The organism is Streptosporangium vulgare, from assembly GCF_042428775.1.
GTDB lineage: Bacteria > Actinomycetota > Actinomycetes > Streptosporangiales > Streptosporangiaceae > Streptosporangium > Streptosporangium vulgare.
Window position 1 is genome coordinate 228,317 of record NZ_JBHMBS010000009.1, and the last position, 112,594, is coordinate 340,910.

Here is a 112,594-nt window from a genome sequence, read left to right on the forward strand (position 1 = left end):
GGCCGGGGATGTCGTACAGGACGCTGACTCGTTCGGAGCTCTCGGCGCGTCGCTTGCGTGCCGTGGGCCGCTCGGTGGTCACCGCGGTCATCGGACCACCGCCAGGCGCTTGGCGAGCCAGCCGAACAGCAGCCCGGTCGGCAGGGTGAGGATCAGGAAGCCCAGCGCGAACCCGGCGAAGATCTGGATGACCGCGTCGCCGTGCGCCTCGAACAGCGTCTTCATGGTCAGGGACGCCTCACCCACCCCGATGGCCGCGGCGATCGTGGTGTTCTTGGTCAACGCGATCAGGATGCTGCCCAGCGGGGCGATCACCGCGCGGAACGCCTGGGGCAGCACGATCAGCCTCAGGTTCTGGCCGAACGTGAGCCCGATGGCGCGCGCCGCCTCCGCCTGGCCGACCGGGACCGTGTTGATCCCGGCCCGGATCGCCTCGCAGACGAACGCCGCCGTGTAGGCGGACAGGCCGATGATGGAGAGCCACAGGTAGTTCGTGGACAGGCTCTCGGAGAACGAGACGTCCAGGACGAGGCCGAGGCCCAGCCCGCAGAACACGATCACCAGGGTGAGCGGGGTGTTCCGCAGGACGTTCACGTACGTCGTGCCGATCCCGCGCAGGATCGGCAGCGGGCTCACCCGCATGCCCGCGAGGATTGTGCCGAGCACGAGCGCCACCAGCCCGCTGGCGAGGGTGAGCCGTATCGTCAACCAGAAAGCGCCCAGAATGACCGGGAATTCATCGAAGAGTGCCTGCACTCATCCCTCCAGAGGTCACAGAGCCGGGGCGTTCGCACGCCCCGGCCGAGATGTGACCGGTCAGTAGCGCTCGACGGTCGGCGGGTTGGTGAAGAACTTCCCGAACTCGCCGAAGTTGGCGTCGATGGCCTTCTTCCAGCTGCCGTCCGTGAACATCTTCTCGACGGCCGCGTTCACCTTCTCGCGGGTCTCCTTGTCGTCCAGCTTCAGGCCGATGCCGTACTTCTCCTCGGAGAAGGGCTTGCCGACGAGGCGGAACTTGCCGGGGGACTGGGTGGCGAAGCCGGCCAGGATCGTCGCGTCGGTGGAGATCGCGTCGACCTGCTTGTTCTCCAGCAGCGGCAGGCAGGCGCCGTAGCCCTGCTGCTCGGTGAGGAAGCCGCTCTTCCACTCGTCGCCGAACTTCTCGACCAGGCGCGCGGGGGAGGAGGAGCCCTGGGCGCCACAGACCTTCTTGGTCTTGAGGTCCTCGACGCTGTTGATCGTGGTGTCGTCCGCCCGGGTCAGGATGTCCTGGCCGGTGACCAGGTACGGGCCGGCGAAGGAGACCTTCTTCTTGCGGTCGTCGGTGATCGAGTAGGTCGCGATCACGGCGTTGACCTGGCCCTGCTGGATGAAGGACTCGCGGTTGGCCGAGATGGCCTCCTTGAACTCAATCTTGTCGTCGGTGTAGCCGAGCTCCTTGGCGACGTACTTGGCCACGTCGACGTCGAAACCCTTGAAGGAGCCGTCGGGCTGCTTCTGCCCGAGACCGGGCTGGTCGACCTTGATGCCCACGACGAACTTGTCGCTTCCGCCACCGGCGTCGTCGCCACACGCGGTCAGACCGGCCATCGCCGCCGCGGCCGCGATCACCACGGCTCCAATACGACGTACACGCATGCTTGCTACCTCGTCTTTCGTCAGGGACATATCAGGGATGAGCAGAGCCGTCAGTGGGTGAGGATCTTGGAGAGGAAGTCCTTGGCCCGGCTGGTCTTGGCGTTGGTGAAGAACTCCTCGGGGGTGTCCTCCTCCACGATCTGGCCCTCGGCCATGAACACCACGCGGTTCGCCGCGCGGCGGGCGAAGCCCATCTCGTGGGTGACGACCATCATCGTCATGCCCTCCTGGGCGAGGCCGATCATGACGTCGAGCACCTCCTGGACCATCTCCGGGTCGAGAGCCGAGGTCGGCTCGTCGAACAGGATCATCTTGGGGTCCATGGCCAGGGCGCGGGCGATCGCCACGCGTTGCTGCTGGCCTCCCGAGAGCTGCGCGGGATACTTCGACGCCTGGGCGCCGATGCCGACCCGCTCCAGCAACTCCATCCCCCGCCGCTCCGCGTCGCCCTTCGCGATGCCGCGGACCTTGATCGGCCCGAGGGTGACGTTCTCGAGGATCGTCTTGTGGGCGAACAGGTTGAAGGACTGGAACACCATCCCGACCTCGGACCTGAGTTTGGCCAGGGTCTTGCCCTCCACCGCGAGCGGCTGCCCGTCGAAGGTGATGGTCCCCTCGTCGATGGCCTCAAGCCGGTTGATCGTCCGGCAGAGGGTCGACTTGCCGCCGCCCGATGGGCCGATGACGACGAGGACCTCACCGCGGGAGATCGTCAGATTGATGTCCCGCAGGACGTGCAGGCTGCCGAAGTGCTTGTTGACGCCTTCAAGCACGACCAGAGGAGTCTTGTCCCCGTTCTCCGTCATGGTGGACAACGTAATTCTGTAAAGGGCACCTGGGGCTAACCCTGCGGTACCGATCAGATCACGGCCTGCTCACGCCTCGATCATCAAATCCTGCTCAGAGCCTCGGGGTCAACCCTGAACGCGAACGGTTCCGTCAGGTCCACGGTCGTGCCGGTGGCGACACGGTGGATGAGCTGGTAGCCGTCGTTCTCGTCGAGGGCGTACGTGAAGATCACCGGCAGTTCGTCGGCGCCCTGTCCGCGGAACGGCTTCATCTCGACGCGCCAGAAATGGGGTATCCCGGCCTCCGCGTACTTCACCGGTTTGACGATCCGATCCACGGCCGTGGTGGACCTTGAGACGATCTCCACGACGAGGTGGGCCCATTCCGGGTCGACGACCTGGGCGCCGTCGCGGATCGGTTTCCGTTCCACCACCATGACGTCCGGAATGACACCCGGCCGGGAGTCCAGGAGGAGTCCGGTGCCGGTGACGACCATCAACTCCTCGGGGGCGGCGTCCTCCAGGAACCGGCGGAGCCGGTCGCCGATCCACTGATGCTGGGCGGATGGGGCAGGAGACACGATGAGGCTCCCGTCGATGAGCTCGTAGCGACCGCCGTCATCGCGGGAATTGAGCTCGAACCATTCGTCGACGCTGAGCTCGCCGGGCGTCTCCCAGATGCCCGCCGCCGGGACCGCGGTGCTCTGCGGCTTCTTGCGCGGCTTCTTGATGGGCTTCTTGGCCTTCACCGGGGCCTCCGAGGTCTGCACGAGCATCGCCACCGTGGCTCACCACTCTCAGCTGATCGGTCGAGTCCTAATTCTCGCATGCGGCTTTGGAGCCCCAGCTTAACGAGATGATTGACGCTGGGTGACCAATTGATTACCCCGAGTCCGACGGGTCGAGGGCGTACCTGAAGGTTCGGCGGAGCGCCTACCCTTGTCGTTGAGATGACTGCCACCGTGGAGAGCGCCCGCACGTACGAGGTCCGTACCTATGGGTGCCAGATGAACGTGCACGACTCCGAGCGCCTGTCGGGCCTCCTGGAGGACGCCGGATACGTCCCGGCCGTCCAGGGGGAGACGGCCGACGTGGTCGTGTTCAACACCTGTGCCGTACGGGAGAACGCCGACAACAAGCTCTACGGCAACCTCGGCCACCTGCGCCCCTCGAAGGTGGGCAACCCCGGCATGCAGATCGCCGTGGGCGGCTGCCTGGCGCAGAAGGACCAGGGGGAGATCGTCCGCAGGGCGCCCTGGGTGGACGTGGTGTTCGGCACCCACAACATCGGCTCGCTGCCGGTGCTGCTGGAGCGGGCGCGCGTCCAGCGGGAGGCCCAGGTCGAGATCAAGGAATCCCTGGAGACCTTCCCGAGCACGCTGCCGACCAAGCGCGAGTCCGCCTACGCCGCCTGGGTGTCGGTCTCCGTGGGGTGCAACAACACCTGCACGTTCTGCATCGTGCCCGCCCTGCGCGGCAAGGAGAAGGACCGCCGCCCCGGCGACGTCCTCAACGAGGTTCGGACCCTGGTCGACCAGGGCGTGCTGGAGATCACCCTCCTCGGCCAGAACGTCAACACCTACGGCGTGGAGTTCGGCGACCGGCTCGCCTTCGGCAAGCTGCTGCGGGCCTGCGGCGACATCGAGGGCCTGGAGCGGGTCCGCTTCACCAGCCCGCACCCCGCGGCGTTCACCGACGACGTCATCGCGGCCATGGCCGAGACGCCCAACGTGATGCACCAGCTCCACATGCCGCTGCAGTCGGGCTCGGACCGGGTCCTCAAGGCGATGCGCCGCTCCTACCGGGCCGAGCGCTACCTGGGCATCATCGAGCGCGTCCGCGCGGCCATGCCCGACGCGGCGATCTCCACCGACATCATCGTGGGCTTCCCGGGCGAGACCGAGGAGGACTTCCAGGGCACCCTCGACGTGGTGCGCGAGTCCCGGTTCGCCAACGCCTTCACGTTCCAGTACTCCATCCGGCCCGGCACCCCCGCCGCGACCATGGACGACCAGGTTCCCAAGGAGGTCGTGCAGGAGCGCTACGAGCGGCTCGTCGCCCTGCAGACCGAGATCTCCTGGGCGGAGAACAAGAGACAGGTCGGCCGGACGCTCGACGTGCTGGTCGCCGAGGGCGAGGGCCGCAAGGACGAGGCGACCCACCGCATGTCCGGGCGGGCTCCCGACAACCGCCTGGTGCACTTCACCCCCGGTGCCGAGACCCCGCGTCCGGGTGACGTGGTGAGCGCCGAGGTCACGTACGCGGCGCCGCACCACCTGGTCGCGGACGGTCCCGCGCTGCGGCTCCGCCGCACCCGCGCGGGCGACGCCTGGGAGGCCCGTCAGGGAGCCCCGGCCGGGGCCGGCTCCGGGGTCATGCTCGGCATGCCCTCGATCGGCCGTCCCGCCCCGCTCCCCGAGACCTCGGGCTGCTCCGTCTCCTGAGGGGCGCCCCGCCGGAAGATCTCACCCGGGTCTCCTCTCCCGGTGGGGTCTTCCGGCGTCTTTTTTCGCGGGCGCTCCACCGCGTGGCGCAGGTCCATGATCGAATCGCTGGAATCCCCGATGGCGACGGCGATTCCGGCGTACCACCGTCCCTGCCAGCAGGTATGCGTATGGTGGCGCCGCAGGTTCCTTAAAAGAGGATATTTCGTGATTCATCTGTGATTGATGTGCGAGCATTTCCCTGCTGTGGCTACTGTGGTTCGGCACCCTCGGAAGCCGTGGAGGTTTCCCCCCGAGAGCCGCAGGGAGTTTTTCCTCATGCACGTCCCTCCGTCATCTCCGGGCAGTCCCGGAGAACCAGAGATCCTCGCCGGCCCCGCCGACGAGCCCAAGAAGCCTCGCAGGCGCAAGACCCAGCGGATGAGCGGCCCGGCCATAGCCGTCTCCTCCGTCCTCGCCGCCGCCATCGTGGGCGGAGGCGCCGTCTTCGCCTTCATGAACGCCGGGGGCGACGACCCCGCGGTGCCGTCGACACCGGACACCGCCCAGGAGGCGTCCCAGGAGCCCGCGCCGGACCAGAGCCCGCCGCAGGCGGGGAAGCGGAAGCCGGAGAAGGGGGCCGACACCGCCTCCGGAGCCGATGACACGCCCGCCGGAGGCGGCGGCACCGGCTCCGGCACCGGCACCGGCGGGGCGGACGAGAGCGAGCCCGGAGCCGAGTCGGCCGCCGGAAACCCGTCGAAGAGCAAACCGTCGAAGCGACCGCAGAGCGACCAGCGGCCGCAGGACTCCGGCACCGACGACCCCGCCGGATACGTCCATCCCCAGGGGCCCATCGGCGGCTACTGACCCGATCCCGGAGAGCCGCACGACAGCGGCCCACCGGGCATGATCGGCACGCGGGGCACGGTGAGAGCGTCACCGTGCCCCGCCGCGTTCCTCATCCCGTACGGCCTCTTGTCGTGAGACGGCCCGCGAGGTGGCTGGGCGGTTCCCGAAAAGGGCTCTGCCGACGACAGGGCCCTGCCGGCCAAAGAGCTCTGCAGGCAGGGCTCCGTTAGTCTGGCGAGGTGCTTGTCGCCGGGGCCGTGTGCCCGCATCCCCCGCTGCTGGTCCCCGAGCTGGCCGGGACCGCGGCCTCGGAGCTCGACGACCTCAGGACCGCCTGCGCGGCCGCGGTCGGGGCGTTGCGAGACGCCGGAGCCGACGAGATCGTGGTGGTGGGAGGCGCCGACCGGACCATGGCGTACGGCGCGGACGCCGCCGGGAGCCTCGCGCCCTGGGGCGTCGACGTCCGGAGCGGCGAGGGGGAGCCCGTCCTGCCGCTGTCCCTGACGGTCGGTCGCTGGCTTCTCGAGAGAGAGCGCCTGACCGCCTCGGGATTCCACGCGATCTCCTTCGGCGCGACGCCGGAGGAGTGCGCGGACCTGGGCGAGCGCCTGGCGGCCTCGGCCGGTCGCGTCGCGATGCTCGTCATGGCCGACGGCTCGGCCTGCCTCACCGAGAAGTCCCCCGGATACCTGGACCCGCGCGCGAAACCGTACGACAGGGCGATCGTCGAGGCGCTCGCCCGTGCCGAGGTTCCGGCGCTCGACCCCGGCGAGGCCGCCGAGCTGTGGGTCGCGGGTCGCGCGGCCCTGCAGGTGCTCGGCGGGTGCGGGAGCGCCCTGCGCGGTGAGATCCTCTACGACGACGCGCCCTACGGCGTCGGCTACTTCGCCGCCCGCTGGACGGAGTGATCCCACCGGGAGCGGATCCCGCCAGGAGTGATTCCCGCCAGGAGTGATCCCCGGCCGGGGTGGCTACGGTGGCGGGTGAGGACGGTGTCCGGGGGCCGACGACGGCGCGTTCGGCGAGTTCGCGAGGGAGGCACGAGGCCGATGGCGGGGAGCGTGGCGTTCGGGAGCGTTCCGACGCGGCTGGGGGACATGGTCGTCGCCGTGACCGAGGACGGGGTGGCGAGCGTGGGCTGGGGCGACCCGGCCCGGTTCAGGGCCCGCATGCTCGGGCGGCTGGGGCTGGAGGAGACGGACGACCCCGCCATGACGGCGGCCGTGCTCGGCGAGCTGGGCGACTACTACGCGGGCAGGCTGAAGGTCTTCGGGGTCCCGGTGGACTGGCGGCTGACCTCGCCGGTGCAGCGCAAGGTGCTCGGCACCCTCTACGAGACGGTCCCGTACGGCAAGGTGGTGACCTACGGGGAGCTGGCGGCCCGCAGCGGGACGGGTGTTCCGGCGCGGGCCATCGGATCGATCATGGGAGCCAACCCGGTCCCCGTCATCGTGCCGTGCCATCGGGTTGTCGCCGGGAACGGGCTCGGCGGGTTCAGCGGTGGCGACGGCGTGGAGTCGAAGCGCTGGCTGCTCACCCTGGAGGGCTACCTGCAGCCGATGCTCGACTGGGACTGACCGGGACCTGAACCGTGATCAGGGCCCGAACCGGGATCGGAACCCGAACCGGGATCGGGACCCGAACCGGCCCCGCCGATCGCCTACGGTCCGTAGGGCGGCGGCGTGGTGCCGGGCTGGCCGGGGCCGGACGTGCTGTCGTCCCGCCCGGGAGGCGTGGCGCGGCCGGGCGCGGGTGTCGTGCCCGGGGGCCTGGTGTCCGGCTCGTCGATCTTGTCGGCCATCTCTCTGGCCTTCTGCGCGGCGGTGTCGATGTGCCGGGCGTGCTTGCCGCCCAGCCTCTTCTTGGCGATCCGTTCCGCCTTGTCGATGCCCTGCTTGGCGAGTTCTTCGGTCTTGGCGCTGCCGCCCAGCATGTGCTTGACCTTGTCGAGGATCGACATGGTGAATCCCCCCAATTCCGATGCGAGGACGCATCGCCTCTCATCCATACCCGGGGACTTGGCAGACTTACCCCGTGCCTCAGCTACCCGTCATCGCCGTCGTCGGCCCGACCGCGGCCGGAAAGTCCGACCTGGCCGTGGATCTCGCCCTCGAACTGGGGGGCGAGGTGATCAACACCGACTCCATGCAGCTTTACCGAGGAATGGACATCGGGACGGCGAAACTCTCCGTGGCGGAGCGCCGGGGGGTGCCACACCACCTCCTGGACATCTGGGACGTGACGAAGGCCGCCAGCGTGGCCGAGTACCAGTCGCTGGCCCGGCCGATCATCGACGGCCTGCGGGCCAGGGAGATCGTGCCGATCCTGGTGGGCGGATCCGGGCTGTACGTGCGGGCCGCCCTGGACGACCTGGAGTTTCCCGGCACCGATCCCGAGGTCCGCGCCCGGCTGGAGGCCGAGCTCGACCTGAACGGCCCCGGCCCGCTGTACGAGCGGCTCCGCGAGCGCGACCCGAAGGCCGCCGAGACCATCCTCCCGGGCAACGGGCGCAGGATCGTCCGGGCCCTGGAGGTCATCGAGATCTCCGGGCGGCCGTTCTCGGCCACGATGCCGTCGTACGACGCCGTCTACGACAGCGTCCAGCTGGGGGTGGAGGTGCCCAGGGAGGTGCTGGACGCACGGGTCGAGGCCCGGGTCGAGCACATGTGGCGGGCCGGTCTGGTGGACGAGGTCAGGGAACTGGCCGCGCGTGGGCTCGCCGGAGGCCGTACGGCCAGCCGCGCCCTCGGGTACGCCCAGGTGCTGAGCTTCCTCGGCGGTGAGTGCACCGAGGAGGAGGCGAAGCAGGAGACGATACGGGCGACGCGCAGGTTCGTCCGCCGTCAGGAGTCGTGGTTCCGCCGCGATCCCCGGGTGATCTGGCTCCCCCAGCGAGAACCGGACCTCCTGGGCCGCGCGCTCGCCGCGATTCGCGGTTGACCGTCACCGGAGCGTGGGCAGGCCGGGGGCGGGGCGACGGGGACGGGGGCGTGCCTGGATAGAGTTGGTCGCATGCGATTCGCGAAGGGACACAGCACCGAGAACGACTTCGTCATCCTCCCCGACCCGGACGGTGAGCTGGAGTTGCCCGCGACGCTCGTGGCGGCGGTGTGCGACCGCCGTGCGGGGATCGGCGCGGACGGCGTGCTGCGCGTGACGCGGACGAAGCTCAGCCCGGAGGTGTCCGGCCAGGCCGGCGAGGCCGAGTGGTTCATGGACTACCGCAACGCCGACGGCGGCATCGCCGAGATGTGCGGCAACGGGGTACGGCTCTTCGCCCGATACCTGGTCGACACGGGTCTCGCCGCGCCGGGGGAGTTCGGCGTCGCGACCAGGGGAGGCGTCAAGCGGGTGCGGCTCGCGGAGACGGGTGACGTGACCGTCGACATGGGCCTGCCCCGGGTGCTGGGGGAGAGCGGCACGATCGTCGCGGGCCACGAGTACGAAGGTCTTCACGTCAACATGGGCAACCCCCATCTGGCCTGCGTCATCGGCGACCCGGTGGCCCAGCTCGACCTGAGCCACCAGCCCGCGTTCGACCCCGAGGTGTTCCCGGCCGGGGTCAACATCGAGCTGCTCAATCCGGTGGGCCCGCGCCGGGTCGTCATGCGGGTCTTCGAGCGCGGCTCGGGCGAGACCAGGTCCTGCGGCACCGGCGCGGTCGCCTCGGCCGTGGCGGCCGCGCGGCTGGCCGGTGAGACGAGCGGCACCTGGGCGGTGGAGGTGCTCGGCGGCACCCTCACCGTCACCCTCGACGAGCACACCAGCTACCTGGCGGGTCCCGCCGTCCTGGTCGCGTCCGGTGAGATCACGCTCTGAGGCGTGCGCGGGACCCGCGCCTTCTCTCCCGCCGCGCCGGCGGGATCACGCTCTGAGGCGTGCGCGGGATCTCGGTTTCTCCCCGGCCGCGTCCGGTGAGGTCACGCTCTGCCGTGCGCGCCACCCCGGGGCCTCCGTGAGGGCCCTCCGTGACCCGCGCGGCGTCGTCGCGGGCATGTCGTGTCCACCGCGTCGCGTTCACCGGGCCGTGTCCACCGGGCCGTGTCCGCGGAGGTCACGCTCCGGGGCGTACGGGTGAATCTTCCATGACCCCCGTGGTGTCGCCGGGGGGCTCGCGTACGGCGGGATCGCGCTCGTCCGCACGTGCGCGGGGCCATAGCCTGAGGCCTCGGGGTCGCACGGGATCGTCAAGCCGTTTGGGGCATGCTCGCCGACCTGGCAGACTGACGTCTCATGGACGTGGACATCTGGGCCTGGGTGGGCGACACCCAGCGGCAACTGCATGAAGCAGGTAACACCGGTCTGGCTATGGCGATCGGAGATGTGCCCGCGCAGGCGCTGGAAGGCCGATACGCGCAGCTCGACGTGCTCGCGCCCGCCATCGCGCAGCAGGCGGAGAACCTGCGGCTGCCCTGGGTGGAGTTCTACGCCCGCTACTGGCACCTGATCGGCCGCGTCGGCGACCGTGCGCAGGGGACGGTCGCGATCGCCGACGCCGAGGCACTGGTGGAGTTCACCAAGCGCGAGGACGTACGAGAGTGCCCGGCCGTGCCCGGTGCCGTCGTGGCGCTCGCCGTCGCGCAGGCGAACGCCGACGGTCCCGGTTACGCCGCCGAGCGGCTGGCCGCGCTCTCGGCGCTGGACGTCGAGCCTGACTCGCTCGCCTTCGCCGCCGTCGCCGAGCACTACGTCGCGGCGCTGGTCGACGCGGGCCGTGTCGACGAGGCCATCGCGCACGCCGAGACCGCGGTGGCGGCGCTGGGCGGCGCGGGCCGCGAGGCGAGCTGGGAGCTGGGGGCCGCCTCGGCCCGCGCGCTGCTGGCCGCCGGCCGCACCGAGGACGCGCTCACCGCGCTCGACGCCGCGACCGGTTTCAAGCCCGACGACCCGGTGGCCAAGGAGCACCGCGAGGGAGTGCTCCGCGCGCTCGTGCTCGCCACCCTCGACCGGGTGCAGGAGTCCGTCGACGCCCTGCCCGACCTCGACGTGGTGGGCGACCACCCCCGCGTCTGGGTGGAGTGGTCGCACGCCATCCGCGCACTCGCCGGAACGGCGCAGATCACCAACACCTGGCAGCTGGGCCGGGTGCTCAAGCAGTGGATCGACTACTTCGCCATGATGGGCGGCTACCGCGCCAGGGTCGAGCTCGCGCTCGTCGCCGGGCACCTGGCGGTCGCACGTCAGGGGCTCTGGCAGGCGCGCCTCCTGGCCGACCTGGCGGAGTCGGCGTCCGGCGAGCTCAGGAACCCCGGTGACGTCGCCGAGCGGATCGCCGAGCTGCGCGCCGCCGCCGACAAGGCCACCGCGCTTCCGGCCCCGGGTTCCGAGGCCGAGCTGGTCGGCGTCTTCGACGCCGCCGACGGCTTCAACGCCGACCCGGAGCGCTGGGTGGGCTGGCTGGCCCCGCTGTCCGGCCGTGACGTGGAGGCCACCCGGCGCCACACCACCACGCTGGGCTTCCTGGGTTACCCGGCCAGGGGTGCCGACATCTACTGGACCATGCTGGTCGAGTCCGGCGACATCGAGAACGCCGACCCGCAGGACGTGGCGTACCTCAGTGGCCTGCTGATCGAGGCCCGTCAGGACGAGCGCCTGGAGCAGGTGGCCGAGCGGCTGCCCGCCGCGCAGCGCCACCTCGCCCTGGGCCGCCTGTACACCGCGCGGGAGCGCTGGGAGCAGGCGGCGGCCGAGGGCGAGGCGGCGGCCACCGCGGGCGGCGGCATCGAGGCGGCCCGTCTGTGGTCGGCCGCGGTGCAGCAGCTCGGCGACAACGCCAAGGGCGCGGGCATCCTGCGCGACCTCCTCGACTCGGAAGAGATCGAGCAGCAGGACGTCTGGCGGATGGTCGTGATGGCGACGGCCGCCGAAGACTGGGAGACCGTCCGCCTGGGCGCCGCCAAGATCGGGATGCCGCTGAAGTCGAGCGAGGGGCCGATCGAGGAGGAGATGGGCCTGGTGCGCATCATCCTTCCCGCCCCCGACGGCAGCCAGCGCCAGGTCCTGAGCGTGCGCACCGGCCCCGCGACGGCGCGACTGGCCCTGCCGCAGCCTCCCGGCATGGAGTACAACGCGGGTGACCTGGTCGTCTTCGAGCCGCAGCTGCTCGAGCCGATCCCGGAGAGCCCCGAGGAGCAGGAGAACTTCGTCCCGCCCTTCGCCGCGGTCAGCATGCTCCGCCCGGGTGGTTACACCAGCTGGTTCTTCGACGGCGCCGCTCCCAGCCAGGCCGACTGGACGGAGTTCAACGACGTCATGGCCGAGCGTGGCTGGCCGATGTGGGTCTACAGCGACGACAACTACACCGTGACCCACCCGACCTCGGGTGAGCCGCTGCCCGGCGTGTTCGGCTGGATCGCGGTCCCGCCGGACGTCAGCCCGGTCGAGCTCGACGCGCTTCTGGACGACGCCACCGAGCGCTGGGTGCACCCGCTGGCCTGGCTCGACCTGGCCAAGGCCGTCGACGTCGAGGTGGAGCGGCACGAGAGGATCACCAAGGAGTACGGCCTGTAGGGGCTGGAGGACGCTCGCCACGGCCGCGCCCGGCGGCCCGTGGCGTCGTCCGGCCTTCGAAGTCCGGCCTTCGAAGGGCGTCCGGTTCTCGGAGGTCGTTCGCTCTTCGGAGGGCGTCCGGTCTCCGGGAGGAGGCCGGACCTCCCGAACCCCTCCGAGTCCGGGAAGCCGTACCGTCCGTGAACCGTCCGGACCGTCGGCCGCGCAGGACGTCGTTTCGCCCGTGAGGAGGCCCCTCACGGGCGATTTCCGTCGAGGTCACTAGAATCTCATTCGGCGCATTGGGCGGACGAGGGAGGATCCGGATGCTGGAACGATTCCGGCTGGACGGCAAGGTCGCGATCGTCACCGGCGCGTCCTCGGGACTGGGGGTCGCGTTCGCGAGGGGCCTCGCCGAGGCGGGCGCGGACATCGTGATCGGGGCACGCAGGAAGGACCGCCTGGAGGAGACCCGCGCCCTGGTCGAGGAGACCGGCAGGCGATGCGTGGCCCTCGTCACCGACGTGACCAGGCCGGAGGACTGCCAGGCACTGGCCGAGGCCGCGGTGGCCGAACTGGGCGCGGTGGACATTCTGATCAACAATGCGGGGGTGGGCTCGGCGGTCCCGGCGCTGAAGGAGACGCCCGAGCAGTTCCGGCAGGTCGTGGACATCAACCTGCACGGCACCTACTGGATGGCGCAGGCCTGCGCCAGGCTCATGAGGCCGGGCTCCTCGATCGTGAACGTCGGGAGCATCCTGGGCGAGACGACCGCCGGGCTGCCGCAGGCCGCCTACAGCGCTTCCAAGGCGGGGGTCGTCGGCCTCACGCGCGATCTCGCCCAGCAGTGGACGGGGCGGCGCGGCATCCGGGTCAACTGCGTCGAGCCGGGTTTCTTCGCCTCGGAGATGACCGACCAGTACGCCGAGGGCTATCTGGCCTGGCACCTTGAGCACCGGGTGCTGATGAAGCGCCCCGGCGATCCGGCCGAGCTCGTCGCCACCGCGATCTTCCTCGCCTCGGACGCGGCCTCGTACGTCACCGGCGCGGTGATTCCGGTCGACGGCGGGATCCTGATCACCTGACCCCGGCGGCCCGGTCGCCTGGCCGGGCGGTTGTGAAGACCTCCTCCCCGGGGCCCGGCGAGCGGCCGCGCGGGGAGGAGGGGAGAGCGCGGGAAGGGGCGACGTCAGGGAACCCAGCCGATGAGGTCGACGCTGTCGTTGGTCTCCAGCGACTCCTCCAGCGAGTGGTAGGGGGGCAGGATGCGCTCCGCGCCCGCGTGGTCGATCAGCTGGACGGAGTAGCCGGTGTTGTTGATCCACGACGAGACGTTGTTCGCGGCGGTGGAGGAGCCGCCCACGCCGCCCGGCATCGGCACGTCGTTCAGATCGGTCCAGTAGCCCGCGGGGATGCTGTACCCCGGCCCGTTGAAGCCGTAGTCGCGGTAGAGGCAGAGACTGTTGGAGATGCACTCGACGTCGGCTGCGAGCTGGACCACTCGCGAGGGCGGGGCGGGGGCCCGCCGCTCGGCCGCCGGGGCGGCGGAGGCCGCGGCGGAACCGGATCCGGAGGCGAGGAGCAGGGTGGCCAGGGCGCCGGCCAGCCCGGTCACGGTTCGTGCGAGGTGGGGACGACGCGATGAGATCCGTCTCATGCGAATCCTCTCCGTAGTGAAATGCTCACCACGTGTGAGCGCTCCTGGTCATTAGAACACCATCACTTTGCGTAGTCGATAGTCGCGTTGCGTGAATATTCGAGGGCGCGCTTTTCGGACGAGCCGTGTTCCTCGTCTCCGGACGGCGCGCCTGTGCGGGCCTTTGTGCAGGTCACGTGAGAGATGTCGTTAAGACGTGGATTGATGGGTCAGAAATTCTCGCGTTCCCCCAAAGACTGCTTGAGGCTTTTAAGATTGAGGACGGTATCTGGGGTAATTTGCCGCTTCAGAGAGTGACGCGCGTGAGAGGTGGCATGGTGCGGGCTGCGCTGGTACGAGGTGTGGTCGTCGCGACGATCGCGTTCACGGTGGCGGGCTGCGGCCCGGTGCCCGGCGGTGGCGTGGACGAAGGGACGCAGTCCTCCGGTGGAGGGCAGTCCGCGTCCGAGGCGCTCAAGGATCTGAGGAAACTCGAGGTCAAGGGGCGCGCCTCGATGACCGGGTTCGACCGCGACGAATTCGGTGCCGCGTGGTCGGACGTCGACAAGAACGGCTGTGACACCCGCAACGACATTCTCATTCGCGACCTGAAGGAAGAGGTCTTCAAGAAGGGCGAGGACGGCTGCGTCGTGCAGTCCGGAATTCTCGAGGACCCGTACAGCGGCAAGACCATCAAGTTCGAGCGCGGGACGCGGACCAGCATGGCGGTGCAGATCGACCACGTGGTCGCGCTCGCGGACGCCTGGCAGAAGGGCGCCCAGCAGTGGTCCGCCTCGAAGCGGAAGGAACTCGCCAACGACCCGCTGAACCTGCTGGCCGTGGACGGGCCGCTGAACAGCCAGAAGGGCGCCGGAGACGCGGCGACCTGGCTGCCGCCGCGCCGCGCCTACCGGTGCCCCTATGTCGAGCGTCAGATCAAGGTGAAGGTCAAGTACGACCTGTGGGTGACGTCCGGGGAGAAGGACGCCATGGAGGCCGTCCTCAAGTCCTGCTGATCAGTCGTCGTACTCGCGCTTCAGCTTGATGATCTTTCCGGTCCTCGCCGACACGTAGACGTCGTACTCCCAGGCGCCCTTGTGCAGCTCGACCTTCCAGGCTCGCTGGCCGTGCTCCCACTCGCGCTCGACCTTGCTCACGCGCGCCCCGGGAACGCGCTTCTTGGCGATCTGCACGGCCTTGCGGGAGGAGATGCCCGCCGAGGTGGTGACCGGTGCCGCGGCGGCCGTGCCGGTGGTGCCGGTCACGGTCGCACCGGTCGTGCCGGTGCCGGCCGCGGTGGCGGTGATCGCCGTACTGTCCGGTTGCGCGGCGAGGGCGATGCCGCCCCCGCCGATCAGGAGGGCGGCGGTCGCGAGGGTTCCGACGGTGATCCTGGTAATCCCGGTAATCCCGGTAATTCGTGTCATGTGCCAAGATTTGCGGAGACTTCGCTAGGGGCACGCTAAGGAATCGTTAACCAAAGGCGAGTTCGGTTCGGCGCCGGATTCCGGCGCGTTTCCGGCTGTCATTTCCGGCGGGCCGCATCAGGGACCGGTCTGTCCGGGGTCGCCTTTCCAGGGATCGGGGCCATCCCGCTCGGCCATGGACGCCCGGTGCTCGTCGGCGGCGGCCTGTCGGCGATGCGTCAGCGCCTGGAGCCGGTGGGTCTCCGGGTCCCCGCTTCCCGCCGCCGCGGCCCTGTCGTGGCTCGCGGCCGCGTTCCTGTGGGCCTGGGCCGCCGACCGGTATCCGGCCACCGCGCGCTCCCTGGCCTGATCGGCCCGCAGGCGCGCCTTTCCCAGGTGCGTGTCGGTCAGGTCCGTCCGTTCGGCGCGCGACAAGGGTGGCGCCGGGAACGCGGAGGACGCCGGCGACGCCGGGGACGCCGGGGACGCGGTGGACGAGGGCGAGGGGGACTTGGGTGATGTCGGCGCGGTCTTGCCGCGGGCGAGTTCGTGCCGTCGCTCGGCGGCCTGCCCGGCTCGCTCTCCGGCCTGGGCGATGCGCTCGCGAGTGCGCTCGCCCCACTCCCTCCGGGCCGTGTGACGCTCGTCCTGTGGTTCGTCGTGGGGGACCGGGCTGTCATGGATCTCGGGATCGTCGGCCATGTGGCCTGCCCTTCGTGGAGCCGTCGAGGCGGCTCGGCGGGGTTCCGCTCCTTCCCGGAGGCGGAAAAGTCATGACAACATGCTTTCCGCCATGGCTACAGGTAATCGCGAGGGCGTCTGATCATCCGTCCGGTGATCCGGCCGCGGTGCGAATCAGCCGGATCCGGCAGGGAAGGAGACGGTGAGCTCGCGCGCCCGATCCGCCCTCGACCGGTTGAGGTGGTCGTCGCAGGCCAGCCTCACCGCGGCCCGCATCGCGATGTGGACGTCGAGCTCGGCCTGGAGGGTGGCCATCCGGTCGTGGATCTCGGCCAGCGCCGCGCAGGTCGTCTGCGTCTGGAGGTGGAGTATCTCCAGGCGTGCGGCCGCCTCCCGCCTCAGGCGCGCGGCCCGCTCCAGCGCCGGGTGCGCCGCGCGCCCGGTGGGCGGATGTCCCGCGTCCCGCGCGGGCCGGGGCGTCGTGTTCTCGGGGAGGAGGACGGTGCGCTCCTGGGGCGTCGTGTTCTCCGGGAGGGGCGTCGTGCTCTCCGGGAGGGGGGTGGCGGGCTCCAGGGTGCCGATCTCCCGTGGGGAGGGCTTCCCCGGATCGAGGACCCTGGCGCGCCGGAGGGCGTCCTGGTGGGTGCGGCGCCCACCGCCGATGCGCCGCAGGACCGGGGCGTGCCGCCGGGGGAGCGGGGGGACCTCGGGGAGGTCGTCCATGCCGAAGGTGTCGACCAGGCCGGGGTACTCGGGCTCCTGCGCCCCCCAGAGCACGGTGAACAGCCGGACCACCGTCGGGGAGGGGACGACGAACAGCTCTCCTCCGGCCGCGCGGAGGCTCTCGTGAACCCGCTCCAGCGCCCGGGCCCCGCTGACGTCGCAGAAAAGCAGCTCACCGGCGTCCACGAGGATGTGCCGCGTGCCGCCGAGCATGAGTGACTCCAGCTCCGACTCCAGTAGCCGGTAGTTGAAGGCGTCTATCTCACCCATCACGGCCACTAGTGCCGTATCACCGTATTGGTGGACGACGTACACCGACATATCCATATTGGCCATACCCTTCAAGGGTCTTTCAAAGGCCCCGCTGACAACCCTACGGTTCCCCAGTATGAATGGGACCCAACGGGATAGAAGCTAAAAGCGGCAGGTTCCAGCGGGCGTGAACATGGGGTCGTCGCGGCTTCGGCCGGTGGCGTGGAGGCCCCGCTCGCCCTGCTCGCCCTGCTCACGCGGCTGCCCGCCGATCTCGCCGCCTCCGTCCCGGTGGTGCCGCACCTGCCTCCCCGGGCGGGGAGCTCTCTCGCGGGAATCCTCGGCCGGGCCGGGCCGCCGGAGGACGCCGGCCAGACCGGACAGGCACCGGAGACCGTGAGAATGCTACAAAGCCGCATCGACGGCACCGGTGACAGCCTTGCTCTCACGTAGCGGTCGGTGACGGGCCTAGGCTGGCATTGTGATGCCCGGCGACGAACATGAATTCGACGACCTCCTGCTCATGTTGAAGGAGACGCGCGGTTTCGACTTCACGGGTTACAAACGCACCACCCTCATGCGCCGCATCAGCAGGCGGCTGGAGGCGCTCAAGCTCCGCGACCACGGTGAATACCGGGACTACCTGGAGATGGAGCCCGAGGAGTTCAACCGGCTCTTCGACAGCCTGCTGATCAACGTCACCGCCTTCTTCCGCGATCCGGCCGCCTGGCAGACGCTCCGCGAGACCGTGATCCCCAGCCTGCTCGCGAGCAAGGGGCCCGGCAAGGTGGTCCGGATCTGGAGCACGGGCTGCGCGACGGGCGAGGAGGCCTACAGTCTCGCGATGGTGCTGGCCGAGGAGCTCGGCATGGACGAGTTCCGCGAGCGGGTGAAGATATACGCCACCGACCTCGACCAGAAGGCCCTCCAGACGGCGCGGGCGGCCGTCTACGGCGAACGGCAGCTCGCCGACGTGCCGGAGGAACTGCGCCGGACCTACTTCGAGCCGGTGGAGGCCGGTTTCGGGTTCCGGCGCGACCTGCGACGCCAGCTGATCTTCGGTCGCAACGATCTCACACGTGACGCGCCGATCTCCCGGGTCGACCTCCTGCTGGCCCGCAACACGCTGATGTACTTCAACAGCGAGACCCAGCTCAGCATCGTGCGCCGGTTCCACTTCGCGCTCTCCGACCCCGGCTACCTCTTCCTGGGCAAGGCGGAGATGCTGCTGAACCACGGCGACAGGTTCGAGCCGGTGAACCTCCGGATGAGGCTGTTCAAGAAGATCGGATCGCCGCCGCCGGGCAGCCGCGCCACCTGGTCTCCCGGCGCGGGCGTCTCGCGGGCCCGCCCGTACGTGAGGCACACGGTGCTGCAGGCGGCGGCGCTCGCCACCGGCCCGGTCGCCCAGATCGCGCTCGACCGTTCCAGGAACCTCGCCCTGGCGAACTCGCGCGCCGAGCTGCTCTTCAACCTCAACCCCCGCGACATCGGGCGGCCGTTCCAGGACCTGGAGGTCTCCTACCGGCCGGTCGAGCTCCGCTCGGTGATCGAGCAGGTGGAGCTGGACCTGCGCGTCACCGAGCTGCAGGACGTCACCTGGCACCGGCCGAACACGCCGGAGCCGAGCGTCTTCGACATCGCCGTCGTCCCGCTCCTGGAACCGGGCGGCGAGCTGGTCGGCGTCGGCGTCAACTTCCACGACGTGACGCGCTACCGCCAGCTCCACGACCGGCTGGAGCAGACGAACCGTGAGCTGGAGCACGCCTACGAGGAGTTGCAGTCGACCAACGAGGAGCTGGAGACCACCAACGAGGAGCTGCAGTCCACGAACGAGGAGCTGGAGACCACCAACGAGGAGCTCCAGTCGACCAACGAGGAGCTGGAGACGATGAACGAGGAGCTGCAGTCGACCAACGACGAGCTCCAGCAGATCAACGACACCCTCAACTCCCGCAGTGACGAGCTCAAGCGGGCCACCCTCCTCGTCTCCTCGGTGGTGCGCAGCCTCGGCGATGCCGTGGCCGTGGTCGACACCGACCTTCGGGTGCTGGTCTGGAGCCCGGGGGCCGAGGAGCTGTGGGGGCTCCGCGCCGACGAGGCGATCGGCTGCCGGCTGGCCTCCCTCGACATCGGCCTTCCCGTCGGGGAGCTCCTGGCCAGGGCGCAGCGGATGCTGGAGGCGGAGGCCGAGCCGGGAGACGGCCGCGGCGACGGCGTCACCCTGGACGGCGTGAACCGGAGGGGACGCCCCGCCCGGCTCAACGTCGAGTTCTCCCGCCTGCACGCCGACGACATGTCACCCCATGGAGTGATCATGGTGATGAACCTCCTCCGGCAGGACCAGCAGGAGCGGGACTAGCACCACCACACCGTCGCGACCCGGCAGGGAGCCGCTCAGTGGCCGGCGGCCGTGGCGCGCTCCCTGACCAGCCGCTCCTCGCCCGACAGGGTGTTGAGCGGCTTCTCCTTGATGAACAGGACCGCCACCAGCGCGAGCGCGGTGAGCGGCACGCCGATGAGGAACAGGTCGGCGGTGGCCGTCGCGTACACGTCCTGGACGACGCGGACGACGGGAGCGGGCAGTTTGGAGATGTCGGGTACGGCGTCGCTCCCGCCGCCCGAGCCGCCGGCGGCCAACGGGCCGAGCTTCTCCGTCATGAGCGTGGTGATCCGGTTGGCCAGCACCGCGCCCAGGGCGCTCACGCCGACGGCGCCGCCCATGCTGCGGAAGAAGGTCAGCACCGAGGTGGTGACCCCCAGGTCGTGGGCGGGGACGTCGTTCTGGGCGGCGAGGACCAGGTTCTGCATGAGCATGCCGACGCCGATGCCGAGCACCGCCATGTAGAGCCCGAGCAGCACCGTGCCGGTCCGGCCGTCGATGGTGCTGAGCAGGCCCATCCCGGCGAGCATGACGACACCGCCGGCCACCAGGAAGCCCTTCCAGCGACCCCACTTGGTGATGAGCTGGCCGGCCACGGTGGAGGAGATCAGCAGCCCGAACACCATCGGCAGGCTCATCAGGCCGGCGACCGTCGGCGACTTGCCGAGCGCCACCTGGAAGTACTGCGACAGGAAGACCGTGCCGCCGAACATGGCCACGCCGACCAGGACGCTCGCCACGGTGGCGAGGGCGACGGTGCGGTTCTTGAAGATGGTCAGGGGGATGATCGGCTCAGCCGCCCGCGACTCCACCCAGACGGCCAGCGCGAGGATGAGCACGCCGCCGCCCACGAGGGCGGCGGTCCACCAGGAGCCCCACTCGAACTGGTTGCCCGCCAGCGACGACCAGATCAGCAGCGTGGACACGCCCGTCGTGATCAGCAGGGCGCCCAGATAGTCGATCTTCACGTCCCTGCGCACCACCGGCAGGTCGAGCGTGCGCTGCAGCAGGACGATGGCGAGGATCGTGAACGGCACGCCGATGAGGAAGCACCAGCGCCAGCCGAGCCAGGAGGTGTCCACGAGCACGCCGCCGATGAGCGGGCCCGCCACGGTGCCGACGCCGAACACGGCGCCGAAGATGCCCGCGTAGCGGCCGAGCTCACGCGGCGGGATCATGGCCGCCATCACGATCATCGCGAGCGCGGTCATGCCGCCGGCGCCGACGCCCTGCACGACGCGGCTGACGATGAGGATCTCCACGTTCGGCGTGAGGCCCGCGATCAGCGAGCCCGCCACGAACAGCCCCAGCGAGAGCTGGATCAGCAGCTTCTTGTTGTAGAGGTCGGCCATCTTGCCCCAGAGCGGCACCGTGGCCGTCATGGCCAGCAGCTCCGAGGTGACGATCCAGGTGTAGACGGTCTGCGAGCCCTGCAGGTCGGTGATGATGCGGGGCAGGGCGTTGGCCACGACGGTCGAGGCCAGGATGGATACGAACATGCCCACCATCAGCCCCGACAGCGCCTGCAGGACCTTTCTCCTGGAGGTGGGCGCCGCGGCCACGGCCTCGGGCTGCGCGCTGGTGGATGTCATCTTTCCTCGGTTTCTCGGGCGGGGACCGGCACTCCGCGGGACTCGCGCGGACGCCGGCGGAACGGAAGGGCTCACGGGGACGATCGAAGGCCGGGGGTCACGGATCGGGCAGGCCGGCGGCGACCTGGGAGAAGGCCTCGTCGACCAGGTCGGCCAGCGCCGGGCGGCCGTCCGCTGCGCTCCAGCGCATCATCGCCGCCCGGAAGGCCGCCATGGCCACCGCGGTGGCCAGCTCGGGGTAGCCGGTCGTACCGAGTTCGACGCCGGATCTGCGCGCGACGGCGGCCGACACGGCGAGCTCGGTCTCGGTGCCGCTGGCGACCAGCCTCGGCAGGAGCGACGGGTTCTGCTCGAACACCTTCAGCCGCAACAGCCACTGCTCGCGCCGTCGCTGGACGTGCTCGGCCTCGGCCCGCGACATCAGGCGCAGCGCCTCCAGGACCGGCACCTCCGCGGGCACGGCCTCCAGTCGCTCGCGCAGCTCGGCGGCGGACGCCGGGCTCGCTCCGACGAGCGCGTCCTCCTTGGACGGGAAGTAGTTGAAGAACGTGCGTGAGGAGAGGTCCACCGCCGTGGCGATGTCCTCCACCGTGACGCCCGCCAGCCCACGCTCGGCCACCAGCGTGAGGGCGGCGTGCTCCAGTGCCGCACGGGTCTCGAGCTTCTTACGATCTCTTCGGCCGAGCTCGTACGCGCTCTCTACGCTGGTCACACTGTCAACAGTAGGGAAGAAATTTCAGATTATGCAACATTTCATCATCTGAAGTGCGACAGATCACAGCTGGGACGGGTGAGCGAGGTGGAAAGTCCGGCCGGCACCGAGCCGGGCACGTGGTCGCTCCCCGGCCCGCGCGGACCGTGACCGGCGGACCGTGACCGCGGGACCGGACGGCGGCGAACCGGGGCACCACACGGCGTCTCGGTGTCGGCGGAGGTCACCGGCCCGCGCGGGCCGGTGTCAGGACGTGACGACGGGCAGGAACAGGACCACGCTCGCCCCGCCCTCGGGGGAGGTCCGCAGCGACAGCGAGCCGCCCGCCGACTCCGCCGTACGGCGGGCGATGTCGAGGCCCAGGCCGGTCGACCCGGCACCGCTCTCGCCGCGCTGCGACGGGTCGGGCGTGGCGAAGCCGGGACCGGCGTCGGCGACGGTCAGCAGCGCGCCGCCGCCGGTCGCCTCCAGCCGTACGGAGAACGAGACCCCCTCCGGCGTGTGCGCGAACACGTTGCCGAGCAGGGCGTCCACGCAGGCGGCGAGATCGTCCGCGGCGACCCCGACCGGCAGCGGGCCGGGGGCCAGGTCGAGGGTGAAGTGCCGGGACTGGTCCTCGGCGAGCACCGACCAGAACGCGACCCGCGCCCCGGTCACCGCCGCCGCGTCGCACTCGGCCCGCTCGCGCCCCCGCCGCCTGGCCTCGGTGATCACCGAGGTGACGGCGCGCTCCAGGGCGTCCACCCTGGCTTCGATCCTGGCCGACTCCTCGGGGTCGGCCAGCGACTCGGCCTCCAGCCTCAGCCCGGTCAGCGGGGTGCGCAGCCGGTGGGACAGGTCGGCGGCGCTCTCGCGCTCCTCCGCGAGCAGGCCGGTGATGCGCTCGGCCAGGTGGTTGAGGGCGACACCGACCGCGTGCACCTCGGGAGGGCCGTCGGGCACCGTCCTGGCGGACAGGTCGCCCGCCGCGAGCCGGTGCGACACCCCCGCCAGCGCGGTGATCGGCCTGATCACCGCGCGGGCCAGCCGGTCGCCGACCAGCACGCCGAGCCCGACCAGGGCGAGGCCGAGCGCCGCCAGCCCGGCCCAGACCTGGGGAACGCCCCTGGTCAGGCGGCCGTCGTCCAGGAACACCCGGACCACCGCCGTACCCCCGGGCGCACCCTGGACCGCGACGAGGATCTCCCGCCCGCCGGGGGCGGCGGCCGTGACGCTGCGGCCCCGGGAGGCGAGCTCCACGGCGGTGGAGCGCGGGGCGGGGTCGCCGACCACCTCGCCGCCGGGGAGGAAGACCGTGACCGGGTGCTCGGCCTGCTCGGCGGTGAGCCGCAGGGTCTCGGTGTCCACCGCGCCGACCACGACCGCCACCGACTCGGCCTCGCTCTCGGCCTCGCTGACCGCCCCGCTCACCGCCACCGTGCGGACCAGCAGGGCGAGCGGGACCAGCAGCGCGATCAGCACGAGGGAGGTGGTCGCCGCGACCAGCAGGGTGAGCCAGCGCCTCATGCCGGGGCGGCCAGTCGCACGCCGACACCCCGGACGGTCTGCAGGTAGCGGGGTTCCTGGGACGTCTCGCCCAGCTTGCGGCGGAGCCAGGAGAGGTGGACGTCCACCGTCTTGTCGGCTCCGCCGTAGGGGATCTGCCAGACGTGGGTGAGCAACTCCCGCTTGGTGACCACCTCGCCGGGCCTGGCCGCCAGGTAGTGGAGCAGGTCGAACTCCCGGGGACTCAGATCCAGCGGCGTCCCGTCCAGGGTCGCCTCCCGGGTGCGCGGGTCGATCCGCAGGCCACCGACGGTGACCGCGCTGTCGGCGCGGCTCTCACCGGCCATCCGCCGGAGCACCGCCCGGATCCGCGCGTCGAGCTGGGCCGCGCTGAACGGCTTGACCACGTAGTCGTCGGCGCCCGCGTCCAGCAGCCTGACCATCTCGGCGTCGCCGTCTCGCGCGGTCGCCACGATCACCGGGATCCGGCTCACCGCGCGGAGCATCCGCAGCAGGTCCAGGCCGTCCATGTCGGGCAGACCGAGGTCGAGGACGACCAGGTCGGGGCGTTCCTCGACGGCCAGCCGCAGGCCCTCGAGAGCGGCGGGGGCGGACGACACGGCATGGCCGCGGTCGCGCAGGCCCCGGGTGAGGGAGGTGCGGATCGCGGCGTCGTCCTCGATGAGCAGCACATTCGACATTTGCCGCCACGTTAGCCCCCTCCCGTACCGCGTCAAAAGCGGGTTAGCGGCTCCTTAGCGTTGTCTTATCGCTTTCGGTGGCACAGTGAGGGCATGAGCAAGCGTCTTTCCCTGGTCGTGGCCGGGTGGCTGATCACCGGGCTCCTCGCGATCGGAGCGGGGGTGGCGGTGATCGACCGGCTCAGCGAGCCGCTGACGGACACCGGGCTGCGGCCGCTCTCGGCCGCCGAGGTCGACGAGGCGCTCGCCCTCACCTCGTCCCTGCCCAACGCCCTTCCCCCGTCCGTCCCGCCCTCGGTTCCCCCGTCCGCTCCTCCCGCCGAGGGCACCCCGGAGCCCGCCGGGCCCACCCCCGCGCCGACCGTCACCGTCACCACCACGCCCGCCGCGGAGCCCGGCAAGAGCCGGTTGATCACCACGGTGGGCGGCAAGGTCATCGCCCGGTGCGAGAACGGCCTGGTCACCCTCCGGTCGTGGAGCCCCGCCCAGGGATTCCAGGCCGACGACGTCGAGCGCGGACCCGCGCAACGGGCCCGCGTCGAGTTCGAGACCGAGGAGGACGAGGTGAAGGTCGAGGTCCACTGCGCGGCCGACGGCTCACCCGTCCACCGTGTTCAGACCTGATCCGGGCCTGATCCGGACCTGATCCGGGCCTGATCCGGACTTGATCCGGGCCTGATCGGGCGCGGCCGGGGCCGGGAGCCCGGGGGCCGCGCCCGATCCCGTACGGCATCCAAGGCATGTCCCCGCGGCCGGGCCCCGCAAGACCGGGCCCCGGCGGCGCGGCGGCCGCGGTGTGGCGCGGCGGTCAGCCGCAGCCGTCCGCCTTGTCGTTCTCCGGGTTCGCGCCGGGGGCCTCGTCGGCCACGGTGACCGAGAGCTGGGCGGTCGAGGCGACCAGACTGCCCTTGGGGGACTTGGCGGCCTTCTCGTCGACCACGATCCCGCGCTCGCCGAGCAGTTCGTACGTCTTCGCGTCGAAGATCAGATCCTGCCTGACGCCGTCGACGCCGACCCTGCCGACGCCGATCCCCACGCGTCCCGCCGCGTCCTCGGCCCGCTTGGTGACGTCGACCCCGGGGATGGTGCCCACCGCCTTGAACAGCGCCGCCCGCTGCGCCGGGGGCATGTAGGTCTCCCTGAGCATGTCGCCCGCCGCGGTGAAGGCCGCCTCGTCCCTGGAGTTGCCGCCCCGGTCGCCGGTGTAGAGGTGGGCGCGCATCCCGTCGGCGTCGGTGGGGAGCCTGCTGAGCGCCGCATGGTCGGTGCGCGCGTACTCGGGGGTCTTCCCGCAGCTCACCAGCGGGAGCGTCTCGACGCCGGTCTGCTCGTAGGCCCTCTCGGGGATCGGCCAGCCGGGGTAGGCCCTGGGCTCCAGGTACTCGATCCGCAGCGAGCCGTTCCTCGTCCCGTCGGCGGACAGCCAGATGACCCGCTTGGTCCGGTAGAGGTAGCGGGTCTCCCCTTCGGTCTCACCCGTCTCCGCGTTCGTCCCCGTGCCGCCGAAGGAGCCGTACATCGTCTCCGACTCGACCTTGACGAACTGGTCGTCGCGCGGCGCCAGGTCCGTCCTCGCGGCCGCCCGCGCCGCCTTGTCGAGCACCTCGCTCGCCGAGACGGCGGCGATCTCGGGCATCGTCACCACGACCTCCTGTACCGCTCCCCGCGAGCCGTCCCGGGCACCCGCCAGGGTGATCGCGGTCGCCCCCACCGCCACCGCGAGCGCCCCGGCCAGTGCCATCGCGTACGGCCCGCGCCACCGCGGGGTCCACCCCCGGGCCCTCGGCGCGGCCGCCGCGGCCAGCCCCCGCCGGGCCGCCTGCCTCGCCTGCTCGTCGTACGCGGGAGCCTCGGGCCGGATCGCGGCCACCAGCCGGATCTCGTCATCGTTCATCTGTGCGACTCCAGGGAGCGGCGGATCTTGGTCCGGGTACGGGAAAGGCGGGACCTGACGGTCCCGATCGGGATGCCGAGCGCCTGCGCGGCCTCCTCGTAGGACAGGTCGGCCCAGGCGACCAGCAGGAGCAGGTCCCGCTCCGCGGAGCCGAGCCCGGCCAGCGCGGCGGCGAGGGCGGGCCTGAGCCGGTCGGCGGTGACGCGCTCGGCGCTGCGGTCCTCGAACTCGGCCGCGCGCTCGGGAGCCTGCCGGGCGAGCGCCTTCAACCTGCGGGTCTCCGACCTGCGGTGACCCGAGATCAGGTTGGAGGCGATCCCGTACAGCCAGGGTCTGGCGTCGGCGCGGCCGAGGTCGTACCGGGCCCGCTTGCGGAAGGCCACAAGGAACGTCTCGGCGGTCACGTCGTCGGCCGTGGTCACGTCGTCCAGCCGCCGCGCCACGTACCGGTGGATCTCGTCGGCGTGGCGGTCGAAGAGCCCGGCGAACCTGTCGGGGGCCGTCAGGGACTCGCCGATCAGCGTCGCGTCGGTCGCGTCACCGGTGGGCGAGGGTGGCGGGAGGGCCCCGGTCCGTTGGGGGAGACCCAGTGTCACCACCCGCTTCGTCCAGTCGTTGTCACGGTGCATCCTTACCGGAGCGCGTTCGCGCTCTCACCCCCTACTCCGCCGCTCACCTGTATCGAGTTCCATGGATGGATATGTCTCCCTTGGGCGTCGAGTCGCCGGAGGCTTCACCACCCGTGATCGACCGCCACTAGGCTCCGCCTTCACGAAACGGGTGCGAAAGGGAGAGATGATGAGCGCTCAGAAGGCCGGGGGCGGCAGGCGGTTACTGCTGAAGGGGTTCCTCCTCGCGGTCGCCCTGCTGGTGGTCTCCGGGTTCGCCCTCAGCGCGTGCTCGCGGGTGAGCACCCAGCCCGACGAGGTGGTCCTGCACTACGCGGGCGGTGTCCTGGAGGCCATCAAGTTCGAGAAGTGCATCAACCCCTCCAGCGGCGCCACGCTCCTCGGCCCCGGCGACAACGGGTACTCCTACCCGTTCGGCCAGCGGACCTTCGACTTCTCCGGGGCGGACGACGCCGAGTCCAAGCCGCTGTCGGTCGTCTCGAAGGACAACGTGGAGATGACCGTGTCCGGGGTGGCGACGTTCACGCTGAACACCGACTGCAAGACGCTCCAGCAGTTCCACGAGAAGATCGGGCTGAAGTTCCGCGCCTACTACGAGGAGGGCGAGTCGTCCGACGGCTGGCGGCGGATGCTCAACATCTACATGCGGGTGCCGCTGGACCGCGCGCTGGACGCCGCCTCGCAGGAGTTCGAGTGGCGGGGGCTGTTCAACGACCCGAAGGTGAAGCAGGCGTGGGAGGCCCGGGTCGGCCAGCTCGCCAGGGAGTTCATCAAGGCGACGGCCGGGGGCGACTACTTCTGCAACCAGAACTACGGGGGCAGCGGGCAGTGCGGTGACATCTCCCTCACCATCCAGAAGCCCGAGCCACCGGAGGCCCTGGTCGCCGCGCTCGCCTCGGAGCAGGCGGCCAAGGCGGAGAACGTCGCGCAGACCCAGCGCAACGCCAAGGTCCGCACCGAGATCGAATCGATCAAGGACCTGGTCAGGGTCCTCGGCCCGCAGGGCGCCGTGCTCTGGCAGGCCATCCAGAAGGGGCAGGTCAGCGTGGTCCCGGTGCCGCAGGGCAGCAACCTCAACATCACCCCTCCGGGCCGCTGACCTCCGCGCCCGGAACCTCCGCCCGGCGGCCGTCGCGGGAGGGCGTGCCGGTTCCCGGAACCCCCGCCGGGCGGCCGCCGGGTGATCCCGCGGTCGCCTCACGCCGTGCCCGTCGGAGCGCTCGTCGAAGCGTCTGCCGGGGCGGGTGACCGGCTCACGACGTGTGGTCCGCCCTGGCGGGCATGACCGGGCCCAGCTCGGCGCCGAAGTCGTGCGCGATCCTGCGCATGCCCTCGGCGAGGTCCCGCCGGTCGAGCGCGGTGATGCGCTCGGCCGGTCCCGACACCGACAGCGCGGCGATCGTCCGCGCCCCGTCCCGTACACCCACCGCCAGGCAGTGCACGCCCAGCTCCTCCTCGCCCAGGTCCATCGCGTACCCGTGCTCTCGCACCCGCTCCAGCTCGGCGAGCATCCCGGGCAGGTCGGTGATCGTGTTGGCGGTCCTGCGCGGCATGCCGGTCCGCTCGACCAGTGAGGCCACCTCGGTGTCCGCCCGGTCGGCCATCAGGACCTTCCCCACGGCCGTGCTGTGCGGCAGCACCCGCCTGCCGACCTCGGCGAACATCCGCAGCCGCCTCGGCGAGGGCACCTGGGCGACGTAGACCACGAAGTCACCCTCCAGCACCGCCAGGTTGGCCGTCTCTCCCGACAGCTCGACCAGCCTCGTCAGGTACGGCTGCGCCCACACGCCGACCATGCGCTCGGCCACCCCGCCGAGCCGCACCAGCGCGCCGCCCAGGGCGTAGCGGCGGTCGGACTCCTGGCGTACGTAGCCCCGCGCGAGCAGCGTGCGCAGCAGCCGGTGGATCGTCCCGTACGGCAGCCCGGTCCTGGCCGCGATCTCCGAGAGCCCGGCCTCGCCGCCCTGTTCGGCGAGCGCCTCCAGCACGTCCAGCGCCCGGTCGACCGACTGCACCGCGCTCATGCGCCCCCCTCGATCCCGTACCGGCCGGGCACGTGATCCCCGCTCACGGCACCCTCGCCAGGCCGCGCAGGGAGGCGTCGAGGACCTGGGCGGTGTGCGCCACCGGGACGGGCTCGTCGCCCCGGCGGCGGATCGCCGCGGCGATCTGCATGGTGCAGCCGGGGTTGGCCGAGACCAGCAGGTCGGCGCCGGTGGCGAGCACCCGCTCCGCCTTGCGGTCGCCGAGTTCCTTCGCGGTCTCCGGCTGGAACAGGTTGTAGGTCCCCGCCGAGCCGCAGCAGATCGCCGACTCGGCGATCTCCCGCACCTCCAGGCCGGGCACGCCGTCCAGGAGCTCGCGGGGCTCCGACCGTATCCCCTGGGCGTGGGCCAGGTGGCAGGCGTCGTGGTAGGCCACGGTGAGCGGCAGCGGGTGCCGCTCGGCCGCCGGGCCGAGCGCGACGAGATACTCCGCCAGGTCGACGGTCCTGATCGCCCGCGCCCTGTCGGCCCAGTCGCCGCCCTCGCCCTCCAGGATCTCCGCGTAGTCCTTCATCGTCGACCCGCAGCCGGCGGCGTTGACCACGATCGTGTCGACGCCCGCCCGCTCGAAGGTGGCGATCGTCCGCTTCGCGAACCGCAGGGCCTGCCTCTCCTGGCCGGAGTGCAGCGACAGCGCCCCACAGCACCCCTGCGACGGCGGGATCACCACGTCGCAGCCCTCCATCGCGAGCACCCTGGCCGTGGCCTCGTTGACCTGCGGGAAGAACTCCCCCTGCACGCAGCCGGTGAGCATCCCGACCGTGGCCCTGCGCGGCCCCCGCGCCGCGACCCTGCCCGGCAGCCGCAGCCTGGCGGTGGCGGGGGGAGCGAGGTCGGCCATCGCCGCCAGGGACGGGTTGATCCGCTCCAGCCTCGGCGCGACCGCCCGGCGCAGCCCGGCGCTGAGCCGCAGCGGCAGCCGCATCGCCCGCAGCCGCCGGGGATAGGGGAACAGCTGGAAGACCAGCGCCCGCAGCGCCCTGTCGTCCGGCTCCCGCTCGTGCACCCGCTCCACCTCGGCCCGGGTCTGCTCGATCAGCCGGTCGTACCTCACCCCGGACGGGCAGGCGGTCACGCACGCCATGCACCCCAGGCACGCGTCGAAGTGCCCGGCCATCTCCGGTGTCAGCGGGGTGCCCTCGACGTGCTGTTTCATCAGGTGGATCCGGCCGCGCGGGGAGTCCATCTCCTCGCCCCACAGGACGTACGTCGGGCACGAGGGCAGGCAGAACCCGCAGTGCACGCAGTCGTTGATCAGCTCAGGGTCCACGTCAGATCCCTCCCGCGAACCGGCCGGGGGACATCCTCCGGCCGGGGTCGAACCGTTCCTTGACCCGCCGCATCAGCGGCAGTGCCCCCGAGGGGCCCCAGCGGTCGACCCCGCCGGCGAGGGCGGGGGGCGCGGTGAGCACCGTCAGCCCGCCGCCGAGCCGCCGCAGCTCGTCGCGCACGCCCGTCACGAACCCGGCGAACTCCGCCGCGCCGACGTCCTGCGGCAGCGCGACCAGCAGGACAGCGGAGGCGACCGACCCGCGCACGCGCGCGGGCAGCCCGCGGGCGGCGACCGCGCGCAGCGCCGGGTACGCGGCGGCGGGCGGGACCCGCAGCTCCAGCAGCACCTCCTCGCCGGGCGGCGCCGCCCACCAGCCGGGCGCCTCGGCGGTGATCCGCGCGCTCCCGTACTCGTCCATCGTCTTGCGTACGGCCTCGGCCCGCGCGCCGGCCGCCACTCCCTCGACGAGCGCGGACACGGTGGGCCCGCCGGTGAGGTCGGGCCAGTCCAGCTCGACGGCGCTCGGCTCGGCCTGCGAGGCCGCGAGCTCGGCGACCAGCACGGCCGGCGCGTCCGGCGCGTCCTTCGCCTCGGGGCCTGGCAGGTCCACGGTGACCCAGCGGCGGTCGGCGGGGATCGGGTGGAGGCGGAAGGTGGCCTCGGTGATGACGCCGAGCGTGCCGTACGAGCCGGTGAAGAGCTTGCCCAGGTCGTAGCCCGCGACGTTCTTGACGACGTTGCCGCCCGAGGTGGCGACCGTGCCGTCGGCGAGCACGACCGTGATGCCGATCAGCAGGTCGCGGGCGGTGCCGTAGCGGAACCTGCGGGGTCCGGCGACCGCGGTGGCGAGCGTGCCGCCGACCGTGCCGGCGCCCAGGGGGGTGTCCAGGGCGAGCTCCTGCCGCGACCGCGCGAGCGTGGCGTTGAGGACGTCGAGGGGGAGCCCCGCGCAGACCCGTGCCACGAGGTCCCCGGAGGAGTGCTCGACCCCCGAACCGTCCCCGAGGAGGAGGCAGCAGGTGTCGATCAGCAGGTCGCACCGTTCGGGGGGACTGCCCCAGTCGAGCTTGGTGCCGTCTCCCACCGGGACCACGGCCAGGTCGTGCGCGGCCGAGACGCGCATCAGCGCGGCGACCTCCCCGGTGTTCTCCGGCAGGGCCACCCAGCGCGGCGGGACCCCGCCCACCGCGTCGTCGGCGGTCGCCTCCCTGATCGTCACACCCGTCTCGCGCAGTGCCTTCAAAGGTGCCGTCAAAGCCGCCTCCAGCGGTGCTCCCATCAGAACTGCTCCGCCTGTCCCGACTCGACCAGCGGGTGCACGCCCTTGCGGACCCCGGGGACCTCGCCGCACAGCCGGGGGGTCGGGAAGATCTTGCCCGGGTTCGACAGGCCGCGAGGGTCGAAGGCGCAGCGCACCAGCTGCATGGTGTTGAGATCGTCGTCCGAGAACATTTTCGGCATATATCGGGACTTGTCCACGCCGACACCGTGCTCGCCGGTGATGGAGCCGCCGTGCTCGATGCACAGGTCGAGGATCCTCCCCGAGACGATCTCCGCCCGCTCGCCCGCGCCCGGCTCCGCGTCGTCGAACAGCACCAGCGGATGCAGGTTGCCGTCACCGGCGTGGAAGACGTTCGCCACCCTGATGCCGTACTCGCGGGAGAGGGCGTCGATGCTCGCCAGCACCCCGGGCAGCGCGGTCCGGGGGACGACGCCGTCCTGGACGATGTAGGCGGGGCTGATCCGGCCCACCGCGGCGAACGCCGACTTGCGGCCCCGCCAGATCGCGGCCCGCTCCGCCGGGTCGTCGGCGACCCGTATCTCGAACGCGCCGCTCTCCCGGCAGAGCCGCGTCACCTCGCCGAACTGGTGCGCCACCTCCTCGGCGGGACCGTCCAGCTCCACGATGAGCACCGCCCCGGCGCCCTCGGGGTAGGCGCACGCCACCGCCGCCTCGGCCGCCTCGACGGCGAGGGCGTCCATCATCTCGATCGCGGCGGGCACGATGCCGCCGCCGATGATCGCCGACACCGCCTGCCCGCCCCGCTCGATGTCCTCGAACGCCGCGAGCAGCGTCGTGACGGACTCGGGCAGCCTGCTCAGCCGTACGACGACCTTGGTCGCGATGCCGAGGGTGCCCTCCGAGCCGACGAACGCGCCCAGCAGGTCGTAGCCGGGATCGGTGTCGGAGAGCTCGACGATGTCGCCGTCGGGGGTGACGATCTCCAGGCCGACCACGTGGTTGACGGTGAAGCCGTACTTCAGGCAGTGCGCGCCGCCGGAGTTCTCCGCCACGTTGCCGCCGATCGTGCAGACCTGCTGGCTGGAGGGGTCGGGGGCGTAGTAGTAGCCCAGGTCGCGGACGGCCTCGGTGATCGCCAGGTTGGTCACCCCCGGCTCCACGGTCGCCCGCCGGTTCGGCACGTCGACGGAGAGGATCCGCCGCATCTTCGAGGTCACCACCAGCACCCCGTCGGTCCTCGGCAGGGCCCCGCCGGACAGGCCCGTCCCGGCGCCCCTGGCCACGAACGGCAGGCCGTACTCGTTGCAGACCCGCACCACGGCCGCGACCTGCTCGGCGCTCGAGGGCAGCACCACGACGCCGGGGGTGGCCCGGTGGTGGGTCAGCCCGTCGCACTCGTAGGTGCGCAGCCGTACGGGATCGGTGATGACCGACCCGGGGCCGAGGAGTTCCTCGAACCTGCGGGCCGGCTCGTCCAGAGTCTTCGTCGACATCGTTCCTCCTCCGGCGTACCCGGTGTGCCCGGCGGTCCGGCGCCGCCGGTGCCCGCCGGCCTCCATCGGCCGACCGAGGACGTCGTCTTCGTCATCCCCGTCATCCTGGTCATCGTCGTCTCGAATTCTCGCTCAGCGCGGCGGCGCCGGCGTTCCTGCCGTGCCTGGGGCCGTCGTCCACGAGACCGGCGAAGCGGGGCTCGCCGGCCGCCCGCTGCGAGGCCCGGCAGTCGGGGGAGGACGGCGTGCGGACGGGGCCCGGCGGGGAGTGGCGGATGCGCAGGTGGAGCCGGCCCTTGATCATCGTGATCAGGACGCCTCTGGCCCAGCCCTCGTCCGCGGTCTTGCGCGCGTAGAACTCCCTGGTCGCCCTGTTGTCCAGCATATCCAGCAGGACGATGTGGTGACCCCAGGGAATCGGCCGCACCGTCTGCGGGATGGAGTCGGGCCAGGCCGCCGCGAAGGCCCGCATGTAGAGGAGGTTGGTCCGCGAGTAGCCCGTCGCCTCGGGGAACGCGCCGCGCAGGTCGGCCGAGAGCCGGGGCACCACCTTCCTGCCCCACTCCTCGTCCGGCTGCCGGTCGAGGATGTGGCGGCCGATCCGCCAGTACTGCCGGATCAGCTCGGTGTCGGTGGTGAGCAGCGCCACCCGCCCCCTGCTGCCGATGATCTCGCGCTTGACGGCGTCGAGCAGCGCTGCGTACTCGCTCTGATCGGTTCCTTCGCCGTTCCTGTCATGGCTCATGCACGCAAAGTATCCATTCGGCCCGGCGCCCGCATCCGCCCTCGGTGACCCCCCGGAGTGAGGAATCCCCGCCAGGGGATGAGGATTCCTCACCGTCGGAATGGTCATGTCACGGCATACGCGCATACGCCGGGAGAGTAAGGAACTCCGCGAAGTCGTCGTCCAGGGCGACCTCCTTGAACAGGGCGGTGGCCTGACCGTAGAGGGCCTCGTCGTAGCCGGGCTCCGCCTTGATCTTGGCGAGCTCCTCGTCGATGATCTTCTCGACCAGCTCCCTGGTCACCACGGCGCCGGTGTCGGCGAGCTCGATGCCGTTGTGGATCCACTGCCAGATCTGGGAACGGGAGATCTCGGCGGTCGCCGCGTCCTCCATCAGGTTGTGGATCGCCACCGCGCCCAGCCCGCCCATCCAGGCGGCCAGGTAGCGCAGTGCCACGTCCACGTTGTTGCGCAGTCCCGCCTCGGTGATGTCGCCGGGGGTCTTGGAGACCGCGAGCAGGTCGGCGGCGGAGACGGAGACGTCCTCGCGCAGGCGGTGAAGCTGGTTGGGACGGTCCTCCAGGACGGCGTCGAAGACGTCGCGGCAGATCGGCACGAGGTCGGGGTGGGCCACCCACGAGCCGTCGAAACCGTCGCCGGACTCGCGGGTCTTGTCGGCGGTGACCTTCTCCAGGGCGACCTTGTTGACCTCGGGGTCGCGGCGGGAGGGGATGAACGCGGCCATCCCGCCGATCGCGTGGGCCCCGCGCCGGTGGCAGGTGCTGACCAGCAGCTCGGTGTAGGCGCGCATGAACGGGGCGGTCATCGTCACGGCGTTGCGCTCGGGCAGCAGGAACTCGCGGCCGCGGGTGCGGAACTTCTTGATCACGCTGAAGAGGTAGTCCCAGCGGCCCGCGTTGAGGCCCGCGGAGTGGTCGCGGAGCTCGTAGAGGATCTCCTCCATCTCGAACGCGGCCGGGTAGGTCTCGATGAGCACCGTCGCCCGGATCGTCCCCCGAGGGATCTCGAGCAGCTCCTGGGCCCTGACGAAGACGTCGTTCCAGAGGCGGGCCTCCAGGTGCGACTCGATCTTCGGCAGGTAGAAGTACGGGCCCTTGCCCTTGGCCATCTGCCGCCGCGCCGAGTGGAAGAAGTAGAGGCCGAAGTCGACGAGGGAGGCCGAGAACGGCCTGCCGTCGAGGGTGAGGTGCTTCTCGTCCAGGTGCCAGCCGCGGGGACGGACCACGATGGTGGCCAGCTCGCTGTCCGGCTTGAGGGCGTAGCTCTTCTCCCCGACGGAGAAGTCGAGGTTGCGGTCGAGCGCGTCACGCAGGTTGAGCTGCCCGCTGATGGTGTTCTCCCAAGTGGGGGCGTTGGCGTCCTCGAAGTCCGCCAGCCAGACCTTGGCGCCCGAGTTCAGCGCGTTGATCGTCATCTTCCGGTCGACGGGACCGGTGATCTCCACCCGGCGGTCCACCAGTCCGGGCGCGGGCGGGGCGACGTGCCACTCGGACTCGCGCACGTGCCTGGTCTCGGGCAGGAAGTCGAGGGTGCCGCCCGCCGACAGCTCGGCCTGGCGGGCCTGGCGGGCCTCCAGCAGCTCCAGGCGCCGGCCGTCGAACTCACGCTGGAGGGTGGCCACGAAGGCCAGGGCCTCCGGCGTGAGGATCTCGTCGAAGCGGTCCTGGATGGGGCCGCCGATCTCCACACCGTCCATGGGTCCTCTTTCCGTAAAGCTTTCCGCATGGTGGAAAAGTAATTCTGAATTGTGGAATCGACGCTACTTGAGGGACGGTCACGGGTCAAAGGCAGGGTCCTCCTCAGGGGTCGCTCGGGGAGTTCCCCGATGATCTGGGAGGCGGACTCGGACAGAGTGAGGTCAGCGCCCTCGGCAGAGGGGGAGAACGGACCGGTCGCACATGGGAAGCGAGGGCTTCCCGGGAAAACGAGGATTGAGCGCATGAGGAAGAACATGCTCGTCGCCGGGGCGGTCGTGGGGTCGGTGTTCCTGCTCTCGGGCTGCGACCTCGGCCTCGACTTCCGCGAGCGGCAGCAGGAGGTCGTCTCCTACGACGTCACCGCCAAGCTGACGGCCCTGGACGTCGCCACCGGTTCCGGCGACATCGTGGTCACCGAGTCTGACCGGCCCGCCGTCCACGTGACCGAGACCATCCACTGGCGCGGCGACAAGCCCACCCCCAAACACCCGGTGGACGGCGGCACGCTCACCCTGCGCGACGACTGCCGGGGCAACTGCTCGGTCGACTACAAGGTCGAGATCCCGAAGGGCCTCAAGACCAAGGTCGACACCGGCTCGGGCACCATCACGATGCGCGGGCTGAGCGGGGAGGTGAACGCCGTGAGCGGCTCGGGCGAGATCGAGGCCGGCGGCCTCACCGCCAAGCGGTTCACCGCCGAGACCGGCTCGGGCGACATCGAGGCGAGGTTCTCCGCCGCGCCCGAGGGGGTGGAGATCGAGACCGGGAGCGGCGACGTCGTCGCGTACGTCCCGCAGGGAGGGTACGACGTCATCGCCGAGACCGGCTCCGGCGACGAGGCCGTGGAGGTGACCAAGGACCCCTCCTCGCCCCGCAAGGTCACGCTGAGGACCGGTTCGGGTGACGCCCGGGTCCTGCTGCCCTGACGTCGTGCCCCACGCGGATCGCGGGGTCGCGTGGGTCGCGTGGACCGCACGGGTCGTATGGGTCGTATGGGTCGTGCGGGCCGATGTCGCCCGGCCCCGGGTGACGCCAGGTCCCGCCCGGCGCCCCGATCAGGGCGTGTCCGCGTCCCGTGGGGACGAAGTGGTGATAACCAGGTGATGACGTAGGCGTTCCCGTGGCACCATCGGGGGGAAGAGACCCGGGGTGTTCGGGCGTTCACTCATATGAGAAGAACATGTGAGCACCAACCATCTGAATGGAGCGACGACATAGACACTCGTGAGCCGCTGGACATCGACCGATTCGACGACCTGCTCGACAACGGCGAGATGGATCTGGCCGAGCGCCAGGCACTCCGCCGGGTGGCGGGCCTCTCCACGGAGCTGGAAGACGTCACCGAGGTCGAATACCGCCAGCTGCGGCTTGAGCGGGTCGTCCTGGTCGGCGTCTGGACCTCCGGAACGGCGACCGACGCCGAGAACTCCCTCCTGGAGCTGAAGCTCCTCGCCGAGACCGCGGGTTCGGAAGTGCTGGAGGGGCTGATCCAGCGCCGGCAGAAGCCCGACACCGCGACCTACATCGGTTCGGGCAAGGCACAGGAGCTCGCCGACATCGTCTCCGCCACCGGTGCCGACACCGTGGTGTGCGACGGAGAGCTGAGCCCCGGCCAGCTCCGCCAGCTCGAGGAGATCGTCAAGGTCAAGGTCATCGACCGGACCATGCTGATCCTCGACATCTTCGCCCAGCACGCCAAGAGCCGCGAGGGCAAGGCGCAGGTCGAGCTCGCGCAGCTCAACTACCTGCTGCCGCGCCTGCGAGGCTGGGGTGGCAACCTGTCCCGCCAGGTCGGCGGTCGCGCCGCGGGCGGCGTCGGCATGGGCGGCCGTGGTCCCGGTGAGACCAAGATCGAGCTGGACCGCCGCCGGATCCGCGAGCGGATGGCCAAGCTGCGCCGCCAGATCGGCGGGATGACCACCGCCCGCGAGACCAAGCGCTCGCGGCGCACGCAGCGCGAGGTCCCCGCCGTGGCCATCGCCGGATACACCAACGCGGGCAAGTCCTCGCTGCTGAACCGGCTGACCGGCGCGGGAGTGCTGGTCGAGGACTCCCTGTTCGCCACGCTCGACCCGACGGTCCGCAGGGCGCACACGCCCGACGGCCGCCTGTTCACGCTGGCCGACACCGTCGGGTTCGTCCGGCACCTGCCGCACCAGCTCGTCGAGGCGTTCCGCTCCACGCTGGAGGAGGTCGCCGACGCCGACCTGATCCTGCACGTGGTCGACGGCTCGCACCCCGACCCCGAGTCGCAGCTCGCGGCGGTGCGCGAGGTGATCGGCGACATCGAGGGCGCCCGCGACATCCCCGAGATCGTGGTCATCAACAAGGCCGACGCCGCCGACCCGGTGGTGCTGGCCCAGCTGACCGCGAAGGAGAACCACACCGTCGTGGTCTCGGCCCGCACCGGCGCCGGGCTCGACGAGCTGAGGGCCGTGATCGAGCGCGAGCTGCCCCGCTTCGACCAGGAGGTCAGGCTTCTCGTGCCGTACGAGCGCGGCGACCTGATCTCCCGGGCGCACAAGGAGGGCGAGGTCCTCGGCGTCGAGCACACCGGCGACGGCACGGTCCTGCACGCCAGGGTCCTGCCCGGCCTCTTTGCGGAGCTGGAGCGGACCGCGAAGCCGGTCGAGACCGCCGTCTGACCCGCGCCCTTCCGGCACGCCGTACCGTCCCGCCGGGGCGGTACGGCGAAGGCCCCGCGGTGGTGGCGGAGGGCCTCAGCGACGGGTCTCGCGACGGAACATCACCAGCGCCACGTCGTCCTCCCTGGCGCCGAACCGCTCGATCAGCCGGTCACAGAAGACCTCCAGGTCCTCCTTCACCTGCTCCGCCAGGTGCCGTACGATCTCCAGGCTCTCGTCGAGGAGCTTGTCGCGGTCCTCGATCAGCCCGTCGGTGAACATCAGCACCGAGCTTCCCTCGGCGACGTTCACCCGGTCGACCCGGTAGGTCTCCTCGGCCACCCCCAGCAGGAGGTTGCCCAGGCGGTGGTAGCGGGCCTGGCCGTCCGCGATGAAGAGGGGCGGGATGTGCCCCGCGTTCGCGATCTCCATCTCCCCGGTCGCCGGGTCGAGCAGGAGCAGGCACACGGTGGCGGTCATGCCGGGGTGGTAGCGCCGCAGCACCTCGTTGAGCAGCGCCATCGACGCGCCGAGGTCGGAGGTGCCGATGACGGAGGCACGCAGCGCGTGGCGCAGCTCCGCCATGACGGTGGCGGCCAGCAGCGAGTGTCCCTGCACGTCGCCGATGGCGATGAGCACCCGGTGGCCCAGCCGCAGGATCTCGTAGAAGTCGCCGCCGACCTCGACGTTGTCGACCGCCGGCTGGTAGCGCCAGCTGATCGCGAGCCCGGGGGTCTGGGGGATGCGCGTCGGCAGCAGGCTGCGCTGCAGGGTGAGGGCGATCGCGTGCTCCTCGGCGTACGCCCGCAGCGCGTCGACGGCGAGGGCGAGGGCCTGGCCGAGCTGGCGCAGCACGTTGGACTCGTCGGCGTCGAGCGGCGGCGACCCCTCCACCCCGAGGTAGACGGGGGGCCTGCCCAGCTTGGTGCGGCAGAGCACGGCCGAGACGTCGCCGCTGAGCGTCGCGTCGGGCATCAGATCCAGCCACTCGGCGGCCGGCACCGGGAAGACCTGCGTGCCCGCGGCGGCGCCCAGGGACATCGCGCTCAGCCTGGGCAGCGTGTCCGGCGCCGCGGCCTTGGCGACGGCGTCCTGCTGAGGGAAGGCGGAGAACCTGCGGGTCCGGCCGTCGGGGGGCAGGGCGAGCGTGCCCGCCTGCCGCCCGAGGATTCGCGAGGTTCCCTCGACGGCCGTGGCGAGGAGCTCGTCGAACGTCTCGGCGGAGTTCATCGAGAGCGTGACCTCGGTGAGGGTGGCGAGCCGCATGGCCATCAGCTCGGCCCGCTGCCGGGCGCGGTAGTAGCGCAGCGTGGCCTCGACCGTCGCGGCGAACTCGTCCGGTTCGACGGGTTCCGCCAGGTAGGCGTCGGCTCCGCGTTCGAGCCCCTGCGCCCGGTCGGCCGGGGTGATCGCCGCCCCGGAGATCTGGATGACCGGGATGGAGGACGTCGCCGGGTCCGCCTTGATCTGCTCGCAGACCTCGTAGCCGCTGATGTCGGGCAGCCGTACGTCCAGGACGACGAGGTCCGGCCGGAGCTCCCTGACCTTGACGAGCGCCTCCATCCCGCCGGTGGCCTGCACGACCTGGTGTCCCGAGCGCCGCAGCCAGCTCGACAGGATGTACAGCTTGGTCGGGGTGTCGTCCACGACCAGCACTGTCGCCCCGTTGTTACTCATCGGCGGTTCCGAGGGCGCTTCCGATCGCCTCCAGCAGGATGTCGCGACGGAGCGTCTGCTTGGAGATCATCATGTGTGCCCTCTCCGGAACCTGACGCGACGTGGCGACGGTCACGACGATCACGGGAACGTCGCGCAGCCGCTCGTCCGACATCCGCAGCATGAGCGCGGTACCGTCGAGGCGGGGCATGAGCAGGTCCACCAGCGCGATGTCGGGCGGGTTCTCCTCCATCATCTCCAGCGCCCTCAGACCGTCGGAGGCCTCGTCGATGTACGCGGCGAACCCGGTGAGCATCCGGCGTACGGTGGCGCGGAACTCCTCGTCGTCGTCCACGATGAGCACCCGGCCGACCACGGGAGCCCCGTCGTGCCGGTAGGGCAGCCGCAGGGTGGCCGTGGTGCCCGACCCGGCGACGCTGGCCAGGTGCAGCGCGCCGCCCAGCGCCTCCGCCAGCCGCCGGGCGTACGGCAGGCCGAGCCCGGTCCCCTTGCTCCGCACCTGGATCGGCCCGGGAACCTGGAAGAACTCCTCGAAGACGCGTTCCAGGTGCTCCTCGGGCACGCCTATCCCCGTGTCGGTCACGGTGAAGACCAGGTCGTGGGTGGCCGCTTCGAGGCTCACCTCCAGCTTGACCTCGCCGTGCTCGGTGAACTTCAGCCCGTTGGAGAGCAGGTTGCGCAGGATCCGGGTGAGCATCACCTCGTCCACCAGCATCTCCGGCGGCGCCTGCGAGACCTCCACCGTGAGCGTCACCCCGTCGTTGCCGGTGGTGGGGCGCAGCGTCATGCGCAGCCGTTCGGCCAGGGCCACCAGGTCGACCATGGAGGGCTGGGGGTCGAGTCTCCCCGCCTCGGCCTTCGCCATGTCGAGCAGCTCGCTCACCAGCGACAGCAGCGTCTCCGCCGAGGATCCGATGAGGTTGACCTGGTGGAGCTGCTCGGCGGCGAGCGGATCCCCTCCGGGGCCCACCAGCAGCCGGACCAGGCCGATGATCGAGTTGAGGGGGGTGCGCAGCTCGTGGCTGACGGTGGCCCAGAACCTGTTCTTCGCGTCGCTCGCCGCCCGGAGCTGCGCGGACTTCTCGTCCAGCTCCGCGTAGAGCGCCACGACGCCTCGGTTGGTCTCCTCCAGCTCCTCGGACAGCTGGTTGTAGAGCGCCAGCACCCCCTGGTTGGTCTCCTGCAGCTCGGTGTTGAGCTGCAGGACCTCCTCCAGGGTCTCGGCGAGCTCGCGGTTCTGCCTGCGCAGCTCGTCGAGGGCGGTGGTGGGCGCCGAGTCGGCGATCCTGGCGCGGATCTCCTCTGCCGAGAGTCTCGGCTTGCGGCCCTGCGGGAGCCGTTTGACCATGCTTATTCTTCCCTCGACGGGATCGAACTCGATGCGGTCGACGAGACGCCCCGCCAGCGTCACGCCGTCCGACGGACGGAAGTCGGTCTTCGCCGAGAAGTCGACGGCGACGAGCAGGGCGTCCCGCTCCAGCCGGAAGGAGACGGAGACGTCGATGCCGGCCTCGACGAACTCCCTGCCGATCTCGCTCAGCGCGGTGGCCACCCGGATCTGGTCCTGGGCCTCCAGCCCCACGCTCTCCGCCACCTCGCGGCCCAGCTTGCGCATGGCGAAGACGTCCTGGTCGTCCCGGACGTGGATCCGGACCAGCTCGTCCCCGGTCATACGCCCGGCCTCACGGCGACCACGCAGGCGTCGTCCCTGCGGGTCCCGGCGTCACGCAGCAGCGTGCCGGCGACGACGGAGGGGAGGCGCGTGACGAGCCCGGGGTAGGAGGTGATGTCCCAGCGTTCGGTCAGGCCGTCGGAGTGGAGCAGGACGACGCCGTGCCGCGGCAGGGTGTACTCGTACTGGCGCAGGGTTCTGGCCTTGTGCCCGGCGATGCCCGGGACGGAGATCATTCCCTGGCGGCCGTCGTTGTGGACGATCCAGGCGGAGACGTTGCCGAGGCCGGCGAAGCTCACCGTCCCCGTGGCGCCGTCGACGCGGGCCACGGCGACCGCGCCGCCCCTGGTGTGGCCGAGGCCGGTGTGGATGCGCTCCAGGACGGTTACCGGGGCGAGGTCCGCGTGCCGCAGGAACAGCCGTACCGCCTCCTGGGAGGCCTGCGCGGCCGCGGGGCCGTGGCCCAGGCCGTCGCAGAGCATCACGGTCGTCGTGGCGCCCTCCTCGGTGATCACGAACGAGTCGCCGCAGACGGTCTCGTCGCCGATCGGGCGGGTCAGGCCGCTCACCCGGGACGGGGGGCGCGGGGCGCCCTGCGCGACGAAGTACATGCCGAGCACGGTGCCCCGGCTGGGGATGGAGTGGACCTCGTACCCGGTGGCCATCCGGGCGATGCCGCCCAGCCCGATGCCGAGCGTGCCGGTGGTGGAGTAGCCGTCGCGCAGGGCACGCGAGACGTCCTGCATCCCCGGCCCCCGGTCGATCGCGAGGACCTCCACGGCCGAGTCCAGCTCCGGATGCGGGCGGATCAGCATGACCCCCTCGGTCGCGTGCTTGACCAGGTTCGAGGCGGCCTCGCTCACCGCGACGGCGACCCGCCCGGTGTCCTCCTCGCTGAACCCGCGGATCTCCGCGAGCGTCACGGCGGTACGGCGAAGTGCGCCGATCGCGCTGGCGTCCTCCGCCCGTACCCAGGTGTCGCGCTGGGAGTGGATCAGCGCGCCCATTTCGTCACCGTGATCAACGTGCCCTCACCGGGAGTCGACTCCAGGTCGAATTCGTCGACCAGGCGGCGGGAGCCGCTGAGGCCGAGGCCGAGGCCCCCGCCGGTGGTCCAGCCGTCGGTCAGTGCCTGCTCGATGTCCGGGATGCCGGGGCCGTTGTCGCTGAAGACCATCCGCAGGCCCTTCCGCACGCCCTTGTGGACGACCTCGACGCGCACCTGCCCGCCTCCGGCGTAGACCAGGGCGTTGCGGGCCAGCTCGCTGGCCGCGGTCACCACCTTGGTCTGGTCGACCAGGGACAGGCCCACGTTCACGGCGACGGTCCTGACGTGCTGGCGGACCAGCACGACGTCGCCGTTGACGTTGATGGGCAACTCCTCCGCGGTCGTCACCAGGCGGCCGTGGAGCGCTGGGAGCTCTCGATCTGGTTCAGCAGCGCGACGCCCTTCTCGAGGTTGAGCGCCGTGCGCACGCCGCCGAGGGAGAGGCCGAGCTCGACGAGGGTGATCGCCACCGCCGGTCGCATGCCGACGACGATCGTCTCGGCGTCGAGCATGCGGGAGATCGCCGCGATGGTGGCCAGCATCCGGCCGATGAAGGAGTCGACGATCTCCACGGCGGTGATGTCGATGATCACCCCTCGCGCGCCGGTCTCGACCACCTTCTCCGACAGGTCCTCCTGGAGCGCGAGCACGCTCATGTCCTGCAGGTCGATCTGGATGGAGACGATCAGGATGTCGCCGAGCTTGAGGATGGGGACGCGATCCATCAGCCCTCCACCGTCCGTACCGCGATGCGGGACTCCCCGCCCTTGACGAATTTGACGCCGCTCGCCCGCAGCGTGTGGGCCAGCGCGTCGGCGAGGGTGGCCTTGGTCACGATGTCGCCGAACTCGATGCCGAGGGTGACGATGGTGTGGGCGATCTGCGGCCGGATGCCGGAGATCACGCACTCGGCGCCCATCAGCCGGGCCGCCACCACGGTCTTGAGCAGGTGCTGGGCGACCTCGGTGTCGACGGCGGGCACGCCCGTGATGTCGATGACCGCGTGCTCGGAGCCGGTGTCGACGAGCGTCTGGAGCAGCTTCTCCATGACGACCTGGGTCCTGGCCGAGTCGAGCGTGCCGACCAGCGGCACCGCGACGATGCCCTCCCAGAGCTTGACCACCGGGGTGGACAGCTCCAGCAGCTGTTCCGCCTGATCGATGATGATCTTCTCCCTGGCCGCCGCGTAGCTCTCCATGGTGAAGAGCCCGAGGTCGTCGATTACCCGGGAGAACCAGATGAAACCTCGCACCGCCTCCGGGGAGCCGTCCTCCTCGACGATCTCGTAGAGCGCCTCCTTCAGGCCGAACACCACGGTCGCGGTCTCGGTCGGGGTGAATCCCTGGCGGGCGCGGTTTCGGGAGAGCTCGGCGAGCAGGCCGCGCAGGTCGCTGAGGTCGCCGGAGTCGCCGAACGACTGGCGCAGCGCCTGGTAGAGCTCGCGTAACTGGTCGGCCAGCCCTCCGTGATCCGCCTGATTGCCGGTCCCGCCGGTGGAGGAGCGGGCGATCTCAAGCCAGCGCTTGAGGATGCGCGCCTCGTGCTCCTGGAAAAGTTCTTCGATGCGACGCCGACCGGCGTCCGCGTGGACGGACAAGGCAACTCCCATGCGTACGACCTGGAGACAACTCGCACGAAAGGCTACATGGAACGTCCTGCTTACGACCCTTTTTGGGGGTTCGGCGGCCCGCTCGTGGTCAGAGCTTCGGGAGGGCGGAGCGACCAGGTCAGGCGACCGGCGCGGCCGTATCGCACCCCGGGTTTCGCGGTTGTGCCAGGGACGCGTGTCCCGCGCGGAGCCCCTGGAGGGCGGAACCCCCTGGAGGATCGCGGGCGGCCCCGGGGGAGCGGTGCGGAGGGGCGGTCGAGGGGTGATCGAGGGGTGATCGAGGGGTGATCGAGGGGCGATCGGGGGGCGTGAGCCCTGCGGATGTCAGCCTAGAGTGGTGGCGAACGGCGTTTCAATGGTGAAACTTGCATCGAGGGGCCCGGTAGGGCTGCACTACAAGAGCAAGAAAACGTACAAAAGCCTCAAAAGTGACAGTGGTCGCCCAAGGCTTGGATTGCTACCATAAGGCAAATCTAGCGAGATGTTATGACGCAAGTTGCTCTGGTGACTACTGTTACAAGCGATGAAGAAGTAGTCTGAGCTGTGGAAAGTTGCTCAACGCCACGCGTGATCGTCGAGCCGACGGGTGAGGTGCGGTCGCGGAGGGGCGGCGTTCTTCCCAATTAGCCTGTACAGCGGGCCGACTTGTGAAATAACGTAACTGAACTGAAATCGCCCGATCATGATCTCGGCGATACTGTCGCCGCACAGCAGATACGCGGATGAGAGCAGGAGACCCCCGATGCCGTCCGGACTCACAGCGGGTTTGAAGGGCACGGTGCCCGGCGACGTCCGGGGCGGCTCGCCCCGTCCGGGTGTGGTCCTCCTCCGCGTGTCTTCCCCTGAACACAAGGCGGTGATGCGATGACGGTCCGCCTCCTGACCAACATCGGCCGGCTCTGGACCGGAAACGACGTGTTCAGCAACGCGGCGATCCTCGTCCACAACGACCGGATCGCCTGGGTCGGCCGCGCCGCGGATCTCCCGCAGAGCGTGCCCGGTGTCGTCGACGACATCGTCGACGACGACCACGTCGAGAACCTGGGCGGCGCGCTGGTCACCCCCGGCCTGATCGACGCGCACACCCATCCGGTCTACGCGGGAAACCGCTACGCCGAGATGGCGATGCGCTCCAGCGGTTCCACCCCCTCCGCGATCACCGCGGCGGGCGGCGGCATCGGCTCCACCGTGACGGTCACCCGCGGCACCGACCCCTGGACGCTCTGCAACGGCGTCCGCGAGCGGCTCCGCGACTGGCTGCTCAGCGGTACCACCACCATCGAGGCCAAGACCGGCTACCACCTCACCCGTGACGGTGAGCTGGCCGACGTGCGACTCCTGCGCGAGCTGGAGAAAGAGCCGATGATGCCGCGGGTGCACGTGACCTTCATGGCCGCGCACGTCGTCCCGCCCGAATACTTCGGCCGCCAGCGCGACTACGTCGAGGCCGTGGGCGCCTGGTGCGCCGACGCCGCCGCGGCGGGAGCCGACGGTGTCGACGTCTACTGCGACGAGGGCCACTTCACCGCGGAGGAGGCCCGCTGGGTCCTGGCCTCCGGGCGCAACGTCGGCCTGCTGCCCCGCCTGCACGCCGGTGCCTACACCCGGCGCGGCGCCGTCCAGCTCGCCGCCGAACTCGGCTGCGCCTCCGCCGACCTGCTCCACCACACCACCGACGAGGACATCGCGATCCTGGCCCGCTACGGCGTCCCCGCCGTGGTCTGCCCCGGGACCGCCCTCCAGCGTGGCAGCCTGCCTCCGGTCCGCCGGATGCTCGCCCAGGGGGTCACGGTGGCCCTCGGCAGCGACCACAACCCCGGGCACTGCGGCATCACCTCGATGTCCCTGGTCATCAGCCTCGCCGTCGCGGCCTTCGGGATGAGCGTCGGCGACGCCCTCCGGGCCGCCACCCTCGGTGGTGCCACGGTCCTCGGCGCTCCCGATCGCGGCGTTCTCGCCCCCGGCCGCCTGGCCGACATCGTCCAGTGGGACGCCGACCACGAGGGCGCCTTCGCCTGGGCCTTCGGCCTCAAGCCCCGCCGGGTCTGGCGCGGCGGCACCCCCGTCCAGTAGTTCCCCGTTCCGGGAGTTCCGCTCCCGGAACCGAACCCCTGTCCGCCCTGCCGGTCCCTTTCGCCTGTCGGCGAGCCCTTCCCCCGGGGGTCTCCCGTCGGCGCGACCCCTCGCCGCTCACGAGCGGTTCGGCGTCGTCCACGAAGGGCTCCTCGTCGCTCGCGGGGGGCGGAGGCCGATCCCGTCTCCTTCGCGTGATCTCCGCCACGTAATCTCTGGACATGTCTCCACCGGTCGCCGTCGTCACGGACTCCACCGCCTACCTCCCGCCTGAGGAGATCTCCCGCCGGGGAATCGTCGTGGTGCCGCTCCAGATGGTCGTGGGAGGCCGGCCGCTCGACGACACGGCGTGGATCGAGGGCGCGAGCATGGGCGACGCACTGCGCGAACGGGGCCAGGTGACGACCTCCATGCCCGCCCCGCGCCGTTTCGCGGACGCCTACGCCGAGGCGGCGGCCCGGGGCGCCACCGGCATCGTCTCCATCCACCTGTCGGCGGAGATGTCCGGTACGGTCGAGGCCGCCCGCGCGGGGGCCGAGCATTCCCCCGTCCCGGTCGACGTCGTCGACAGCAGGTCCATCGCCATGGGGCTCGGGTTTCCCGTCCTCGCCGCCGCGAGCGCCGCCGCACGGGGCGCGACACGGACCGAGGTGGCGGACGCCGCCCGCCGCCGCGCCGAGTCGGTCCGCAGCTTCTTCTACGTCGACACCCTGGAGTATCTCCGCAGGGGAGGCCGGATCGGCGCGGCGGAGACCCTCCTCGGCTCGGCACTGATGATCAAGCCGATTCTGCACATCTCCGACGGCACGATCGTTCCCCTGGAGAAGGTCCGTACGGCGAGCCGTGCCATCGCCCGCCTCGAAGACCTCGCGGTCGAGGCCGCGGGCACGGGCCCGGTGGAGGTCGCCGTCCAGCATCTCGCCACCCAGTCCCGCGCCGACACCCTGGCCGCACGGCTGCGACGGCGCGTTCCCGCCCTCGCCGACATCATCGTCGTCGAGGTCGGCCCGGTGATCGGCGCACACGTCGGCCCCGGCATGCTCGGCATCACCATCTCCGCCGGAGAGCCTCTGGTGTCCACGAATCCGTGAGATCCACCGATCCGTAGAACAACCCCTTTACCCTCTTACTCCCTCACCCCTTTATCCCCAGAACGGGATTCGGTGAAAGTGCGCTCGCCGCCGTCTCCGTAACGTCCTGCGGGTGCGGACCACAGGCCAGAACACCGAGTGTTTCCAAGCAGAGTCACGGCTGCGGACTCTGACCGGGAGCGGATCACCCGACCCGGTGCCCCCGCCATGCCGTCCGGCCGGCGTGCCGCGCCCGGGCAGGCACGCACGGCCAGGCGGTCAGGGCGAGCCGGAGGACGTCGTCGTCCACGGCGGTCCCGCCGCGAGCATGCGTTCGGCGCCCATCCCTCCGTCCTTCGAGGCGCTTCGCAAGGTCGTGGCCACCCAGAGGGTCGCGCTCGGTCCTGACCGCCCAGGGTTGCGCCTCCTGCTGCTCGTCGCCCTGGTGGCCACCGTCGCGGGCGGCGTGTACGCCTGGTGGTCCCAGCCGGAGCCCGAGCCCTTGGCCCCACCTACGCCGGTCGCCGGGTCACCGCTGTCGGCGCCCGTCACCGCTTCGCGGCAGCGGCCCGCACCGGTCGCCGAGCTGACCGTTCATGTGACGGGTAAGGTCCGCCGGCCCGGGGTGATCACGTTGCCCGGTGGTTCACGGGTCGCCGACGCGGTCCAGGAGGCCGGGGGCGTCCGTGGAGCAGCCGCCACGGGATCCCTCAATCTCGCGCGCAAGCTCGTCGACGGCGAGCAGATCGTCGTCGGCCTTTCCGGCACGGCCGCCGCGGCGGCGCCCCCGGTGAATCCGGTGAATCCCGTGGATCCCGCCAGCGCCGTCGTCGACCTCAACACCGCCACCCCCGAGCAGCTTGAGCAGCTACCGGGCGTGGGCGAGGTGCTCGCCCAGCGGATCGTCGAATACCGCGACGCGCACGGCGGCTTCCGTTCCGTCGAGCAGCTCCGCGACGTGAACGGGATAGGTGACCGGAAATACGCAGAGATGCGGGACAAGACCCGTGTTTGACGCCCCGGCCGCGAGGGCGGTCATGACGCGGTTCGCCCCGTTCGGCGGCTCCAGAGGATACGGGAGGTCGTCCGGAGGGGGCGGGGGGCCGGGAGACCCGGACGGTTCCGGAAAGGAGCAGGGGTGGCGCGCGCATGCCACGCAGCTGGTCCTTCCGGCGGCGGTCTCGTGGATGACCGCCCTCGTCCTGCTGGGCCGCTCGGCCGCGACCGGTGCGGTGACGGCCGGTCTCATGGCCGCGGGTGCCCTGGCCGTGGCCGTCCTGACCCCGGCTCAGAGAGCGGCGGGCCCGCGGAACGCGGTGATCGCGGTCCTGGGATGCGCCGCCGCGGTGGCGGGGTCGGTGGCCTTCCGGGTGCACGCGGTCGGTACGGGCCCGGTCGCCGACCTCGCGGGCAGGAACGCCTCGGCGACGGCCGAGGTGGTGGTGACCGACGACCCCCGGGCGACGAGCCGACAGGGAGGGCCTTTCCCGCGCGAGAGTTTCGTGGTGCCCGCCCGGGTCGAGGCGGTCGGGACGGGAGCGGGAAGGGCGATGCTGCGGGCTCCGGTGGTGCTGTTCGTCTCGGGCGCCGAATGGCGCTCCCTGCTGCCCAGCCAGCGGGTGGAGGTCAGCGGGCGCTTCGGCCGGGCCGACCCCGGAGAGCTGCTCGCGGCGGTGGTGCTGGTCAGGGGAGCGCCTCGGGTCCTGAGCGGGCCCTCCTGGGAGCAACGCGCGGCCGGGGCACTCAGGTCGGGGTTGCGGGAGGCGGCCGACGTGTTGCCACCGGAGCAGCGCGGGCTGTTGCCGGGCCTGGTCGTCGGTGACGTGTCCCGGATGGACGAGCAGGTCAAAGCCGACTTCAAGGCGGCGGGCCTCAGTCATCTCCTCGCGGTCTCCGGCGCGAACCTCGCCGTCGTGGCGGGGGCGGCGGTCGCGCTGGCCAGGACGGCCGGGCTGCCGCTCGCGGCGCGGGCGGTGCTGGCGGCGGCGGCCATGGTCGCCTTCGCGGTCGTCGCCCGGCCCTCGCCCAGTGTGCTCAGAGCCCTCCTGATGGGCGGGGTCGCCGCCCTCGCCCTCGGCACGGGCCGCTCGCGCGACGGCGTCGCGGCCCTGTCGGTGACGGTCCTGGGGCTGGTCTTCTTCGTCCCCGGCCTCGCCCGCTCCTACGGCTTCGCCCTGTCGGTCTTGGCCACCGCGGGCATCCTGGTCCTCGCCCCGGGCTGGCGCGACAGGCTCTCGACCCGCATGCCCCGGTGGCTCGCCGAGGCGACCGCCGTGGCAGCCGCCGCCCAGGTCGCCGTCACCCCCGTCCTGGTCCTGATGTCGGGACAGCTCGCGCCGGTGGCGATCCCGGCCAACCTGCTCGCGGGCCCGGCCGTGGCCCCCGCCACCCTGCTCGGCTTCGCGGTGGCGCTGATCGCCCCCCTGCACATGGGGCTCGCCCAGCTGCTGGTCCGACCGGCGGGGCTGGCCACCGGATGGATCATCGAAGTGGCCGAGCACACCGCGCCGCTCCCGCTGGGCGTGATCCCGTGGCCTGGCGGCGTCACCGGGCTGCTCCTGCTGGCCGGTGCCGTGCCACTCGCCGTGCTGGTGCTGCGGCACCGGGGGCCACGCCTGATCGTCCTGGCGGTCCTCACCGGCCTGGTTCTCGCCGTGACGGTGGCCGCGCCGATCGTGGCACGCTGGCCGCCCCGTGGATGGCTGCTCGTGGCCTGCGACGTCGGCCAGGGAGATGCTCTGCTCGTCGCCGCGGGGCCGGGGCGGGCCGTGGTGGTGGACGCGGGTCCTGACCCGGTGCCGGTGGACCGCTGCCTGCGCTCCATGGGGGTCGTGGAGGTGCCGCTGGTCGTTCTCACCCATCCGCACCTCGACCATGTGGGAGGTCTCGACGGTGTCTTCCGCGGGCGCGCCGTGGGAGCGGTGGTGGTGACCCCGCACGGTGCCGGAGAGCGCGAGGGGGTGAGGCTGAGCACGGATCTCGCCCGCCGCCACGTGGTCGAGTGGGCGGCGAGGCCCGGTGCGAGCTGGCGGTTCGGGCCCTCGGAACTCACCGTCATCGGTCCGACGGCCGAGGCCTCCCCGCCCGGCGCGGGCGAGGGGGCGGCCGTCAACAACGCCAGCGTCGTGGTGCACGTCCGCTGGGCCGTGGGGTCGGCCCTGCTCAGCGGAGACGTGGAGACCGAGGCTCAGGCCGAGCTGCTCCGGCGTGGCCTGCCGCCCGCCGAGATCCTCAAGGTTCCGCACCACGGATCGGGCAGGCACGACCCCGCCTTCCTCGCCGCCTCCGGTGCCCGTGCCGCCCTGATCAGTGTGGGGGCGGACAACGGCTACGGTCACCCCGCCCCGTCGACCCTGGCGGCGCTGCGCCGGCTCGGCGTGCGCGCCTACCGGACGGATCTGTCGGGAGACCTCGCGGTGGTGGTCCGCGAGGGCGCTCTGGCGGTCATCGCCCGGGGGCGCGCGGCCCCGTCGGCGGGCGGGCGCCAGGCACCCGGCCCGGGACGACAGGGGTGAACAGGGACGAGCAGGGGCGAGCTTCGGCCACGTGGTGCGGGTCAGGCGCCGGTTCTGGCCGGGCGGCGGAACTCGGTGTCCACGTCGGCGGCGTAGACCGACCGGCTGCAGCTCGCGCAACGGTACATGATCGGCCCCTCGTCGAGGGACGTTCCGCAGCGGGGGCAGGCGTGGCGGCGAATGGTGGAGTTTGTCATGGTTCTCACCTCCTGTGTTGTTCTCATGGTGCCTGGCGGCACCTGCATTTCGATTGCGAACGACTTGCCGGTGCCCATCCGGTCACCGGGGCATGGCATGCTGCTCGACATGGCGGCAACCGATCCGGCACCCGTGATCCTGATACTCGGCGACGAGGAGCTCCTGGCCGACCGTGCGGTGAGCGAGGTGACCTCGGCGGTCAAGGCCGCCGACCCGACCGCCGAGGTGCACGACCTCCCCGGCTCGAAGATGGAGCTCGGAGAGCTCACCCGCATGACGTCGCCCTCCCTGTTCGGCGACAGGTCCGTGGTGGTCGTCCGCTCGGCCCAGGACCTCGGCAAGGACGTCATCGCCGAGGTCGTCTCCTACGCGGCCCACCCGGCGGACGAGACCGTGCTGGTCCTCGTCCACCCAGGAGGTGTCAAGGGGAAGGCCCTGGTCGACGGGGTCAAGAAGGCCGGAGCCCAGGTGGTCTCCGTCACCAAGGTGACCAAACCGGCCGAGCGTCTGGCGTTCGTCAAGGCGGAGCTGAAGCGGGCCGGGCGCACCATCGGGGCCGACGCCGCCGCCGCGCTCCTCGACGCCGTGGGCAACGACCTGCGTGAGCTGGCCGCCGCGTGCAGCCAGCTCGCCTTCGACACTCCCGGCAAGGCGATCGACGAGGCCGCCGTCGCGCGCTACCACCGGGGCAGGGCCGAGGTGAGCGGGTTCACCGTGGCCGACTCGGCCGTCGAGGGGCGGCTGGGCGACGCCCTGGAGCAGCTGCGCTGGGCGCTCTCGACCGGTACGGCACCGGTCCTGCTGGTGAGCGCGCTCGCCGGAGGGCTGCGCTCGCTGGCCAAGGTGGGAGGCGCGCCCCGCAACCTCCGGGGCGGCCAGCTCGCCAGCCATCTCGGCATGCCGCCCTGGAAGATCGACCGAGTCCAGCGGCAGCTGAACGGCTGGGGCCCCGAGGGGCTCGCCCGTGCGATCCAGGCCGCCGCCACCGCCGACGCGCAGGTGAAGGGCGGCGGGGCCGACCCCGCGTACGCGCTGGAGCACATGGTCCAGACCGTGGTCGCCAGCCGCACGGGGCGTTAGGCGCACCGGGGGAGAGCCAGCCTGAGACACAGGCTGGACGTTGGGCGGCCCGTCTGAGACACACGAGACCGGGGTGTCGGACGTACGGGAGAGCCCGCCTGAGACGCGAGACCGGGGGCATTCGGCGGCCCGCCGAGACGCGCGAGACGGGGCGTTGGACGCGCCGGAGAGCCCGCCTGAGACGCGAGACAGGGCGTTCGGGCGCACCGGGGAGAGCCCGTCCGGGCCGAGAGACGGGCGTTCGGGCGCACCGGGAAACCGGCCGGAGACGCAAGAACGCCGCATCCCCGAGGGGTGCGGCGTTCGCGAGAACTGGAGCTACTTGGCGACCGACAGGGTGGCGACGCGCTGGGCGATCGCCGACTTGCGGTTGGCGGCCTGGTTCTTGTGAATCACGCCCTTGCTGGCGGCCTTGTCCAGCTGACGGGAGGCGGCGCGCTGCAGCACGGCGGCCTCTTCGACGTTACCCTGGTCGGCGGCCTCGCGGAACTTGCGGATGGCCGTCTTCAGGGAAGACTTGACAGCCTTGTTACGCAGCCGGGCCTTCTCGTTCTGCCGGTTGCGCTTGATCTGGGACTTGATGTTCGCCACGAAGAAGCCTCGGTGAATGTCGTTGGATGGGGCGCGCGGGCAGAGAGGGCGCGCCACACGCAGTTGACTAGGCTACCAACTGCCGTGGCCGACACTCAAATCGACAGGCCGGGCAGAAGGATGCCTGATCAGTTTAGCGTGTGGTCATGATGGCTCGGACCGGAATGCTCACGGCTTGAACCAGAACTTCTCGTACTCCGCCCAGTCCTCCTTGGTGGCGGCGAAGTCGACGTAGAGCGCCAGGCCGAACCGCTCGCGCGGTTTGCCGTACGAGGTCAGCGCCAGCCGGGCGCCCCTGGCCGCCTTCTCGACGCTCTCGGCCTCGTCCGCCCAGGAGACGCCGTGGTCGTGATAGGCCGGGGCGCCGATCAGCACCGTCTTCTCCTCGGGGACGAGGTCCAGCGCCAGCGAGCTCTGCCGTACGACGTAACCGCCGTAGACGGAGGGGAAGGGGAGGTAGGAGTCGTAGGTCATGATCGCCACCTGGTCGGTGAGCTTCGCCACCTGGCGGAAGTACTCGGGGGACCAGTACTTGTCGTGGCCGGTGGCGGCGCGCGCGGCCGGGCGGACGAGCGGGAACGGCTCGATCTGCGGGGTCGAGGTGGAGAGCAGGCCGTCGCCCACGATCGCGCGGGTCCGGGTCAGCAGGTCGAGGAAGTCGGTGTCGCCGTCGCCGATCGGCTCGAAGTTGTAGTGGACGCCGTCGAAGCCGAGCGCGGTGATCGCGCGGGCGCCGTCCAGCACGCGCTGCCTGGAGGCCGCGTCGTCGAGGTCCAGGACGCCGTCGACCTTCTGGCCGAGCCAGGCCGACACCCTGATCTTGGGGAGTTCCTCGCGCCACCACCTCAGGAAGTCGGCCGCCTTCGGATATTTGCCGGCGGGTAGTGTCCCGTCGGGGTCGAACGGGCCAGAATGGACGTACACGTCCTTGATCCCGGTCTTTCGCAGCCGGGCGGCGAGGGTGCGCACGTCCTCGGCCGTCTTGCGGCCGTCGACCCACGCGTGGCCCAGCCACAGGGCGTCGTGGCCGGTCGTCTTCGCCCATGGGGCGGGTGTCCCGGTAAACTGCAGGGTGAGGGTGGCCACGGCCACTCCTGGAAGCGCGAGGAGCAGGGCCGCCACCATAGCGAGAAACCGCAGGCCGCGCCGTGCTCTGGTCCGGGCAATCACCCGGACATGTCACCATGGAAGACGGCTGGCATGCCAGCCGTGTGATCGTCATCAATCTGTTGAAACGGACCCCGGTGCGCATTCAGCCTGGCCAGACCGACCCCGCTGTGCTCCGCAACTTCTGCATCATCGCGCATATCGACCATGGCAAGTCGACACTCGCCGACCGCATGCTGCAGATCACCGGAGTGGTCGACGACCGTTCCATGCGCGCCCAGTACCTCGACCGGATGGACATCGAGCGCGAGCGCGGCATCACGATCAAGTCGCAGGCGGTCAGGCTGCCGTGGAAGGTCGGCGACACCGACTACGTCCTCAACATGATCGACACCCCCGGGCACGTCGACTTCACCTACGAGGTCTCCCGGTCGCTCCAGGCGTGTGAGGGCGCGATCCTGCTGGTCGACGCCGCGCAGGGCATCGAGGCGCAGACGCTGGCCAACCTCTACCTGGCCATGAACAACGACATGACGATCATCCCGGTGCTCAACAAGATCGACCTGCCGGCCGCCCAGCCGGAGAAGTACGCCGCGGAGATCGCCCACCTCATCGGCTGCGAGCCGGAGGACGTGCTGAAGGTCTCCGGCAAGACCGGCATCGGCGTCCGCGAGCTGCTGGACCACGTGGTGGCGAACATCCCGGCCCCGGTCGGCGACGCCGACGCGCCCGCCCGCGCGCTGATCTTCGACTCGGTGTACGACACCTACCGCGGCGTGATCACGTACGTCCGGGTGATGGACGGCCACCTGGGCAAGCGTGAGCGCATCCTGATGATGTCCACCGCCGCGGCCCACGAGACGCTGGAGATCGGCGTCATCTCGCCCGAGCCGAAGATCGCCGACCAGGGGCTCGGCGTCGGCGAGGTGGGCTACCTGATCACCGGCGTGAAGGACGTCCGCCAGTCGCGGGTCGGTGACACGGTGACCTCCGTGACACGTCCGGCCCTCCAGGCGCTCAGCGGGTACGAGCACCCCAAGCCCATGGTCTTCTCCGGCCTGTATCCGATCGACGGGGACGACTACCCCGACCTCCGCGAGGCCCTGGACAAGCTCCAGCTCAACGACGCCGCCCTGGACTACGAGCCGGAGACCTCCGCGGCCCTGGGCTTCGGGTTCCGCTGCGGCTTCCTCGGCCTGCTCCACATGGAGATCGTCCGCGAGCGGCTGGAGCGCGAGTTCAACCTCTCGCTCATCTCCACCGCGCCCAACGTGGTCTACCGGGTGATCATGGAGGACGGCAAGGAGGTCGTCGTCACCAACCCCTCGGAGTTCCCCACCGGCAAGGTGGAGAAGGTCTTCGAGCCGATGGTCAAGACGACCGTGCTCGTCCCCTCGGAGTTCATCGGCGCCATCATGGAGCTCTGCCAGAACCGCCGGGGCAACCTGCAGGGCATGGACTACCTGTCCGAGGACCGTGTCGAGATCCGCTACACCATGCCGCTCGGTGAGATCATCTTCGACTTCTTCGACCAGCTGAAGTCCCGGACGCGCGGCTACGCCTCGCTGGACTACGAGCCCTCGGGCGAGCAGGAGTCGGACCTGGTCAAGGTCGACATCCTGCTCCAGGGCGAGGCCGTCGACGCCTTCAGCGCCATCGTCCACCGGGAGAAGTCGTACGCCTACGGGGTCGAGATGGCGAAGAAGCTGCGCGAGCTCATCCCCAGGCAGCAGTTCGAGGTGCCGATCCAGGCGGCCATCGGTGCCCGGGTCATCGCGCGTGAGAACATCCGCGCCATCCGCAAGGACGTCCTCGCCAAGTGCTACGGCGGCGACATCTCCCGCAAGCGCAAGCTGCTGGAGAAGCAGAAGGAGGGCAAGAAGCGGATGAAGATGGTCGGCCGCGTCGAGGTGCCCCAGGAGGCGTTCGTCGCCGCGCTGTCCACCGAGTCCTCCACGGACAAGAAGAAGTAGGCGGCCCGCCCCCGGCCGGCCGGGGGCGGAAACGTGCGGGCGAGGCCGCTGATGACCCAGATCACGCGGCCCCGCCCGGTATGAGAGGGTCGATCAGCGCAGGACGCTGTAGAGCGCCGAGGTGAGCGACGCCCTGGTGTCGTCCTGGTCGATGGACCACATCATCGAGCCGCCGAGGCCCTTCAGGCGGATGTAGGCCGCCTTCTGCAGCAGCGAGGCCGGGTCGTCGTAGGACCAGAACTCGTTGCCGTCGTAGAGCCACACGGTCCCGGTCAGCAGGTCGCGGTAGCGCTTGCCGGGCTTGTTCGCGAGGATCTTGTAGTCCTCGCTCCCGGCGGCGAAGGTGCCGGGAGCGGGGCCGGTGGCGGTGCCGTACAGGCCGTTCTTCCCGCCGGTGACGCCGGTCCAGCCCTGGCCGTACGCCGGTACGCCCACCACGATCTTCTTGGCGGGCGCGCCGCGTGTCAGGTAGTCGCGGACGGTCTGGTCCACGCTGTACTTCACCGGGTTGGGGTCGCGCCGGTCGGTGAACAGGTTGCCGTTGTGGCCGGTGACGGTCTCCCACGAGCCGTGCAGGTCATAGCCCTGGACGGTGGCGAAGGTGAGCTGGCTGAAGACGTCGCGGACCTCGAAGCCGGCGTCGATCTTCGCGGCGGCGGCGGGCAGGAAGGCGGTCAGCTCGGTACGCCGGTCGAACTCGTTCATCTGGCGGCGGAGCTCGGTGACGAACAGGGTGAAGTTCCGCTTGTCCTCGGGACGGATGATGTTGCCGACCTCGCCGGAGGAGCCGGGCCACTCCCAGTCGAGGTCGATGCCGTCGAACACGCCCGCCCCGGTACCGGCCGCGGTACCGGGCAGGTTGCCCTTGAGCCACAGGTCGATGCAGGAGGAGGCGAGCTTGGCGCGGCCCTCGGGGGTGAGCACCGCGTCGGAGAAGTACTTCGAACCGGTCCAGCCGCCGAGGGAGATCAGCGCCTTGAGACCCGGGTGCTTGGCCTTGAGCTTCCTCAGCTGGTTCAGGTTGCCGTTCAGCGCCTGGCCCTCGGCGTCGGCGACGCCGTCCACGCTCTGCTCGGCGGGCACCGGGCGCTGCCAGTCGGCCCACGGGTCGGGGGAGTAGCAGTCGCCTCCGGCGTTGACGAAGCCGAAGGCGTAGTTGATGTGGGTCAGCTTGGCGGCGGCGCCGCTGGTCTCCATGTCCTTGACGTGGTAGTTGCGGCCGTAGACGCCCCACTGGATGAAGTAGGCGACCCGCTTGTAGCGGTCACCGTGTCCCTGGGATCCCTGGGATCCCTGGGGTGCTCGGGCCTGGGCCGGGGCCGGTAGGGCCACCGCCGCGAGACCCGCGGCGAGGGCTGCCGCGATCACTTTACGGAGGAGTCTCTGCACGGGCTTCTCCACTGCTTGGAATAGTAACTTATAGGAAACTTTCCTTTAAGTTTCCCCGGATCGTAGACCTGCGTGATCTGGCCGTCAACGGCCAACGGCGTTTTGACCGGTGGACGGCGGGACGCTTCGGCTAACTTGGTAAGGCATGGAGCAGCAGGCGTTCTGCAACCGATGTGGCACCCCTGTGCGCGGGCTGTCGCGATGCCCCAGGTGCGGGGTGCCGACGCGGGGTCAGCCTCCGCCGGACCAGTCCCCGTCGGCCCGGGTCCCACCGGCTCAGCCCCAGCGGGGCGCTCCTTCCGGCGGGTCCCGCGTCCCGCCCGAGGAGTGGCGGCAGGATCCCGCCGACTGGCAGCAGCACCTCCCCCCGGAAGAGCGGCCCTGGCGCCCCCCGGTGGGGGACCCGCCCTCGGCGCCGCCAACGCCACCGGACCGGGGCCGGGACCGGCCGCCCCGTGGGGATCGCAAGGTCTGGCCACTGGTGGCGACGGTCACGGTCCTCGCGATGGCGCTGGTCACCGCCGGAGCCTTCTGGCTCGCCCCACGAGACGGCCCCACGTCCGTGGCGGGCGGCATCGGGGCGGCGACGACGGCCGGCGACCGGGCGGCGGCCGAGGCCGGGACGCCCGCGGCGGGGCGCGCCCCCCAGGGGCCCCGGGACGCCGAGACCCAGGCCAGGGTCCTCGACGCCCTGCTCGCCGACAGCGGCGGTTCCAGATCGGGCCTCGGCTCGGCCCTCGATCAGCTGCGTTCCTGCGAGGGCACCGCCACCGGGCTCGCCACGCTCCAGCGGATCACCGCCGCCCGCCGCGAGCAGGTGGTCCAGGTCAACGCGCTGGACACCGGCGAGCTCGACGGCGGCGACGCGGTCAAGGCGCGCCTCATCAGGGCCCTGACCGCCTCGTTCGACGCCGACGAGGCGTTCCTCGCCTGGGCGACCCGCCAGGAGGCCGAATGCGACCGGGCCTGGAGCGGCGACGACGACTACCGGCGGGGCCTCGCCTTCTCCGGCGAGGCGACCACGGCCAAGCGGGGCTTCCTGAAACTGTGGAACCCCCTCGCCCGGAGATACGGCCTGCCGGTGCGCGACGAGCACGAGATCTGACGCCCGAGAGCCCGCAGGAGGCGATCCGGCACGCGGCGCGGCCCTCGCCCGCGGCACGAGGGGCAGGCCGGGGCCGGGGCCTCCGGTGGTTCGGCTCCGGGCCGCCCGGCGCTGCCGAGCACCGGATCCCCGGCGCCCCCGAGTACCGCACCTCGGCGTACCGGGCATCGCGGAGGAGGCGGCAGACTTGGGGCGTGCCATCCACACTTCCCGACGGGGATCCCGTGCCCGCCTCGGGTGAGCTGCCGGAGAGCGCGCTCGCCGGGCTCGGCGAGCGGCCCTTCGGCTTCTACGTCCACATCCCCTTCTGCGTGACCCGCTGCGGTTACTGCGACTTCAACACCTACACGGCCTCCGAGCTCGGCCCCGGCGCGTCGCAGAAGGACTACGCGGACACCGCCGTCGACGAGGTGCGCCGGGCGCGGGCCAACCTCGGCGACGCGCGCCTTCCCGTTGAGACCGTCTTCTTCGGCGGGGGGACCCCCACCCTGCTCCCCGCCGGGGACCTCGTACGGATCCTGCGGGCGATCGAGGAGGAGTTCGGGCTCGCACCCGGCGCCGAGGTGAGCACCGAGGCCAACCCCGAGTCGGTGGACCCCGCCTACCTGGCGGAGTTGCGCGCGGGCGGGTTCAACCGGATGAGCTTCGGGATGCAGAGCGCCCGCGAGCACGTGCTCCAGGTGCTGGACCGCCGCCACACCCCCGGCCGCCCGGCGCGGGCGGTACGGGAGGCGAGGGAGGCGGGGTTCGACCACGTCAACCTCGACCTGATCTACAGCACACCGGGGGAGAGCGACGACGACTGGCGCGCGTCGCTGGCCGCGGCGATCGAGGCGGGCCCCGACCACGTCTCCGCGTACTCGCTGATCGTCGAGGACGGGACGAAGCTGGCCGCCAGGATCAGGCGCGGCGAGCTCCCGATGCCCGACGACGACGTGGCCGCCGACCGTTACCTGATCGCCGACGCCATGCTGGCCGAGGCGGGGTTCGAGTGGTACGAGGTGTCCAACTGGGCGACCTCGGAGGCCGGGCGCTGCCGGCACAACCTGCTCTACTGGACCGGCGGCGACTGGTGGGGCGTCGGCCCCGGGGCGCACAGCCACGTCGGCGGCACCCGCTGGTGGAACGTGAAGCACCCCGCGGCCTACGCCCAGCGGCTGGCCGCGGGCACCTCGCCCGCGCACGCGCGCGAGGTGCTGGGTCCCCGGGACAGGGCGGTGGAACGGCTGATGCTGGAGCTGCGGCTCGTCCGGGGCTTCCCGCTCGCGGAGCTGGAACGCCCCCCGGTGGTCGCCCGCGCGCTGGCCGACGGCCTGCTGGAGGTGGAGCCGTTCAAGGCGGGCCGCGCGGTGCTCACCCTGCGTGGCCGCCTGCTGGCCGACGCCCTGGTCCGCGATCTCACCTGAGGCTCCGTCCACCCGCTCGCCGGCACCCGGCTCGCGACCTCGCCCGAGGCTCCGCCCGGGACCTCGTTCGAGGCTTCGAGGTTCCGCCCGGGACCCGGGCAGGTCAGCTGACGAAGCGGATGTTCACCGGATAGCGGTATCTCTCTCCCCGGTTGGCCGCCACCGCGGCGACGATCGCCATGACGATCGACCCGATCCAGAGGAAGAACATCAGCACGAAACCGATGAACACGAACGCCAGGATCCAGGAGACGAAGTAGAGGATCAGCACCGTGAGCTGGAAGTTGAGTGCCTCGGCGGCCTGGTCGCGGGCGTAGGGAGACTCGTCCTTCTTCGCCAGATAGAGCACCAGCGGGCCGACGAAGGAGGTGAGCAGGCCCAGCAGGTGGGCGAGCATCGCCATGGTGGTGTCGTCGCTGCCCGGCCGCGCGCCGTACGTGCCCGGTGGGGCCGGGTAGCCGTATCCCGGCGGGGAGCCGTAGACGCCGTACTGGGAGTATCCGGGCTGCGGGCCTCCCCGGTGGCCGTTCTGGTAGCCGCCGGCGTCGTACGGGGAGGCGGGCGGCGGGTAGCCCCCGTACCTCGGGTCCGGTCGGCCGTACCCCTGGCCGGGCTGCCCGTGTCCCTGGCCGGGCTGCCCGTGTCCCTGACCGGGTGATCCGTACTCCTGGCCGGGCCGGCCGTATCCCGGATCCGGCGGGCCGTATCCCCGGCCGGGCGTGCCGGTCTCCTGGCCCGGCCGGCCGTGTCCCCCGCTGGAGGGCGGGGCGCTCTGGCCCGGCCACGTGTGGCCGGGCTGGGGGTCGCCGACGCGCCGGGTCCGGTCGTCGCCCGGCGGGTCCTCGGGGTTCTCGCTCATGTCCCCTCCTGATGGGTTGACGGCCTAGCCATCCTCGCCGGGAACCGTCACGAAGTCGATCAGCTCCTCGACGGGGCCGAGGAGCTCAGGCTCCAGATCGGCATATGTCGTGACCGATCCGAGAATGCGGCGCCATGCCGTGGCGGGCTCCACGTTCCAGCCCAGCGCGGCGACGACGCCCTCCTTCCAGGGCACGCCGCGCGGCACCGACGGCCAGGAGGGGATCTTGAGCACGTGCGGCCTGACCGCCTGCCAGACGTCCACGAACGGGTGCCCGACGACCAGCACGTGCGGTGAGGAGACCCGCGCGGCGATCCGGCTCTCCTTGGAACCGGGAACCAGGTGGTCGACGAGCACGCCCAGCCGCCGCCCCGGCCCCGGGCCGAACTCCTCGACGATCGAGGGCAGGTGGTCGACCCCCTCCAGGTACTCCACGACCACCCCCTCGACCCGCAGGTCGTGCCCCCACACCTTCTCCACGAGCGCGGCGTCGTGCACGCCCTCCACGTAGATTCGGCTCTCCCTGGCGACCTGGGCCCGCAGGCCCTCCACCGCGATGGAGCCCGACGCGCTCCGCCTGGGGCCGCGCGGCGCGGCGGCGGGCCGTACGAGCGTCACCACCTCGCCCTCCAGCAGGAACGCGGCCGGCTCCAGCGGGAACACCCGCCGCCGCCCGAAGCGGTCCTCCAGGGTGACGGCCTCCTTGTCGCAGGCCACCACGGCGCCGCAGAAGCCGCCGTCGGCGTCCTCGACGACCAGGTCGAGCTCCGCGGGCACCTGGGGGATCGTCCCCCTGCGCGGGCGCCGCCAGTCTCCCGCCAGAACGTCACGCTCGTACATCACCGACCGCCCACCCTCTCTCGCCGGGGATCAGGTGGGACGCTAGCAAACACCACCGTCACCTGCCGTAGGGTCCCGGCTGTCCCCACTGCCCCACCGGCACCGCGGCCGCCCGGCGCTTGCGGGCGTTGCTCCGCTTCACCAGGACGACGATCGTCACGACGATGGCGAGCAGGATCCCGACGCCGGGGATCACGAACAGGGCGAGCACCCCGCCCACCAGCGAGTCGGCGGCCAGTTCCTTGCCCACGCCGAAGGTCGTGCCCTCCGCGGGGTCGGCGGAGCACTGGACCTGGTAGTCGCCCGCCTGGTCCACGCCGACCCGCAGGCCCATCTCCCAGGTGACGCCGTCGGACCCCGCGACGGTCTGCTGGAGGTCCGGCTTCTGCAGGCTGGGGGTGCCCGTGCCGCCCTTCAGCGTGCACTCGAACTTGGTGGGACCGCCCGTGGCGACGTAGATCGCGGGCTTGTCCGCCGGGTCGATCCTGACCGTCGCGGCCTCGCCCGGGGCGAAGGTCTTCGTGGGGGCCGCGTCGGTGACCGCGTTGAAGATGCCCCCGGCGAAGCCGCCGATGCCGACGACGATGCTGACCAGGGCGAGCAGCCATACCCCAACGATCCACCCGATACCAGGCTTGATCTTCCCGCTGGGCGGCGGCGGTCCCTGGGGGGCGCCGTAGCCGGGAGGCGCGTAACCGTAGGAGGGGGGCTGCTGACCGTACTGCGGCTGCTGGCCGTACTGCTGCTGGCCATACGGCTGCTGGGGGCCGCCGTGACCGGGGCCGCGGGAGGCGTCGCCCGGATAAGAACCGAAATCGTTGGACATGCCCAAATTGTGGTGGGTACCGCTTGGATCGCGATAGCAGTTGACTTGACAACGGCTTGCCGTCATCATCCGCAGCTCTTGCTTATCGCGCCTTCCGCACCGGGGCCGTACACTTGGCACTCGGGAACACAGAGTGCCAAACCTCGTGTTTCCCTCTGAACGCAGGCAGGGAGGTGACCACGTTGGTCGACGACCGAAAGCTCGCCGTGCTTCGCGCCATCGTCGAGGACTACGTGTCCACCAACGAGCCGGTGGGTTCGAAAGCACTCGCGGATCGGCACAACCTGGGGGTGTCCCCGGCGACGATCCGCAACGACATGGCGGTGCTGGAGGAGCAGGGCTACATCGCCCAGCCCCACACCAGCGCCGGCCGGGTGCCCACCGACAAGGGCTACCGGCTCTTCGTCGACCGGCTCTCGCAGGTGAAACCCCTGTCGAGCGCCGAACGCAAGGCCATCGAGAGCTTCCTCGCCGGCGCGGTGGACATCGACGACGTCGTCATGCGGACGGTGCGGCTGCTCGCCCAGCTCACCCGGCAGGTCGCCGTGGTCCAGTACCCCACGCTGACCCACTCGACGGTCAGGCACGTCGAGCTGGTGCCGCTGAGCGAGCGCCGGCTGATGTTCGTGCTCATCACCAACACCGGCAGGGTCGAGCAGCGCGTGGTCGAGCTGCCCAACGTCGTCGACGAGCAGCGCGTGGCCCATCTGCGCGCGATGCTCAACGCCTCCCTCGACGGGTGCGGGCTCACCAGCGTCCCCGACAAGGTCGCGGACCTGCCCGAGCGGCTGCCCACGGAGGACCGGCCGCTCGCTGCCACTATCCTGTCAGTGCTGCTGGAGTCCCTGGTGGACCGGCATGATGAGAAGATCGTTTTTGCCGGGGCCGCCAACCTCGCGGGAGCCGACTTCACCGTCGGGCTCCGCGACGTGCTGGAGGCCCTGGAAGAGCAGGTCGTGCTCATGCGACTGCTCGGTGAGACCTCCGACCTCTCCGCGCTGACCGTGCGGATCGGCTCGGAGAACCCCTACACCGGACTCCAGGGCACGTCCATCGTCGCCGCCGGATACGGTTCTGGGGACAAGCAACTGGCCCGGCTCGGTGTGCTGGGCCCGACGCGAATGGACTACCCGGTCACGATGGGCGCGGTGCGCGCGGTGGCACGCTACGTCAGCCAGATCCTGGCTGCATCATAAGAGGTCAACGAAAAGTGGCTAAGAGCGACTACTACGGCACCCTCGGGGTGCGCCGTGACGCCAGTGCGGAAGAGATCAAGAAGGCGTACCGCCGCCTGGCGCGCGAGCTGCATCCCGACGTCAACCCCGACCCCGAGACCCAGGAACGCTTCAAGGAGATCACCCAGGCCTACGAGGTCCTGTCCGACTCCAGCAAGCGGCAGATGTACGACATGGGTGCCGATCCGTTCGCCTCGGGTGGCGGCGCGGGGGCCGGGGGCTTCGGCGCCGGCTTCCCGTTCAGCGACATCATGGACGCCTTCTTCGGCGCGGCCGGTGGCGGCGGTGGCCGCGGCCCCCGTTCCCGCGCCCGGCGCGGGCGCAACGCCACCATCCGGGTCGAGCTCGACCTGCGCGAGTCGGGCTTCGGCACGACCCGCGAGCTGGTCGTCGACACCGCCGTGGTCTGCGAGGTCTGCACGGGCTCCGGCGCCGCGGCCGGCACCCACCCCGACACCTGTGACATGTGTCACGGCCGGGGCGAGGTGTCCCAGGTCACCCGGTCCTTCCTGGGCCAGGTCATGACCTCCCGCCCCTGCCCCCAGTGCGGCGGCTTCGGGTCGATCATCCGTAACCCCTGCCAGGAGTGCTCCGGCGACGGCCGGGTCCGCACCCGGCGGACCATCAAGGTCCGCATCCCCGCCGGGGTCGAGGACGGCACCCACATCCAGCTCGCCGGCGAGGGTGAGATCGGCCCGGGCGGAGGCCCGCCCGGCGACCTGTTCCTGGAGATCGTCGAGCGTCCCCACGAGATCTTCGAGAGGCGCGGCGACGACCTGCACTGCACCGTGCAGATCCCGATGACCGCGGCCGCGCTCGGCACCATCCTGACCATGGAGACGCTCGACGGCGCCGAGGAGCTCGACATCCGCCCCGGCACCCAGTCGGGCCAGACGATCCCGCTCTATGGGCGGGGCGTCCAGCGCCTGAACGAAACGGGGCGCGGCGACCTGCTGATCCACGTGAACGTGGAGACCCCCTCCCGCCTCGACGCCGAGCAGGAGGAGCTGCTGAAGGAGCTCGCCAGGCTCCGCGGCGAGGAGCGCCCGCCCGGCAAGTTCGCCCCCGGGCAGCAGAGCTTCTTCTCCCGCCTGCGGGACGCTTTCAATGGCCGCTGACCATTCGATCGCCGCTGACCAGGCCCGCTCACCGGCCCGGCCGCGCGGGCACGGCCCGGCTCGACTCCGGCGGGGGCGTCCCGCCCGGGTCCGCTCCGGTCCGTGTCACCCGGGCCGGGCCGGCTCCGGGACGAGGCGCCCCGGCCGGGCCGGCTCCGACGGCCCATGACCGTCCCGGTCTTCCTCGCCGACCCCGCCGACCTGGCCAGGCCGGCGTTCGTCTTCGGCGGCCCCGAGGGGCGCCACGCGGCGGCCGTACGGCGGCTGCGGGCGGGGGAGCGGCTCGACCTCACCGACGGGGCGGGCTCCGTCGCCGAGTGCGTGGTGACCGAGGCGGGCAGGGACTCGCTCAGGGTCGAGGTGCTGCGCCGCCACGACGTGCCCGTGCCGTCACCGCGCCTGGTCGTGGTCCAGGGCCTGCCCAAGGGCGACCGGGGCGAGCTGGCCGTGGAGATGATGACCGAGGCGGGGGTCGACGTGATCGTCCCCTGGGCCGCGGCCAGGTGCGTCACCCAGTGGAAGGGCGAGCGGGCGGCCAAGGCGCTGGCCCGCTGGCGTTCCACGGCGCGCGAGGCGGGCAAGCAGTCGCGCCGTTTCCACCTGCCCGAGGTGACGGAGCTCGCGTCCACCGCGAAGGTCGCGGCCCTGCTGTCGGCGGCGGCGCTGGGCGTGGTGCTGCACGAGGAGGCCGCCGCCCCGCTGTCCGGCCTGTCCCTTCCGGCCGTCGGCGACATCGTCGTGGTGGTCGGCCCCGAGGGCGGGGTGTCGGGGGAGGAGATCGCCGCCTTCCGTGAGGCCAAGGCGGTGCCGGCGCTGCTCGGGCCGACGGTGCTGCGCACCTCGACGGCCGGGGTCGTCGCGGCGGCGGTGCTCCAGACACGCAGCGGCCGCTGGTGACACCCCGCGGGGGTGCGACCGGGCCACTCTCCGGCCTTTCCGGAGGCGCCCGGGAAGCCGTCCCGCGAAGAACGAGGGCGAAGAAGGGGAGAGCCGGTCAGGGATCACCGTGACCGGTCACCGCGCTAACTCTGGATGGGGGACGGAGCCAGGGTGCTCGCCTCCGTCGGCATGGGGGGCGACACGTCGCCCGACGGCGCGCACGCGTCGGATGAGCACGGGCTCTCCGAGGGGGCCGGCGGCCTCGTCCTCGTCGGCGTCGGTGTCGCCTCGATCTCCTCGCACCTCCTGACGATCCCGCCGGGCTCGACGGTGGGGCTGTCGAGGGGGGTGGGGCAGGTGGGGGTCGGCGCCGGCGCCGGCTTGGGGGCCGTCGTCGGCTGGGTCGTCCTGGAGGTCGGCCGCGCGCTGGGCGCCGCGCTCCTGGACGGTGTGGGCCTCGGCGGAAGCATGGTGGCGCCGGGACCCGACCTGCTGACGGCCGGGGGCGAGGTGTGGCCGGACGGCGGCTGCGGATCGGGCGCCGGGGGACGTGAGGTGGCGGACCCGTCGACCGGCGGGGTCGACTCGGCGAACTTGACCCACTCGGTCCTCACCTGACGGCCCACCTCCTCGCGGAACTGGGGAACCACCATGACGACGGTCGCCGCGACGAGGACCGCGCCCGCGACGGAGGCTCCGGCGCGCCACCACACCAGCCGGCGGATCCCGCGCCGCTCGATGCGGCCGCGGATCACCTCCAGCCCGTCCGGGGAGGGAACGACCGAGTTCGCCTCCGCGCTGAGCGCGCGGCGAAGCAGCTCGCCGTACTCATCCGGGGAGTCGGTCATGACAGTTGCTCCAGTGAGGTTCGTAGGGCGGCCATGCCGCGAGCCGTGTGGCTCTTGACCGCGCCTTTGCTGATGCCCATCGCGTGGGCGATCTGCGCCTCGGACAGATCTCCGTAGTAACGCAGCACCAGGGCCTCCCGCTGGCGTGCGGGCAGCCCACGGAGCGCCTCGATGACGGCGGAGCGCTCGAACTCGCCGATCGCGCCGTTCTCGGCGCTCGGCGCGTCGGGCATGCCCTTGGGCGCGTACTTCTCGACGACCGCCCGATGCCGAAGCACCGAACGTGATCGGTTGACGACCGACTGTCGCAGGTAGGCCAGTGCCTTGTCGGTGTCGCGCAGTCGGCGCCAGGCGCCATGGATGGCGACGAACGCGTCCTGCACGACCTCCTCCGCGGTTGCCATATCACGGACGAGTAGGACGGCGAGACGCACAAGAGACCGATAGTGCGCGCTGTAGAGCGCGGTAACGGCCATGTCGGCATCCCATCCGACGGGCACCGCCCCGAGCGACCTGTCGGCCACGAGGGTCTCGGTGGTCACATCAGTGGGACGCTTGGCCTTCCCAGAGGGTTTACGCTCTTCCGGTTCATTAGGGGGCATGACCCAGTCGTGTCCTCGCCAGGCGGCCATATATTGCTGCGCGCAAAGGGCTGTCGTGGTTGAAGTTTTGCACACCCACCATATCCGGGCGGATCTTTGTTTGCGGACGGGAACCATCACCGATTCGCAACGTCCTCAGCGGTAAGGTGCCTGCATGGTGAGCGAAGCCGACTGCCTGTTCTGCAGGATCGTGGCCAAGGAGATTCCCGCGGAGATCGTCTACGAGACCGATCGCGTGCTGGCCTTCCGCGATGTCAACCCCCAGGCGCCGACCCACGTGCTGGTGGTCCCCAGGGGCCACTACCGGGACGCGGCGGCCCTCGCCGCCGCCGACCACGGCCTGGCCGACGAGGTGATCAAGGCCGCGCACGCGGTCGCCGAGCAGGAGGGGATCGCCGAGCCCGGCTACCGGCTGGTGTTCAACACCGGGCCCGCGGCCGGCCAGACCGTCTTCCACGTGCACGGACACGTGATCGGCGGGCGCGACCTGCGGTGGCCGCCCGGCTGAAAACCGGTAGGCGCGATCCCGGCGATCGCGGCTAGCATGGCGGTGAAGTTCCGCGCCTATATCTGGAGGCGAACAGGCCGTAAGGCCCGCTCATGTCCGAGACAAACGATTCCAGCAGAACGCCGCCGAGGTCCCGGGGTGCCAGCCGGACCCAGGCGAAGGTGGTTATTCCGGACGATCAGTCGATGGTCAGCCTGCTGGGCTCGCGCGACGAGCTGTTGCGCGTCATCGAGGGTGCCTTCCGCGCCGACATCCACGTCCGGGGAAACGAGATCACCGTCACCGGCAGCCCCGAGGAGAGCAGCACCGTGGTGCGGCTCTTCGAGGAGATGTCCGAACTCGTCCGCGGGGGCGCGCAGCTCACGGCCGACGCGGTCGAGCGCAGCATCGCGATGCTGCGGATGACCTCCGACCGGCCCGCCGAGGTTCTCTCCCTGGACATCATCTCCTCGCGGGGCCGGACCATCCGCCCGAAGACCGTGAACCAGAAGCGTTACGTCGACGCGATCGACAAGTTCACCATCGTCTTCGGCATCGGGCCGGCCGGCACGGGCAAGACCTACCTCGCCATGGCGAAGGCGGTGAAGGCCCTCCAGGAGAAGAAGGTCAACCGGATCATCCTCACCCGCCCCGCGGTCGAGGCGGGCGAGCGGCTGGGCTTCCTGCCGGGCACGCTCTACGAGAAGATCGACCCCTACCTGCGCCCGCTCTACGACGCGCTGCACGACATGCTCGACCCCGACTCGATCCCCAGGCTGATGGCCGCGGGCACGATCGAGGTCGCCCCGCTGGCCTACATGCGCGGCCGTACGCTCAACGACGCCTACATCATCCTGGACGAGGCGCAGAACACCTCGCCGGAGCAGATGAAGATGTTCCTGACGCGTCTGGGCTTCAACTCGAAGATCGTCGTCACCGGTGACGTCACCCAGGTCGACCTGCCGAACGGCACCCAGAGCGGCCTCAGGGTCGTCCAGGACATCCTCGAGGGCATCTCCGACATCCACTTCAGTCGCCTGACCAGTGCCGACGTGGTGCGGCATAAGCTGGTGGGAGACATCGTGGACGCCTACGGGCGCTACGACGAGACGCAGCGCCAGAGCAGCGCGGTGGAGCAGATCAAGGGCGTGGTCAAGCAGCGCCCCCGGGGGAGATCATGAGAGCGGACGGGCCGGCGGCCGGTCGAGAAGTGGTGAGCGAGCGATGAGCACGGAGCGACTCCGGCGCGGGAAGCGGACCGGGTCGCGTGGTACGAACCGGTCGCGCGGCGAGCGGGGAGCGGGGAACGGCCGATGAGCGTCGAGGTCAACAACGAGTCCGGCGTCGAGATCGACGAGGGGCTCATCGTCTCGCTGGCGGGCCACGTGCTGGAGCGGATGGGCATCAACCCGCTCGCCGAGCTGTCGATCCTGGTCGTCGACGAAGAGGCCATGTCGGTGCTGCACGAGCAGTGGATGGGCGAGCCGGGTCCCACGGACGTGCTCGCCTTCCCGATGGACGAGCTGCGCCCCGGTCCCGGCGCGGGCGCCAGGCAGGAGGGCGACGCGCCCACCGACCCGGCGCTCCTCGGTGACGTGGTGCTCTGCCCGCAGGTGGCCGCCAAGCAGGGGGCCGAGGCCGGGCACGGCACCGAGGCCGAGCTGGAGCTGCTGTGCACGCACGGCATCCTCCACCTGCTCGGCTACGACCACGCCGAGCCCGAGGAGCACAAGGAGATGTTCGGCCTGCAGGGCGAGCTTCTGGAGTCGTGGCGGGAGGTGCGCCCCCAGCGGTGAACTTCGCCAACGGGTGGTTGTTCTCGGCCGTCGTCCTCGTCGTGGTCGGCGGGTTGATCGCCAGCGCGGAGACGGCCCTGACCCGCATCTCAAGGGTTCGCGCGGAGGAGTTCGTCCGCGACGGACGCCGGGGCGCGGAGCGCCTGCAGGCCATCGTCGCCGACCCGCCCCGCTACCTGAACCTGCTGCTCCTGCTCCGGCTGAGCTGCGAGCTGGTCGCCACGGTGATCGCCACGCTGCTCTTCATCGACTGGCTCGGCGACCAGGGCTGGGCCTACACCGCCGCGGCGGCCGTCATGATCGTCGTGAGCTACGTGATCGTCGGGGTCTCCCCGCGCACGCTGGGCCGCCAGCACGCGGAGCCGATCGCGCTCGCCAGCGCGCCCCTGGTGTACGGCCTGACCCGGATCTTCGGCCCCCTGCCCAAGCTGCTCATCCTGCTCGGCAACGCCGTGACGCCGGGCAAGGGCTTCCGCGAGGGGCCCTTCACCTCCGAGGCCGAGCTGCGCGACCTGGTCGACCTGGCCGAGGAGCGCAGGGTCATCGAGCCCGACGAGCGGGAGATGATCCACTCGGTCTTCGAGCTCGGCGACACCCTGGTCCGCGAGGTCATGGTGCCCCGCACCGACATGGTGTTCATCGAGCGCGGCAAGACCCTGAACCAGGCCCTCTCGCTCGCCCTGCGCAGCGGTTTCTCGCGGATCCCCGTGGTCGGCGAGAACGAGGACGACGTCATCGGCATCGCCTATCTCAAGGACATCGCGCGCCGGGTGCAGGACACCGGTGACGACGGGCGCGCCGAGCCGGTGGAGTCCCTCATGCGCCCGGCCACCTACGTGCCGGAGAGCAAGCCGATCGACCAGCTTCTCCGCGAGATGCAGGCCCGCCAGATCCACCAGGCCATCGTGATCGACGAGTACGGCGGCACGGCCGGCCTGGTCACCATCGAGGACATCCTGGAGGAGATCGTCGGTGAGATCGCCGACGAGTACGACCAGGAGGCGCCCAGGGTGGAGCCGCTGGAGGACGGCGCGGTCCGGGTGACCGCCAGGCTCCCGGTGGGAGACCTGGAGGACCTGTTCGGCATCGAGCTGGAGGTCGACGACGTCGAGACCGTCGGCGGACTGCTGGCGCACGCGCTGGGCCGGGTGCCGATCGCCGGTTCCCAGGCGGTGGTGGAGGGGCTCAGCCTGACGGCCGAGAGCCTCGCCGGACGCCGCAACCGGATCGGCACGGTCCTCGTCACCAGGGCGATTCCCGCCGAGCCCGACTCGGTCCCGGCCTCCGCCGAACAGTGAGGACCCCGGGCCGCCGTGGCGGCCCGGAGTCGCCGGGGATCGCCCGGGATCGTTCGGGACAGGCGGATCCGGAAGGGCGATCCCGGCGGGGTGACCCAGGGCCGACGATCTTGACGAACGGGTCCGGGCGGCTCGGAGCGGGTGATCCCGGTGGGTGGTCCGGTCGGGGCTCCGGGCGGGCGATTCCACTGGGCGGGTCCGGGGGGATCCCGTGGGCGATCCGTTCCCAAGCCGTCCGCAAGCCTCCTGCAAGCGGGGCGCGCGATGCTTCTCACGGCACCCGGTCGCGCGGGAGCCGGTGGAGAAGGTCCCGGCGCCCGGAGGGGTTCGCGGTGCGGGGGATCGGCTCCAGGGGGAGACAGAGTCACGCAGGGCTCCGAGGCTGTTCTGCGTCACTCGCTCAAGGGTGTTCTCGACCGTGAAATGCGGTTGAGGGCACCCTTAGGCGTTTATTGAATGATTGCCGCTTTTGCCGACGGGGAAGAAAGCGAGTCGGTGGGGACGGGACGCCTCGCCCATGACATCGGGGGAATGCTCATGGCACGGGGAACGAGCTTTGTCGTTTTTGCGGTGTTATGTGGGCTTATATCGAGCGCTTTGGTGGGGTGTGGTGGTGAGGCGGGGTCCGACGACGCCACGGACCGCGCCGCGGAGCTGAACCGGCTGCGCGGGGTGCTCAGCGAGGCGCGGGACCTGCCGGACGGGTTCTCGGCCCGCCCGCGCAACGGCTGGCGCGCCCCCTTCCAGGCCGTCGACGAGGACTGCCGGCTCGTCCTCGACGCCGCCGGAGGCAGGCCGCCGAAGCGGGCGCTGGGAGCGCGGGCCGCCGTGACCTACCAGGGCGACGGGGTCGGGGAACTGGCCGGTTTCGGCCTCGCCTCCTACGGCGGCGACGACGCGGCGCTCCACTTCGGCGAGCTCGCCGAGGCGCTGGGCGGCTGCCCGGTCGCGCGGGCCCCCGTCGCGGGGCGCGGCACCGCCCTCAGGGTCTCCGACCTGGACCTGGGCTGGGTCGGTGACGGGGTGCAGGCCAGGCGGCTGAACGGCAGGCTGAACGGATACCCGTACGAGATCCATCTGGTGTTCGCCCTCAGCGGCCACACCCTGATCTCGCTGGTGCACGCCGGGGTCAGGGACGTCGACGCGGCGCGCACCGGGCAGCTCGCCCGCCTGCTGGTCGACCAGGTCGACCAGGTCGGTCAGGCCGATGAGGCCGACGAGGCCGGCGCTTAGGAGGCCGGCGTCCGGGCGTGGGAGGCCGCTCCGCCCGACGTGAGGATCACCGTCTGGGGGAGAGCACCGCTTGAGTGAGCACCGTCGTGGGCGAGGCCGCCAGGGGCCTCTGTGCGATGGGAAGCGCCGCGTGGGGCGAGGCCGGGTCGCCGTGGGGGGCGGGGGCTGAATACCCTTGTGCCGTGAGTGACGTGACCCTCGACCCCGAGGACAAGAAGATCATCGTGCTGGCCCGTTCCGCCCGTGCCCGCAACGGCGCCGCCGAGGGGGCCGCCGTGCGGGACGAGACCGGCCGGACGTACTCGGCGACCAACGTGGCGCTGCCGTCGTTGACCCTGTCGGCGCTCCAGGTCGCCGTGGCGATGGCCGTGTCCAGCGGAGCGGAGTCGCTGGAGGCCGCCGCGCTGGTCACGGCGGGTGACGGGCCCTCCGACGCCGACACGCGGGCGGTCCGCGATCTGGGCGGCGAGGCCGTGCTCGTGGCCGGTCCCGACGGGACACCGCGTCAGAGCTGAGCCCGACATCGGCGACAATGGTTGACGTGAGTTCCTCAGCTGCTGATTTCCATGCCGGTTTCGCCTGCTTCGTCGGCCGGCCCAACGTCGGCAAGTCCACGCTGATGAACGCGTTGGTCGGCACGAAGGTGGCGATCACCTCCTCCAAGCCCCAGACGACCCGCCGGGCCATCCGCGGAATCGTGCACCGCCCCGACTCCCAGCTCGTCATCGTCGACACGCCGGGCCTGCACCGGCCGCGCACGCTCCTGGGCGAGCGGCTCGACAGCCTGGTGCTCTCCACCCTCACCGAGGTCGACGTGATCGGCTTCTGCGTGCCCGCCAACGAGCCCATCGGCAAGGGCGACCGGTTCATCGCGGAGAAGCTCGCCGGCGTCAAGAAGACCCCGGTGGTCGCCGTGGTGACCAAGTGCGACCTGGCGAGCCGCGAGCAGATCGCCGCGCAGCTGCTCGCGATCTCCCAGCTCGCCGACTTCGACGACATCGTCCCGGTCTCCGCGCAGTCGGGAGAGCAGCTCGACGTGCTGGCCGACGTGCTGGTCCGGCGCCTCCCGGAGAGCCCGCCGCTGTACGAGGGCGGGCAGCTCACCGACGAGCCCGAGCAGGTGCTGGTGGGCGAGCTGATCCGCGAGGCGGCCCTGGAGGGCGTACGCGACGAGCTGCCGCACTCGATCGCGGTCGTCGTCGACGAGATGATGCCCAGGGAGGGCCGCGACGACCTCCTCGACATCTACGCGCACATGTTCGTCGAGCGCCCGTCCCAGAAGGCCATCGTGATCGGGCACAAGGGTTCCCGGCTCAAGGACGTCGGCAGCCGCGCCCGCCAGCAGATCGAGGCGCTCCTCGGCACCCGCGTCTACCTCGACCTGCGCATCAGCGTCGCCAAGGACTGGCAGCGCGACCCCAAGCAGCTCCGCCGCCTGGGTTTCTACGACTGACGGCCGCCCCTCCCAAGGGCGGTGCCACGAGCTGGGCCTCCTCCCAAGCACGGTTCTACGACCGGGGGTCCGGCCCCGCCCTCTCAAGGGTGGTCATACGACGAGGGGCCGGACGTGTTTCTACGACGGAAGGCCCGGCCCCGCCGTCTCAAGGCCGGTCGCCTCCTCACCGTGCCGGAGCCGTCGCCGCAGCTCGACGGCGTCCCGGCCGAGTGCGGAGACCAAGGTGCCGGGGCCGGCCAGCGGAAGGACCGCCCAGCCGTCCCCGACCACCGTCTCCGGCGCCCGTCCGGTGACCAGGGTGCTGCCCACGCAGCGGGCGTCACCGTAGACGGCGGGGCTGCCGTCGATCTCCGGGTCGCCCACCACGAACTCCTGGCGGAGCAGCGGTACCCCGCCGAGAACGGCGTCGAAGCGCGAGTGACAGCGGCCCGGCCGCTCGCCGTACCGGCCGAAGACGATCTCCTCGCGCCAGAGCACCCGCGCGTCCTCGGCCAGGTCCAGCCGGACGACCATGCGGTGCAGGCAGCCCGCCGCGAGCACCGTCGGTTCCGGCGCGAACCGCAGCGAGGCGCCCGCGCCGACCCTGGCGGTGATCGTCATCACCGACTCGGCCCCGGTGAGGCCGGGCAGCACCAGCGTGCTCGCGACCGACCGCACCTCCAGCGCGGTGCCGGGCGCCACCTCGATGTCGAGGGCGAGGTCGTCGCCGCCCAGCGGGCCCGCCGCGGTGGACACCAGGTGCACCCGGCCCGGCGCGGTCGCCCGCACCGTGAGCGGCGGGCCCGAACGCATCGTGGCGAGGACGGTCCGGCCGCCGGAGTCCATGCGGGTGACGATCGCCGCCCGCGCCCTCATCGACCGCCGCCCGGCCGGTCCCGGTTCCGGCCGTACGGACCGGGCGGGCGCGGGGGCGTCGTCGTGGAGGGGCGCGGGGGCGGGGGCCGGGGCCGAGTCGGTGACGGGCATGGGATCAGGCGTTGGAGTGCTCGTGGGCCCAGGACTCGACCAGGCCGGTGACCCATTCGGAGACCGCGTGCGCGCTCGGATCCTCCCTGATCGAGGTGAACAGCACGGGCTTGCCCTCCCGTACGGCCGCCGCGTCGCGCGACATGACCGTGAGGTCCGCGCCGACCATCGGGGCGAGGTCGGTCTTGTTGACCACGAGCAGGTCGGCCGTCGTCACGCCGGGGCCGCCCTTGCGCGGGACCTTGTCGCCGCCCGACACGTCCAGCACGAAGATCTGCCGGTCGGCCAGTCCCCTGCTGAAGGTCGCGGTGAGGTTGTCCCCGCCGCTCTCCACGATCACCAGGTCGAGCGGGCCGAACCGTTCCTCCAGGGTCTCCACCGCGTCGAGGTTGGCCGCGATGTCGTCGCGGATGGCGGTGTGCGGGCAGCACCCGGTCTGCACGGCGGCGATCCGCTCCGGGTCGAGCACGCCCGCCCTGCGCAGGAAGTCGGCGTCCTCGGTGGTGTAGATGTCGTTGGTCACCACGCCCAGGCGCATCGAGGGGCCGAGCGTCCGGCACAGGGCCGCGGTCAGCGCGGTCTTGCCGCTGCCGACGGGCCCTCCGATGCCCAGGCGCAGTGCTCGTCCGTGAGGGTCGGCGGCGTGGTGGTGGTCGTCGTGGTTGGCGCCCATGGGGGTCACCGTCCTTCCAGATGGTCGTCAGGAGACGAAGAGCCTCAGATCTGCGCGGATGTGCTGTTCGGCGAGCAGGTCGAGCGCGGGGGCGGCGTGCGCGGGCAGTGACTCCCACGACTCCCACGCCTGCCGTGATTCCCACGGCTCCCGTGATTCCCGAGGTCCCCGCGCCCCCCCGGTGGGGACGGTGGCCGCGACCCTTTCCAGGGCCGGGGCGAGGTCGGCGAGCAGGCGGTGGACGGCGACCGGGTCGAGGCCCAGCAGCCGTACCGCCGCCGTGGCGGGTCCGGTGACGGAGGTGTAGGCCGCCGCGAGGGCGGCCTCGGCGGGGGAGCACCCCGCCACGGCCGCCACCGCGCCGAGCCCGAGCGGGTGGTGGACGCCCTGGGAGACGGCCCCGGCCAGCGTGTCGAGCACCGGGGAGGGCCAGATCCTCCGTGAGGTGCGCAGCAGCAGGCGGCCCTGCGTGCGGCTCGCCTCCCGCTGGGCGGGCGAGGAGATCCTGGCGTCGGCCTCCGCGTCCAGCCGTATCCACCAGGAACGGCCCGTCTCCGGGTGGGGGGACGAGCCGTTCGCGCCGGCGGGAGCGGGACCGTTCGCGGGAGTGAGAGCGGGGGCGGCACCGTTCGCCCGCGCGGGAACCTCCGCCGGTGGGCCGTCCGCCGGGGGCGGGAGGCTCGCGGAGAGGTGGGCCGCGCCGAGCTCGCAGGCCGCGGCGGCGAGGGCGGCCGTCACCAGGCCCGCGGTGGCCAGGCGGCCCCGCAGGAAGGCGGCGAGGCCGGCGAGGTCGTGGATCGCGCCGATCCTGACCGCCTCCTCGGCGCCCCCGGAGTGGCCGTGACCCCCGGCGGGCAGCCGGGAGTCGGCCAGGAGCAGCAACGCGGCGTTCATGCGCTACCGGGTCTCCTTTCGGCTGGACGGGACCGGCCGCACGGGACCGGCTGGACGGGACGGTGTGACGGTCGATCGGGAGCCGGTCAGAACAGGAAGTAGCGCTGGGTCATGGGCAGGGTCTCGGCGGGGGCGGGTTCGACGACCTCGCCGTCGACGCTGACGGCGAAGGTGTCGGGGTGGACGTCGATCCTGGGCATGGCGTCGTTGAGCGGCATGCTCTCCTTGCCCCTGCGCCGGACGTCGGCCACCGGCAGCAGGCGCCTGCGCACGGCGAGGCGGTCGGCGAGGCCGTCCTCGATCGCGAGGGGGGCGACGAAGTGGACCGACGTGGCGGCGGCGGTGACCGGCGCGGCGCCGAACATCGGGCGCGGCATGACCGGCTGCGGGGTCGGGATGGAGGCGTTGGCGTCGCCCATCTGGGCGTACGCGATGACACCGCCCTTGACCACCAGGTCCGGCTTGATGCCGAAGAAGGCCGGGTCCCACAGGACCAGGTCGGCCAGCTTGCCGGTCTCCACCGAGCCGACCTCGCCGTCCAGGCCGTGGGCGACGGCCGGGCAGATCGTGTACTTGGCGACGTAGCGCCGGGCGCGGAGGTTGTCGGCCGGGCCGTCGCCGGGAAGCGCGCCCCGGCGGCGCTTCATCACGTGCGCGGTCTGCCAGGTACGGATGATCGTCTCGCCCACCCGGCCCATCGCCTGGGAGTCCGAGCCGATCATCGAGATCGCGCCCATGTCGTGCAGGATGTCCTCGGCCGCCATCGTGGACGGCCGGATCCGGGACTCGGCGAACGCCAGGTCCTCGGGGATGGACGGGTTGAGGTGGTGGCAGACCATCAGCATGTCGAGGTGCTCGTCGAGCGTGTTGACGGTGTGCGGGCGGGTCGGGTTGGTCGAGGACGGCAGGATGTTGCCGTAGGAGGCGACCCGGATGATGTCCGGCGCGTGCCCGCCCCCCGCCCCCTCGGTGTGGTAAGCGTGGATCATCCGGTCGCCGATCGCCGCCAGCGTCGACTCCACGAACCCGGCCTCGTTGAGGGTGTCGGTGTGGATCGTGACCTGGGTGCCGGTGGCGTCGGCGACCGAGAGGCAGGCGTCGATGGCGGCGGGCGTGGTGCCCCAGTCCTCGTGCAGCTTGAACCCCGAGGCCCCGGCGCGGAGCTGTTCGAGCAGGCCCTCGCTGCTGACCGTGTTGCCCTTGCCGAGCAGCGCGACGTTGATCGGGTAGGAGTCGAGCGACTCCAGCATCCGGGCGAGATACCAGGTGCCGGTGACGGTGGTGGCCTTGGTGCCCTCGGCGGGCCCGGTGCCGCCGCCCACGATGGTGGTCACCCCGGCGGCGAGGGCCTCGTCGAGGATCTGCGGGCAGATCAGGTGGACGTGGGAGTCGATCGCCCCGGCGGTCAGGATCTTCCCGTTGCCCGCGAGGATCTCGGTCGAGGGGCCGATGACCAGGTCGGGGTGGACGCCGTCCATGGTGTCGGGGTTCCCGGCCTTGCCGATCGCGACGATGCGGCCTTCCCTGATCCCGATGTCGGCCTTGACCACGCCCCAGTGGTCGAGGATCACCGCGCCGGTGATCACCAGGTCGGGAGAGCCCTCGGCCCTGGTGGTCCTGGCCTGGCCCATCGACTCCCTGATGACCTTGCCGCCGCCGAAGACGGCCTCGTCGCCCGCCCCCGCCGGGCCCATCGACAGGTCCTCGGTGACCTCGACGAGCAGGTCGGTGTCAGCGAGCCTGATCCGGTCGCCGGTGGTGGGGCCGTAGAGGGCGGCGTAGCGGGATCGTTCAACGAACACTGGTGCTCCCGTCGAGAGGTCCGGCCCACTCCGGGCGAAGTCCTGGGACGATCCGCAGCCCGCCGATCGGCACGAGGGTCACGTCGCGCTCCACGCCGGGCTCGAAGCGCACCGCCGTGCCGGCCGGGACGTCGAGCCGGGTGCCCCAGGCCGCCTGGCGGTCGAACTCCAGGCCGGGGTTGCACGCGGCGAAGTGGTAGTGCGAGCCGACCTGGATCGGGCGGTCGGCGGTGTTGACGACGCGGACGGTGACGCGCTCGCGGCCCGGGTTGAGCGGGATGGGCGCGTCGCCGTACAGGATCTCACCGGGTGTCATCGGCGTTCACCGTTCCTGGGGTGCGGCGGGGTGGCGCGGAACGCCCGCGTGCGCGGGAGGCTCGTTCTCGCGGGATCGCCGGGCGTACGGATGGCTGGTCCTCGCGGGGTGGTCCGGCGTGAGGGCGGCCGGTTCTCGCGGGACCGCCGGGTGCGCGCGGGGTGATCGGTCTTCACGGGATCGCCCGGCGGGCGCGGGGCGGCTGGTTCTCACGGGGTCGGCCGGGGCTCACGGGATGGGGTGGTGGACGGTGACGAGCTTGGTGCCGTCGGGGAAGGTGGCCTCGATCTGGACCGACGACAGCATCTCCGGCACCCCGTCCATGACGTCGTCGCGGGACAGCACCTTGCGGCCCGCGTCCATCAGCTCGGCGACGGTGCGCCCGTCCCTGGCGCCCTCCATGAGGAAGGACGCGATGATCGCGGTGGCCTCGGGGTGGTTGAGCCGGAGGCCCCGTGACCTGCGGTCGCGGGCGACACCGGCGGCGACGTGGATGAGCAGGCGTTCCTGCTCGTGTGGTGTGAGCCGCATTCCCGGACCATAGGAACCGGCGGTTTCCATGATGTTGCACGTCGATGTCGTGCCGGTTTCCAGGTGCCGCGAGTGGTGCGAACGGGGGAAAAGTGCTTGTCGGCGCGCTCTTTCCTGCGGGTATGCCGACACATCCCGAGACAGATATCACGAAATTTGGTGATTTATCAGGATAAAAAGCGGTGCGGTGTTCGCGCCGCCACGTCCTGTCACGACGGTGAAATCCCGGTAAACCGCAATTAACAAATGCGAACTAGGCGGGAAACCTCACTCAGTCACCTTGACGGCAGATAGATCGGTGCGGGGGCCGTACCGGCAAGGAGGAAAGTCATTGAGGAACACAGCATGGCGCTCCGGGTTCGTCGTCGCGGCGCTGGCCACGGCGCTGGCCGCCTGCGGAGGCGAAGCCCCTTCCGGCACGAGCGCGGCCTCCGCCGGCGGCGGTGAGGACGGCATCAAGGTCGGCATCCTGCACTCGCTCAGCGGCACCATGGCCATCAGCGAGGTCACCGTCAGGGACTCGGAGCTGCTCGCCATCGAGGAGATCAACGCCGCCGGAGGCGTGCTCGGCAAGAAGCTGATCCCCGTGGTGGAGGACGGCGCGTCCGACTGGCCCACCTTCGCGGAGAAGGCCACCAAGCTCATCCGTCAGGACAAGGTCGCCACCACCTTCGGCGGATGGACCTCCGCCAGCCGCAAGGCGATGCTGCCGGTGTTCGAGCGGAGCAAGGCCCTGCTGTGGTACCCGGTCCAGTACGAGGGCCTGGAGAGCTCGCCGTACATCTTCTACACCGGCGCGACCACCAACCAGCAGATCATCCCCGGCCTCGACTACCTCAAGGAACAGGGCAAGAAGAAGATCTTCCTGGTCGGCAGCGACTACGTCTTCCCGCGCACCGCCAACAAGATCATCAAGGCGTACGCGGCGGCGAACGGAATGGAGATCCTCGGCGAGGAGTACACCCCGCTCGGCCACACCGAGTACAGCACGCTGACCAACAAGGTCGTCCAGGCCAAGCCGGACGCCGTCTTCAACACCCTCAACGGTGACAGCAACGTCGCCTTCTTCAAGCAGCTCAACAGCGCCGGGGTCACCGCCGAGCAGATGCCCGTCCTGTCGGTGAGCGTCGCCGAGGAGGAGGTCAAGGGCATCGGCGTCGACAACATCGCCGGACACCCCGTCGCCTGGAACTACTACCAGACCACCGAGAACCCGGCCAACGAGAAGTTCGTCGCCGCGTTCAAGGCCAAGTACGGCGCCGACAAGGTGACCTCCGACCCGATGGAGGCCGGGTACAACGCCGTCTACCTCTGGGCCGAGGCCGTGAAGAAGGCCGGGTCCGTCGAGGTCGAGGCCGTGCGGAAGGCCGCCGGGGGCATCGCCCTGGAGCGTCCCGAGGGCCTGGTCACCATCGACGGCGAGAACCAGCACATGTACAAGACGGCCAGGATCGGCGTGATCCAGCCCGACGGCCTCATCAAGGAGGTCTGGAACTCCGGCGAGCCGATCAAGCCCGACCCCTACCTCAAGGGCTACCCCTGGGCGAGCGGCCTGGCCAACGGCTGATCCCCTCTCAGACCGGCTCCGGACCGGGCCGTGACCAGATCACGGGCAGCACCGTGGCGCACCCACAATGCGGCACGGCCCGCTCCGGAGCCAAACACTCGTAGGAAGGGGACCTTCGGTGGAGGCGTTTCTCAACCAGCTCCCGATCGGCCTGTCCATCGGCGCCGTACTGCTTCTCATCGCCCTCGGCCTGACGTTCACGTTCGGCCAGATGGGCGTGATCAACATGGCCCACGGCGAGTTCATCATGGCGGGGGCGTACACCGCCTACCTGCTCCAGGACCTCACCGGCCGGATGGCCGTGATCGTCGCCCTGCCCGTCGCCTTCCTGGTCGCAGGGCTGATGGGACTCATCCTGGAACGGACCGCGATCCGGCACTTCTACGGCCGCCCGCTCGACACCCTGCTGCTCACCTGGGGCGTCAGCCTCGTGCTGCAGCAGCTCGCCCGCGACCTGTTCGGGGCGCCCAACGTGCAGGTCCAGGCGCCCACCTGGCTGCAGGGCGGCATCGCGTCCCTGCCGTACAACCGGCTGTTCATCTTCGCCCTCGCCGTCGTGACCGTCGTCGGCATCTGGGCCTACATGAACCGCACCGGCCAGGGCCGCCGGATGCAGGCGGTGATGCAGAACCGGCAGCTCGCCGCGGTGAGCGGCATCAACACCGCCCACGTGGACCAGCGCACCTTCTTCATCGGCTCGGGCCTGGCCGGGGTCGCCGGGGTGGCCCTCACCCTCATCGGCCCCGTCGGACCCGCCCTCGGCACCTACTACATCGTCGACGCCTTCCTCGTGGTCGTCGCCGGAGGGCTCGGCCAGCTGCGCGGCGCCGTCATCGCCGCCGCGGGACTCGGCCTGCTCAACTCGTACGCCGAGTTCTGGAGCGACGCGAGCCTCGCGAAGGTCATCGTGTTCGCCGCGATCATCGCCTTCCTCCAGTTCCGGCCGCAGGGCCTGTTCGTACTCCGATCGAGGGCTTTGACTTGACATTCTCCCCACGGCTGAAGCCGAGGGATTCCAGCCTTCACAGGTTGGAGTTCCTGTTTCACAGCCGACCGCAGACACCCAGAACGAGTGCCGTGTCTTACATCAGCTCCGCAGGCGTTTCACCTCTCCACCAGCCCGGCGGCGAGAATTCTGCGACTCAAGGTCTGCTTGGTTGTCGCAAACCTGCGAGCGACCATACCGGAAGGGAGGGAGGGGCCTCCTACCTTTGGCTGAAGCCGGAGGACTTCGCCCCGGAATTCCGATGAACCTCGCACGCCTCAGGGGGCCCGGGGTCTTCGCGGCGGTGGCCGTGCTGGCCCTGGTGGTCGCACCGCTGTTGCTGGAGCCCTTCCGCCTCGGCCTGCTGGCCAAGTATCTCTGCTTCGCGATCATCGCCCTGGGCATCGGCCTGGCCTGGGGGCAGGGCGGCATGCTCGTCCTGGGCCAGGGCGTGTTCTTCGGGCTCGGCGGCTACGCGATGGCGATGCACCTGAAACTGGTGGACGCCCAGGGCGACCTGCCCGACTTCATGGTGTGGAGCGGGGTCGAGCAGCTGCCCACCCTGTGGAAACCGTTCGCCAACCCGGTGTTCGCGCTCGCCATGGTCGTCGTCGGGCCGATGCTGATCGCCACGGTGCTGGGCCTGCTGGTGTTCAGGCAGCGGGTGCGCGGCGCGTACTTCGCGATCCTCACCCAGGCGCTCGCCGCCGCGTTCGTCATCCTGCTCGTCGGCCAGCAGGGCCTGACCGGTGGCACCAACGGCCTCACCAACTTCTACGACCTGTTCGGCCAGGACCTGGCGGCCGACTCGACCCAGCGCGGACTGTACTTCGCGGTCGCGATCGTCACCGGGCTGCTCTATCTCGGTGCCCGCCAGCTGGTCAACAGCCGCTTCGGGCGGCTGCTCGTCGCCATCAGGGACGGCGAGGACCGCGTCAGGTTCCTCGGCTACGACCCGGCGAGGGTCAAGACCGTCACCTTCGCGCTCTCCGCGGGCATGGCCGGGCTCGCGGGGGCCCTGTTCGTGCCCGTGGTCGGCATCATCTCGCCCGCGCTGCTGGGCGTGGTGCCCTCCCTCGAACTCGTCGTCGCGGTCGCGGTGGGCGGCAGGTTCGCACTGGCCGGGGCGATCCTCGGCGCGGTCGTGATGGGGTACGCCAAGACGTCCTTCAGCGAGCAGTTCGCCGACGGCTGGCTCTACCTGCAGGGCGCGCTGTTCATCCTCGTCATGACCCTGGCCCCCAAGGGGATCCTCGGCGTGGCGGCGTCGGCGCGCGACGCCTGGGCGCGCAGGTCGAGGCGCCGTACGGACCCCGAACCGCCGCCGCCCGCGGACGCTCCCGGTACGAGAGTCATGGAGGAGGTCGGATGAGCCCGATGATCGAGGTACGCGGGCTGTCGGTGGTCTTCGACGGCTTCCGCGCCATCGACGGCATCGACCTGACGGTCGAGAAGGGGGAGCTGCGCTTCCTGATCGGCCCCAACGGGGCCGGGAAGACCACGCTCATCGACGTCATCACCGGCCTCACCCGGCCGACCACCGGCGAGGTCGTCTTCGACGGGCGCAGCCTGGCCGGCCTGCGCGAGCACAGGATCGTACGACTCGGCGTCGGGCGGACCTTCCAGACGTCGGTGGTCTTCGAGGAGCTCAGCGTCCTGGAGAACCTCGACCTGGCGGCGTCCTTCCGCCGCCCGCTCTGGTCGCTGACCCGGCGCAGGCGCGGCATCTCCGACGCCGTCGCCGAGGCCCTGGAGACCACCGGCCTGAAGGAGCTGGCCGACCGGCCCGCGGGGGTGCTCTCCCACGGGCAGCGGCAGTGGCTGGAGATCGGCATGCTGCTCACCCAGAGCCCCAAGCTGCTCCTGCTCGACGAGCCGGTGGCCGGAATGTCCAAGGACGAGCGGGAGCGCACCGGCGAGCTGCTGACGTCCGTGGCGAACGACCACACGGTGATCGTGATCGAACATGACATGGAGTTCCTGCGCAGGTACGCCTCGCAGGTCACCGTCCTGCACGAGGGCAAGGTGCTGATCGAGGGGTCGGTCGACCAGGTCCGCGACGACCCGCGCGTGCAGGAGGTCTATCTCGGAAGGAAGCGCAGCGATGCTGTCGGTACAGGAACTTGACGCCGGGTACGGCAGGGCCCGGGTGCTGTTCGGGGTCTCGCTGGAGGTGGAGCCCGGGCAGCTGATGTGCGTGATGGGCCGCAACGGGGTGGGCAAGACCACCCTGCTCAACACCGTGATGGGCGTGCTTCCCGCCACCGCGGGGTCGGTCACCTTCGAGGGGCGCGACGTGACGCGCCTGCCGCCTCACGAGCGGGTCAAGCTCGGCATGGCGTACGTCCCGCAGGGGCACGAGACGTTCCCCCAGCTCAGCGTGCTCGGCAACCTCCAGGTCACGCTGGAGGCCGCCAAGGGGCCGCAGGAGGCGCTGGAGGAGGCCCTGGAGACCTTCCCGCGGCTGAAGCCGCTGCTCAAGCGGCGCGCCGGATTCCTGTCCGGAGGGCAGCAACAGCAGCTCGCCATCGCCCGCGCCCTGGTCACCCGTCCCAAGCTGCTCATCCTCGACGAGCCCACCGAGGGCATCCAGCCGTCGATCATCATCGAGATCGAGGAGGCGATCGAGCGGCTGCACGCCACGGGCCTGTCGCTCCTGCTGGTCGAGCAGTATCTGGACCTGGCGCTCCGTCTCGCCGACCGCTTCCTCATTCTCGACGCCGGGCACGTCGTCCACTCGGGGGCGGCCGAGGAACTGCGCGGGGAGGGAATTCACCGTCTTCTCGCCGTCTGATGACCCATAAAGCCGTGAAACAGACTTTTCATATCAAGAAGGCCGCGTTCGATCACTTCTTGATGAAGAGGCTCCCGCTGTGGGTGATGACGGCATAGCCTGCCCAGAAAAGCGGAGTCCGGGGGTGTCATGGCGAAGGAACCTGCGGACGGGGAAAAGCGGTCGGAGGGGGTCTCCTCCTCTCCTGACTCTCCCGAACCTTTCAAGTCTTCCGAACCTTTCAAGTTCTCCGAGTCCTCCGAGGCTCCCGGGTCCTCCGAGGCTCCCGAGAGGCGGGCCCGGTCTTCCCGCGGCGAGACCGGCCCCTCCCGTGAGGAGACCGGCCCCTCCCATGAGGAGACCGGCGGGACGCCCGCGGGCGAGCGCGACCGTCGACCTGATGACGCGCCCCACCGGAGGTCCGGCGAGCGCTACGACCGCGACCGGTACGACCGCGACCGGTGGGACGACGACCGGCACGGACGCGGGCGGCCGCCCCGCGAACCGTACGAGCGTGACCGCTGGGACGACGACCGGTACGACCGCGACCGGCGGTCCGACGACCGGTACGACCGTGACCGGTGGGACGACGACCGGTACGACCGCGACCCGAGGTCCGAGGGCGCGGACGCCGAGGGCGCCTACCCCGGGCCGATCGGACCGCCCGGGCCGTCCGGCCCGCCCCGCCGCCGCGGGTTCCGCCGCTTCCGGCTCGCCGCCTGGATCGCGCTGGTCCTCGCCGCGGTCGTGGTCGGGGTGTCCATCGCGTGGGTGAGCGGGCCACCCACCGAGGCCGAGCTACGGGAGAAGGCGGGGCTCCTCAACAAGGACAGGCTCCTGATCGGCGTGAAGGAGGACACCCCGGGCATCGCCCTGCGGAAGCCGGGGGAGACCGGTTTCACCGGCTTCGACATCGACATCGCCTACATGATCGCGGCGGATCTGGGCTTCCGGCCCGACCAGGTCGACTTCCTCTCCATCGAGACCGAGGACAGGGCGCGCATGCAGGCCCGCGACACGGACGGCACGTTCGTCAAGGTCGACCTCGTGGTGGCGACCTTCAGCGTGACGCCCGAGCGCAAGGCCGATCCCTCCGTCGGCTTCTCCACCCCCTACCTCTACACCGAGCAGTCGGTGGTGACCAGGGCCGACTACCCCGACGACAACGTCGCCTCCCTGGGGCAGCTCGAAGGCAAGAGGGTCTGCTCGCTCGGCACCTCGACCTCCCTCGCCGAGCTGAAGAAGGCGATCAAGGTCGATCCCATCGCCGAGCTCCTGATCAGCAAGTGCGTCGACCGCCTCGCGGACGGCGCCGCGGCCAACAGGGCGGCCGACGCGGTGACCACCGACGCGGCCCTGCTGGCCGGGTTCGTCGCGCAGCCGGAGAGGAAGCTGCGCCACCACGACATCGCGCTGGAGAAGACGGAGATGTGGGCGGTCAACGCCGGTTCCAACGGCGCGCTGCGCACCCTGGTCGACCTCGCCCTCTACCGCTCCTACGCCGACCCGGACAACAAGAGGTGGGAGGAGGCGTACGAGAAGCACATCCGGCCGTTGCTGGCGGCCAACCCGGGGGTGGACGTGGCGCAGGCGCGGCAGCCGTGCGCGCTCCCTCCTGACGTACGCCGCTGGCCGTGGGAGCGGACCCTCCCCGTGCAGGATTGTCCCTCCGCGCCTTGAAGCCCAACGCGCGGGTGAGGGACGCGCCGAGGAACCAGGAGTGGTTCCTCACGCTGCTGCCGGTGTTCCCGATCGTCCTGCTGGTGATGCGGCTGTGGTACGCCAGCAAGCAGGACACCCAGACGCTGCTCCTGCTCGTGCAGACCATCAGCCCGCTGGGCATGTTGAGCGCGGTCCTGCTGACCACGGTGTGGGTGCTGCCCGTCGTCGTGGTCGGCGGCAGGCTCCTCGGCACCCTTCACTGGATCAGCACGGGCCGCTCCTCGTGGCTGGTGCACAGCGCCCAGCGGCTGCCCGGCTGGGTGGTGGTCCTCGCCGTCGCGATGGGCGTGTGCACCTGGCAGCTGCGCTTCCTGCCGACGCTGGCGATGCTGTCGCTGGCCCTGCTCGGGCTGACCGTGCGCGAACGGTTCCCGGACCACGAGGAGCTGCGGACCACGTTCTGCTACGCGCTTCCGGTGATCGCCGCCGTGCTGTCGTACGTGCTGCTGTGGCCGGCCATCGTCTCGGCGTTCGCCGCGCGGGACGTGGCGACCGCGATCCTCCTGACGCTTCCCCCGGTGTTCGCGGCGCTGCTGACCGGCCCGGTGCCCGAGGCGCCGGCCCGGGTGCTGACCCACGGCATCGCGATCGGGATGGCGGTGTTCATGCCGTTCCTGGTGGGCGTGGTGGTGATGAGGGCGCCGATCCTCCCGCTGATCGCCATGCAGATCACCCTGGAGAGACCGGCCGGGGACAGGCCCGCGGAGGTGGTCGTGGGCTACATGGTCGCCAGCGACGACCAGATGACGACCGTCCTCAAGCGTGACGGTGCCGTGGAGTTCATCCAGAACGACCGGCTGCAGTCGAAGGTGCTCTGCCCCGACCCCGGTGAGGTGCCCAGGACGTGGGTGAACCTGCACGGCTGGTACGTCGAGCACAGCGTGATCTCCTGGCTCGCCCCGGTCTCGCAGCGGACTCCGGCCGACTCGCGCTGCGAGGGCCGCCCGGCCGAGGAGGCCGGCCCGGCCTCACCGTCTCCCGGGCCGTCCCCGAGCCCTTCCAGGCCGCCGGGGACCGCCGAGGTTCCGAGCCCGGCAAAATCTCCGAGCCCGGCAAAATCTCCGGGCGTGGCCGAGTCTCCGAGTGTGGCCGAGGGCCCGCGCTGACACCGGCCCACCGGCCCACCAGCTCACCGGCCCCGCCCTGTGGGAGCCGGGGGCCGGTCAGGACGCGCGGCGGTCGATGATCTCCCGGACGACCGAGGCGAGCAGGTCGACGTCGGCCTCGGTGGTACGCCAGTTCAGCATGGCCGGTCGCAACGCGGTCACCCCCCGGTAGGTCGTGGTTCCGGCGTAGACACGGCCGTCGGCGAGCAGTTCCGCGCCGAGCCACGCGTTCAGCGCGTCCAGCTCCTCCGGGGGAACGCCGGGCGGGCGGTAGCGGAAGCAGACCACGCACAGTCGTACCGGAGCCAGCAGTTCCAGGTCGGGGGCCTCCTCGACGATCGCGCCGAGCCGCAGGGCCAGGTCGTGGTGACGCTCGACCATCTCCCGGTAACCCTGCCTGCCGTACGCCCGCAGGGTCGCCCAGACGGGCAGCGCCCGCGCCCGCCGGGAGGACTCGGGGCCCAGGACGTTGTAGTTGACGTGCGGGTCGTCGCCGGGCGGCAGGTACGCGGCGCCCCACGCGCCGAACGACCTGGCCATGAGCTCCGGCTCGCGGACGAACGCGAACCCGCTCTCGTAGGGCACGTTCAGCCACTTGTGCCCGTCAGAGATCACCGAGTGCGCCCGCTCCACCCCCTCGACCAGGTGCGACAGTCGCGGAGAGGCAGCCGCGAACAGCCCGAAGGCCCCGTCCACGTGCAGCCAGGCACCGTGCCGCTCGGCGAGGTCGGCCAGCTCGCCGATGGGGTCGAAGTCGCCGGTGTTCACCTCTCCGGCGTTCCCGATGATCACCGCGGGGCCGTCGATCTCGTCGAGCGCCCGGTCCATGGCCGCCAGATCGACCCGTCCGGTCTCGTCCGCGGCGAGGATCCGCGCGCCGTCGCGGCCGCAGCCGAGTATCTGCAGCGCCTTGCGGCTGCTCGGGTGGAGGTAGCCCCCGGCGAGCACGGGCATCGGCGGCAGCCCCGCGAGCCCGTCCGCGGCCACGTCGGCCCCGTGCCGCTCGCCCCACCACTGCCGGGCGCACGCCAGGCCCGTGAGGTTGGCGAACGTGGCGCTCGGGGTCAGCACCCCGCCGTAGGACTCCGGCAGCCCGAACAGGTCCTTCAGCCAGCGCAGCGCGACGGTCTCCGCCCGGGTGGCGAACGGCGAGGTCAGCCAGAGGCCGCCCGCCTGGTCGAGGAGCGAGGTCACCCAGTCGCCGGCCTGGGCCGCCGGGGTCGAGCCGCCGACGACGAAGTGGAAGAAACGCGGTCCCGAGGAGTGCGTCGCCGCGCCGGTGCCGGCGCGCAGCAGCCGCCGTACGGTGTCGAGGGTGCCCTCGCCCCGCTCGGGGAGCGGATGGTCGAGAAGGTCGATGAGCCCGTCGGCCCCGTGGTCGTGGACGGGACGGTCGCCGAGCGAGCCGAGATAGGGGCCGGCGGCCCTGGCCACCTCTTCCAGTGCGGCCGCGGTCTGGTCACGCTCGTGCAGAGGATCACTCATCCCCAAGGATGGGCACGTTCGGCCGCGGCTCGCCACCCCGTATCCCGCCCCCGGATGTCGATCCGCCGGGCGGACGCGCGCCCGATCCGGCTCCCGGGCGGCGAGGGCGGGCGCGGTGGGTGAGCGCCGTGGGGTGGCGCCGTGGGGCGGCCAAGGCGGGCGGAAGTGGTGGCCGGGGCGAGTGCTCGGGCGGGCGGAAGTGGCGCGGTCAGCCCGGGAGGCGGCCGATGACCTCCCGGAAGGGGATTCCGGGAGGGGCGGTCACTGACGGTAGTCTTCGACCTCGTCGATCGGGCGGGGGGCCGCCGAGTCGGGGTCCTCACCGAACTCGCGGCGCGCCCGGCGCTGCCTGAGCAGGTCCCACGCCTGGTCGAGAGCCTCCTCCAGCTGCTTGATCCGGTTGTTCTCCTCGTGCGAGGAGATCGAGTGCGAGCCCAGCTTCGCCCGGAGCTCCCGCTCCTCGGTGATCAGCTCGGTGATGTGGGCGAGGATGTCGCCGTCCCTCATGTCCGTTCCCCCTGTCAGAGTTTTTCTGGACTGTATCCGATCAGCAGGTCACCGCACCGGGTACGGCCGTCGACCAGGGTGACGTCCCGGTCACGCCGGCGGCCGGGGGGCACGCTGCCGCCGTGGAAGACCACGGACGGCACGTTCGGCCAGGCGGTCGCCATGATCGCCGCGAGTGCGGTCTTGTCCCGGGGACGATTGGTCGCCTCGATGAGGTCCGCGGGGTCCGCAGGAGGCGCGGGGAGGGGCACGGGGCGAACGCCCGGGGTTCCCCCACGTTCCCGAAGAAGGGCCGTGAGCCCTCGCGCCGGGATGTGCCAGGTCGCGGCCCTTCCTCGGGCGAGACGCGGAAGATCTTCGAGTCCCGCCATGTGAGACCGAGGCCCGGGCATCCTGAGACGTCTGCTAACGTGCTAGGCATGCTGCGCGGCCTGCTTCTTAGCTGCCGCGACGAGGGCCTGTAGAGGCCGGCTCCCTCGTCGCGGAGCGAGCCATGCGCGTCGGCCACGATTGTTTTCCCAGTCGAGGAGCCTTGCATGTATCCGCAGCAGCAGCCCAGTCCCATGCCGTTCAAGCGCTATGAGTCCTTCGCACCGATCCAGCTGACCGACCGCACCTGGCCCGGCAAGGTCATCGACCGGGCTCCCCGGTGGTGCGCCGTCGACCTGCGTGACGGCAACCAGGCACTGATCGACCCCATGGACGCCCACCGCAAGCTCCAGATGTTCGAGCTGCTGGTGAAGATGGGCTACAAGGAGATCGAGGTGGGCTTTCCCGCCGCCTCCCAGACCGACTTCGACTTCGTACGGCAGATCATCGAAGAGGACCTGATCCCCGACGACGTGGTGATCCAGGTCCTGACCCAGTCCAGGGCCGAGCTGATCGAGCGGACCTTCGAGTCGGTGCGCGGGGCCAAGCAGGCGATCATCCACCTGTACAACTCCACCTCCACCCTCCAGCGCCGGGTCGTCTTCGGCCAGGACCGCGAGGGCATCACCGCGATCGCGGTCGAGGGCGCCAAGCTCTGCAAGAAGCTGGCCGCCGAGATGGACGACACGGAGATCTACTTCCAGTACTCCCCGGAGTCCTTCACCGGCACCGAGCTGGAGTACGCGGTGGAGGTCTGCGACGCCGTCAACGACGTCTGGCAGCCCACCCCCGACCGCAAGGTCATTCTCAACCTGCCCGCCACCGTCGAGATGGCCACGCCCAACATCTACGCCGACCAGATCGAGTGGATGCACCGCAACCTGGCCTACCGCGACTCGATCGTGCTGTCCCTGCACCCCCACAACGACCGCGGCACCGCCGTCGCCGCCGCCGAGCTGGGTTACATGGCCGGGGCCGACCGGATCGAGGGCTGCCTGTTCGGCAACGGCGAGCGCACCGGCAACGTCTGCCTGGTCACGCTGGGCATGAACCTGTTCTCGCAGGGCGTCGACCCGGAAGTCGACATCTCCGACATCGACGAGATCCGCCGGGTCACCGAATACTGCAACCAGCTGCCCGTCCACCCGCGCCACCCGTGGGGCGGCGAGCTCGTCTACACCGCCTTCTCCGGCTCCCACCAGGACGCCATCAAGAAGGGCTTCGAGCACCTGGAGCGCGACGCGGCCGCCGCGGGCGTCCCGGTCGAGGAGTTCGCCTGGGCGGTCCCGTACCTGCCGATCGACCCCAAGGACATCGGCCGTACGTACGAGGCGGTCATCCGGGTCAACAGCCAGTCCGGCAAGGGCGGGGTCGCCTACATCATGAAGGCCGACCACCACCTGGACCTGCCGCGGCGCCTGCAGATCGAGTTCTCCCGCGCCGTCCAGACCCACACCGACACCATCGGCGGCGAGGTGAACGCCACCCAGATGTGGGAGGTCTTCACCGACGAATACCTGCCCAACCCGGCCAGCCCGTGGGGCCGCCTGGGCCTGCTGGCCCACCGGACCACCTCCAGGGGTGACGGGAAGGACGCCATCAGCGCCGACCTGCGCCTCGACGGTGAGATCCGCGAGGTCGAGGGAGTCGGCAACGGTCCCATCTCCGCCTTCTGCGACGCCCTGTCCCGGGTCGGCGTCCAGGTACGCGTCCTCGACTACGCCGAGCACGCCATGAGCGCGGGGACCGACGCCAAGGCCGCCTCCTACATCGAGTGCGAGATCGACGGCCGGACCCTGTGGGGTGTCGGCATCGACTCCAACACCACCACCGCCTCGCTCAAGGCCGTCATCTCCGCGGTCAACCGCGCCGGCCGCTAGAGGCGGGCCCTTCCACAGGCTCGCACTGCCCGCACTGCCCGCACTACCCGTGCCGCCCGCGTCTCTCCGAGCGGCACGGGAACCGGTCGCGTCTCGTGCTCGCCCGCGCCACTTCCTCCCGCACCGCCCCTTCCCGCACAGCCCCACCTCGTAGGCACGACCTGCCGTACGAGGTTCGACAGCCGCCCACAAGGCACCGACGTCGCCGACTCGACCGCGCCCACCGCGAGAACCGCCCGGGCGCGGTCGAGTCGTTTCCGCCCGTCTCGCGGCACGGGACGCGCGTGACCGCGCGGTGAGGGCCGTACCCCCCAGCCGCAGGGCGGTCATGGATACCGCGGTCATGGGCGCCGCATTCATCGGTGTCTCGGTCACGAGAATCACCACGAAACCAGCTTTAAATGGACGGATCGGCGCGACAGGAATGCTCGCGGACCCCTCGCCGGACGGGCTGTCCGGCGGCTCTTCCGACTGACAAATTCATGGCATTCCATGGCGAGTCGCTGTGAGGCATCCCAACATCGCCGACATAGCCTCTTTGCAGCTCAGGGCGTTAATCACTCCCTCCGAACTGACTGAAAGCGACATATTCGGTTATTCGCGAAATTCGTTTTTATCGGGGGAATTCATGCGATGTATCCTCGGCCTGGCCACCGCCGGGCTCGTCATCCTCAGCGGTACCGCCGCCGCGGACGCGCGGCCACCGCGCTACGAACCCGACCCGTCCGCGTTCCAATCGACCGTCGATCCGCCCCCGTGGCCGCCCAGGCCGGTTCCGATACCCCTTCCCCCGCCGCCCCGCCCGAACCCGGAGCCTCCTGAGCCCCTGCCGCCGTGGGGCCTGCCGACGCCGCCCCCGCCGCTGCCGCCCCGTCCGAACCCGACTCCTCCGCTGCCGCCCCTGCCGCCGTGGGGACAGCCGATTCCACCCCGGCCGATCCCGATTCCGCCGCCGATTCCGCCCCGCCCGCCGTGGGGGCAGCCGATTCCGCCTCGGCCGATCCCGATTCCGCCGCCGTTGCCGCCCCGCCCGCCCATCGTGACCCCGCCGTGGGGTCCGTCGATCGGAGGCCCGTTCGCCAAGCACCTCACACTGACGATCGAGAAGCAGGGCAGGACACGGACCGCCCGGCTGGCATGCACGCCGGTGTACGGCACGCACCCTCGCGGGCCGGAGGCGTGTGAGCTGCTGAGCCGGGCGCGGGGCAACCCCGCTTACGTCAGGCTGCCGTTCATGGCCTGCCCGCGCTACTACGACCCCGTCACGGTGTCCGCGACCGGCACCTGGAACGGCCGTTACATCCGGTACCGGCAGACCTTCAGCAACCAGTGCGAGCTGCGTGCCGCGACCGGGGCGATCTTCTCCTTCTAGGGCCCGTTCCGTGGACCACGCCCGGAACCCATGTCCCGGACCCGATCGATGTCCGGGACATGTGACGGCTCACAGAGCGGCACCACGGAGACCACAGGGACGATAGGGACGATAGGGACCAAAAGAGGCCCGCGAGGGCCAGGGGGTCGAGCGGGCCCGCTGCCGAACGGCGACCGTCCACCGGTCACCGGCCCGGTCACCGGTGGACGGTCGCCGGCTTCCACGAAAGGAGCTCGTACGGCGGTGGGGACGTTCTCACCGCCGTACGAGCCGTTTCGGCCCCGGACGGTCCCCGGACGGTCCCCGGACGGTCCCCGGGCGGAACCCGAGCGAGGGCCGCTCACCCCCGCGAGCCGTAAGCTGGAATGAAGTTCCAGGTCGGCGGCCTCGTGCCACAAGCCGGCGACGCCCACGGCCAGGAGTGGATCCGCGGTAGGACGGGGTGAGACGGCGATGGGCAAGCAGCCTTCGGGAACCGTGCTGTCTTCTGCTCAACGAGCGGCCATGCGGGATCTTCTGATCGCGGACCGCGAGAGGACGGTGATCCAGATCACCGCGCTGACGCGCGACTGGGACGACCTCGCCGAATCGTCGGCGCTGGTGGCCAACGACGACGAGCACGACCCGGAGGGCGCGACGATCGCCTTCGAGCGGGCCCACCTCCAAGCCCTGCTCGACAGGGCGCGCGACCACCTCACCGACCTCGACGAGATGGCCGAGCGACTCCGGCAGGGCACCTACGGCGTGTGCGACGACTGCGGGCGGCCCATCGCCCTGAACCGCCTCAAGGCACGCCCGATCGCCCGGACCTGTATCGAGTGCGCCGGGCGCGCGCGGTAGCGACCCGCGGCGAATGTGGCGATGTTCCTGAACTACCCTGGGGGCGGCGATGCCCGCCGTCGCGCCTCGGACGATCACCGGCCATGAGCCCTGTCCCGCACGACCACGACCGCCCGGCCGCGACCCGTGCCCCTCACGGTCACCCGAGTGAGCCCGTGTCCCACACGATCACCCGCGTGTGGCGCGCATCCGCCTCGTACGGCCTGACGTGAGGCGTAGAGAGGGCACATCGTGACCAGAGAACCGCAGAACTGGGCGGGCAACATCACCTATGAAGCCGCCCGGTTCCACCGTCCCGGCGGTATCGAGGAGCTCCAGGAACTGGTCGCCGGCAGCGGCGCCGTCCGGGCCCTCGGCACCCGCCACTCCTTCAACGAGATCGCCGACCGTCCCGGCGGCGACCTCGTCTCGCTGGAGGGCCTGCCCGCCGACTTCGAGCTCGACCCGGCGCGGGGCACGGTCACGGTGGGTGGCGGGGTGCGCTACGGCGAGCTGAGCCGGTGGCTGTACGACCGGGGTCACGCGCTGCCCAACCTCGGCTCCCTGCCGCACATCTCGGTCGCCGGTGCCTGCGCCACGGCCACGCACGGTTCCGGCGTCTCCAACGGCAACCTGGCCACCGCCGTCTCCGGCCTCGAACTGGTCACCGCGGACGGTGAGATCACCGTCCTCAGCCGCGAGAAGGACGGCGACCGCTTCGCCGGGGCGGTCGTCGCCCTCGGCGCGCTGGGCATCGTCACCAGGGTCGTCCTCGACGTCGTCCCGGCCTTCGAGGTGCGGCAGTACGTCTACGAGAACCTGCCGTGGGCGCGGATGGAGGAGCACTTCGAGGAGATACTCTCGGCCGCGTACAGCGTGGGCCTGTTCACCGGCTGGACCGGCTCCGGGATCGACCAGGTGTGGGTGAAGCGCCGCGACGGCGACCCCGGCCCGTGGGAGCCGGCGCCGATCTGGCTGGACGCCACCGCGGCCACGGCCGACCGGCACCCGCTGCCGGGGATCTCCGCCGTCAACTGCACCGCGCAGATGGGCGTGCCCGGCCCCTGGTACGACCGGCTGCCGCACTTTCGCCTGGACTTCACCCCGAGCAGCGGGGAGGAGCTCCAGTCGGAGTATCTGCTGCCGCGCCGCCACGCCCTCGCCGCGCTCCGCGCGCTGGACACGGCCAGGGACGTCATCGCCCCCGTCCTGCAGATCTCGGAGATCCGTACCGTCGCGGCGGACGACCTCTGGCTGAGCACCTCCTACCGCGAGGACGCCGTCGCCGTCCACTTCACCTGGAAGAAGGACTGGCCCGCGGTGAGCCGGGTGCTCGCCGTGGTCGAGGAGCTGCTCGAGCCCTTCGAGGCCCGTCCCCACTGGGGAAAGCTCTTCCTCATGGGTCCCGAGCGCCTGAACTCCCTGTACGACCGGCTCCCGGACTTCCGGCGGCTGGCGGCCGAGCTCGACCCCACGGGCAAGTTCCGCAACCCGTTCCTCGACGCCCGCCTCTTCCCCGGCGATTCCCCTTCTTGATCGTTCACGGCCGTCATGAGCGTTCACAGCCTTCCTGACCGTTCGCAGCCGCAACCTTGATCCGGACATCAGCTCACAAGCGGATCGTACGACCGGATCCGGGTAGTCAATTCCCATCACGCTAGTAACGGTGCGATATCTACCGTAAGAGATCGTGAATCCAGCGCTGGTGACGAGGGGGAGAAGCATGGAACGCAATACGGTCGTGCGCGCGATGCACGATGTCGGGCTGGCCGCCTGGTTCGGGGGGTCGTTGATGGGCGCGATCGGCCTCAACGGCGCCACCGCCGTGGTCAGCGACAGGAACGAGCGCCTGCGGGTGGCGAACGTGGGGTGGGGACGCTGGAGGCCGGTCAACGCCGTGGGCATCGGCGCCTTCCTCATCGGCTCCGCCGGCCTGCTGGCGGCCAACAAGCAGCGGGTGGCGTACCAGCGGGGGGTGGCGGCGAACACCGCGGTCAAGGCCGCGCTGACCGTCGCGGCGCTGGCCGCGACCGGCTACACCGGGGTGCTCGGCGCCAAGCTCGCGGACGCGGGCGACGTGCCAGTGGAAGCCGCGGTGAAGCCGGAGAAGGAGACCCCGGACGACGTCGCCAAGACACAGCAGCAGCTGCGCCTCATGCAGTGGGTCGTCCCGGCCGTCACCGGGCTGCTGGTCGTTCTCACCTCACTGCACGGGGAGCAGCAGCGGCCGGGCGAGGTCATCCGGGGAGCCGTGCGCAAGAAGTTCTCCCGGTAGGGGTCTCCGGCCGGTCACCCGGTTCGCGGAGGTCGTCGTACGCCCGCGGAACACCGCGTGGGCGGTGCCGGGCGGTCTTCGGTCACGTCGGCGAGGTCGCGGCACGTCTCCTCCACCGGTGAGAACCGGGGGGAGGCGTGCCGCGCGTTGTCCGGAAAGGGCCGGGGAAAGGGGCCGGTGTCAGACCTTGGACGTCAGGCCGCGGCTGATGGCCTCCTCGCGCAGGCGTTTCAGCGGCAGCGCGGCGCCGTCGCGCTCGATGCGCCAGACGTCCCACCCGGCGCACGCCCTCGTCCCGGCGACCGCGGCCCCGGCGGCCGACAGGGAGTGGTACGCCTGGCCCGTCGCCACCACCCTGATCGTCCCGCCCTCCTCGACCGTGGCGAAGTGCATCTCGCCCTTGACCGTACGGAAGATCTTGGCGTTCGGCGCTATCAGGCCGTACTTGATCAGGTCGACGACCTCGACGCCGTAGTGGCGGCGGGACCCCGGCTGCTCGGGGGCGGGATCCGGGAGAGGGATCGACGGCAGGCGGAAGCCGAGCCTGACCGGGTTCCAGATCTCCTCGCAGAGGAGCCGGTAGAGGGTCTGCCGCCGTTCGATCTCCCGTACGCCGAACTCGGGGCAGGGCTGGAACGCCCTGTCCAGGCCCGAGTCCCTGAGGTAGTGGGTGAACGGGGTGTTGCGCAGGCGGCTCTTGGGGTGCAGGGAGGCCGCGAGCCGGTTCTCCGCGTAGTAGTGCTCGATCTTCCGTTCGTAGGGGTCGTCGCGGAAGCTCGCGTTGACGGACTTGGGCAGGAGCAGCAGGGCGCCGAGGCGGTTGCGCCGGATGTAGAACTCCGCGGTGGTCTTGACCTCGGTCCTGTGCCGCTCGAAGCGGTTGGCCCAGATGTGCTCGATCTCGTACTCGCGCCCTCCCCGCAGGAACGCGTACTCGTGGTTTCCCCCTCGCACTCGCGCTGGACGTGGGCGGTCATCCGGGAGAGCAGGTAGCGGACCAGGCGGCGGTTGTTGGCCCGCAGCCCGAAGGAGGCCGGCTCGCGGAAGTCGTGTTCGAGCAGGGAGGTCTCCCGGCCGAGGACCGTGGCGACGTCGTCGGTGGTCCGGCACGTCCGCAGGAGGGGGATGAGCCGGTGGACGATCTCGTCGAGGTCGCGGCGCTGCACGGGGAGGTTGTTGACGGACCTGCGCACGTAGACGAGGTCGAGGAACGACGCGACCATCGCGCACTTGCGGGTGAACACCTCGTCGGAGTCCTCGGGCGAGACGACGGAGAGCAGCAGTGTGAACTGGTTGTCGATGCCGTTGTGGCCGTTGAAGTAGACGTAGGGCCCAGGAAGTACGGGGCGTAGTGGCCGACCTCCTCGCGGTCGTGCAGCGGTTTCCACTGGCTGAGAAAGCGCCGGCCGAGGTCGTCGATCAGCGTGCCGACCTCGTGGCGGGTCCAGGTGTACTCCCGCTGGTAGTAGTCCAGCGCGAAGGAATTGCTCTCGAAGAGAGTGCGGACCGTCACGCCTTCGCCGTGAATAGGACTTTCCACCATGAAGTCAGGGGTGCCTTTCGTCCATCGAGGAGACGACTCACCTGAGAGCCTTTCTCCTCGTTTGTCACTCCAGGCATCCGGGTGTTACCCATCGCGGCCAAGTCGTGACGTATCAGGCGGGTAGCCCGAGGGTGTGGGCCTGGCAGCGCATGGCGTGGTCGAAGACCGCCGTGAGGTCGAGGATCACGTTGGTGAACTGGCCGAAGAGCTCGAAGTTGAGCCACCCGAACAGGCCGGTCCAGACGATCAGGCTGCGGACGATCACGTCGTCGGGGACGTCGGGTATCAGTTCGCGCACCCGCGCGGCGTCCTCGTGGAAGGACGGCGGGACGGGCGGGGGGGCGGTGTCGGGCGGGTTCAGCGCTCCGGCGCGGTGGGCGTCGGAGACGATCCGGCCGTAGACGGCGGTGTCGCGGAGCGCGGCGGGGACGGTGTCCTGCGGGGCCCGGTAGCCGGGCACGGGCGAGCCGTACAGCAGGGCGTACTCGTGCGGGTGGGCCAGCGCCCAGTTTCGTACGGCGTGGCAGACCGCCATCCACCGGCCCCCGTGGTCCTCGGGCGGGACGGCCGCGTCGGCCTTCTCCACGGCCTCGCCGACGGCGTTGTAGCTGTCGATGATCAGGGCCGTGAGCAGGTCGTCCCTGGACGGGAAGTAGCGGTAGATCGCCGAGGAGGCCATGCCCATCTCGCGGGCGACCGCGCGCAGGGACAGGCCGCTCGCGCCCTCGACGGCCAGCTGCCGCCGGGCGACGTCGGTGATCTCGCGGGTCAGCTCGGCTCTGACCCTCTCGCGTGCGGTGAGGCTCGAACTCATACCGCGACCATATCAGAGCACTGAGAAGAAAAGAGAGCACTGCTCTTGACGAACACTGCTCTCTAGCGAGAGCATTGCTCTCAGAACGGAACGGGCAAGACGCCACGAGGCGCCACTAGGGAAGAGGAATCATGACCAAGCACGTCATCGCGGGAGCCGGTCAGGTCGGCTCCGAGGTCGCCCGGCTGCTGGCCGGGCAGGGACACGAGGTCGTTCTCGTCAGCCGCTCGGGCTCGGGCCCCGACCTGCCGGGCATCCGCAGGGTCGCCGCCGACGTGAGCGACCGCGAGAAGCTGACCGCCCTGACCGGGGGCGCCGCCGTCCTCTACAACTGCGTCAACCCGCGCTACCACGAGTGGGCGCGCGACTGGCCGCCGCTCGCCGCGTCAATGCTGGGAGCCGCCGAGAGCACCGGCGCGGGGTACGTCATCCTCGGCAACCTCTACGTCTACGCGGCGCCCGACCGGCCGATGCGGGAGAGCGACCCGCTCGACCCGCCCAGCGTCAAGGGCGCGATCCGGGTCAAGGTCTGGCAGGAGGCCCTGGCCGCGCACGAGGCGGGCCGGGTCAGGGTGACGGAGGTGCGCGGATCCGACTACTTCGGCCCCGGCTGCCTCGACCAGTCGCATCTCGGGCAGAGGTTCGTCCCTCCGCTCCTGTCCGGCAAGACCGTCCGCTTCGCCGGTGACCCCGGCCAGCCGCACAGCTGGACCTACGTGCCCGACGTCGCGCGGACCCTGGTCGCGGCGGGCGAGGGCGACCGCGCCTGGGGCCGCGCGTGGCACGTCCCGACGAACGAGCCGATGACGGTGCGCGAGGTCGCCGAGCGCCTGTGCGCGCTCGCCGGAGTCCGCGACCCGGGGGTGAAGGCCATGCCCCACGTGCTGCTGCGCGCCGCCGGTGCCTTCTCGCCGATGCTCAGGGAGCTGGAGGAGCTGCGCTACCAGTTCGTCCGTCCCTTCGTCCTCGACTCCGGCGAGTCCCGGGCCGCCCTCGGCGTCGCGCCGACCCCGATGGACGAGGCGCTGGCCGCGACGATCGCGTGGTGGCGCGACCGCCTGGCCGTGGCGGCGTAGGAGGATCCTCACGCGGGAGCGCGGGAGAGTGGGGGCCGCACCAGCCGCGGTGAGCGGGACCGCGCGCGCCGGAGGGGGCCGAGGGCGTGCGCGCCGGAGCGGCATCGGGGGCGAGTGCGCCGGAATGGGCCGGGGGCGTGTGCGCCGGAGGGGGGCCGGGGAGCACGCCGTACGCTTTGAGCATGAAGATCGCTGTCATCGGCCTCGGGGACATCGCGGAGAAGGCGTACCTGCCGGTCCTCGGCGTCACCCCCGGCCTCGACCTGCACCTGTGCACCCGAGACCGCGCCACGCTCGACCGTCTCGGCGACGCCTACCGGGTCGAGCGGCGTTTCTCCTCGGTGGACGAGGTGCTCGGCGCCGGGGTCGAGGCGGCTTTCGTGCACGTCGCGACGGCCGCGCACGCGGAGGTCGTCGAGCCGCTGCTGCGCGCGGGCGTCCACGTCTACCTGGACAAGCCGATCGCCTACACCCTCGCCGAGTCCGAGCGCCTGGTGCGGCTGGCACGCGAGAGCGAACGGTCGCTGCTCGTCGGCTTCAACCGCCGCAGGGCGCCGTCCTACGCGGCGCTGCGCGATCTTCCCCGAGACCTGGTGGTGATGCAGAAGCATCGCGCGCGCCACCCCGCGGACCCGCGGACCGTCGTCTACGACGACTTCGTGCACGTCGTGGACACCCTCAGGTTCCTGGTGCCCGGCGAGGTCGAGCACACCGGCATCCGCACCCGGGTCAGGGACGGGCTGCTGGAGCACGTGACGCTGGAACTGTCCGGGGACGGCTTCGCCGCCTTCGGGATCATGAACAGGGTGGGCGGTTCGGCCGAGGAGACCGTGGAGGTCATGGGAGGCGGTGCCAAGCGCCGCGTGGTCAACCTGGCCGATGTGATCGACCACATCGGCGACGAGACCCTCACCAGGCGAGGCGACTGGACCCCGGTCTCCCGGCAGCGGGGCATCGAACAGGTCTGCCAGGAGTTTCTCGACGCGGTCCGCTCCGGCACCGTCCTCGACGCCGCCGACGCCCTGGCCACCCACGCGATCTGCGAGGACATCGTCGCCGCCGCGAGCTGACCGCCCGCGCCGCGAGCCGCCGTCGCGAGCCGGTCGCCCGCGCGGAGAGCCGCCGACGCCGATGGCAACCGTCACCGCGGAGAGCCGCCGACGCCGATGGCCGCCGCCGCCCTCACCCCCGCGAGCCGGCCGCCCGCGTCGCGCGCCCTGGTGGCACGACGTGGACGGACGGCTCGCCGGGTTCCCGGCGGGGCGGCCCGGTCAGCGTTCGGCCAGGTACCTCCGGCCGAGGGCGCGCAGGCGATCGTGGGCCGACTCGTAGACGTCCGGACGGCCGAGGGTGGACTTGGGGAGCTTGGCGACCATCGTGTAGTTGGTGTCGCAGACGTTGCCGACCGGTGCCTCGCCGATCTGGCTGACCAGCTGGTAGGCGTCCAGTGGGTCCAGGCCGGTGAGCTCGGAGGTCCAGGTGACCAGGTCGTGCTGGCTGATCCGGTACGCGTCCTCCAGCGGGCGGGCCGAGCCGGTGGACATCAGGTGGCCGTCGTCCTCCAGGCGGGGCCACGGGGTGCTCACCCCCTTGATCAGCTCCACGGCGACGACGGTGTTCATCGCCGCCTCGACGGCGGTGCCGCACACCTCGCCGTGCCCCTGCCTGGCGTGCCCGTCGCCGATCGCGAAGAGCCCGCCCTCGACGTTGACGCCGAGATAGACGGTCACCCCGGCGCGCAGCTCGGGGGTGTCCATGTTGCCGCCGTGGGCGTCCGGGGTGATCGTCATGCGGGCCTCGGACGCGGCGGGCGCGACGCCGACCGTGCCGTGCATCGGGTCGAGCGGCAACTCGACCGTGAAGTCGCTCCTGCGAGCGTGGTAGCGGACCACGCCCGCGGCCGTGTCGATGTCGTAACGCCACACCAGCTCCTCCAGGGGAGGGGTGAGCATCGCGGTGGTGTGGGTGCCGGTCAGCGCGCCGAAGTGCGGGAACGTCGCCGACACGGCCCAGTCCCTGGCGGGTTCGATGGAGACGAAGTGCAACGCGAGCGTGTCGCCCGGCTCGGCCCCCTCCACGTGGAAGGGGCCGGTGACGGGATTGAGGTAGGGGAACTCGCAGACGCGCGAGGGCAGGTCGCCGACCGAGGTCACCAGGCCGCCGAAGCAGTCCTCGGTGTACGTCTCGACGATCGAGCCCGGGGCGATCCTGGCCACCGCGGGCCGCCCGCCGAAGGTGTAGCTGAGGTCCTCGGGCGCGGGACGGTAGGAGAAGACGTTCATCGCGCGCCTCCCACGAGGGACCGCGTGCCTGCCATGGGGAGTCGCGCGCCTCTCGCGCGGAGTCGCCCGCCCCCCACGGGGAGCGGGAGGCGACCACGCTTCGCGACGGGGAGGGGGGAGCTGAGCCCCTCCTCGACCTCAAGGAAGATGTCGAACACGGTTCTGCCCTCGCATGCTGTCGGGTCGGTGGGACGGGGGTCGTGGGCTCTCAGGGCTTGCCGGCCGTGTCGGGTGCGGACGTGCCGGGCGCCTCCGGGGTGTCGACGAGCCCGGCCAGGGTGGGCCGGCGGCCCGTGGCGTAGGAGACGCCGAGCACCACCAGGCCGACGACGAACCAGATGATGCCGAGCGTCTGGGCCGCGATGCTGGCGTTGATCACGACGTAGAGCAGGATCGCGAAGCCGAGCACCGGGGCGATCAGGTGCCGCCACAGGTCGCGGCTGCCCCGGCGCACGACGTAGTGGACGACCACCGACACGTGCAGCGCGAGGAAGGCGGTCATCGCGCCGAAGTTGACCAGCCCGCTGATCAGCGTGATCCCGTCGTCGCGGGTGGTCAGGTAGAGCCCGACGACCAGGGAGACCGCGGCCACCACGAGGGTGGCGTTGACGGGCACCCGGTGCCTGGGGTCGATCTTGGCCAGGAAGGAGGGGAGCTGGCGGTCGCGGGCCATCGCGAACAACAGGCGGGAGGTGGCGGCCTGGGCGACCAGCGAGTTGGCGAAGCCCCAGGCGATGGCGGTGGCGACCGCGGTCAGCACGCTGAGCCAGTGGCCCCCGGCGAACTCGGCCATGTCGTAGAAGGCGGTGCCCGCGGGGTCGCCCTTGGTCAGCAGGTCGGCCCGGTCGGGGGTGAGCAGCGCGGCGACCCAGGTCTGCGCGATGAACAGCACCCCGGCCAGGCCCAGCGCCGCGACCATGGATTTGCCGAGCCGCCGCGAGTCCTCCCGGCTCTCCTCGGCCATCATCGAGATGCCGTCGAAGCCGAGGAAGGACAGCACCGCGATCGAGACCGCGCCGAAGACGAGCGACCAGGAGAAGGTCGAGGAGTCGAACAGCGGGCTGAGCGCGCCCGCCTGGGCCTTGCCCTGGGCCAGGGCGACCACCCCGACGACCATGAAGATCGCCAGCACGATGAGCTCGCCGACCAGCATGATCTTCGTGATGCGCGCGGTCATCTGGATGCCCGTGTAGTTCACGACCGTGTTGAGCACCACGAACACGATCAGCCAGCCCCAGACGGGGATGGCCGGGACGAAGGAGGCCATCGCCGCGCTCGCGATGAGATAGAGCAGGGCGGGCACCAGCACGTAGTCGAGCAGGATCACCCACCCGGCGAGGAAGCCGACGGGCGCGGCGATGCCGCGGCCCGCGTAGGTGTAGACCGATCCGGCCATCGGGAACGCGCGGGCCATCTGCGCGTACGAGAGCGCGGTGAAGGCCATCGCGACCATGCCGATGGCGTACGCGAGGGCGACCATGCCACCCGAGGCCTGGAAGACGCCGCCGAAGATGCCGAACGGCGCGATCGGGACCATGAAGATCAGGCCGTAGACGAGCAGGTCGGTGAAGCTCAGTGACCTGCGGAGTTCCTGTCGGTAGCCGAATTGCTCCAGTGAGGGCTCGGTTGTCATGTACGGCTCCTTGAAGTGGGTGCAGCCGTACCCTAGAACCTTTCCTTGCAAAGGAAAAGTTTTCAGTCGGAAGTTTTTGTCCGATTTTGACCCGCCACGTACCTAGCGGACGATGTCGAAGTCCAGCCCGTCGGCCCGGCCGATGTGCGCCTGCCGCCGCACCCCGTGTCCGCGCAGGGTGAGCCGCCCCCGCGCGGTGACGATGGAGGTGCCGTCGGCGATCGCGTCCACCTCGGGCACGGCGAGCGTCCCGGCGCGCGAGCCGAGCGCGGCGAGCATCAGCACCGCCTCGTAACACCCCTGCCCGTGCCCGTTGAGCAGCGGCGCGGTCGAGCCGAACCGGCGGGCGTAGCGCTCGCCGAGGCTCAGGCTGTCGTCGGTGACCAGGCTCGCGAAGTAACCCATCGCGCCGTACAGCTCGCCGGTGGCGTCACCGCCGATGCCGAGCAGGCCGTGCTCCTCCAGCGCGCCGCAGAGCCGCGGCCACGACAGCCCGGCCGCCGCGAAGGCCCGGTTGAAGGCGACCAGGTCGCTGCCGACCAGGCTGAGCAGCACCGCGTCGGGCCGGGCGGCCACCAGCCTCTCCAGGATCGGGGAGAAGTCGCGTGTGCCGTACGGCACCAGGAGCTCGCCGGCGACGCCGACGTCCCGTGCGGCGAGGTGGCGGCGGGCCGCCCCGTGGACCAGGCGCGGCCAGACGTAGTCGTTGCCGAGCAGGAACCACCTGCGCGCCCGGCGGCGTTCGATGAGCCAGTCGAGGCCGGGCCGCAGCTGGCGGGCGGGGGTCTCGCCCAGGAAGTAGACCCCCGGCGCGTGACCGCCCCCCTCGTACGGCGGCGCGTAGACGAACGGCACCCTCCCGGCCAGCGCCCGCACCACCTCGATCCTGACGTCGCTGCCGTGGGTGCCGACCACGGCGTCGATCGCGCCCCAGCGGGCGAGCCCCGCCACCTCGGCGGCCACCTGCGCCGCCGGGCGGCCGCCGTCGACCAGGACCAGCTCCACCGGCCTGCCGAGCATCCCGCCCGCGAGGTTCACCTCGTCGGCGGCGAGGATCGCGCAGTTGATCGCGCACGGCCCCACCAGGCCGAGCACACCGGAGATCGGCACGACCAGCCCGACGCGCAGCGCGTCACCCGGGAGCAGCTGGGCTTCCAGGGGTTCTATGACGGGTGTGATGGCTTCTGCCACAGGGACGAGTATCCTCCCGAATGGATGGGTACGGCAGTCCCGTTACTCGGACGGGACACGGATCGTGACGCAGACGGGAGCTCCATGTGGTGACGACCGGGCTGGGATCCTCGCTCGCCTACCTCCTCAGCAGGGCCGAGCGCAGTGTCAACCGGGGACTCGCCGCCGCGGTGACCGCCCAGGACGTATCCGTCGAGCAGTGGCGCATCCTGCGCGCCCTCGCCGACGGCCGGGGGCACTCGATGGGCGAGCTGGCCGAGGCCGTGCTGATGCCGCACCCGACGCTGACCAAGGCCATCGACCGGCTGATCGACCGTTCCCTCGTCTATCGGGGACACGATCCCGGCGACCGCCGCAAGGTCGCCGTCTTCCTCGCCGACCGCGGGTCCGAGCTGCTGGCCCGGGTCGAGGGCGGGGTGGCCGAGCACCATCGGCTGATCGAGGCGGTCTACGGCACCGAGCGCACCGAGCGGCTCATGCGGGATCTGGAGGGGCTGGTCACCGCCCTGGACGACTCTCCGGCGGTCCCGTCCGCGGCGGTCCAAGAGCGTGGTGCCCCGGGTGGTTCCGGCCGCTCGTGACGCGCCCCGGCCGGTGACGCCGGAGCCCGTGCGCGCTCCGGCCCCCGAAAGCCCGGCCCCCGAAAGCCCGGCCCCCGCAGACCCGATCGCCGAAAGCCCGATCCCTGGAAGCCTGACCCCTGGAAACCTGGCCTCCGGAAAGCCGGCCTCCGGAGGCCGGAGGAGCCGCGCCGCGCTCCGGCCCACGGTCCCAGGACCCATCGCACGCCCCCTCACGGGCTCAGGAGTGCAGCCCGCGCGCCCGGTGGGCCTCGGCGACCCGGCCGACGCCGATCACGTGGGCCGCCTGGCGCAGGGTGATCCCGCACTCGGCGGCGACCTGCGCGGTCGTGTCGAACGCGTCCTCCACGATGCCCCGGAGCCTCGCGTCGACCTCGCGCGCGCTCCACGAGCGCGCCTGCATGTCCTGCAGCCACTCCAGATAGGAGACGATCACGCCGCCCGCGTTGGCCAGGATGTCGGGGACCACGGTGACGCCCGCGTCGGCGAGGACGCGGTCCGCCCCGGGTGTGGTGGGGGAGCTGGCGCCCTCCACGACCAGACCGGCCCTGACGCGGGTGGCGTTCTCCTCGGTGATCGCCCCTTCCATCGCGGCGGGGACGAGCACGTCCACGTCGAGCTCCAGCAGTTCCTCCTGCGACAGCGCGTCCGCCCGGCGGTAGCCGCGTACGCCGCCGGTCTCCTCCGACCACGCCCGCAGGTCGTCGACGTCCAGGCCGGAGCGGTCGATCACGGCCCCGGTGCGGTCGGAGACCGCGACCACGAGGCAGCCCGCGTCGGCGAGGTAGCGCGCGGCCGGGGCGCCGACCTTGCCGAAGCCCTGGATCGCGACGGTACGGCCCTCGGGGGAGCCGCCCAGGGCCCTGAGCGCGGCGACCCGCACGCCGCGGGAGGTGGCTCCGGCCCGGTCGGGCGCGCCGCCGGGGGTGACGGGTCCGCCGATCGTCACGCCGGGCACCGGGTAGCCCGCGTTCACCGAGTAGGTGTCCATGATCCAGGCCATGGTCCGCTCGTCGGTGCCGACGTCGGGGGTCGGGACGTCCCTCTCGGGACCGATGATCGGCAGGACCTCGTTGACGTAGCGCCGGGTGACCCGTTCCAGCTCGCGGGCGCTCAGCGAGGCGGGGTCGACGGAGACGCCGCCCTTGGCACCCCCGTAGGGGATGCCGGCCAGCGCGCACTTCCACGTCATGCCCATTGCCAGGGCGGTGACCTCGTGGACGTCGGTGCGGGGATGGAAGCGGATGCCGCCCTTCGCCGGGCCGCGGGTAGTGTTGTGCTGAACCCGGAAGCCCTGCACGACGTCCATCCGGCCGTCCTCACGGCGGACGGGGACCGAGACGGTGAGCGAGCGGCGGGGAGTGGCGAGCATGGCGCGCAGGTTGTCGTCCAGCTCCAGCCGGTCGGCCGCCTGGTCGAGCCGGAACAGCGCGGAGTCGAGGGCCTGCCGGCCCGGACTGGCGGGAGCGGTGGCGGTGGCGGCCGGCGTCTTCGACGGCACCGTGAGCGTTGTCAAGGCAAACCTCCGTACGGTGAGCGGAGCGCCCTTGCTCCACTCGGGACACATGGTCACGATCAGACTAGGTGCGGTTTTTTGCCCGCAGGGACGGGTCGTGTTTCGTTCTGATGACTGATCGCCGGGCCTGTCCGCGAGCCCGCGGCCAGGAGGTGCGTGTTATCTGCCGGTCCTCTTGGGCAATCTGGAGGTAACACGCAGATATGGCAGTCTCCGGTCAAGGATTCTTGCTGTTGTGCAGCGGTTGAGGGGATGAAAGTGCCGGAACTTGTGGTCGGGCCGATGCTGCGTTACGTGGACGAGACGAGCGCGTCGGTGTGGGTGGAGACGAGCGAACCGTGTGAGGTGACGGTCGAGGTCGGCGGCGTGAGTTCGGGGGCCAGGACGTTCACCGTCCACGGCCACCACTACGCGATCGTCGACGTGGAGGGTGGCGGGACCTACGAGGTGCGCCTGGGCGGGGAGACCGTGTGGCCGCTGCCCGACCAGCCGCCGAGCCGCATCCGCCTGCTCGGCCCGGACGGCCCGAACCGCGTCATGTTCGGCTCCTGCCGGACCAGCGTGCCGCACGACCTCGTGTACACGATCTCCCACGGGGTGGACGTGCTGCGCGCGTACGGTGGCACCCTGCCGGACGCGCCCGACGAGCGCTGGCCCGACCTGCTGCTGCTCCTCGGCGACCAGGTCTACGCCGACGAGCCGTCCGCGGAGATGCTGGCGTTCATCGCCGACCGCAGGGACACCGAGCCGAAGAAGGAGATCGCCGACTTCGAGGAGTACGCCGAGCTGTACCGCCTGGCGTGGACCGACCCGGAGATCCGCTGGCTCCTCTCCACCGTGCCCACCGCGATGATCTTCGACGACCACGACCTGCGCGACGACTTCAACACCTCCGTCTCCTGGCGTACGTCGATGGAGGACGTCCCCTGGTGGCGGCACCGGGTGGTCTCCGGGATCGGCGCCTACTGGGTCTACCAGCACCTGGGCAACATGTCGCCGGCCGAACGCGCCTCCGACGAGGTGCTCAGCAAGGTGTGCGCGGCCGAGGGGGACGGCGCCGAGGTGCTCGACGTCTTCGCCGAGCACGCCTACGACGTTCCGGCCGACAGCCGGTGGAGCTACGCCCGCGACCTCGGCGACACCCGCCTGATCATGCTCGACTCCCGCTGCTCCCGTCAGCTCGACCCCGGAGACCGGCGCATGATCGACCCGGTGGAGTGGGAGTGGCTCACCGAGCAGCTCCGCAAGGAGGGCGCGAAGCGCTTCGTGATCGGCTCCTCGGTGCCGTTCCTGCTCCCGGCGGGCATCCACCACATCCAGAACTGGAACGAGGCCCTGGCCCAGGGCGCCTGGGGCAAGACCGTGGCCCGCTGGTCGGAGACCCTGCGCCAGGCCGTCGACCTGGAGCACTGGGCGGCCTTCCGCCGCTCGTTCGAGGACCTGTCGAAGCTGCTGATGGGGCTGGGAAAGCCGGTGATCATGCTCTCCGGCGACGTCCACTACTCCTACGTGGCCAAGGCCCACGGGCTCCCCATCTACCAGCTGGTCTGTTCCCCGATCCGCAACCCGCTGAGCCGCACCCTCCGCCTGGCCAACATCGTCGCCCAGTTCGGCGTCGCGAGCCTGGTCGGCCGCTCGCTCTCCCGCGCGGCGAAGATCCCCAAGCCGCCGTTCAAGTGGCGGATCACCAACGGCCCGTGGTTCTCCAACGCGGTGGCGATCCTCTCCCTGGACACCGACCCCACGTCGGTCCGCTGGGACACCGCCGCGGGCACCGAGGTCTCGGAGATCACCGTCGTGGAGCTGGAGGACTCCGCCGTCCGCTAGCGGAGCCGGGGTTCCGGTGCGGCACGTCCCCTCCGGGGCGCGGACCGCACCGGAGGGGACGCCTCGCGACCGTGGGTCACCTCGCGAGTGCGGGCCGCACCGGAGGGGTCACCGCGCGAGTTCCGCCAGGACCGCCCCGAGCTGGTCGACCGCCCACAGAAGGTCCTCCTCGGAGACGACGATCGGCGGGGCGAGGCGGATGGTCGAGCCGTGGGTGTCCTTGGCCAGGACGCCGTGGGCCATGAGTGCCTTGGAGACCTCCCGCCCGCTCGCCAGCGACGGGTCGATGTCGACCCCCGCCCACAGGCCGCGCCCGCGCACGGTGATCACACCGTGGCCGATCAGCCCGCGCAGCCTCTCGTGCATGACCTCGCCGAGCTTTCTGGCCCGCGACTGGTACTCGCCGGTGCCGAGCAGCTCGATGACCGCGTTGGCGACCGCGCAGGCGAGCGGGTTGCCGCCGAAGGTCGAGCCGTGCTGTCCCGGCCTGATCACGCCGAGCACGTCCTCGTTCGCGGTGATCGCCGAGACCGGGACGACGCCGCCGCCCAGGGCCTTGCCCAGCACGTAGATGTCGGGGACGACGCCCTCGTGGTCGCAGGCGAAGGTCTCGCCGGTGCGGCCGAGACCCGACTGGATCTCGTCGGCGATCATCAGGATGTTCTCCGCGGTGCACAGCTCGCGGACCTGGGTGAGGTAGCCGTCCGGCGGTACCAGCACCCCGGCCTCGCCCTGGATGGGCTCCAGCAGCACCGCGACCGTGTTGGCGTCGACGGCCTCGCGGATCGCCTCCACGGAGCCGTACTTCACGATCCTGAAGCCGGGGGTGTACGGGCCGAAGCCGCCCCGGGCGTCGGGGTCGGTGGAGAAGCCGACGATCGTGGTGGTCCGGCCGTGGAAGTTGTCCTCCATCACGATGATGTTGGCCTGGTCGGCGGCGACGCCCTTGACCTCGTAGCCCCACTTGCGGGCCACCTTGATCGCGGTCTCCACGGCCTCGGCGCCGGTGTTCATCGGCAGGACCATGTCCTTGCCGGTGAGGTCGCCCAGCCCGGCGGCGAAGGTCGCGAACTGGTCGTGGAAGAAGGCGCGGCTGGTCAGGGTGAGCCGCGACAGCTGCTCCTGCGCCGCCGCGATGATCTTCGGGTTGCCGTGCCCGAAGTTCAGGGAGGAGTAGCCGGACAGGCAGTCGAGGAACCGCCGGCCCTCCACGTCGACGACCCAGGCGCCCCGCGCCTCGTGGATCACGACGGGCAGGGGGTGGTAGTTGTGCGCGCTGCGGCGCTCGCTCAGCTCGATGAAGTCGTCGGTGCCGGTCATCCGATGTCCGCCCCTTCCCTGGTTTGTCTGGTCCGTGGCCGTCATGCCCCGTTCTGTCCCCGGATCTCCAGCGTGCAGCACTTGGGGCCGCCGCCCGCCTTGCGAAGCTCCGACAGGTCCACCGGGATGACCTCGAAGCCGCGGCGCTTGAGTTCGAGCTGGAGGTCGGCGGCCTCGGCGTTGATCACCACGTTGACGCCGTCGCTGACGGCGTTGAGGCCCAGCACGGCCGCGTCGTCCTCGCTCGCGACGACGGCGTCGGGGAAGAGGTTGCGGAGCACCTCCTGGCTCCCCGGCGAGAAGGCGCCCGGGAAGTATGCCACGTTATGTCCGTTCAGCGGGAAGAGCGCGGTGTCCAGGTGGTAGAACCGGGGGTCCACCAGTTGCAGCGTCACCACCGGGCGGCCGAGGAACTCCTGGGCCTCCTTGTGCGCGGTGATGTCGGTGCGGAACCCGGTCCCGGCCAGCACCAGGTGGTCGAGGGTGAGGAAGTCGCCCTCTCCCTCGTTGGTGAAGGCCGCGTCGCGGACCCGCTCGTAGCCGTGGTCGACGAACCACTTCAGGTACGCGGGCCCCTCGGCCGCGCGCTGCGGGTGGGTGAACCGCGCGCCGTACACGCGGCCGTCCACGACCAGCGCGCCGTTGGCGGCGAAGACCATGTCCGGCAGGCCCTCCACCGGGTCGATGAGGCTGACGCGGTGCCCGAGATCCTCGTAGGCGCTCCTGAGCGTCTCCCACTGCCTGATCGCCACCTCGCGGTCGGCGCCGGACTCGGGATGCATCCACGGGTTGATCGCGTACTCGACCGCGAAGTGGTCGGGCCGACACATGAGGTAGTGCCTCGTCATGGATAACCCCGCAGGTAAAGGTCGTGGTGACAGTCGCCGTCACGGTCTCGACGGCGGTGCCATCAGCCTAGGAAGAGCGTTCTCGCAGGCCAAGGGGCCGTGTTTGCGTGCTGACGCGGGTTTCTTGCGTGCCTCAGGTCAGGAACGTCGATTCGTTGTGCGGAGCGAGGAACGGCTCGCTGCGCGAGGTGACCAGGGGGGCCTCGATCAGACGGGAGAGCACGATGGAGCTCTTGGTCCGCACCACGAACGGCTCCGCGGCGATGCGCTCGATCACCCTCTCCACGTGCCGCACGTCGGTGGCCCTGATGTGCAGCAGCGCGTCGGCCTCGCCGGTGATGGTGCACGCCGAGACCACCTCGGGATGGCGGCCGACGGCCACCCCGATCTCCGACGGCGAGGTCTTGCCCGCGCAGAACAGCTCCACGTAGGCCTCGGTGGTCCAGCCGAGCGCCGCGGGCTCCACCCGGGCGGTGAAGCCGGTGATGGCGCCGGTCTCGCGCAGCCGGTCCACCCGGCGTTTCACCGCCGACGCCGACAGGCCCACCCGCTGCCCGATCTCCGCGTACGTGGCGCGGGCGTCCTCGACGAGCGCCCCGATGATGTCGCGATCCAGCCTGTCCAGTTCCACGCAGACCTGTATACCGCCTGGATCGGCGCGGGCTCGCGGTGGGCGGCGGTGGCGCGCGGCCCGGACACGAGAATGCCGCCGGGCAGATGATCTGCCCGGCGGCATTCGCCGTTCGAGGGGCCGCGGCCGGATCGGGCCCCGCCGGGCTCGCCGACGGCCTGCTCCTGGGCCTCCTCGGGGGAGGTCTCCAGGTCGCCCGCTTCGTCGCCCGCGAGGTCTCCGATCAGGTCTGGTCGGCCTCGCCGGTGGCCTGCTCCTGGGCCTCCTCGGGGGAGGTCTCCAGGTCGTCGCTCGCCTGGGCGGCGTTCGCCGTCTGCTTGTCCAGGCCGACCCAGCTCGTCACGCTCTCGACCGCGAACAGCACGCCGAGGTAGAGGGTGAGCGCGGCCAGCACCCAGGTCAGCACGCCCAGCGCGGCGCCGGCGCCGATCAGCAGCAGCCGGAGCTCCCAGCCCAGCCCGGCCTGGAACACCCAGGGGGCCGGCCAGATGCTCTGCCGCGTCCGGTACACCGTGTCGTAGGTGTGGTAGCCGATCACGTAGATCAGCACGTACAGCAGCCACTTGGGCGCGTCGGCCGCCAGGCCGATGAGGATGATCGTGAGGAACTCGGTCCCCCGGATCAGCGGCGGCGTCAGCCAGTCGAGCTTGCCGAGGTGGTCGCGGGCCGCGGTGGGCAGCACCAGGACGACCATGACCAGCACCGGGACGAGCAGGATCGGCCCGTTCACCAGCATCCCGGTCACGGCCATCGCGACGATCGCGAGCAGCGCGGCGAGCGAGGCGGGCACCGGGGGCAGGCCGGGTCCGACCTTGTCGCGCAGCAGCGTGACCAGCGGGCCGTCGTCGCGGTAGGCGAGCAGCCGGGCGGTCTGCACGCGCAGCCGCTCCTCGTACGGATCCGGGGCGGGGATGGTCTGCGGCTGGGTGATCATGCGAGAGACCTCATCAGGCGTCCGGTGAGCGAGTAGGCGGCCCCGATGCCGCCCCAGATGATCAGGGTCAGGAAGGTGATCCTGGCGTCGAACAGAGCGCTGACGATCGCGATGGCGGCGAAACGCTCACCGATGGGGAAGACGATCATCTTGCGGGCCCAGTGCACCGTGCGGTAACGGCCCGCCCTGCCCCAGAGCCTCAGCAGGTTGCGGATCCCGCCGGTCCTGGCGTTCTTGCGCTCCTCCAGCGCCTGGCGCAGGCCGGTGTCGGCGCTGACCGACAGCGCCACCGAGGGCAGCGGCGACGGGGGCTTGCGCCGGTTCGCCGCGCCGTAGGAGAAGTCGAGGAGGTGCTTGATGGACTGCACGCCGAGAGCGATCAGCGCCAGCGTCCAGACGTCGCCCACGCCGGAGACCGCCGCGCCGACCGCCAGCCCCGCGAAGACGACGTACTCCTTGAACCGGTCGAACGTGGCGTCCAGCCACGCTCCCAGCACGCCGAACTTGCGGGCGTACCGCGCGACCTGGCCGTCCACGCAGTCGAACACGAACGCGAAGTAGATCAGCACGCCACCCGCGACCATCCCGGCCCGCTCGCCGGTGGCGAAACACAGCGCCGCCGCCACGCCCAGCGCGATCGAGATCAGCGTGACCTGGTTGGGGGTGAGCCCCCGCCTGGCCGCCCAGCGGGCGATGAACCGGGAGTAGGTGCTGACGAAGTACGTGGTGAAGAAGCCGTCGGCGCCCTTGACCGCGTTGTTCAGCCGCGCCTTGTCCTCGTCGAACGTGGACATCTCGGCGAGCGCCTCGGCGGCCTCCTCGGGAGAGGAGACCCGGCGGAAGAACAGGTCGCGGCGGCCGCGGATGCCGACGGAGACGCCCTTGCGCACCAGGCCCAGCACCAGCAGCTGGACCAGGTCGTCGTCGGGGCCCAGCAGGTGGGCCATGTCGGCCAGCTCGCGGGCGGCCTCGGCGAGGACGGGCGCGTGCTTGTGGTGCAGGTGCAGCGGGCCGAGCAGGACCGAGTTGGGCCTGGTCACCCCGTGGTAGGCCGAGCCCACCGAGATGACCCGGGACTTGCGGGCACGCACCCGGACGGGCAGGCCCTCCAGCCTCCGGTCGCCGATCTCCGGCAGCGCCTCGTCGATCGGGACGTCGGGGACGATGACGTCGCCGTTCTCGTCCTCCTCCCGCGGCTCCTTGGTGATCAGCGCGAGGGCGCCGCGCTTCGACTTGGTGATCTGGTAGATCAGCTCGTCGTGGATCAGCGAGTTCGTCGGCAGGAAGAGCAGGTTCTCGGTGGCGCCCTCGACCGCGTCGGCCACGGCGCGCAGGTCGCCGGCCAGGTCGGAGGTCTCGACCAGGCTGCCGGGGAAGCCCCGGTGGGCGGCGGCGTCGCCCGAGCGGACGATCGTCACCGGCTCGGGGTCGAGGGAGGCGAGCTGGCCGTGCAGCTTGCCGATCACCGTGGGGCAGCCGGGAAGCGCGGGCAGGGTCAACGCGGCGGGCGTCGCCTGGCCGGGAGCGGCATCGGGGCCGGGCGATGAGCCCAGCAGGACCACGCGGGGCATGGCACCCTTTCGTGCGGAGACGGGTGTTGGGGCGGTGTAACCGGGCGGCATTTCGCCAGAGGCCAAAGTTTAGTGAGTTTTGGGTGAACAACACGCACCGGTGATCTATCCGTGTCGTTTGATCATGGTTTCACCTCTGCCAAGTGGACGGTCCCACTACACTGTGCGGGTGAGTCTGTACCGTGACGACGGCATCGTGCTGCGCACCCACAAGCTGGGAGAGGCCGACCGCATCGTCACCGTCCTGACCCGGCGGATGGGCAAGATCAGGGCCGTCGCCAAGGGGGTCCGGCGGACAACATCACGATTTGGGGGCAGGCTCGAACCTTTTACCCACGTCGACCTCCAGTTCCACACCGGCCGCACGCTCGACATGATCACCCAGGCCGAG

The 112,594-nt window shown here is 71.1% G+C and carries 107 protein-coding genes and 1 pseudogene (2 of these 108 cut by a window edge); 52 read left to right on the plus strand and 56 right to left on the minus strand.

Annotated features, from left to right (window positions below; translation table 11 throughout):
* The 5 genes from ACFFRH_RS20745 to ACFFRH_RS20765 form a co-directional block, all read right to left on the minus strand.
* Window positions 1–91, minus strand: the 5' end (the start) of a protein-coding gene (locus ACFFRH_RS20745) for an amino acid ABC transporter permease (RefSeq protein ID WP_344749855.1). The gene continues 851 nt to the left of window position 1, outside the view; only the first 91 of its 942 coding nucleotides appear in the window; it begins with the start codon at window positions 89–91; its stop codon lies beyond the left edge, outside the window.
* Window positions 88–756 (minus strand): amino acid ABC transporter permease, encoded by a 669-nt coding sequence (locus tag ACFFRH_RS20750; RefSeq protein ID WP_344749856.1) that lies wholly within the window; start codon window positions 754–756, stop codon window positions 88–90. The genes ACFFRH_RS20745 and ACFFRH_RS20750 overlap by 4 nt, the downstream gene beginning before the upstream one ends.
* Window positions 757–816: 60 nt before the next feature.
* Window positions 817–1,638: a glutamate ABC transporter substrate-binding protein gene (locus ACFFRH_RS20755; protein WP_344749857.1), complete on the minus strand. Its 822-nt coding sequence runs from the start codon at window positions 1,636–1,638 to the stop codon at window positions 817–819.
* Between the two features lie 50 nt (window positions 1,639–1,688).
* Window positions 1,689–2,444 (minus strand): amino acid ABC transporter ATP-binding protein, encoded by a 756-nt coding sequence (locus ACFFRH_RS20760; protein WP_344749858.1) that lies wholly within the window; start codon window positions 2,442–2,444, stop codon window positions 1,689–1,691.
* An 83-nt stretch (window positions 2,445–2,527) separates the two neighbouring features.
* Window positions 2,528–3,202, minus strand: a complete 675-nt coding sequence (locus ACFFRH_RS20765; RefSeq protein ID WP_386158965.1) for a Uma2 family endonuclease — start codon at window positions 3,200–3,202, stop codon at window positions 2,528–2,530.
* 174 nt (window positions 3,203–3,376) lie between these two features.
* On the opposite strand from ACFFRH_RS20765, the gene miaB reads away from it, so the two are divergent.
* The 4 genes from miaB (at window position 3,377) to ACFFRH_RS20785 (ending at window position 7,278) form a co-directional block, all read left to right on the plus strand.
* Window positions 3,377–4,870 carry a tRNA (N6-isopentenyl adenosine(37)-C2)-methylthiotransferase MiaB gene (miaB, locus tag ACFFRH_RS20770; protein ID WP_344749860.1) on the plus strand — a complete coding sequence of 498 codons (1,494 nt, stop codon included), beginning with the start codon at window positions 3,377–3,379 and terminating at the stop codon, window positions 4,868–4,870.
* Window positions 4,871–5,188: 318 nt separating this feature from the next.
* Window positions 5,189–5,719, plus strand: a complete 531-nt coding sequence (locus tag ACFFRH_RS20775) for a hypothetical protein (RefSeq protein ID WP_386158759.1) — start codon at window positions 5,189–5,191, stop codon at window positions 5,717–5,719.
* A gap of 221 nt (window positions 5,720–5,940) precedes the next feature.
* Window positions 5,941–6,609 (plus strand): class III extradiol dioxygenase subunit B-like domain-containing protein, encoded by a 669-nt coding sequence (locus tag ACFFRH_RS20780; protein WP_386158762.1) that lies wholly within the window; start codon window positions 5,941–5,943, stop codon window positions 6,607–6,609.
* A 141-nt stretch (window positions 6,610–6,750) separates the two neighbouring features.
* On the plus strand, window positions 6,751–7,278 hold the full coding sequence (locus ACFFRH_RS20785; RefSeq protein WP_386158765.1) for a methylated-DNA--[protein]-cysteine S-methyltransferase: 528 nt from the start codon (window positions 6,751–6,753) through the stop codon (window positions 7,276–7,278).
* 83 nt (window positions 7,279–7,361) lie between these two features.
* Here the strand turns inward: ACFFRH_RS20785 and ACFFRH_RS20790 are convergent, their stop codons facing one another.
* Window positions 7,362–7,661: an antitoxin gene (locus ACFFRH_RS20790; RefSeq protein WP_344748360.1), complete on the minus strand. Its 300-nt coding sequence runs from the start codon at window positions 7,659–7,661 to the stop codon at window positions 7,362–7,364.
* Between the two features lie 74 nt (window positions 7,662–7,735).
* Between ACFFRH_RS20790 and miaA the strand changes: the two genes are divergently transcribed.
* The 4 genes from miaA to ACFFRH_RS20810 all read left to right on the plus strand — a co-directional run bounded on the left by miaA (window position 7,736) and on the right by ACFFRH_RS20810 (window position 13,275).
* Complete coding sequence (miaA, locus tag ACFFRH_RS20795) at window positions 7,736–8,641, plus strand: tRNA (adenosine(37)-N6)-dimethylallyltransferase MiaA (RefSeq protein ID WP_344748359.1); 906 nt, start codon at window positions 7,736–7,738, stop codon at window positions 8,639–8,641.
* A 72-nt stretch (window positions 8,642–8,713) separates the two neighbouring features.
* Window positions 8,714–9,520 (plus strand): diaminopimelate epimerase, encoded by an 807-nt coding sequence (gene dapF, locus ACFFRH_RS20800; RefSeq protein ID WP_344748358.1) that lies wholly within the window; start codon window positions 8,714–8,716, stop codon window positions 9,518–9,520.
* 414 nt (window positions 9,521–9,934) lie between these two features.
* The gene (locus ACFFRH_RS20805; protein WP_386158769.1) at window positions 9,935–12,211 is read left to right on the plus strand and encodes a tetratricopeptide repeat protein; all 2,277 of its coding nucleotides are present in this window, start codon (window positions 9,935–9,937) and stop codon (window positions 12,209–12,211) included.
* A gap of 305 nt (window positions 12,212–12,516) precedes the next feature.
* The gene (locus tag ACFFRH_RS20810; RefSeq protein WP_344748377.1) at window positions 12,517–13,275 is read left to right on the plus strand and encodes an SDR family NAD(P)-dependent oxidoreductase; all 759 of its coding nucleotides are present in this window, start codon (window positions 12,517–12,519) and stop codon (window positions 13,273–13,275) included.
* Between the two features lie 104 nt (window positions 13,276–13,379).
* Here the strand turns inward: ACFFRH_RS20810 and ACFFRH_RS20815 are convergent, their stop codons facing one another.
* Entirely contained in the window at window positions 13,380–13,847 is a 468-nt protein-coding gene (locus ACFFRH_RS20815) for a peptidase inhibitor family I36 protein (RefSeq protein ID WP_344748379.1), read from the minus strand.
* A 302-nt stretch (window positions 13,848–14,149) separates the two neighbouring features.
* Here ACFFRH_RS20815 and ACFFRH_RS20820 point away from each other — a divergent pair, with 302 nt between their 5' ends.
* Window positions 14,150–14,842 carry an HNH endonuclease family protein gene (locus ACFFRH_RS20820; protein ID WP_386158773.1) on the plus strand — a complete coding sequence of 231 codons (693 nt, stop codon included), beginning with the start codon at window positions 14,150–14,152 and terminating at the stop codon, window positions 14,840–14,842.
* On the opposite strand, the gene ACFFRH_RS20825 is transcribed toward ACFFRH_RS20820, so the two are convergent.
* The 3 genes from ACFFRH_RS20825 to ACFFRH_RS20835 form a co-directional block, all read right to left on the minus strand.
* Complete coding sequence (locus tag ACFFRH_RS20825) at window positions 14,843–15,253, minus strand: PepSY domain-containing protein (RefSeq protein WP_344748382.1); 411 nt, start codon at window positions 15,251–15,253, stop codon at window positions 14,843–14,845.
* Window positions 15,254–15,370: 117 nt separating this feature from the next.
* Complete coding sequence (locus tag ACFFRH_RS20830) at window positions 15,371–15,934, minus strand: hypothetical protein (protein WP_386158777.1); 564 nt, start codon at window positions 15,932–15,934, stop codon at window positions 15,371–15,373.
* Window positions 15,935–16,087: 153 nt separating this feature from the next.
* Entirely contained in the window at window positions 16,088–16,972 is an 885-nt protein-coding gene (locus ACFFRH_RS20835) for an STAS domain-containing protein (RefSeq protein WP_386158780.1), read from the minus strand.
* Window positions 16,973–17,098: 126 nt separating this feature from the next.
* Between ACFFRH_RS20835 and ACFFRH_RS20840 the strand changes: the two are divergent.
* Both ACFFRH_RS20840 and ACFFRH_RS20845 read left to right on the plus strand, forming a co-directional pair.
* Window positions 17,099–17,341: pseudogene (locus ACFFRH_RS20840) on the plus strand (hypothetical protein); the annotation flags it as partial.
* A gap of 31 nt (window positions 17,342–17,372) precedes the next feature.
* Window positions 17,373–19,250, plus strand: coding sequence for a CheR family methyltransferase (locus ACFFRH_RS20845; RefSeq protein WP_386158782.1), 1,878 nt, complete (start codon window positions 17,373–17,375; stop codon window positions 19,248–19,250).
* A gap of 35 nt (window positions 19,251–19,285) precedes the next feature.
* Here ACFFRH_RS20845 and ACFFRH_RS20850 read toward each other — a convergent pair whose 3' ends face one another.
* The 4 genes from ACFFRH_RS20850 to ACFFRH_RS20865 form a co-directional block, all read right to left on the minus strand.
* Window positions 19,286–20,863, minus strand: a complete 1,578-nt coding sequence (locus ACFFRH_RS20850) for an MDR family MFS transporter (RefSeq protein WP_386158784.1) — start codon at window positions 20,861–20,863, stop codon at window positions 19,286–19,288.
* Window positions 20,864–20,960: 97 nt separating this feature from the next.
* Entirely contained in the window at window positions 20,961–21,575 is a 615-nt protein-coding gene (locus tag ACFFRH_RS20855; RefSeq protein ID WP_344748001.1) for an acyl-CoA-like ligand-binding transcription factor, read from the minus strand.
* A gap of 246 nt (window positions 21,576–21,821) precedes the next feature.
* Complete coding sequence (locus tag ACFFRH_RS20860) at window positions 21,822–23,081, minus strand: HAMP domain-containing sensor histidine kinase (RefSeq protein WP_344748002.1); 1,260 nt, start codon at window positions 23,079–23,081, stop codon at window positions 21,822–21,824.
* Entirely contained in the window at window positions 23,078–23,761 is a 684-nt protein-coding gene (locus tag ACFFRH_RS20865) for a response regulator transcription factor (protein WP_344748003.1), read from the minus strand. Before ACFFRH_RS20865 ends, ACFFRH_RS20860 begins: the two co-directional genes overlap by 4 nt.
* 93 nt (window positions 23,762–23,854) lie before the next feature.
* Between ACFFRH_RS20865 and ACFFRH_RS20870 the strand changes: the two genes are divergently transcribed.
* Window positions 23,855–24,385, plus strand: a complete 531-nt coding sequence (locus tag ACFFRH_RS20870; RefSeq protein ID WP_386158790.1) for a hypothetical protein — start codon at window positions 23,855–23,857, stop codon at window positions 24,383–24,385.
* A 184-nt stretch (window positions 24,386–24,569) separates the two neighbouring features.
* On the opposite strand, the gene ACFFRH_RS20875 is transcribed toward ACFFRH_RS20870, so the two are convergent.
* Both ACFFRH_RS20875 and ACFFRH_RS20880 read right to left on the minus strand, forming a co-directional pair.
* Window positions 24,570–25,655, minus strand: a complete 1,086-nt coding sequence (locus tag ACFFRH_RS20875; RefSeq protein ID WP_344748006.1) for a CU044_5270 family protein — start codon at window positions 25,653–25,655, stop codon at window positions 24,570–24,572.
* The gene (locus ACFFRH_RS20880) at window positions 25,652–26,251 is read right to left on the minus strand and encodes an RNA polymerase sigma factor (RefSeq protein WP_344748007.1); all 600 of its coding nucleotides are present in this window, start codon (window positions 26,249–26,251) and stop codon (window positions 25,652–25,654) included. Before ACFFRH_RS20880 ends, ACFFRH_RS20875 begins: the two co-directional genes overlap by 4 nt.
* 202 nt (window positions 26,252–26,453) lie before the next feature.
* On the opposite strand from ACFFRH_RS20880, the gene ACFFRH_RS20885 reads away from it, so the two are divergent.
* Window positions 26,454–27,383 (plus strand): SPFH domain-containing protein, encoded by a 930-nt coding sequence (locus tag ACFFRH_RS20885; protein ID WP_386158795.1) that lies wholly within the window; start codon window positions 26,454–26,456, stop codon window positions 27,381–27,383.
* Between the two features lie 154 nt (window positions 27,384–27,537).
* Here ACFFRH_RS20885 and ACFFRH_RS20890 read toward each other — a convergent pair whose 3' ends face one another.
* The 6 genes from ACFFRH_RS20890 to aceB all read right to left on the minus strand — a co-directional run bounded on the left by ACFFRH_RS20890 (window position 27,538) and on the right by aceB (window position 34,779).
* Window positions 27,538–28,308: an IclR family transcriptional regulator gene (locus tag ACFFRH_RS20890; protein ID WP_386158798.1), complete on the minus strand. Its 771-nt coding sequence runs from the start codon at window positions 28,306–28,308 to the stop codon at window positions 27,538–27,540.
* A gap of 43 nt (window positions 28,309–28,351) precedes the next feature.
* Window positions 28,352–29,599: a (Fe-S)-binding protein gene (locus tag ACFFRH_RS20895; RefSeq protein WP_344748010.1), complete on the minus strand. Its 1,248-nt coding sequence runs from the start codon at window positions 29,597–29,599 to the stop codon at window positions 28,352–28,354.
* Window position 29,600: 1 nt separating this feature from the next.
* The gene (locus ACFFRH_RS20900) at window positions 29,601–30,857 is read right to left on the minus strand and encodes an FAD-binding oxidoreductase (protein ID WP_386158802.1); all 1,257 of its coding nucleotides are present in this window, start codon (window positions 30,855–30,857) and stop codon (window positions 29,601–29,603) included.
* Window positions 30,858–30,880: 23 nt separating this feature from the next.
* Window positions 30,881–32,338, minus strand: coding sequence for an FAD-binding oxidoreductase (locus tag ACFFRH_RS20905; RefSeq protein WP_386158805.1), 1,458 nt, complete (start codon window positions 32,336–32,338; stop codon window positions 30,881–30,883).
* Between the two features lie 109 nt (window positions 32,339–32,447).
* Window positions 32,448–33,083 (minus strand): DUF1016 N-terminal domain-containing protein, encoded by a 636-nt coding sequence (locus tag ACFFRH_RS20910; protein WP_386158808.1) that lies wholly within the window; start codon window positions 33,081–33,083, stop codon window positions 32,448–32,450.
* A gap of 109 nt (window positions 33,084–33,192) precedes the next feature.
* Entirely contained in the window at window positions 33,193–34,779 is a 1,587-nt protein-coding gene (aceB, locus tag ACFFRH_RS20915; RefSeq protein ID WP_386158811.1) for a malate synthase A, read from the minus strand.
* A 243-nt stretch (window positions 34,780–35,022) separates the two neighbouring features.
* Here aceB and ACFFRH_RS20920 point away from each other — a divergent pair, with 243 nt between their 5' ends.
* Complete coding sequence (locus ACFFRH_RS20920; RefSeq protein WP_386158814.1) at window positions 35,023–35,706, plus strand: DUF4097 family beta strand repeat-containing protein; 684 nt, start codon at window positions 35,023–35,025, stop codon at window positions 35,704–35,706.
* Between the two features lie 348 nt (window positions 35,707–36,054).
* Entirely contained in the window at window positions 36,055–37,425 is a 1,371-nt protein-coding gene (gene hflX / locus ACFFRH_RS20925; RefSeq protein WP_386158968.1) for a GTPase HflX, read from the plus strand.
* A gap of 75 nt (window positions 37,426–37,500) precedes the next feature.
* Here hflX and ACFFRH_RS20930 read toward each other — a convergent pair whose 3' ends face one another.
* From ACFFRH_RS20930 to ACFFRH_RS20955, 6 genes are read right to left on the minus strand one after another with little or no spacing between them, the layout of a single operon-like run.
* On the minus strand, window positions 37,501–39,081 hold the full coding sequence (locus ACFFRH_RS20930) for a SpoIIE family protein phosphatase (RefSeq protein WP_386158817.1): 1,581 nt from the start codon (window positions 39,079–39,081) through the stop codon (window positions 37,501–37,503).
* Window positions 39,074–40,753, minus strand: a complete 1,680-nt coding sequence (locus ACFFRH_RS20935; RefSeq protein WP_386158820.1) for an ATP-binding response regulator — start codon at window positions 40,751–40,753, stop codon at window positions 39,074–39,076. The genes ACFFRH_RS20930 and ACFFRH_RS20935 overlap by 8 nt, the downstream gene beginning before the upstream one ends.
* Window positions 40,750–41,760, minus strand: coding sequence for an ATP-binding protein (locus tag ACFFRH_RS20940; protein WP_386158823.1), 1,011 nt, complete (start codon window positions 41,758–41,760; stop codon window positions 40,750–40,752). Before ACFFRH_RS20940 ends, ACFFRH_RS20935 begins: the two co-directional genes overlap by 4 nt.
* A complete protein-coding gene (locus ACFFRH_RS20945) occupies window positions 41,748–42,149 on the minus strand; it encodes an anti-sigma regulatory factor (protein ID WP_386158825.1) in 402 nt (133 codons plus the stop codon). The genes ACFFRH_RS20940 and ACFFRH_RS20945 overlap by 13 nt, the downstream gene beginning before the upstream one ends.
* Complete coding sequence (locus ACFFRH_RS20950; protein ID WP_386158828.1) at window positions 42,146–42,526, minus strand: STAS domain-containing protein; 381 nt, start codon at window positions 42,524–42,526, stop codon at window positions 42,146–42,148. The genes ACFFRH_RS20945 and ACFFRH_RS20950 overlap by 4 nt, the downstream gene beginning before the upstream one ends.
* Window positions 42,526–43,410 (minus strand): STAS domain-containing protein, encoded by an 885-nt coding sequence (locus ACFFRH_RS20955; RefSeq protein ID WP_386158831.1) that lies wholly within the window; start codon window positions 43,408–43,410, stop codon window positions 42,526–42,528. The genes ACFFRH_RS20950 and ACFFRH_RS20955 overlap by 1 nt, the downstream gene beginning before the upstream one ends.
* Window positions 43,411–44,274: 864 nt before the next feature.
* On the opposite strand from ACFFRH_RS20955, the gene hutI reads away from it, so the two are divergent.
* The 4 genes from hutI to ACFFRH_RS20975 all read left to right on the plus strand — a co-directional run bounded on the left by hutI (window position 44,275) and on the right by ACFFRH_RS20975 (window position 50,068).
* Entirely contained in the window at window positions 44,275–45,483 is a 1,209-nt protein-coding gene (gene hutI, locus ACFFRH_RS20960) for an imidazolonepropionase (RefSeq protein WP_386158834.1), read from the plus strand.
* Window positions 45,484–45,704: 221 nt separating this feature from the next.
* Window positions 45,705–46,574, plus strand: coding sequence for a DegV family protein (locus tag ACFFRH_RS20965; RefSeq protein WP_386158837.1), 870 nt, complete (start codon window positions 45,705–45,707; stop codon window positions 46,572–46,574).
* A 307-nt stretch (window positions 46,575–46,881) separates the two neighbouring features.
* Window positions 46,882–47,568 carry a ComEA family DNA-binding protein gene (locus ACFFRH_RS20970; RefSeq protein ID WP_386158839.1) on the plus strand — a complete coding sequence of 229 codons (687 nt, stop codon included), beginning with the start codon at window positions 46,882–46,884 and terminating at the stop codon, window positions 47,566–47,568.
* A 172-nt stretch (window positions 47,569–47,740) separates the two neighbouring features.
* The gene (locus ACFFRH_RS20975; protein WP_344742700.1) at window positions 47,741–50,068 is read left to right on the plus strand and encodes a ComEC/Rec2 family competence protein; all 2,328 of its coding nucleotides are present in this window, start codon (window positions 47,741–47,743) and stop codon (window positions 50,066–50,068) included.
* Window positions 50,069–50,109: 41 nt separating this feature from the next.
* Here ACFFRH_RS20975 and ACFFRH_RS20980 read toward each other — a convergent pair whose 3' ends face one another.
* Window positions 50,110–50,265, minus strand: a complete 156-nt coding sequence (locus tag ACFFRH_RS20980) for a hypothetical protein (RefSeq protein ID WP_344742699.1) — start codon at window positions 50,263–50,265, stop codon at window positions 50,110–50,112.
* 109 nt (window positions 50,266–50,374) lie between these two features.
* Here ACFFRH_RS20980 and holA point away from each other — a divergent pair, with 109 nt between their 5' ends.
* On the plus strand, window positions 50,375–51,346 hold the full coding sequence (gene holA, locus ACFFRH_RS20985; protein WP_386158844.1) for a DNA polymerase III subunit delta: 972 nt from the start codon (window positions 50,375–50,377) through the stop codon (window positions 51,344–51,346).
* Window positions 51,347–51,664: 318 nt separating this feature from the next.
* Here holA and rpsT read toward each other — a convergent pair whose 3' ends face one another.
* Window positions 51,665–51,937, minus strand: coding sequence for a 30S ribosomal protein S20 (gene rpsT, locus ACFFRH_RS20990; protein ID WP_344742697.1), 273 nt, complete (start codon window positions 51,935–51,937; stop codon window positions 51,665–51,667).
* 168 nt (window positions 51,938–52,105) lie between these two features.
* Window positions 52,106–53,023, minus strand: a complete 918-nt coding sequence (locus tag ACFFRH_RS20995) for a glycoside hydrolase family 18 protein (protein ID WP_386158848.1) — start codon at window positions 53,021–53,023, stop codon at window positions 52,106–52,108.
* A 158-nt stretch (window positions 53,024–53,181) separates the two neighbouring features.
* On the opposite strand from ACFFRH_RS20995, the gene lepA reads away from it, so the two are divergent.
* Window positions 53,182–55,017, plus strand: coding sequence for a translation elongation factor 4 (gene lepA, locus ACFFRH_RS21000; protein ID WP_344742695.1), 1,836 nt, complete (start codon window positions 53,182–53,184; stop codon window positions 55,015–55,017).
* 93 nt (window positions 55,018–55,110) lie between these two features.
* Here the strand turns inward: lepA and ACFFRH_RS21005 are convergent, their stop codons facing one another.
* A complete protein-coding gene (locus ACFFRH_RS21005; protein WP_344742694.1) occupies window positions 55,111–56,406 on the minus strand; it encodes a glycoside hydrolase family 18 protein in 1,296 nt (431 codons plus the stop codon).
* A gap of 481 nt (window positions 56,407–56,887) precedes the next feature.
* Here ACFFRH_RS21005 and ACFFRH_RS21010 point away from each other — a divergent pair, with 481 nt between their 5' ends.
* Window positions 56,888–57,511, plus strand: a complete 624-nt coding sequence (locus ACFFRH_RS21010; protein WP_344742693.1) for a hypothetical protein — start codon at window positions 56,888–56,890, stop codon at window positions 57,509–57,511.
* Between the two features lie 194 nt (window positions 57,512–57,705).
* Window positions 57,706–58,917 carry a radical SAM family heme chaperone HemW gene (gene hemW / locus ACFFRH_RS21015; RefSeq protein ID WP_386158854.1) on the plus strand — a complete coding sequence of 404 codons (1,212 nt, stop codon included), beginning with the start codon at window positions 57,706–57,708 and terminating at the stop codon, window positions 58,915–58,917.
* Window positions 58,918–59,020: 103 nt separating this feature from the next.
* Here the strand turns inward: hemW and ACFFRH_RS21020 are convergent, their stop codons facing one another.
* Genes ACFFRH_RS21020 through ACFFRH_RS21030 form a run of 3 tightly spaced genes read right to left on the minus strand, consistent with a single transcriptional unit; the run spans window position 59,021 to window position 61,442 of the window.
* Complete coding sequence (locus ACFFRH_RS21020; protein WP_344742691.1) at window positions 59,021–59,776, minus strand: DUF4870 domain-containing protein; 756 nt, start codon at window positions 59,774–59,776, stop codon at window positions 59,021–59,023.
* Window positions 59,777–59,800: 24 nt separating this feature from the next.
* Window positions 59,801–60,616: a DUF3097 domain-containing protein gene (locus ACFFRH_RS21025; RefSeq protein ID WP_344742690.1), complete on the minus strand. Its 816-nt coding sequence runs from the start codon at window positions 60,614–60,616 to the stop codon at window positions 59,801–59,803.
* Between the two features lie 58 nt (window positions 60,617–60,674).
* A complete protein-coding gene (locus ACFFRH_RS21030; protein WP_344742689.1) occupies window positions 60,675–61,442 on the minus strand; it encodes a hypothetical protein in 768 nt (255 codons plus the stop codon).
* A 182-nt stretch (window positions 61,443–61,624) separates the two neighbouring features.
* Between ACFFRH_RS21030 and hrcA the strand changes: the two genes are divergently transcribed.
* From hrcA to ACFFRH_RS21050, 4 genes are all read left to right on the plus strand, one after another.
* Window positions 61,625–62,638, plus strand: coding sequence for a heat-inducible transcriptional repressor HrcA (gene hrcA / locus ACFFRH_RS21035; protein ID WP_344742688.1), 1,014 nt, complete (start codon window positions 61,625–61,627; stop codon window positions 62,636–62,638).
* Window positions 62,639–62,652: 14 nt separating this feature from the next.
* Window positions 62,653–63,795 carry a molecular chaperone DnaJ gene (dnaJ, locus tag ACFFRH_RS21040; protein ID WP_344742687.1) on the plus strand — a complete coding sequence of 381 codons (1,143 nt, stop codon included), beginning with the start codon at window positions 62,653–62,655 and terminating at the stop codon, window positions 63,793–63,795.
* A gap of 165 nt (window positions 63,796–63,960) precedes the next feature.
* Window positions 63,961–64,692: a 16S rRNA (uracil(1498)-N(3))-methyltransferase gene (locus tag ACFFRH_RS21045; protein ID WP_344742686.1), complete on the plus strand. Its 732-nt coding sequence runs from the start codon at window positions 63,961–63,963 to the stop codon at window positions 64,690–64,692.
* Window positions 64,693–64,845: 153 nt separating this feature from the next.
* On the plus strand, window positions 64,846–65,292 hold the full coding sequence (locus ACFFRH_RS21050) for a hypothetical protein (RefSeq protein WP_344742685.1): 447 nt from the start codon (window positions 64,846–64,848) through the stop codon (window positions 65,290–65,292).
* A gap of 226 nt (window positions 65,293–65,518) precedes the next feature.
* Here ACFFRH_RS21050 and ACFFRH_RS21055 read toward each other — a convergent pair whose 3' ends face one another.
* A complete protein-coding gene (locus ACFFRH_RS21055) occupies window positions 65,519–65,998 on the minus strand; it encodes a SigE family RNA polymerase sigma factor (RefSeq protein ID WP_043655278.1) in 480 nt (159 codons plus the stop codon).
* A gap of 283 nt (window positions 65,999–66,281) precedes the next feature.
* Here ACFFRH_RS21055 and ACFFRH_RS21060 point away from each other — a divergent pair, with 283 nt between their 5' ends.
* The 7 genes from ACFFRH_RS21060 to era all read left to right on the plus strand — a co-directional run bounded on the left by ACFFRH_RS21060 (window position 66,282) and on the right by era (window position 72,391).
* A complete protein-coding gene (locus tag ACFFRH_RS21060) occupies window positions 66,282–66,632 on the plus strand; it encodes a histidine triad nucleotide-binding protein (RefSeq protein WP_344742705.1) in 351 nt (116 codons plus the stop codon).
* A 92-nt stretch (window positions 66,633–66,724) separates the two neighbouring features.
* Window positions 66,725–67,792, plus strand: coding sequence for a PhoH family protein (locus ACFFRH_RS21065; RefSeq protein ID WP_344742684.1), 1,068 nt, complete (start codon window positions 66,725–66,727; stop codon window positions 67,790–67,792).
* 132 nt (window positions 67,793–67,924) lie between these two features.
* Window positions 67,925–68,407, plus strand: coding sequence for an rRNA maturation RNase YbeY (gene ybeY / locus ACFFRH_RS21070; protein ID WP_344742683.1), 483 nt, complete (start codon window positions 67,925–67,927; stop codon window positions 68,405–68,407).
* On the plus strand, window positions 68,404–69,705 hold the full coding sequence (locus ACFFRH_RS21075) for a hemolysin family protein (RefSeq protein WP_344742682.1): 1,302 nt from the start codon (window positions 68,404–68,406) through the stop codon (window positions 69,703–69,705). The genes ybeY and ACFFRH_RS21075 overlap by 4 nt, the downstream gene beginning before the upstream one ends.
* A 600-nt stretch (window positions 69,706–70,305) precedes the next feature.
* On the plus strand, window positions 70,306–70,938 hold the full coding sequence (locus ACFFRH_RS21080) for a hypothetical protein (RefSeq protein WP_344742681.1): 633 nt from the start codon (window positions 70,306–70,308) through the stop codon (window positions 70,936–70,938).
* A 182-nt stretch (window positions 70,939–71,120) separates the two neighbouring features.
* Window positions 71,121–71,453, plus strand: coding sequence for a cytidine deaminase-like protein (locus ACFFRH_RS21085; RefSeq protein ID WP_344742680.1), 333 nt, complete (start codon window positions 71,121–71,123; stop codon window positions 71,451–71,453).
* Between the two features lie 17 nt (window positions 71,454–71,470).
* A complete protein-coding gene (era, locus tag ACFFRH_RS21090) occupies window positions 71,471–72,391 on the plus strand; it encodes a GTPase Era (RefSeq protein ID WP_344742678.1) in 921 nt (306 codons plus the stop codon).
* Between the two features lie 120 nt (window positions 72,392–72,511).
* Here the strand turns inward: era and ACFFRH_RS21095 are convergent, their stop codons facing one another.
* From ACFFRH_RS21095 to ACFFRH_RS21120, 6 genes are all read right to left on the minus strand, one after another.
* Window positions 72,512–73,360 carry an urease accessory protein UreD gene (locus ACFFRH_RS21095; protein ID WP_344742677.1) on the minus strand — a complete coding sequence of 283 codons (849 nt, stop codon included), beginning with the start codon at window positions 73,358–73,360 and terminating at the stop codon, window positions 72,512–72,514.
* A gap of 4 nt (window positions 73,361–73,364) precedes the next feature.
* Window positions 73,365–74,033, minus strand: a complete 669-nt coding sequence (ureG, locus tag ACFFRH_RS21100) for an urease accessory protein UreG (protein WP_344742675.1) — start codon at window positions 74,031–74,033, stop codon at window positions 73,365–73,367.
* 27 nt (window positions 74,034–74,060) lie between these two features.
* Complete coding sequence (locus ACFFRH_RS21105) at window positions 74,061–74,927, minus strand: urease accessory protein UreF (protein ID WP_344742674.1); 867 nt, start codon at window positions 74,925–74,927, stop codon at window positions 74,061–74,063.
* Window positions 74,928–75,013: 86 nt separating this feature from the next.
* Window positions 75,014–76,729, minus strand: coding sequence for an urease subunit alpha (locus ACFFRH_RS21110; protein WP_386158869.1), 1,716 nt, complete (start codon window positions 76,727–76,729; stop codon window positions 75,014–75,016).
* Entirely contained in the window at window positions 76,719–77,045 is a 327-nt protein-coding gene (locus ACFFRH_RS21115; RefSeq protein WP_344742673.1) for an urease subunit beta, read from the minus strand. Before ACFFRH_RS21115 ends, ACFFRH_RS21110 begins: the two co-directional genes overlap by 11 nt.
* 228 nt (window positions 77,046–77,273) lie before the next feature.
* Complete coding sequence (locus tag ACFFRH_RS21120) at window positions 77,274–77,576, minus strand: urease subunit gamma (RefSeq protein WP_329092030.1); 303 nt, start codon at window positions 77,574–77,576, stop codon at window positions 77,274–77,276.
* A gap of 331 nt (window positions 77,577–77,907) precedes the next feature.
* Between ACFFRH_RS21120 and urtA the strand changes: the two genes are divergently transcribed.
* The 7 genes from urtA (at window position 77,908) to ACFFRH_RS21155 (ending at window position 85,729) form a co-directional block, all read left to right on the plus strand.
* Entirely contained in the window at window positions 77,908–79,143 is a 1,236-nt protein-coding gene (gene urtA, locus ACFFRH_RS21125; RefSeq protein ID WP_386158874.1) for an urea ABC transporter substrate-binding protein, read from the plus strand.
* A 118-nt stretch (window positions 79,144–79,261) separates the two neighbouring features.
* Window positions 79,262–80,128, plus strand: coding sequence for an urea ABC transporter permease subunit UrtB (urtB, locus tag ACFFRH_RS21130; protein ID WP_344742668.1), 867 nt, complete (start codon window positions 79,262–79,264; stop codon window positions 80,126–80,128).
* Window positions 80,129–80,390: 262 nt separating this feature from the next.
* Complete coding sequence (urtC, locus tag ACFFRH_RS21135; RefSeq protein ID WP_344742667.1) at window positions 80,391–81,500, plus strand: urea ABC transporter permease subunit UrtC; 1,110 nt, start codon at window positions 80,391–80,393, stop codon at window positions 81,498–81,500.
* Window positions 81,497–82,255 carry an urea ABC transporter ATP-binding protein UrtD gene (urtD, locus tag ACFFRH_RS21140; protein WP_386158879.1) on the plus strand — a complete coding sequence of 253 codons (759 nt, stop codon included), beginning with the start codon at window positions 81,497–81,499 and terminating at the stop codon, window positions 82,253–82,255. The genes urtC and urtD overlap by 4 nt, the downstream gene beginning before the upstream one ends.
* Entirely contained in the window at window positions 82,233–82,922 is a 690-nt protein-coding gene (gene urtE / locus ACFFRH_RS21145; protein ID WP_344742665.1) for an urea ABC transporter ATP-binding subunit UrtE, read from the plus strand. Before urtD ends, urtE begins: the two co-directional genes overlap by 23 nt.
* 129 nt (window positions 82,923–83,051) lie before the next feature.
* Entirely contained in the window at window positions 83,052–84,581 is a 1,530-nt protein-coding gene (locus tag ACFFRH_RS21150) for a transporter substrate-binding domain-containing protein (protein ID WP_386158883.1), read from the plus strand.
* Window positions 84,578–85,729, plus strand: a complete 1,152-nt coding sequence (locus tag ACFFRH_RS21155) for a hypothetical protein (RefSeq protein WP_344742662.1) — start codon at window positions 84,578–84,580, stop codon at window positions 85,727–85,729. The genes ACFFRH_RS21150 and ACFFRH_RS21155 overlap by 4 nt, the downstream gene beginning before the upstream one ends.
* A 57-nt stretch (window positions 85,730–85,786) precedes the next feature.
* Here ACFFRH_RS21155 and ACFFRH_RS21160 read toward each other — a convergent pair whose 3' ends face one another.
* The 3 genes from ACFFRH_RS21160 to ACFFRH_RS21170 all read right to left on the minus strand — a co-directional run bounded on the left by ACFFRH_RS21160 (window position 85,787) and on the right by ACFFRH_RS21170 (window position 87,972).
* Entirely contained in the window at window positions 85,787–87,214 is a 1,428-nt protein-coding gene (locus ACFFRH_RS21160) for a pyridoxal phosphate-dependent decarboxylase family protein (protein WP_344742661.1), read from the minus strand.
* A gap of 261 nt (window positions 87,215–87,475) precedes the next feature.
* A complete protein-coding gene (locus tag ACFFRH_RS21165; RefSeq protein ID WP_344742660.1) occupies window positions 87,476–87,721 on the minus strand; it encodes a DUF2630 family protein in 246 nt (81 codons plus the stop codon).
* 14 nt (window positions 87,722–87,735) lie between these two features.
* Window positions 87,736–87,972, minus strand: a complete 237-nt coding sequence (locus ACFFRH_RS21170) for a hypothetical protein (RefSeq protein WP_344742659.1) — start codon at window positions 87,970–87,972, stop codon at window positions 87,736–87,738.
* 285 nt (window positions 87,973–88,257) lie between these two features.
* Between ACFFRH_RS21170 and leuA the strand changes: the two genes are divergently transcribed.
* The 5 genes from leuA to ACFFRH_RS21195 all read left to right on the plus strand — a co-directional run bounded on the left by leuA (window position 88,258) and on the right by ACFFRH_RS21195 (window position 94,436).
* Window positions 88,258–89,970 (plus strand): 2-isopropylmalate synthase, encoded by a 1,713-nt coding sequence (leuA, locus tag ACFFRH_RS21175; protein WP_344742658.1) that lies wholly within the window; start codon window positions 88,258–88,260, stop codon window positions 89,968–89,970.
* 1,039 nt (window positions 89,971–91,009) lie between these two features.
* A complete protein-coding gene (locus ACFFRH_RS21180) occupies window positions 91,010–91,342 on the plus strand; it encodes an SSI family serine proteinase inhibitor (protein WP_344742657.1) in 333 nt (110 codons plus the stop codon).
* 504 nt (window positions 91,343–91,846) lie between these two features.
* Window positions 91,847–92,182 (plus strand): TraR/DksA family transcriptional regulator, encoded by a 336-nt coding sequence (locus ACFFRH_RS21185; RefSeq protein WP_344742656.1) that lies wholly within the window; start codon window positions 91,847–91,849, stop codon window positions 92,180–92,182.
* 231 nt (window positions 92,183–92,413) lie between these two features.
* The gene (locus ACFFRH_RS21190; RefSeq protein ID WP_344742655.1) at window positions 92,414–93,697 is read left to right on the plus strand and encodes an FAD-binding protein; all 1,284 of its coding nucleotides are present in this window, start codon (window positions 92,414–92,416) and stop codon (window positions 93,695–93,697) included.
* A 187-nt stretch (window positions 93,698–93,884) separates the two neighbouring features.
* Window positions 93,885–94,436: a hypothetical protein gene (locus ACFFRH_RS21195; RefSeq protein WP_386158891.1), complete on the plus strand. Its 552-nt coding sequence runs from the start codon at window positions 93,885–93,887 to the stop codon at window positions 94,434–94,436.
* Window positions 94,437–94,616: 180 nt separating this feature from the next.
* On the opposite strand, the gene ACFFRH_RS21200 is transcribed toward ACFFRH_RS21195, so the two are convergent.
* A complete protein-coding gene (locus ACFFRH_RS21200) occupies window positions 94,617–95,390 on the minus strand; it encodes a restriction system modified-DNA reader domain-containing protein (RefSeq protein WP_386158893.1) in 774 nt (257 codons plus the stop codon).
* A gap of 179 nt (window positions 95,391–95,569) precedes the next feature.
* On the opposite strand from ACFFRH_RS21200, the gene ACFFRH_RS21205 reads away from it, so the two are divergent.
* Window positions 95,570–95,788 carry a hypothetical protein gene (locus ACFFRH_RS21205; protein ID WP_386158896.1) on the plus strand — a complete coding sequence of 73 codons (219 nt, stop codon included), beginning with the start codon at window positions 95,570–95,572 and terminating at the stop codon, window positions 95,786–95,788.
* Window positions 95,789–96,091: 303 nt separating this feature from the next.
* Here ACFFRH_RS21205 and ACFFRH_RS21210 read toward each other — a convergent pair whose 3' ends face one another.
* Window positions 96,092–96,793 (minus strand): TetR/AcrR family transcriptional regulator, encoded by a 702-nt coding sequence (locus ACFFRH_RS21210; protein ID WP_386158898.1) that lies wholly within the window; start codon window positions 96,791–96,793, stop codon window positions 96,092–96,094.
* A gap of 131 nt (window positions 96,794–96,924) precedes the next feature.
* On the opposite strand from ACFFRH_RS21210, the gene ACFFRH_RS21215 reads away from it, so the two are divergent.
* Together ACFFRH_RS21215 and ACFFRH_RS21220 are read left to right on the plus strand one after the other, a co-directional pair.
* Window positions 96,925–97,869 (plus strand): NAD-dependent epimerase/dehydratase family protein, encoded by a 945-nt coding sequence (locus ACFFRH_RS21215; protein WP_386158901.1) that lies wholly within the window; start codon window positions 96,925–96,927, stop codon window positions 97,867–97,869.
* Between the two features lie 182 nt (window positions 97,870–98,051).
* Complete coding sequence (locus tag ACFFRH_RS21220; protein ID WP_386158904.1) at window positions 98,052–98,939, plus strand: Gfo/Idh/MocA family protein; 888 nt, start codon at window positions 98,052–98,054, stop codon at window positions 98,937–98,939.
* A gap of 201 nt (window positions 98,940–99,140) precedes the next feature.
* Here the strand turns inward: ACFFRH_RS21220 and ACFFRH_RS21225 are convergent, their stop codons facing one another.
* The 3 genes from ACFFRH_RS21225 to ACFFRH_RS21235 all read right to left on the minus strand — a co-directional run bounded on the left by ACFFRH_RS21225 (window position 99,141) and on the right by ACFFRH_RS21235 (window position 102,975).
* Window positions 99,141–100,151 (minus strand): acetamidase/formamidase family protein, encoded by a 1,011-nt coding sequence (locus tag ACFFRH_RS21225; protein WP_386158907.1) that lies wholly within the window; start codon window positions 100,149–100,151, stop codon window positions 99,141–99,143.
* A 208-nt stretch (window positions 100,152–100,359) separates the two neighbouring features.
* Window positions 100,360–101,784 (minus strand): APC family permease, encoded by a 1,425-nt coding sequence (locus ACFFRH_RS21230; protein ID WP_386158910.1) that lies wholly within the window; start codon window positions 101,782–101,784, stop codon window positions 100,360–100,362.
* Between the two features lie 102 nt (window positions 101,785–101,886).
* Window positions 101,887–102,975 carry a substrate-binding domain-containing protein gene (locus tag ACFFRH_RS21235; protein ID WP_386158912.1) on the minus strand — a complete coding sequence of 363 codons (1,089 nt, stop codon included), beginning with the start codon at window positions 102,973–102,975 and terminating at the stop codon, window positions 101,887–101,889.
* A gap of 89 nt (window positions 102,976–103,064) precedes the next feature.
* Here ACFFRH_RS21235 and ACFFRH_RS21240 point away from each other — a divergent pair, with 89 nt between their 5' ends.
* Window positions 103,065–103,556, plus strand: coding sequence for a MarR family winged helix-turn-helix transcriptional regulator (locus ACFFRH_RS21240; RefSeq protein ID WP_386158914.1), 492 nt, complete (start codon window positions 103,065–103,067; stop codon window positions 103,554–103,556).
* Window positions 103,557–103,776: 220 nt separating this feature from the next.
* Here ACFFRH_RS21240 and ACFFRH_RS21245 read toward each other — a convergent pair whose 3' ends face one another.
* Window positions 103,777–105,072, minus strand: coding sequence for a Glu/Leu/Phe/Val family dehydrogenase (locus tag ACFFRH_RS21245; protein WP_386158917.1), 1,296 nt, complete (start codon window positions 105,070–105,072; stop codon window positions 103,777–103,779).
* Window positions 105,073–105,330: 258 nt separating this feature from the next.
* Here ACFFRH_RS21245 and ACFFRH_RS21250 point away from each other — a divergent pair, with 258 nt between their 5' ends.
* Complete coding sequence (locus tag ACFFRH_RS21250) at window positions 105,331–106,899, plus strand: alkaline phosphatase D family protein (protein ID WP_386158919.1); 1,569 nt, start codon at window positions 105,331–105,333, stop codon at window positions 106,897–106,899.
* A 108-nt stretch (window positions 106,900–107,007) separates the two neighbouring features.
* Here ACFFRH_RS21250 and rocD read toward each other — a convergent pair whose 3' ends face one another.
* From rocD to ACFFRH_RS21275, 5 genes are all read right to left on the minus strand, one after another.
* Window positions 107,008–108,219, minus strand: coding sequence for an ornithine--oxo-acid transaminase (rocD, locus tag ACFFRH_RS21255; RefSeq protein ID WP_386158922.1), 1,212 nt, complete (start codon window positions 108,217–108,219; stop codon window positions 107,008–107,010).
* A gap of 41 nt (window positions 108,220–108,260) precedes the next feature.
* A complete protein-coding gene (gene ddaH, locus ACFFRH_RS21260; RefSeq protein WP_386158925.1) occupies window positions 108,261–109,067 on the minus strand; it encodes a dimethylargininase in 807 nt (268 codons plus the stop codon).
* Window positions 109,068–109,200: 133 nt separating this feature from the next.
* On the minus strand, window positions 109,201–109,698 hold the full coding sequence (locus tag ACFFRH_RS21265) for an Lrp/AsnC family transcriptional regulator (RefSeq protein ID WP_344748111.1): 498 nt from the start codon (window positions 109,696–109,698) through the stop codon (window positions 109,201–109,203).
* A gap of 223 nt (window positions 109,699–109,921) precedes the next feature.
* Window positions 109,922–110,632 (minus strand): DUF5941 domain-containing protein, encoded by a 711-nt coding sequence (locus ACFFRH_RS21270; protein WP_344748110.1) that lies wholly within the window; start codon window positions 110,630–110,632, stop codon window positions 109,922–109,924.
* Window positions 110,629–112,203 carry a CDP-alcohol phosphatidyltransferase family protein gene (locus tag ACFFRH_RS21275; protein ID WP_344748109.1) on the minus strand — a complete coding sequence of 525 codons (1,575 nt, stop codon included), beginning with the start codon at window positions 112,201–112,203 and terminating at the stop codon, window positions 110,629–110,631. The genes ACFFRH_RS21270 and ACFFRH_RS21275 overlap by 4 nt, the downstream gene beginning before the upstream one ends.
* Window positions 112,204–112,372: 169 nt before the next feature.
* Between ACFFRH_RS21275 and recO the strand changes: the two genes are divergently transcribed.
* On the plus strand, window positions 112,373–112,594 hold the 5' portion of the coding sequence (gene recO, locus ACFFRH_RS21280) for a DNA repair protein RecO (RefSeq protein ID WP_344748108.1). The gene runs 573 nt beyond the window's last position; only the first 222 of its 795 coding nucleotides appear in the window; its start codon is at window positions 112,373–112,375; the stop codon falls past the right edge of the window.

Bases quoted from the DNA above. Each gene is read 5' to 3' on its own strand.
- ACFFRH_RS20755 (WP_344749857.1), bottom strand. From the start codon at position 1,638: ATGCGTGTACGTCGTATTGGAGCCGTGGTGATCGCGGCCGCGGCGGCG.
- ACFFRH_RS20760 (WP_344749858.1), bottom strand. From the start codon at position 2,444: ATGACGGAGAACGGGGACAAGACTCCTCTGGTCGTGCTTGAAGGCGTC.
- ACFFRH_RS20765 (WP_386158965.1), bottom strand. From the start codon at position 3,202: ATGCTCGTGCAGACCTCGGAGGCCCCGGTGAAGGCCAAGAAGCCCATC.
- miaB (WP_344749860.1), top strand. From the start codon at position 3,377: ATGACTGCCACCGTGGAGAGCGCCCGCACGTACGAGGTCCGTACCTAT.
- ACFFRH_RS20775 (WP_386158759.1), top strand. From the start codon at position 5,189: ATGCACGTCCCTCCGTCATCTCCGGGCAGTCCCGGAGAACCAGAGATC.
- ACFFRH_RS20785 (WP_386158765.1), top strand. From the start codon at position 6,751: ATGGCGGGGAGCGTGGCGTTCGGGAGCGTTCCGACGCGGCTGGGGGAC.
- ACFFRH_RS20790 (WP_344748360.1), bottom strand. From the start codon at position 7,661: ATGTCGATCCTCGACAAGGTCAAGCACATGCTGGGCGGCAGCGCCAAG.
- dapF (WP_344748358.1), top strand. From the start codon at position 8,714: ATGCGATTCGCGAAGGGACACAGCACCGAGAACGACTTCGTCATCCTC.
- ACFFRH_RS20805 (WP_386158769.1), top strand. From the start codon at position 9,935: ATGGACGTGGACATCTGGGCCTGGGTGGGCGACACCCAGCGGCAACTG.
- ACFFRH_RS20810 (WP_344748377.1), top strand. From the start codon at position 12,517: ATGCTGGAACGATTCCGGCTGGACGGCAAGGTCGCGATCGTCACCGGC.
- ACFFRH_RS20815 (WP_344748379.1), bottom strand. From the start codon at position 13,847: ATGAGACGGATCTCATCGCGTCGTCCCCACCTCGCACGAACCGTGACC.
- ACFFRH_RS20825 (WP_344748382.1), bottom strand. From the start codon at position 15,253: ATGACACGAATTACCGGGATTACCGGGATTACCAGGATCACCGTCGGA.
- ACFFRH_RS20830 (WP_386158777.1), bottom strand. From the start codon at position 15,934: ATGGCCGACGATCCCGAGATCCATGACAGCCCGGTCCCCCACGACGAA.
- ACFFRH_RS20835 (WP_386158780.1), bottom strand. From the start codon at position 16,972: ATGGCCAATATGGATATGTCGGTGTACGTCGTCCACCAATACGGTGAT.
- ACFFRH_RS20845 (WP_386158782.1), top strand. From the start codon at position 17,373: ATGCCCGGCGACGAACATGAATTCGACGACCTCCTGCTCATGTTGAAG.
- ACFFRH_RS20850 (WP_386158784.1), bottom strand. From the start codon at position 20,863: ATGACATCCACCAGCGCGCAGCCCGAGGCCGTGGCCGCGGCGCCCACC.
- ACFFRH_RS20860 (WP_344748002.1), bottom strand. From the start codon at position 23,081: ATGAGGCGCTGGCTCACCCTGCTGGTCGCGGCGACCACCTCCCTCGTG.
- ACFFRH_RS20865 (WP_344748003.1), bottom strand. From the start codon at position 23,761: ATGTCGAATGTGCTGCTCATCGAGGACGACGCCGCGATCCGCACCTCC.
- ACFFRH_RS20870 (WP_386158790.1), top strand. From the start codon at position 23,855: ATGAGCAAGCGTCTTTCCCTGGTCGTGGCCGGGTGGCTGATCACCGGG.
- ACFFRH_RS20875 (WP_344748006.1), bottom strand. From the start codon at position 25,655: ATGAACGATGACGAGATCCGGCTGGTGGCCGCGATCCGGCCCGAGGCT.
- ACFFRH_RS20885 (WP_386158795.1), top strand. From the start codon at position 26,454: ATGAGCGCTCAGAAGGCCGGGGGCGGCAGGCGGTTACTGCTGAAGGGG.
- ACFFRH_RS20890 (WP_386158798.1), bottom strand. From the start codon at position 28,308: ATGAGCGCGGTGCAGTCGGTCGACCGGGCGCTGGACGTGCTGGAGGCG.
- ACFFRH_RS20905 (WP_386158805.1), bottom strand. From the start codon at position 32,338: ATGTCGACGAAGACTCTGGACGAGCCGGCCCGCAGGTTCGAGGAACTC.
- ACFFRH_RS20910 (WP_386158808.1), bottom strand. From the start codon at position 33,083: ATGAGCCATGACAGGAACGGCGAAGGAACCGATCAGAGCGAGTACGCA.
- aceB (WP_386158811.1), bottom strand. From the start codon at position 34,779: ATGGACGGTGTGGAGATCGGCGGCCCCATCCAGGACCGCTTCGACGAG.
- ACFFRH_RS20920 (WP_386158814.1), top strand. From the start codon at position 35,023: ATGAGGAAGAACATGCTCGTCGCCGGGGCGGTCGTGGGGTCGGTGTTC.
- hflX (WP_386158968.1), top strand. From the start codon at position 36,055: ATGGATCTGGCCGAGCGCCAGGCACTCCGCCGGGTGGCGGGCCTCTCC.
- ACFFRH_RS20930 (WP_386158817.1), bottom strand. From the start codon at position 39,081: ATGAGTAACAACGGGGCGACAGTGCTGGTCGTGGACGACACCCCGACC.
- ACFFRH_RS20935 (WP_386158820.1), bottom strand. From the start codon at position 40,753: ATGACCGGGGACGAGCTGGTCCGGATCCACGTCCGGGACGACCAGGAC.
- ACFFRH_RS20940 (WP_386158823.1), bottom strand. From the start codon at position 41,760: ATGGGCGCGCTGATCCACTCCCAGCGCGACACCTGGGTACGGGCGGAG.
- ACFFRH_RS20950 (WP_386158828.1), bottom strand. From the start codon at position 42,526: ATGGATCGCGTCCCCATCCTCAAGCTCGGCGACATCCTGATCGTCTCC.
- ACFFRH_RS20955 (WP_386158831.1), bottom strand. From the start codon at position 43,410: ATGGGAGTTGCCTTGTCCGTCCACGCGGACGCCGGTCGGCGTCGCATC.
- hutI (WP_386158834.1), top strand. From the start codon at position 44,275: ATGACGGTCCGCCTCCTGACCAACATCGGCCGGCTCTGGACCGGAAAC.
- ACFFRH_RS20965 (WP_386158837.1), top strand. From the start codon at position 45,705: ATGTCTCCACCGGTCGCCGTCGTCACGGACTCCACCGCCTACCTCCCG.
- ACFFRH_RS20970 (WP_386158839.1), top strand. From the start codon at position 46,882: ATGCGTTCGGCGCCCATCCCTCCGTCCTTCGAGGCGCTTCGCAAGGTC.
- ACFFRH_RS20975 (WP_344742700.1), top strand. From the start codon at position 47,741: ATGACCGCCCTCGTCCTGCTGGGCCGCTCGGCCGCGACCGGTGCGGTG.
- ACFFRH_RS20980 (WP_344742699.1), bottom strand. From the start codon at position 50,265: ATGACAAACTCCACCATTCGCCGCCACGCCTGCCCCCGCTGCGGAACG.
- holA (WP_386158844.1), top strand. From the start codon at position 50,375: ATGGCGGCAACCGATCCGGCACCCGTGATCCTGATACTCGGCGACGAG.
- ACFFRH_RS21020 (WP_344742691.1), bottom strand. From the start codon at position 59,776: ATGAGCGAGAACCCCGAGGACCCGCCGGGCGACGACCGGACCCGGCGC.
- ACFFRH_RS21025 (WP_344742690.1), bottom strand. From the start codon at position 60,616: ATGTACGAGCGTGACGTTCTGGCGGGAGACTGGCGGCGCCCGCGCAGG.
- ACFFRH_RS21030 (WP_344742689.1), bottom strand. From the start codon at position 61,442: ATGTCCAACGATTTCGGTTCTTATCCGGGCGACGCCTCCCGCGGCCCC.
- ACFFRH_RS21045 (WP_344742686.1), top strand. From the start codon at position 63,961: ATGACCGTCCCGGTCTTCCTCGCCGACCCCGCCGACCTGGCCAGGCCG.
- ACFFRH_RS21055 (WP_043655278.1), bottom strand. From the start codon at position 65,998: ATGGCCGTTACCGCGCTCTACAGCGCGCACTATCGGTCTCTTGTGCGT.
- ACFFRH_RS21065 (WP_344742684.1), top strand. From the start codon at position 66,725: ATGTCCGAGACAAACGATTCCAGCAGAACGCCGCCGAGGTCCCGGGGT.
- ybeY (WP_344742683.1), top strand. From the start codon at position 67,925: ATGAGCGTCGAGGTCAACAACGAGTCCGGCGTCGAGATCGACGAGGGG.
- era (WP_344742678.1), top strand. From the start codon at position 71,471: ATGGTTGACGTGAGTTCCTCAGCTGCTGATTTCCATGCCGGTTTCGCC.
- ACFFRH_RS21095 (WP_344742677.1), bottom strand. From the start codon at position 73,360: ATGCCCGTCACCGACTCGGCCCCGGCCCCCGCCCCCGCGCCCCTCCAC.
- ureG (WP_344742675.1), bottom strand. From the start codon at position 74,033: ATGGGCGCCAACCACGACGACCACCACCACGCCGCCGACCCTCACGGA.
- ACFFRH_RS21105 (WP_344742674.1), bottom strand. From the start codon at position 74,927: ATGAACGCCGCGTTGCTGCTCCTGGCCGACTCCCGGCTGCCCGCCGGG.
- ACFFRH_RS21115 (WP_344742673.1), bottom strand. From the start codon at position 77,045: ATGACACCCGGTGAGATCCTGTACGGCGACGCGCCCATCCCGCTCAAC.
- ACFFRH_RS21120 (WP_329092030.1), bottom strand. From the start codon at position 77,576: ATGCGGCTCACACCACACGAGCAGGAACGCCTGCTCATCCACGTCGCC.
- urtC (WP_344742667.1), top strand. From the start codon at position 80,391: ATGAACCTCGCACGCCTCAGGGGGCCCGGGGTCTTCGCGGCGGTGGCC.
- urtD (WP_386158879.1), top strand. From the start codon at position 81,497: ATGAGCCCGATGATCGAGGTACGCGGGCTGTCGGTGGTCTTCGACGGC.
- urtE (WP_344742665.1), top strand. From the start codon at position 82,233: ATGCTGTCGGTACAGGAACTTGACGCCGGGTACGGCAGGGCCCGGGTG.
- ACFFRH_RS21150 (WP_386158883.1), top strand. From the start codon at position 83,052: ATGGCGAAGGAACCTGCGGACGGGGAAAAGCGGTCGGAGGGGGTCTCC.
- ACFFRH_RS21160 (WP_344742661.1), bottom strand. From the start codon at position 87,214: ATGAGTGATCCTCTGCACGAGCGTGACCAGACCGCGGCCGCACTGGAA.
- ACFFRH_RS21165 (WP_344742660.1), bottom strand. From the start codon at position 87,721: ATGAGGGACGGCGACATCCTCGCCCACATCACCGAGCTGATCACCGAG.
- leuA (WP_344742658.1), top strand. From the start codon at position 88,258: ATGTATCCGCAGCAGCAGCCCAGTCCCATGCCGTTCAAGCGCTATGAG.
- ACFFRH_RS21185 (WP_344742656.1), top strand. From the start codon at position 91,847: ATGCGGGATCTTCTGATCGCGGACCGCGAGAGGACGGTGATCCAGATC.
- ACFFRH_RS21195 (WP_386158891.1), top strand. From the start codon at position 93,885: ATGGAACGCAATACGGTCGTGCGCGCGATGCACGATGTCGGGCTGGCC.
- ACFFRH_RS21210 (WP_386158898.1), bottom strand. From the start codon at position 96,793: ATGAGTTCGAGCCTCACCGCACGCGAGAGGGTCAGAGCCGAGCTGACC.
- ACFFRH_RS21215 (WP_386158901.1), top strand. From the start codon at position 96,925: ATGACCAAGCACGTCATCGCGGGAGCCGGTCAGGTCGGCTCCGAGGTC.
- ACFFRH_RS21220 (WP_386158904.1), top strand. From the start codon at position 98,052: ATGAAGATCGCTGTCATCGGCCTCGGGGACATCGCGGAGAAGGCGTAC.
- ACFFRH_RS21225 (WP_386158907.1), bottom strand. From the start codon at position 100,151: ATGAACGTCTTCTCCTACCGTCCCGCGCCCGAGGACCTCAGCTACACC.
- ACFFRH_RS21230 (WP_386158910.1), bottom strand. From the start codon at position 101,784: ATGACAACCGAGCCCTCACTGGAGCAATTCGGCTACCGACAGGAACTC.
- rocD (WP_386158922.1), bottom strand. From the start codon at position 108,219: ATGACCGGCACCGACGACTTCATCGAGCTGAGCGAGCGCCGCAGCGCG.
- ddaH (WP_386158925.1), bottom strand. From the start codon at position 109,067: ATGACGAGGCACTACCTCATGTGTCGGCCCGACCACTTCGCGGTCGAG.
- ACFFRH_RS21270 (WP_344748110.1), bottom strand. From the start codon at position 110,632: ATGATCACCCAGCCGCAGACCATCCCCGCCCCGGATCCGTACGAGGAG.
- ACFFRH_RS21275 (WP_344748109.1), bottom strand. From the start codon at position 112,203: ATGCCCCGCGTGGTCCTGCTGGGCTCATCGCCCGGCCCCGATGCCGCT.